Source organism: Legionella gresilensis (genome assembly GCF_900639865.1).
GTDB lineage: Bacteria > Pseudomonadota > Gammaproteobacteria > Legionellales > Legionellaceae > Legionella_C > Legionella_C gresilensis.
This window is the reverse complement of sequence record NZ_CAAAHX010000008.1, coordinates 1-115,343: the sequence shown is the minus strand read 5'-3', so window position 1 is coordinate 115,343 and position 115,343 is coordinate 1. Positions and strand designations below refer to the sequence as shown.

Sequence of the window (115,343 nt, the reverse complement as noted above, 5' to 3'; positions counted from 1 at the left end):
GCCCTTTCAAGAATGCAGTCCATGTTTGCCACAAGCGACAATGACAATGATGATGTAGTGGAGAAGCAGAGTGGTTGAAAAAGTTCGTGCAATACGGGGTATGAATGATATTTTACCTCATGAAACGGGTGCATGGAGATTATTGGAGCAAACTTTTATAAATTGCCTAACTAGTTATGCTTATCAAGAAATACGTTTCCCTCTTATCGAAAATACCTCCCTATTTAAACGTACGATAGGTGAAGTGACAGATATTGTTGAAAAGGAAATGTATACTTTTCAAGATTTAAACGGTGATAGTATAACATTACGTCCTGAAGGAACCGCAGGTTGCCTTAGAGCTTGCCTAGAACATGGTCTTTTATACAATCAACAACAAAAGCTTTGGTATATTGGTCCTATGTTTCGCTATGAGCGGCCACAAAAAGGTCGTTATCGACAATTTAATCAATTAGGGGTTGAAGCGCTAGGAATAGCAGGAGTTGGGATTGAGCTAGAATTAATTGCTATTTGTAAACGTCTCTGGCACGAATTAGGGCTAGGTAATGCAGTTTGCTTGCAAATTAACACCTTAGGTGAGTTAAGTGAGCGCCAATCCTATAAAGAACAATTGGTTTCTTTTTTTAATAAGCATTACAATAAATTAGATGAGGATAGCCAACGACGTTTAACAAAAAATCCTTTACGAATACTAGATAGTAAAAATCCGGATATGCAGGCTTTACTTAGTGAAGCGCCTAAACTTATAGACTCGTTAGGTGAAGATAGCAAACAACATTTCTTTAGCTTGTGCGCTGGTTTAGATAAAATGGGAATAGATTATGAGGTTAACCCATTGCTTGTACGTGGTTTAGATTATTATGGGCATACGGTGTTTGAGTGGGTAACTGATAAGCTTGGTAGCCAAGCAACAGTTTGCGCTGGTGGTCGGTATGACTCCTTAATTAATCAATTAGGAGGTAATGCAACACCCGCTGTGGGATTTGCGATGGGTGCGGAGCGATTACTACTATTAATGGAAACCGTAGCTGTTAGCTTAGCCTCTAAATCGCTACCAAGTCTATTTTTAATTGCCACAGATAATGATGGCTTACAGCAAGCGCTTATTATTGCTGAACAATTACATGATTATGACAAAACATGGCAAATCATTACCAATACATCCGGGGGAAGTTTTAAAAGTCAGTTTAAAAAAGCTGATAAAGCAGGTGCAGATATAGCGCTTATTCTTGGTGATGATGAGGTAAAGAATAACCTAATTAGTATTAAAAACTTGCGTAATAATGACCAGCAAGTCACTATTTCACAAAATGAATTAATTAACTATTTACAAGATTATACATTCTAAACCATGATTGTTTTAAAAAGATTTTTACTTTGAAATGTATGCTTTAGGTGATTTGAAGAATGAATTAACTATACGCCCTAGTTAAATACTATTTATCGTGATTTAAAACTAAGTATAACGTTAACTATTAATTTCTATAGCGAACGCTATACAGTCCTTTATGGGAGATAAGAAGCATGTCAGTATATATGACAGAAGAAGAGCAATTGGAAGCAATTAAGAAGTGGTGGCATAAATATAGTACGCTAATTACCATCGTGCTTTCTCTTTTATTACTTAGTCTATCTGGTTATAAGTATTGGCATTGGCATAAAGAAAAAGTGATTACAGAAGCATCGAATGCTTATGAACACTTAATGATAGCCTTTTCAAATCAGGACGATAAAAATGTTAAGACATATGCTAATCAACTAATAAAAGAATATAGTAATACGGTTTATGCGCATGCCGCGCGGTTAACATTAGCAAAATTATATGTTGCCAAGGAAAACTTTAATAAAGCAAGTCAGCTTCTAGATTATGTTGCAAATCATTGTCCAGTGAAGCCTCTAAAGGATGTTGCGCGTATTCGTATTGCTAGAGTTTATACTGCTCAAAAGTCATACGATAAAGCACTTGCTGAATTAGGTAAGGTTGATGATTTAGCTTATATTCCCATAGTCAATGAACTTAAAGGTGATATCTATACAGAAACAGGCCAATATCAACAAGCAATTAATTTTTATAAAAAGGCTATTTCCGAAGTACGTACGCAAGGTATGGGCAATCTTTATTTAGAAATGAAAACTAATGAATTAGCTGCGTTAGCCCAAACTATAGATAATCACGTTTCGAAAACAGTGTAAGAGGTTTTATGTTAAATCTGAAAAGAACAACACTTTATTCTTTGTTTATGTCGCTTTCCTTGGTAGGTTGCACAAAAATTGATGATTATATGTTGGGTAAAGATAATACGCCTATGCCTCAGGCTTTAGAGCCTGTTGCAGATAAAGCGCAATTAAGGGAAAAATGGTCCGTTTCAGTAGGATCTGGCCAAAAAAATAAAACAGCGTATTTAAAATTAAAGCCGGTTATTTATGAAAACAATGTTTACATGGCTGATAGTAATGGTGCTGTTGAAGCAGTGGATAAAAAAACGGGTAAGGTAATTTGGTCTAAAAAATTAGCCATGGGTGTAGTTAGTGGACCTACAATTTCTCAAGGATTAATAATCCTCAGCACCGATTCTTCAAGTATTCTTGCTCTAAATCAAGCAAATGGAGAAGAGCTATGGCATAGTAAGGTTTCAAGTGATGTGCTAGGTCAGGCTGCTATCGCACAAAATAAAGTCATTGCTAAAACAATTGATGGTAATTTATATGCATTTGATCTAAAAACAGGAAATAAGCTTTGGGTATCAGAGCATGGTGCCCCAAATTTAATATTAAAAGCTAGCTCTTCACCGATCATTCTTAATAATAATACTGTTTTAGTTGGTTACTCAGATGGAAAAATGGATGCGGTTGATATTCAAACAGGGCAAGTTTTATGGCAACGAAGTATTGCTTTTGCTAGTGGCTCTAGTGATGTTGAACGCTTAGTAGATATTGATGCTGATCCAATCGTTCAAGGTGATGTTGCTTTAATTGCAAGCTATCAAGGTTATGTGGGTGCTCTATCATTATCAGATGGGCAGTTTCTTTGGCGTAAACCTGCTTCAACTTATACCAATCTAGCGCTTAAAAATAAAACTCTCTTTATGACAGATAGTGATGATGTGATTTGGGCTTTTAATAAGAAAAATGGCCAGGTGGAATGGAAGCAAGATGCTTTAAAAGCGCGACATTTAACAGAACCTGTTTTAATGGGTAATTATTTAATTGTTGGGGATAAGACAGGTATATTACATGTTTTATCCACTGAGACTGGCGAGTTTATTTCGCGTACAAATTTAGGTAGTGCTATCTACGTAGCACCTAGTGTTTCTGGTAATAATATTTATGTTATGACTAGCAATGGCAAATTAAGTCATTTCACTGTAGGTTAATATGATTCCTGTTGTAGCTTTAGTAGGTCGGCCTAATGTAGGTAAATCGACTTTATTTAACCGTTTAACTCGCACACAAAATGCATTGGTTGCTGATTTTCCTGGTTTAACGCGAGATCGCCAATATGGCGAAGCAGTATTTGAAGATAAACCATTTATAGTTGTTGATACGGGTGGTATTGGTGTCGATGATATTGCCGTTGATGAATTAATGTCTAAGCAATCTGCTACAGCGCTTGATGAAGCAAATGTTGTTTTATTTTTAGTAGATGGCAGAGCGGGTCTTACAGGTATTGATGAGAATATTGCAAAAGCCTTGCGTAAATTAAATAAGCCGGTTTTTCTTTTAGTAAATAAGTCAGAAGGTTTAGATGAACAAATTGCTTGCGCTGAATTTCAACGTCTAGGTTTTAATAATATACATTCTATTTCATCAGCACATGGGCAGGGAATAGAACATTTCCTTAAAATTTTGACCGCTGAATTTGATGTAAGTGTTGAATCAGAGACTAGTAGCCAAGCAATCAAGATTACCTTTGTTGGCCGCCCAAATGTAGGCAAGTCAACTTTGGTTAATCGTATTTTAGGTGAAGAAAGGGTTGTAGTTTATGACATGCCAGGGACAACGCGGGATAGTATCGCTATTCCATTTAGTCGCAATGAAAAGCAATATATTCTTGTTGATACAGCAGGTATTAGGCGTCGAGCCCGAATTAATGAGAAAATAGAAAAATTCTCCGTTATTAAAACATTACAATCAATTCGAGAGTCTCATGTCTGTTTAATGCTTCTAGATGCTACAGAAGGATTAACTGAACAAGATATGCATTTGTTAGGCTTTATCATTGAATCTGGCAAAGCGTTAGTGATTGCAGTTAATAAATGGGATGGTTTAGAAGAAGAACATAAAGAGCATGTAAAAAACGAATTGGCTCGCCGGCTACAATTTGCAAATTTTGCTAAGATGCGTTTTATTTCTGCCTTACATGGTAGTGGTGTAGGTCTTTTATTTAAAGACATAGATGAAGCTTACGCTTGTGCTATTCAGACTTTTTCAACACCTAAGTTAACTCGTTTATTGCAAGATTTAGTTAATCAGCATCAGCCACCTTTAGTACAAGGTAGAAGGATTAAACTTCGCTATGCTCATGTAGGTGGCCATAATCCACCTATCATTGTGATTCATGGTAATCAGCTAGATTCTTTACCGGATAGTTATAAGCGATATTTAATTAATAATTTTACTACCCAGCTGGGGCTTGTAGGCACGCCATTAAAGTTAGAATTTAAAGGTAGCGTTAACCCTTTCAAAGATAAAAAAAATAAATTAACGCCAAGACAACTTAAACGAAAAAAACGGTTAATGAAACATGTAAAAAAACATTAATTTCAGTTATTAAGTAGAAGGCAAAAGATAAGGATAAAAAATTTAGAAATAATACCTGGTTTAACTGACAGAAATAGCAAGCTTTAAACTTAATTAGCAATGTAACATTTAAATATTTTTAGACTTTAGCTTTCTCTTCATAATAGATAATGTTACGGCGACAACTTTCTGATTTTGTCATTTCCGCGAAATCAAGAAATCCATCCCTACACCCGTACTGTGCCTACACAGGAATGGATTCCCGCCTACTCGGGAAGGATAGGGCAGTTCTTAAGTTGCCGACATAAGGTGATCTATTACTTCGCTCCTGCATTTGTGATTAATAATCTGTAATGAATCAACTTGCCCTCAAAGTTAAGACAGCACAAGGTGCATGACGTACTACAGCGTCAGCGGTACTGCCTAAGAAAGGTGGAAGAGTATGGGTTGAATGATGACTACCTACAATAATTAAATCGCAACTTAACTCGTTTGCTTTCGCTATTATATGATTATAAGTAGTGCCAATTTCCACATGTTGATTAGCTAGTGGAATATTAAGTGCTTCACCTAAAGTAGCCATTGTGGTTAGAGCGTCATCTTTAACAGGTGTTGCTAATTCAGCAAAGCCAAGGCTTTGTGCCCATTGCAGAGAAGCAGGAGTTTCAATGACATGGAGAAAGTGAAGTTTGGCCTTAAAACATTGAGCTAGCTTTACTGCTTGCTGGCAAAGGTTATAATGGTTATCACTTAAATCAGTTGCATGCAAAATTGTTTTATACAACGTTTTCTCCTTAAAATTCTAAATAGCTTAATATGTATTTATTCTTGCAAACAGAATAAACCTAAATTTATTTAACCCTCACCAACTTGATTGAAGCAGTCGATTTAATTTATAAAACTCTTAGGTAATTGAGCATCCCTCTAAATCTTAAATAGACCTTAAGAGCTTTAATATTAAAATCGATACTTGATCCCGTGGACAAACCACGAGACGTAGGCGTAAATAGCAGTTTTCAATAAATCCTAATTTAATATAAAAGTTTTTTTATGTTATTTATATAGAACAGCTTAGATTTTTATAACTTTACAAATAGGTAACCCATTTGGTAAGCAGACAAAGGGTGCAATCTTAAGTAAGGGATTTAAAACAAAATCTCTATAGAGTAAAAAAGGGTGCGGAATGGTAAGGGACGGTTTTTTAATCGTTTTTTTATCATAAAGTAAAATATCTATATCTAATGTTCTGGCGCCCCACTTAACGCGTCGAACTCGTCCTTGCTTATTCTCTATTGCTTGGCATGCAACAAGTAATTTTTCCGGTGGCAACGTTGTTAAAAGAGCAACAACCGTATTGTAAAATTTAGGTTGCGATTTTCTACCCCAAGCTTTATTTGCATAAAAAGGAGCAACCTTAATCACATAACTATTTGGTAAAGCTTGTAAATGTTTGATCGCCAATCTAAGCTGGCGCTCGGGCGAATTTAGATTACTACCTAAAGCTAAATAGCATTTAATCATGAAGATGGCTGTGGTTTCTTTCTACGCCTTGATTTTCGTCCTGGTGGCGTAGGAAGGCTACTAATCATTTGTGTTTGTTCGTCTTCAGATGCTTCTTGAAATACTGCCCACCACTGCGCTAATTCAAGTGATTCATCGCCAGCTAAAGCTCTAAGTGATAGAAAATCGTAGGCCGCACGAAAACGAGGGTGTTTTAATAAGTTAGCCGCACGACCACCCCAACGTTTAGGGAAGCGAAATTGTAAGAGCCAGATTTCTCGTATAACTTGACTAAAACGTTTTGGAATACCAATAACTTTATTTTGTTCACTAATAACATAAGACATTGCTTTTTCTAAAGCCGGTAAAGGCGGTAATTGCTCATCGCGTTGATAAGTAGCTGTTTGATTAAGCAAAGGGAACCAAAGTAATACGGCAAATAAAAAAGCAGGCGTAATAGGTTTATTATCACGAATGCGTGCATCTGTATTCTCTAAAGCAACCCCAAGAAAAGCTTTTACAGGGTAGGAACTATCAAATAAGGCGTAGGTTTGTGCAAATAGGTGTTGAAATAATCCATATTGAATTAATAAGCGTTGTACTGACTCTGATTCGCCGCATTGATATAACTTTGTCATTTCATCAAACAAGCGAGAACTAGAAATATGCGAAATTAAAGAACTAAGTTTTTCTAAAGGCTCAGCTGTCTCAGGAGCCAGTGGAAAATGAAGTTTAGCGCTAAAACGAATGGCTCTTAGCATTCTTACAGGATCTTCTTGATAGCGTATTTCTGGGTTGCCAATAATACGTAAAGTTTGATTGTGAATATCTTTGACTCCGCCAGTAAAATCTACAATTGCCGCGTCTTTTACACTGTAATAAAGTGAGTTAATCGTAAAGTCACGTCGCCAAGCATCTTCGTCAATAGTGCCATAAACATTATCACGGATGAGCATGCCTCGCTCATTGGTTAATTGCACTTGATTATTATCTAACTCACTATTACCGCGAAAGGTGGCTACTTCAATAATGTCACGATGAAAGATAATATGAACTAATTTAAAACGGCGACCTATAATTCGGCTGTTTCTGAAGAGGGCTTTAATCTCATTAGGCGTTGCATTAGTGGCGACGTCAAAATCTTTAGGTGATTTACCTAATAGTAAATCCCTTACACTCCCACCAACTAAATAGGCTTGAAAGCCCGCACTATTAAGCCGATTCAATACTTTTAACGCATTTGTACTAATATCGGTCTTAGATATATTATGCTGGTTACGAGGAATTATATAATTAGCTACGGTAGGCGTATCTTTGCCTCGAGATTTACGTAGTAGCTTTTTAATTAATTTAATTATTGCCAGTACTCACAGTTAATAGGTATAACGGACCACATTATAGCTAAAATTATAATAATTTAAAACTTTTAGAATTTTTTTATAGATTAATAATTTATTGCATAAAAGATATAGATAGCGTTATTGTTAGTCTTTTCCCATTGCGGAATTAATGGATAATTAATTCAGAGATCAACACATGGAATTTGTAGATATATTATTAAGTTTAAGCGCCCTAATTATTCTTGAAATTGTTTTAGGCATCGATAATTTAGTGTTTTTATCAATACTTACGGAGAAGCTGCCAGTAGAACAACGTCGTAGTGCTAGACGTTGGGGTCTCACTTTTGCTTGGATGACTCGCTTAGCTTTATTGGCTTCTGCTGTATGGCTTGTAAAGCTTACAACGCCGCTAATCGAACTTGGCAATTTTAGTCTATCCGTAAGAGATATATTTTTATTTGTTGGTGGTGGTTTTCTAATCGTTAAAGCTACTCAGGAAATTAGACAGGAGGTTGGTGAAGACGCTTCTGAAATTAAAGAGATGAAAAATAGGTTAGTTACGTTTAGAAGTGTTGTTATTCAAGTCGGTATTATGGATATTATTTTTTCACTTGATAGTGTTTTAACCGCTATTGGTTTAACTACTCGATTATGGGTGATGGCCATAGCAATAACGTGTGCTATTTTAGTGATGATTTATGCAAGTGAGCCAGTAAGTCGATTTATTGATAAACATCCGACTATAAAAATGCTAGCATTAAGTTTTTTAATATTAATCGGTATGGTTTTAATAGCTGATAGTTTTAAATTCCATATTCCTCGCGCTTATATTTATTTCGCTATGGGGTTTTCATTAAGTGTAGAGGGTTTAAACTTACTTAAGCACTCACGAAAAAATCGGCAAAAAAATAAGAAAAAATAGTTATGTTAGTTATTAAAGCGTTTCATATTATTGCTATGGTTGCCTGGTTTGCAGGCTTATTCTATTTACCACGCTTATTTGTTTATCATGCTGATACAATGGATAAAATAAGTGATAGCCGCTTTAAGTTGATGGAGCGTCGGCTATACTATGGGATTACTTGGCCTGCTGCTTTGTTAACTACGATTTTAGGGATCTGGCTTATTACTTTTAACTACCATTATTATTTAAAAGCACCCTGGATGCATGCCAAGCTTACATTAGTTATTATTGTATGGTGCTATCACTTAAGTTGCGGGCATTTCCTAAGATGCTTTGCTAGTGATTCTAACTGTAGAGCTGTAGTATTCTTTCGTATATTTAATGAAATCCCAACGGTCTTGTTAATTGGTATTGTTTTGCTAGTAGTGACCAAGCCTTTTTAAGCTTATTCAATTTCTACCATTTCAAAATCCTCTTTACCGGCACCGCAATCCGGGCAAAACCAATTTTCTGGTACATCTTCCCAACGTGTACCAGGTTCAATGCCATCTTCTGGCCAACCTTCTGCTTCATCATAAATAAAACCACAAATGACACAAATATAGCGTTTATAATCTTGCATTCTGTATCTCAACTTTCAAAAAAAAGTAATTTTGCCGATAGAGACTCCTAATGTAAAGATAAATGATAAATTTGTATTTCTTATGAGCCTTTAGATGAAGTAAAATAGAGAGCATTTTGTTTAAAGGAAGTCATAATGATTAAATCTGAGCAATTATTTACGCAAGCCCAATCTATCATTCCAGGAGGTGTGAATTCTCCAGTACGTGCTTTTAAGGGTGTAGGTGGAAATCCTGTTTTCTTTAAACAGGGAAAAGGCGCTTACTTAGTAGATGTTGATGATCATCAGTATATCGACTATGTTGGTTCTTGGGGCCCTTTAATTTTAGGCCACTGTCATCCGAAAGTTATTCAAGCAGTTGAAGAGGCATTGCAGCAAGGTATGAGTTTCGGTGCGCCTACTGAACTTGAAATTAAATTGGCACAAAAAATAATTCAGCTAATGCCTGCTATCGAAAAAATAAGAATGGTTAATTCTGGTACTGAGGCTACGATGACTGCGATCCGTTTAGCTCGCGGTTATACTGAAAAAAATAAAATTATTAAATTCAATGGCTGCTATCATGGACATAATGATAGTTTATTAGTAAAAGCGGGCTCTGGGGTTTTAACTTTGGGCATTCCCGCATCTCCTGGTATTCCCACAAGTATTACTGAACATACTTTAACTGCTGATTTTAATAGCTTAGAACAAGTTGAAGCTTTATTTGATCAGTATCCTAGAGATATTGCCGCTATTATCATTGAACCAATTGCCGGTAATATGGGTTTTGTGCAGCCTAAGCCAGGTTTTTTAAATGAGCTTCGTAAATTATGTAATACTTATCAATCTTTATTAATTTTTGATGAGGTAATGACTGGATTTAGAGTTGGATTAGGCGGGGCACAGGAACTTTATAATGTTATGCCTGATATAACGACATTAGGGAAAGTTATTGGCGGCGGTATGCCCGTTGGTGCAGTAGGTGGCCGGGCTGACATTATATCTTATTTAGCACCCGAAGGTAGCGTGTATCAGGCAGGTACTTTATCTGGAAACCCCTTAGCTATGGCAGCTGGATTAGCTACGTTAAGTGAAATAGAGAAACCAGGTTTTTATGAGAAATTAGCTTCTTATACACAATTATTAATGACGAGTTTAGCTGAACTAGCTCAAGCTTTTTCTATACCTTTTTGTCAGGCATCGTTAGGGGGTATGTTTGGTTTTTGCTTTACGCAAAATTCCCAAGTGTGGAGTTATCAGGATGTTGCTGCTTCAGATGAAGCTTTATTTAAACGCTTTTATCACAAAATGCTTGAAAAAGGAATTTACTTTGCTCCTTCTATGTATGAGGCAGGATTTTTATCTAGCGCGCATAGACAAGAGGAAATTCGCTTAACTATAGAAGCAGCAGAAAAAGTCTTTAGCGATTTGAAAAAAGATTAATTTAATCAACAAATTATTAAAAAATTTATATCAAAAATAAGTGATTTTTATCTTTGATATAAATTTTATTTTAATAAATTTTAAAAGATCTCTTTAGTAAATTATCTTAACTCATTTATACTGATCTTTTGGTTAAAAAAAACTTTAAAAAAATAATTTTTTAAAGGAATTTAAAACAAAATAAGGATATAAAATGAGTTTAAAAAAAATCAGTGTATTTTTTCTGTTTTTTTATGTTAGTTCGTTATGGTCATCACCTTTAGCTGATAATTTAATTATTAATCCTAAGGCAAGCGCGGATTCTAATGTAATAACCTTTTCATATGAAGTTACTGCTGCCCAGGATTTTTATCGAGTTTATATTGATGTTGAGCCAAAAGGAGATAATGGTTTTCCGCAAGGTGGACTAATGGCTAATTATCTTATTGAGAATCAAACACTTTACAAATATGCGGGCCCTGGTTGGAATTGGACGCCTCTTAAAGCTGTTTCTGTAACCTCAGGGAATGTTAAAACATGGGTTATCCAACGAGAAGATGTTCTTCCTAATAAAAATTGTGCAGGAAGCTTAGATTATCTTTATCAAGTTGAGTCATCTGCAGGGATCTCGTCTCTAACAAAGATGACGCTTTCTTATCCTGCTAATTCGAATTGCAATGATACATCACAAAAGATTGCTGTTCCTTCTTATTTTTATCCGTGTACTGGAACATCCAACTGTTATTGGGATCAGTTAATAAAAGGATCCCCAACAGCCAATATCGTTTTAATTAACCCATTCAATGGCCCTGGCTCAACGAGGGATCCCGCTTATGCAGCGCAAGTTGTGAGAAGTCATAACGCAGGTCAATCGGTATTGGGTTATGTTTATACTAGTTATGGCCAGCGTAGTCTTACGGCTATTCGAGCTGATATCAATAGATATTATAACTGGTATCAAGTTGATGGTATCTTTTTTGATGAAGGGTTTTCTGAAAATTGCACTAAGCTTACCTACTACCAAAATTTAAATAGTCATGTAAAAGCAAAAGGTGGTAAGGCAATTACAAGCATTAATTTTGGCACCAATACACCTGAATGCTACATTAATGCAACTGATATTCTAGTAACCTTTGAATCAAACTATAACGCTTATGTTAACTGGCGTCCTAGTGGTTGGGAAACAAAATATCCTGCATCTCGTTTTTGGCATTTATTGTATGCAACACCATATAGTTCATTAACTAATGCTATAAGCTTAACTAAACAAAGACACGCTGGCTGGGTTTATATCACACCTGATACATTGCCTAATCCATGGGATACTCTACCGGGCGCCACATATTGGGCGGCTGAATTAAGTGGCATCAGTCAACAATAAATTAAAATACAATGGCAACTGGCGCGTTTATAAGTCTTAAATAGGAATGCGCCAGTTGCCTTATTTAGGTCTTTTAATACTATTTAAAATGGGCAAAAGTGATTTTGATTCGCAGGTTAATTTTTCAAAGACTTTTTGCATTATCCATTTTTCTTCATCGCTCGGTACAATCAAGATAGGAGCTTCGCATTTTGATATTACCGAGCACTCTTTTTGTTTATTTTTTTGATTTAAATCATTATCTAGAATAAAACCAAAATGCTTTAGAGAAGATATAATTTTTGCACGGATAAAAGCTGAGTTTTCGCCTACACCGCCAGTAAAAATCAAAGCGTCTAGCTTATTTACTTGAGTTAGGTAAGCACCAATGATCTTTTGAATGGCATAAACGTACATATTTATAGCAAGAATAGCATTTTCATCGCCAGCATGAAAATTTTCTAAAACAGCACGCATATCATTATTATTCGCAATTCCCTTTAGGCCACTTTGCTTATTAAGTACGGTATTGACTGTCGATAGTTCTAATCCTTGCTCTTGAAGGTAAATGGGAATGGCGGGATCAATATCGCCGCAACGAGTTCCCATTATTAATCCAGCCAAAGGTGTCATGCCCATTGACGTATCAAAGGATTTCCCATTTTTAATTAAACAAGCACTTGCACCATTTCCTAAATGTAAAGAAATAAAATGACACGCGGAAAGAGGCTTTTCTAAAAATTTTGCTGCTTCATAACTTACATATTCATGATTAATACCATGAAAACCATAGCGTCTAATATTAAGTTGTTGGGCTAGGTGAGCATCGATGGCATAAGAATGAGTATGCTTAGGCATGGTATGGTGAAAACCTGTATCAAAAATAGCTACATGTATGGCTTCTTTAAAATATGTTTGAGCGTATTCAATACCCGCGGCATTGATAGGATTATGTAGCGGTGCTAATTTTGCTAAGGCTTTAATTTCTTTAAGTATCTCTGGTGTAATAATTGTGGGTTGCCATAAATGGGGCCCGCCATGTACAACTCGATGGCCAACGCCAACAATTGTTTTATTAACTAAATCTAGTTGAAGCTGCTTAGCTAATGCAGCAAATGCCTCTTGATGATTAATAAAATGATGCGAGCGCTGCTCTTTATGCTCTCTATAATGATGCCAAAGTCCTGCTTCTTCAGTAATACCCTCAATGAGTCCAGATAATAAGGGTGTCATTTGATGATTGTTTTGTTGAGTAAATACTTTGTATTTAATCGATGAGCTGCCAGCATTAATCGTTAAAATACAATCTTTGTTAATAACTTGATTAATGCTCATGGTTATCCTCTGCTTGTAATGCCGTCACTAAAATAGTATTAATTATGTCTTGCGGTGTACAACCACGGCTTAAGTCATTAACGGGCTTATTTAAACCTAATAAAATAGGGCCAATGGCTAGAGCGCCTGTTTCTCGCTGTACCGCCTTATAGGTGTTGTTACCTGTATTTAAATCTGGAAAAATTAACACATTGGCTTTGCCTGCAATTTTTGAACCGGGAAGTTTCTTCGCCGCAACCTCGTCATCTACAGCAGCATCATACTGCATTGGCCCTTCTACAGGTATTTCTGGAAAGTCTCGATGAAGAATCTCAACTGCTTTACTAACTTTATCTACGCTTTTGCCACTTCCCGACGTGCCAGAGGAATAAGATAAGAGTGCAGCCTTAGGCTCAATGCCTAAATGTTTAGCGATCTCTATGGCTTGCAGGGTAATTTCAGCTAACATTGAACTGTCTGGGTCTGGGTTTATTGCGCAATCGCCATAAATTAAGACTCTAGTGGGTAGACACATGATAAAAATGGATGACACACGAGTTATATCAGGTTTAGTTTTTATAATTTCTAAAGCAGGTCTTACCGTGCTTGCTGTAGTATGTTCAGCGCCTGATACCATGCCATCAGCATCACCACAATACACCATCATGGCAGCAAAATAATTAACATCAGCCATACGCTCAAGCGCTATAGGCAAATTAACATTTTTATGTTGTCGAAGCTGCCAATATTGTTTTGCATAGCTTGCTTTTTTTTCGGACTCATCAACATCAATAATTTTGGCATGACTTAAATCAAGCTGCATCCGTTTTTCTAGAAGTTTAATTTTTTCTTTATTACCCAGTAAAGTAATTTTTACTATATTCCGTTTCAAAAGATAATCAGCAGCAATTAAAATCCGAGTATCAGTTCCTTCTGGTAAAACAATATGACGCTTACTAGAACGTACTTTATTAACTAATTCATGCAAAAAGATTGCAGGTGTTAAGCCTGAAATTTTTTTAGTTTGGTTAATTAGTTTTAAAATAGGGGGTGAAAGATAAGTTTCCATGGCATCAATGGCTACTTTTACTTTTGCTGAATTATCTTTACTTAGACCAAACTTAGCTGTGAATAATAAAGTAGCTGTCTCATAAGTGTGATGCGATGTTAATAAGACTGGAAAAGGGCGCTCTAAACCTGAAATAATTTCTCGTATTGTTTTACCGAGCATTTCACCACCCGTAAGAACAATGCCGGCTATCTTTGGATAAGAGCTTGATTGATCGGCTAGAAGTGAACCTAATAAAATATCGATACGATCATCAGGCGTAATAATTAACATACCATCTCGTTTAAGTCTGGACTCAAGAAAATTACCAATTGTTTTAGCAGCGACCGTAAATTGTTTTGCACTACGATGCAATTCATCTTTTCCGCATAGAACAATAGCATTTAATTTATTAGCAATTTCTTGCATGGATGGATTTGCTAAATTTTCAAATTCAGGAATGATAATAAATGTTAAGAGGGGAAATTGATTTTTAAAAAGCTCGTAAGCTTTAAACTCATCTTTAAGTGGCACACGATTAACAATAATTCCAATAACTTGAGCATGATTACGTTTACTAATTTCTAGTGCAGTTGCAATGATAGACAGCATATGATTTAAAGATCTATCTTTAGCCGAGATCGTAAGAATAACTTCACAATTTAGTTGTGCCGCCAAAGTTAAATTAAATTCGTACTCAAAAACATCATTATCACTTTCAAAATCGCTCCCTTCTATATAAGTAATTTCATAATCTTTGTTTCCACTAATCATTTCAAAAATAGTTGAGAACAATATGTCTGGTTCTTCCCGCATCAGATTAATGGCTTGAGCAATCGACATAGTTGGCGACATAAAGTTATGTGTTAAGCTTTGTAAAAGTAGGGTTTGATTATTATCAAGTTCTTTAAATAACTTGACGCAATGTAGTGAATAATGTTTTTGTAAAATAGTAACGATTCCTAGCGAAATAAATGACTTTCCGGGTCTTTTTTCAATGCCTGTTAAATAAATTTTTCTATGCATTTGGTAACCTTTTTTATTCATAATATAATTTAGCAGAAAGTCAAAGAAATTTAGGAAGATAATAATATTACTTACCCAAATAACCTTACTGGTTTCTTACTTTTGTTTTTATTGGCGAGAAGTATAGATGCTTTTTGTTCAAAATATATCAATATGCTTCAAAAAAATCATTTTGTAAATAAAATGATTCTTATTATTGATAGATAATAAAGTTTGTCGTTTTCATTGAAAGTGAACATAGACAGTTAAAAAATTGCATGGCATAGTCAAAGATTAGAGTAAATAGGGGAAATATTAAATGTCCATGAAAGATAGCAATAAATCACTGGGTGGTTTTTTTTCTCAAAGTATTTTTGCACTTTTTTGTATTCAAATTTTCTCTACTTTAAGTTTTAGCGTTTTATATTCAACGTTAGTTCTTTATATGACTGGTCCCTTACATTTAACAGCCCAATATGCCAATAGTATTATGGGTGTCTTTGTAGCATTTAATTTTGCATTACATTTATTAGGTGGGTATTGGGGCGGACGCTTTTTATCTTATCGAGCTTTATTTTGTGTGGGCATGTTAGCACAAATAATAGGTTGCTTGTTACTTGCTTTTGTTAGGTTAGAATACTTATATTATGGATTGGCTGCTTTTTTAACAGGCGCTGGATTAAATGTAACTTGCTTAAATTGCATGCTAACTCAGCGATTTAAGCCAGAAGATATAAGACGTGAAAGTGCCTTTCTTTATAATTATGCTGGTATGAATATTGGTTTTTTTGCTGGCTTTAGTTTAAGTGGTTATTTCCAATTGCTTCATAACTATCACCGTTTATTTCTATTAAGTAGTATCGGTAATTTGGCAGCTCTCTTAATCTGTTTATATTATTGGCACGCTTTGGCAGATAAATATAGTCTTTACGCACAGCTTGATAAGGGTAAACAAATTCGTTCTTCCTTAAAAGGCTTACTGATGGTTTGCTGTCTTCCTTTCATTTTGAGTCCTTTACTGCATTTTGCAGACTTAGCTAATAAGTTAGTACTGATTACGGGGATTACCATGGTCGGCGTTATTTATTGGCTAGCATTTAAGCAACCCGAACAAGAAGCACGTGAAAAAATATTTGCTTTTGGCATATTAATGATAATAGGTATTGTTTTTTGGATGCTTTACCAAATTGGGCCGATGGGCCTAACTCATTTTATTGACCATAATGTGCAGCGTCATTGGTTGATGTTAACTATCCCACCACAATGGTTTCAAAACATTAATACTATTTGTATTGTTGTAGGTGGTCCTTTGTTGAGTCTGCTATTTAATCGCATGCGAGCCCGCGGCGTTTATATTAATATTCCTATGCAATTTGCTTTTGCACTGTTTTTAATAGGGGCCGCCTTTGCTATTTTACCTATGGGTATTGCTAATGCTAATGATAAAGGATTAGTAGGGCCAGAATGGATAGTTATGAGTTTTGTTTTACAAAGTGCAGGCGAATTACTTATTTCACCTATTGGTTATGCTATGGTTGGTGCTTTGGCGCCAAGCTCATTGCAAGGTGTGATGATGGGCATTTGGATGCTTTCAACTGGTGTAGGTGCAACTTTATCGAGTTATAGTTCTAATTGGATGACAGTAGGACATAATACTGTCAATCCTCTTGTAACGAATGCAGGTTATAGTCATGTCTTTTTAATTTTAGGGTGTATAGCAATTGTCGCAAGTATATCTCTATTCCTTTTATCGCCTATTGTAAAAAGATGGATGAATGACAAAAACCAAGTTACTAAAGATGATGTTTCTTTAATTGCTGTTTAGTTAGGATTTTAATTGAGCCGTCTATTTAATCCAATAAAAACGATGGAATTAGGATGGCGTGACGATTTGCCTTATTCCATTATGACTGATAGTCTTCATTTACCTCTTAATACGCAATTAGATCTTGAAGAGGCTATTATTATCGGCAATGAACTTATTAATCGTTGGCAGCAACTTGTAAATCAAGATAATCACTTCACTTTAGCTGATACTCAGTTTCAAGCTGGTTTAACGTTCTTATTAAGTTGGCAATATTGGTTAAAATATGCGCCAAATACAGCAGCGCTTTATTATATCAGCTGTGATCCACAGCCTTTAAAAAAAACGGATTTAGCAAGAATTTTAAAAAAATTTCCACAATTAAAATTGCAAGCAGATTTACTTTTAGAACAGTATCCTATTTTAACACCAGGTTTTCATTATTTAAGCTTTGAGCAAGGCAGGATTAATTTAATCTTAATACTAGGGGATTTAATTTCTAGTTTTCAGGAATTAATTGTTTGTGGCGAAAAAGATTTAGAGTATAAATTGCGACAATTTAGTATCGATGCTTGGTTTTTGAAAGAATATCCGTTTAATACCTCACTAAAAGCTCAGGAGTTTTCTACCACTCTTGCCCTCTTATCTTCCCCTAAAGCTACACTAACTGGCATTGACGTGCAGGAAAAAATGCAAGCTTCTTTGCAAGACATGGGTTTTAAAATAAAGAAAAAAAGTAGCTTAATTTCTAAGAAACAAATTTTTTATGTCCAACTTGATAAGGTGTATCAATCTCGTAAGGTAAAAAAAACACCTTGGTATCTGCCTTCAACTAAAACCGAACGTGTAGGTAAAGCGATAGTAATTGGAGGTGGATTAGCAGGATGTACTATAGCATATTATTTAGCTAAAAAAGGGTGTGAAGTTTTCTTACTTGATAATCAAAAAGAGTTAGCAAGTGGTGCCTCTGGCAATCCACAAGCTATTTTATATCCTCAGTTTTCAGCATTTCAGTCTCCTATAGCGCAGTTTATGTTAACTGCTTATTTATATGCTCATCACTTTTATAAACAAGCCTTGTTATCTCATTCTATTGGTGAATTAAAGGGTATTCTACAACTTGCTTATAATAGCCAAGAACAAAAATTACTAGAGAGTATAAACACACATTTGCTTGCTTACTATCCACAGTTAGGGCAGCTAATCTCGGCAAAAGAAGCTGAGATATATGCAAATCTAAAGGTAGATTTTGACGCGCTTTTTTTGCCTTTATCGGGTTGGATAAATTGTAAAGAATTTTGTAAGATTTTAGTCGCTAATCCACGAATACATCATTTTGCAAATTATAAAATTAATGATTTGTATTGCGATAATAAAACATGGTTTTGTAAAGAGCTTTCTGCGGATGTAGTAGTCATTGCCAATGGTTATCAAGCAAATCAATTTTATGAATCCTCTTTTTTGCCGCTTATTCCTACCAGCGGGCAACTAACCTTTATTAAGACTAATTCTGAGTTAGCAAAACTAGCCATCCCTATTTGTGGTCAAGGTCATATTTTACCTAATTTAAATAATGAACATGCTATTGGCGCTACATATCATCCTAATAAAACAAGTATAGAGAATTTACAAGCTGATAATGAAAAAAATTTGGCTAAGTTAAATATCTTATTGCCTAGTTTAAAAAGATCTAAGTCTGTAGTTGATCATTGGATGGGTGTACGTGCTACAACGCCAGATTATTTTCCTATAGTAGGACCCCTTCCTAATGAGTATATTTTTAAAGACCTCTTTTCTCCCTTAGCTAAAGATCCAAAGCGGTGGCTGCCAATAATCAGCGATTATCATCGCGGTTTATATGTATTTACAGGTTTTGGCTCTCGAGGTTTAACAACTATACCTCTATGCGCTGATTGGTTAACTGCTGTAATTACTAGACAACCATTTGCTTTGTCTTCCTCGTTTATTTGTTCTTTATCGCCGGCTCGTTTTTTACTTAAAGAAATGCTAAAAAAGGCGGCAAGTTCAGGTAATAAAACATAAGTATCTGCAATTTAATTAAAAATATCGGCCTGTATTAATGCTCTTTAAATTCAGCATCGTTATATCGTCTATAACCAGTGTTCTATACTTTAAAGATAGGATATTAAGGGAGTATATTATGACAGTATGGACGTTGGCACAGTATCTCGAGCAATTAAGGGGAGGCCAATTAAACCCTAATTGGCCCTTTTCTACCGAAGAAGATGAGCTTATAGAAATGGGTCCCTTAGCCAAAAATGTAGCCATCCCTGGCATGAAAATTAGCTTTCCCATTCAAACAAAATATATAGAAACAATCTATCAAATTTTAGAGCCTGTACTTGATGAGCTGGTTAGTAATGAAGCATTTTCTTGGAATCATCATTACGGATTTTTTTCAGCTCAAGAGATAGCTTGTGGCTATTTATGCGAAGCAGTAAGAAAGGACATGGTTAGGGAGCATTCCTGGGTAGACCAAAATACAGAAATGCAAAAACTTCTTTTTAACACCTGTGAAATGGTTAGTAGTGGTATTGATATAAATAAAGCTGTAAACCTTATAAATAATGCCCATCTTCATAATCAATTTAAATTAATGGTTTCTTCCTTAAGTTTAAAGCGATCAACTAAAAAAGAATTAATAGCTTATTATAGGCAAGAGGGTTGTCAAAATATGGCCTATCAAGCTAGTCTTTTTTCTAAAAAAGAATTTGAACATGCGTTAGTAGAACAGCTGTATGCTGCTTACAATCAAGTAGTTAAAGTAATACAAAACGCTAGACCTATAGAGACTAAAAAAAGCTTTTTTATGACCCGAGAAGATAATTTTATTGAATTGTTGCGTTCATTTAAGATCTTATTTACAGACTTATTGAGTTTAAATTTACCTTCTTTAATTAAAGAGGTTATGCAAACTGTAAAACAGTATTCACCCTTTTTAAGGCATAGTATTGAAAACAACGATGATAAGGATTCTAAATTAGAGATGCAAGAACTTGCCATGTTAATGGATTCTTTAATTCAGAAAGGAGTTAACAAGAGCTACCCTAAGTATATAAAATATACGCGATTTAATAATGTAAATCATAATTCCTTATAATTTCGGTATTGATTAGATTGCTTTGGAAGCTCTACTGCAACGGCCAATTTACGCCGAGTTTTGAAAAAAAGTCTATTTTAAATGTTTTAGTTAACGCCTTTGCCAAGAAATTGATCTATAATTTCTCTTGTTTTATTTCCTATAAGGAACTTGCTAATTTAAGCCGAGATAGGTAATCTTCACCCTCATTCTTTAAAAGAGTGCTTGCATAACCAGCGACTTTTACTTTATTGCTGCGGTGCTCCTACGCTATGTAAACTCCGCTTCTCGAAATGTTTACGCTTGCACTAAAGCAAAATGTACAAGTTATGTAGCAACTCTATAGTTCAATTTTCGAGGTCGAACCATGGACAGTATTGAAATTTTTCAAATAGATGCATTTACCGATAAAATATTCCATGGTAATCCTGCAGCTGTATGTCTTTTAGATAATTGGCTTAATGATGAATTAATGCAGGCTATTGCCTCTGAAAATAATCTTTCTGAAACTGCTTTTATCATAGAGAACAATTCTAGCCTTTATATTCGTTGGTTTACTCCTAAAGGTGAAGTCAGTTTATGTGGGCACGCAACATTGGCAGCAGGATTTGTTTTATTTGAATTAGGGAAAAGTGAAAAAGACACGATTGAGTTTTCTAGCTTAAGTGGCTCTATTAGTGTAGGAAAACGTGGCGAGCTCTATACATTGGATTTTCCGCGACTTAATTACCAAAACTCTAAGGTTTCTGAGTTAATTGAATCGGTAGTTGATCAACCAATAACCGAATTATATGAAAGTGAATTAGATTATTTGGCCATCCTTGCAGAAGAAGAACATGTTTTGCTGGCCCAAGTTAACTTAATTAGGTTAGCAAATTTACCAAAACGTGGATTAATTTTATCTAGTGTAGGTAGAGAAGCGGATTTCTATTCTCGCTGCTTTTACCCTAAACATAATATTGCTGAAGATCCAGTTACCGGTTCTGCGCATTGCGTATTAGCACCGTATTGGTCTAAACGATTAGGTAAAACCCAGTTGCATGCAATACAAGGCTTAGAACGTAAAGGAGATATCTTTTGTGAAGTACAAGATAGTCGTGTTTATATGTCAGGTTATTGTAGGTGGTATCTAAAAGGCCAGCTTGTCATTTAAGCCAAGACTTTTTGCTTAATTATTTTCCCACTTAAGATGAAATGAAGCAACGTGGCCTATTATAGGTGGTTTAGTAAAAATGTACTGATTCAAATAGCCCACACTTACCGTCCAAGTTTTAGTAGCTTGGTAATCCATGCCAATAAAGAAGCGATTTTGATCGGCTGTTTTGCTAGTAATCCAAATTGGCCTATTTAAATTGATGAAAAATTCATCATACCAGACTACGCTAAAAGCTTTATAGAAAGGGTGCTCGACAGTTAATCGAGTGCGCAGACGATAATTTAAATCAGAAAAGTGTTCTCGTTTACGTTCTTCAAGCCTTGTCCGCCATTGTAAATCATATTGTTGAATTTTATGTGATGCGCTTATTTGCTGCCAAATTCTAAACTCTCTACTATGCGGTATCTCATCGGATAATGAACCAATAATTAGTGATGTTGTTCCTGCCCATAAGGTTAGTGCAGGACTAATAAGATAGCCTAATCCTACATTATTAAGTACTTGATCTAACTTATTTGGCGCATCTTGAATACGTAACTGGGGCTCTAAATAAAAGCGGTAGTTATTATGCTTAATATTAAAAGTTAGCGTATTCCAGCTTTTCGCTACTTCTGTTTGAGCAGCAAAAGAGGTTAGGGGTAAAAGCCATGCAGCACAAGCTAGGAAAAATCCTTTTTTCATTAGTAGACATTAAGCAATTTAGTTAACTTCTAATTTTGAATAAATTTAATTTCTTATGCAAGGTAAATAAGCCTTACTAAAAATTAGCAAGATTTAAAGAATTAGACTAAGATAAATAAACTGAAGTTATAACTTCAGTTTAAATTAATTTTTTAATGAGGACTAAAATGAAAGCATGGAATAGCGTAATTTTTATGAAAACGAATAAGCCTTGGTCTGAAATAAATGCTATGGCAAAGTGGGATGGCGTAGAAAAGATGTGGTCTACTATGGGTGATTGGGATTGGTGTATAAAACTTAATCAAGACTCTTCTACACCTGAGAAAACTGAAGCCTTTGTTTCACGTATGCGTGACCAGCATTGGGCTACTGAGACTAAAACAAGTTGGTGGAAAGAAGTTTCACCTAAGTAATAGACTTGGAAAATAAGAGGCATAAAAATGCCTCTTATTTAATTCAGCGTAAAAAATTTTTCTGTAGCCAGATTTTTACCTCAATTGAAATAGATTGGTTTAAATTTCAAATCTTATCTTTGCATTAGATTTATTTCATAAATTATACTGCTATAACTTTAAGTTGCTATCGGCTTAATGTCATGATAAAAAGTTCATTTACTGACTAAAAGGAACTAGGTAATGGTTAGTTCAAAAGGACAGGTCTTTCGTGAATTAGTCGCTAAACAACCTCCCTTGCAAATTGTAGGTACTATTAACGCATATTGTGCCATGCTAGCTGAGCAGGCAGGGTGCCAGGCAATTTATCTCTCAGGTGCAGGCATTGCTAATGCCTCTTATGGCTTACCTGATTTAGGGATGACAAATTTAACTGACGTTTTAGAAGATGTGCGACGCATTGTTCAAGTGTCCTCCTTACCGTTATTAGTTGATGTTGATACAGGCTGGGGACATGCTTTTAATATTGCGCGGACCGTTAAACTTATGGAAAGCGCAGGTGTTGCCGCTATTCACATTGAAGATCAGGTTCTTGCTAAACGTTGCGGACATAGGCCTAATAAAGAAGTTGTTTCAAAAACTGAAATGGGCAACCGAATTAAAGCTGCAGTAGATGCACGCCTAGATGAAAATTTTGTTATTATGGCTAGAACGGATGCCTACGCAATGGAAGGCTTAAGTGCTGCAATTGAAAGAGCCCAGTATTATGCTGAAATAGGTGCTGATATGATTTTTGCTGAAGCGATTACATCTTTAGCAGATTATCGGCAGTTTACCCAGGCTGTTGGCGTACCTGTTTTAGCGAACATTACTGAATTTGGTAAAACGCCAATGTTTACTGCAGAAGAGTTAGCTGAAGTAGGTATAAAATTGATTCTTTACCCTTTAAGTGCTTTTCGAGCAATGTCTAAAGCTGCTTTATCAGTTTACAAAACAATATTAGCTGACGGGACACAAGTAAAAATGCTTGCCGAAATGCAAACAAGAAATGAGCTATATGAAGTGTTAGGTTACCATAATTATGAAAGGCAGTTAGATCAATTAATGGAGGAACAAGATGGTAAATAATACAGCCGGATTGGCTGGCGTTATTGTTGGACAATCAGCTATTGCTACTGTAGGGCAAGAAGGAAGCGGCCTTAATTATCGTGGATATTCTATTAATGATTTAGCCGAGCGAGCTTCTTTTGAAGAGGTAGCATACTTACTCCATTACGGTCGTCTACCTAATCAAAATGAATTAAATACTTATACGGAAAAGCTTATTGGTTTAAGGCATATACCGACTATTTTGATAAATGTGTTAAAGCTTATTCCAAAGCAAGCTCATCCTATGGATGTACTCCGTACTGCCTGTTCAGTCTTAGGAACATTAGAGCCAGAGCATGAGTTTTCTCAACAATACGATATTGCTGATAGGTTACTTGCCTTGTTTCCTGGGATCATGTGCTTTTGGTATATCTACCATTTTCATGGAAAAGAAATTAATGGCTTAAGTGAGGAAAAGACAGTTGGTGGTCATTTTCTTTCCTTACTACATGGCCGAGAGCCGACGGAGCTTGAACGGCAAATGATGGATGTTTCCTTAATTTTATATGCTGAGCATGAGTTTAATGCTTCTACTTTTGCAGCTAGAGTAACGGCCGCTACCTTGGCTGACTTTTACTCTGCAATTACTTCAGCGATAGGCACACTACGCGGACCTTTACATGGTGGTGCTAATGAGGCTGCTATGGAGTTATTAGAACAATTTAAATCGCCTGATGATGCTGAAGAAAAACTAATGCTTATGTTAGCTAACAAGGCAAAAATCATGGGATTTGGACATCGGGTATATAAAGATTCTGATCCACGTTCTGATATTATTAAAGCCTGGTCAAAAAAACTAGCAGAAGCTAAAAAAGATACTTTATTATTTGAAATTTCTGAACGCGTTGAATCGGTGATGCGTCGTGAAAAGAAATTATTTCCTAATTTAGATTTTTATAGTGCTTCTGCTTACCATTATGGTGATATTCCCACACCTTTATTTACACCTATTTTTGTCATGTCTAGAATTACGGGCTGGGCAGCTCATGTCTTTGAACAACGAGCAGATAATCGTTTGATTAGGCCAAGTTCAGAATATACAGGTCCGGCGCCACGTCCTTTTGTAGCTATTAAGGATAGAGAATAAATGAATACCTATGTTGAAGATAATATTAAACCTGATTATGACCAGGTTATTGTTGATATCGTTGACTATGTTTTAAACTATCAGATTGACAGTGTCACAGCTTATGAAACAGCACGCTTTTGTCTGATGGACACTTTAGGTTGTGGCATATTAGCGCTTAATTTTCCTGAATGTACTAAATTATTAGGACCGGTAGTTCCTGGTGCAGATTTACCAGGTGGTGCTCGAGTTCCGGGTACTAATTATGAACTTGATCCCATTCAAGCTGCTTTTAATATTGGTGCTATGGTTCGATGGCTTGATTTTAATGATACTTGGCTAGCTGCTGAGTGGGGTCATCCCTCTGATAATTTAGGAGCTATTCTTGCAGTAGCAGATTATGTAAGTCGTCAAGCTCAATCTGAAGGCCGTCCAGGTCTTACAATGTATGATGTACTTACTGCTATGATTAAAGCACATGAGATTCAAGGATGTTTGGCGCTGGAAAACAGCTTTAATCGAGTCGGTCTTGATCATGTTATTTTAGTAAAAGTTGCTAGTGTTGCTGTCGCAAGTTGGTTGTTAGGATGTGACCGAGATATGATGTTAAATGCGTTGTCTCAGGTTTTTGTAGATGGTCAAAGTTTAAGAACCTACAGGCATGCACCTAATGCTGGCTCACGAAAGTCCTGGGCTGCAGGTGATGCTACATCACGCGCCGTTAGATTAGCGTTAATAGCAAAGCAAAAGGAAATGGGCTATCCCAGTGCTTTGACAGTACCTAAATGGGGCTTTTATGATGTATTATTTAAACAAAATGAATTTAAATTCCAAAGGCCCTATGGCAATTATGTAATGGAAAATGTTTTGTTTAAACTATCTTATCCTGCTGAATTCCATGCTCAGACGGCTGTTGAATGTGCCGTTAAACTGCATACACAAGTGCAAGAAAAATTAGATAGTATTGCACGCATTGAAATTATTACTCATGAATCTGCTATCAGAATTATTAGTAAACAAGGGGCATTACATAATCCAGCAGATAGAGATCATTGTTTGCAATATATGATAGCTATAGGCTTAATATATGGCGATTTAAGAGCTGAACATTATGAAGATACTACAGCTGCTGATCCTCGTATTGATGAGTTAAGAGCAAAAATGGTTGTCACCGAAAATCAGCAATTTTCAAGGGATTATCACGATCCAGAGAAACGTTCTATTGCTAATAGCCTTAAAATAATTTTTAAAGATGGTAGTGAGACTGATTTGATTACAGTCGAATACCCAATCGGTCATAAACGTCGTCGGCAAGAAGGAATACCTGTTTTATTAGAAAAATTTGAGCGTAATCTTAAGAGCCGTTTTAGGGATGAAAAATTCGATCAGATATTGCAAGTTATGAATGATACCAACGTATTAAGTACCTTGCCTGTTACTGATTTTATGGCCCTATGGCAAGTTTGATTAATATAGTTGCTATATCTCTAGTCATATCCAGTGAATTGTCTTACCCGCGTAGGCGGGTAACCATTGAGAGTTTGGCACTAAGTAAATAATAAAAGTTGTTTTAGTCTTAAGAAATACTAACGTACTTAGTTCGATTTAACATTAACTTAGCTTGACGAAAGGATGCCTGCCTAGGCGGGCATGACAAAATTTTTATAATTAGGTTTAGCCACTTGGTCCAACATTCTTTTCCTATTAATTCAGAACTTCCGCGGTATACCAGCAATGCTAATAATTTTAGTAGCTATTTCTTCTACAGAATACCGAGTAGTATTTAAGTAAGGAATATTTTCATGTTTATACATGACTTCTACTTCTGCCACTTCTAACCGACATTGTTCAGCAGAAGCATAACGGCTATGAGGCCTGCGTTCATTACGTATTTGTTGTAGTCTTTCTGGATCAATAGTTAAGCCAAATAATTTATTTTTATAGGGACGTAAGCTTTCAGGAAGGCGAGAGTAACTTAATTCATCTTCAGTAAAAGGGTAATTTGCTGCAAGGATACCAAAATGTAGTGCCATGTATAAGCAACTTGGTGTTTTACCACATCGAGAAACGCCTATTAAAATAATATCCGCCTGTTCGTAGCCTTTTATTTTTACGCCATCATCGTGAGCTAATGCATAATCAACTGCAATAATGCGGTAAGTATAAGCTTGTGAGAAGCCATGCGCTCTTCCTACAGTGTATGATGATTTTTCACCTAATTCTTTTTCTAAAGGACCGAGAAAGGTGTTAAATAAATCTAATACACAAGCACTCGCTTGTTTAATAGTATTAGTAATATCGGAATTAATTAAAGTCATAAACACTAAAGGTTTAACGCCGGTTTTTTCAAAGATACGATTAATTTGTTCAACGGCTATTTGAGCTTTGGCTAACGTGTCAATATAGGGCGTAATATGTTTCTCAAACTCAATATTGCTAAACTGAGTTAGTAAGCTATGCGCTAGGTTTTCTGCAGTAATCCCGGTTCCATCTGAAATGATAAATGCATGACGTTTCATGTAAATTCCACTAATTTAATCTATTCCAATCATAACAGGAAATAAGCAATATATTGCTATATTCTAGGAACTCCAATGCCAAATTTAGTATTGCTTGGCAACCAACATTTCTTCTGCTATGTTGAATAGTAAAGTTTTTCCAAACAGTTCTTTAACAAAGTATTAGTGGAAATAGTGCTAAAAGGTTTATATAAGTTATGTAAAGGTGCTTTTTCTAACTGGTCTTGACTCTTGAAGTGTTTGAACAACGAGATGATCAATCATCTAAACTAACTATGAAAGAAACTCTTTTAAACACTAAAAATTTATTAGCTATCGCAAATGAAATACAAGCTATTGCTCAAACAGGGCTAGCTTATTGTAATGATATTTATGATAGAGCGCGCTATGAGCAGTTAATGGCTGTATCAGCAAAATTATTTACTATAAAAGATGACGAAGCCAGCGCTCTAAAAGTAAAATTCTTGGCTGAAGCTGGGTATGCTTCACCTAAAATTGACGTTAGGGCGGTGATTTTTAAAGAAAATAAATTATTATTCGTGCAAGAAAAACAAGATGGTAAATGGTCTTTACCAGGGGGATGGGCTGATGTAAATTTATCGCCTTCAGAATGTATTGTAAAAGAAGTTAAGGAAGAAACAGGCCTCCTTTGTAAAGCAACAAGACTGCTAGCGCTTTGGGATACAGCGCGACATGATCACCCACCTCACTGGCCATACATATATAAATGTATCTTTGAGTGTGAAGTACTAGGCGGTCACTTTGCTAGTGATCATGAAATTATTGATATTGGGTTTTTTTCTATTGATAAATTGCCTCCTTTATCAATAAATAGGATTACAAAACAGCAAATAGAGACGATAATTAAATTATTAGGGGTAAAAAAAGGCTATACAATTTTTGATTAATTAATTAAGGATTGTGGTAATAGTAGGGGATATTTCAATATCTTGGTGAACGGTTAGATTTGGATGCAGGTTTCACAAAAATGATGCTGAAAAAGCACAGCATAGCTATCTATGTGAGTATCCCCCCATTTACAGGGGGAACAGGCTTTGAATTATCATTTTCGTGCAAGGTGCGCCAAATATGGCCGTTTTATGGTAGGAGCTGAGCACTTACAGTTTGTAGGTAAAATTATGGAATATGATAGATACCAGCATAATAAAACTTTATTTATTATAAGTATAATTAGCTTAGTTGCGGGTTTGTCGTTGCTTATTTTTTCACTTTTTATTTTACCCAATTTAATTTGGCACCTTAACTATAATGTTCCATCTTTTATTTATATTTGGAGTGAAAACCTTAAACAACATTATAATTTTACAGATATAGGGGCTCATACAATTATTTTTTTAATTTTTTTCTTGCCTGCTATTTTAGCTACTTTTATTGCTTATTTAACCTCAAATTCCATTGAAAATGAATTGTATGGCTTGGCTAAGCCCGAAGAGGATAGTCCCCGAAAAAATGTTATGAAAAACAGTAGTAAAGAAACATTATTAGTCATTTTGCAAATATTGATTCTTATAGTGCTAATTATTAGTGGGATATATACCTTGCATTGGTTAATTTCTGTGCCTCCGCCAACTTAGTAGGAGTTATTCATGAATTTTTTTACTCGATTTACCATCCGATCAATGAAAAAAAAGCTTAAGGCTTTAAAGCATGATCGTGCACTCAATCCTACCTCTGATGAAGCAATTGCAAAAGAAATTGGTTTGTATATGAATTTGGCGAAAATTTATCAATCTGTAAAGAACAGAAAAAAATTTCCTTTTGCAGAAGTCATGGTAAATGAGTGTTACCGCGCTGCGGCCTCTTTAGATTCTATTGAGGCACAATATCTATTAGGTAGTAAACTCCTTGAGGAAGGAAAATTTCGCGAGGAAATAGAACAAGAAGAATTATTTGCAAACCCTAGTAACAAACGCCAGCAACAACAATTATATGAAGAAGCTCATGCATATTTGTTAGCTGCAGACAATTTAGGCCATATTGAGGCAAAACGCTTACGAGGCCTTTGCTATATTAATGGTTGGGGCGTTGATTCTGATAAGAGAAAAGGCTTTGACCTTATTGTTGAAAGTATTGATAAAGAAAATAGCTGGGATAAAGTCCCACAAATCTTTGCAGAAATAGGACTTAATAAACCTGAGTTTTTCTCAGCTTTAGCAAAACATCGTAATAAAACCTAAGGGCAAATAACTCTTTCATAAGTATCTTAATGCCAGTAATTTAAATACCAAGTAAGGATTTTTTGTCCCCAAAACAAGGTAATAAGTCCTGCAAAGCAAAGAAATGGTCCAAAAGAAATAGGTGTGTTTCTAGATTGTTTTTTTAAATTTAAATAAATTAAACCAACAATAGTACCCGTGATAGATGAGAATAAAAGTATCAAAGGTAATGCTGTCCAACCAAACCATGCGCCAAAAGCAGCAAACAATTTAAAATCACCATGGCCCATACCAATTTTGCCAGTAATGAGATAATGGGCTTTTATTAGTAGCCAGAGTACTAAATAAGCGCCAGCGGCACTTAATACGGCATTAGGCAAAGTTATAAATAAATTCTCTGTATTGGCAATCAAACCAAGCCATAATAATAGTAAAGTTAAGCTGTCAGGTAATAATTGGTGGTCAAGATCAATAAAAATTAAACAAATATTTATCCAAATAAATAATAACGCGAAAACTAAGGAAAGGTTAAAACCAAAATACCAGCTTGCATATAAAGCTAACAACATACTGGATAGTTCAATTAGGGGATAACGCCAAGGAATAAAAGAGCGACAAGAGTGGCAACGACCCCGTAAAAAAAGGTAACTAATGACAGGAATATTATGAATAGCTTTAATCGTTTTATGACAATTAGGACAAAATGATCGGGGCATAAAAAGATTAATCTTTTTATCTTTGACTTCAGGTAAATTTAATAAATCAGCACAATCAGCTAACTGCTCTTGTTTTAGCATTAATGGAAGCCTGTAAATAATAACATTTAGTAGACTACCAATAATGAGTGCAAGAAGAGCAATAAAAAAATAAAATAAAGGACTGTTTAATTCTATAAATTGATTATCGAATATCACCATTAGACCACTGAGCCAAGTTTAAAGATAGGTAAGTACATAGCAACAACTAACCCGCCCACAAGAATTCCTAATATTGACATAATGATAGGTTCAATTAAGCTACTTAAGGAATCTACAGCATTATCAACTTCTTCCTCGTAAAAGTCAGCTACTTTTGAAAGCATTTGTTCTAATGCACCTGATTCTTCACCAATTGCAATCATTTGCACGACCATGCTTGGAAATAGATGGGTATTATCCATAGCTACACGTATTTGTTGGCCATTGGAAACTTCCTCTCGTATTTTATCTGTTGCTTGCGCATAGAGAATATTACCCGTTGCGCCAGCAACCGCACGTAAAGCATCGACTAAAGGTAGTCCTGCTGCAAATGTTATTGATAATGTGCGTGCAAAACGGGCAATAGCTGCTTTTTGTAAAATAGTCCCAATAATAGGAAATTTAAGCATTAGCCGATCAATGGTATGAGCAAACTGTGGAGAAGTATTTTTTGCCCGGATAAAAGCAAAAATAGCGATGCCAATGACACCAAAGATGATATACCAATAAGCTTGAAAAAATTCAGATAAACTAATAACGCCTCTTGTTAAAGCGGGTAAATCTGCGCCGAAACCTTTAAAGAGTGATTCAAATTGCGGCACCACAAAAATTAATAAGGCAGCTGTTACCAAAAAGGCTATTACAATGACAGCAATAGGGTAGGTTAGAGCTTTTTTAATCTTCTTCTTAATCCTTTCTATTTTTTCCTTATAAGTAGCAATTTTAGCGAGCATAATATCAAGTGATCCTGATTTTTCACCGGCATCGACTAAGTTATAATAAAGTTCATTAAAAAATTTAGGATGCTTCTTTAACGCTTCCGTTAATGTCAGTCCTGATTCAACATCCTTCTTTATTTCTTCAATAAGCGTCTTAACTTTTTGATTGGTTTGTCCTCGGGCAATAATATCAAAAGACTGTATAAGAGGTATGCCCGCATTAAGCATAGTCGCTAGTTGACGAGTAAAGGCGGTAATATCAGCAGTAGTAATCTTTCGATTCTTTTTGTCAAAGAGAGATTTTCGTTTTTTAATGACTTTGTTGGTAATAATGCCTTGTTTTCTTAAGCTAGCTTTAGCAATAGCTATACTATTGGATTCAATCAAGCCACTTACCTTTTGGCCTGAACGGTTTACTCCTTCCCAACGATATGTATCAACTGTTGTTTTAGTTTTATCCATAAAATTTTACTCAATCGTTACTCGATTGACCTCTTCAAGTGTTGTAACACCCTCTTTAATTTTTTCAAGCCCAGCCTGATAAATTGTTGTTAATCCTTCTGCTTGAGCTTGACGTAAAATATCAAATGAATTACCGCCAGACATGATAACTTTACCAATTTCTTTTGACATCGGCATAATTTCAAAAAGGCCAATTCGCCCTCTATAACCCTTATTTGAACAATAATGACATCCCGTCGCTTTATATAGTTGAATGCTTTGTGCTTCTTTTTCGCTAAATCCTAGCTCAACTAAGCTTTGGGGTGTTAAATCATCCCGAATTGACTTGCATTGATCACATAAACGCCGCGCTAAACGTTGTGCAATAATTAAACTTACAGAGCTTGCAATATTAAAAGACGGAACGCCCATATTACTCAAACGTGTTAACGTTTCTGCAGCGCTGTTAGTATGCAAGGTAGATAAAACTAGGTGTCCAGTTTGTGCGGCTTTAATACTAATTTCTGCTGTTTCTAAGTCTCTTATCTCCCCAACCATGATAATATCTGGGTCTTGACGTAAGAAGGCTCTTAAGGCGCCAGAAAAAGTTAATCCGGCTTTAGGGTTAATATTGACCTGATTAATCCCTTGGAGTTTAATTTCTACAGGATCTTCGGCAGTGGAGATATTTACCTCTTTTGTATTAAGTAGATTTAAGGCCGTATAAAGCGTAACTGTTTTACCACTACCCGTTGGACCTGTAACTAGAATCATGCCTTGTGGCTTTTCTATAGTCCGTAAAAAATGTTGTTTTTGAATAGGATTAAAACCTAAGGATTCGATACCAAGTTTGGTAGCGCCTGGATCTAGAATACGCATAACTACTTTTTCACCGCCCACCGTAGGACAAGTACTAATTCTAAAATCAATGGATCGTGTTTTAGATAATCTCATTTTGAAACGTCCGTCTTGGGGGACACGTCTCTCTGAGATATCTAAATTAGACATGACTTTGATTCTTGAGGTTATCCTGCTTGCTAAACTAGCTGGCGGTATTGCTACTTCTGTTAAAATACCATCTAAACGATAGCGGATACGATAATCTTTCTCAAAAGGTTCAAAATGAATATCAGAAACACCTTTTTTAATAGCTTCTATAATAATTTTATTAACGAATCTGACAATGGGCGCATCTTCTTGTTTAAGAGTATTCTCCTCGGGTTCTTCTTCACCTGAATTAATTTCTATACCTTCATAGCCATCATCGCTAGCACCATAGCTGGCTAACCCTTCACTTTCCTTCTCATATAGAAATTTATCAATTAATTTAGCTAATTTATCTGTTTCAACCACAATGGCATTCGTATGTAAGCCAGTATGAAATTGGACTTCTTTTAACGCCGTTTGTTTACTTGGATCATCAGTTGCCAAATATAGATGATTGCCATGCGTATATAGAGGGATAATACAATGACGACCAATTAATTTATCGTTAACAAGGGAAATTGGAATAATATCTGGGTCGATGCTGTCTAAGTCTAATAAAGGTACACCAAAGTTTTGGGCGATAATTAAGGCTATTCTATTCGCTTCTAAAATATGATTAGATACAAGGTATTGCAGCAATGTTTGTCGATTATTTTGTGCAATATGCTGATACTCTAAGGCCTTAACCTTATCTAGAAGATTTTCATGCACCATTAATTGGGCAATTCCTTGCAAGGACTGGTCTTCTGCTGTTGCTGTCATAGCGTAGTTGGTTTTTTATAATCCTAAGGTTAATTTTAGACATAATTATGTTAGAGTGCATTAAAAAAATAAAAGATATAGAATAAAAATAAGGACTTAGGGGTTTATTTATTATATTTTACTTGGTTTTTGGGAAGGAAAGGATAGGTGCTAGTAAAGAAATTATATTAAATTGTGATAATAAACACAAAAAGATGTGAATTTTACAAATTAATTTAATTTAGGACTACTTCGGGTTAAATCATCCATTTCTACGCTATCCATTTTAACATTAGCATCTTGTTTGGCTGCTTGCCGTTGCGCTAAAGTTTCCCTGAATGATTCATCTGCGACTTTAGAAAATTCCTCTTTAGACATTTTAGGCCCGCCTGATTTGGCGTTCTGGACATGGTCCTTCCAGGAACTATTAAATTCTTCTCGCGTTTTTAAGTCACAATTATTTGCATATAAATTCGCCAATTTATTGATACTGGATTCATTGTTGGTAAGATTAAGCGTCGGCTTAATAATAAAAGTAATTTGAAATAACTGAGGTGGCCCTGCATCGTAGTGAGTTTTAACATTGTCTGGATCAATATTTAATCCTAAGTTTTTCATCAGTGCAATAGCACTAGCATTTAAAGCTTCTATGTCTTGAGATGATGGCGGCTTGTCTTTTATTTTTCCAAAATCAAATATCTCACTTAAACCCTTGCGAAAATCTTCGTCTAGTCGGCGAGTTATTTTCCTTACCTCCTCCTCAATAAACGCTTTTCTCTCTCTCATCTGTACTGGTTGCGGAAAATTTTCTTGAGCTTCCCTAAATATTCTTTCTGCTTCTTTTTCGCCATCGGGGCCACCAAAGGCAAAGGCAAGTTGATTACTTATACTATCTTGCTGAAAGCTATAGCCTCCAATTTTTCCGTTGGCTTCCATGGTAACTTTATTTAGGTTTGGGCTTTCTTTAGGCATATTGGTTAAAGGATAGGGGATTTAGTTAGTATTGTACGTAAATTATTCAAAATATGCAAATTTCAACTATATTGTTAATATATAAATCTAATAATTTAGTATATTAACAGAACTTAACGAGCTAAGCTGGTATGAGCTTGCTGTGTTATAACTGCTGCGGTTAAATATAAATTTATTATCTAGGACGCCTATTTTGTTTTTAGAGGAACAGCGAAGTAAATTTCATGGTTTAAAGGAAGTTTCTTTAATTTGCAAATTATTAAGTTAATTAAAAAATGCTATACTTGTATATATTTTTTTCTAATTGATTTATTATGCCCTTCGAGAAAATTCATCAATCTAAGTTGATTAAAGCCTATAATAGGGTAGCTAAAATTCTTGATAAAAAACTTGATAAATCTGCCTTTATTAAAAAACTTGATGAAGAAACTATTAAATTTTTGGAATTATTTCGCAATAAAATAAAAGATGATGGCATTTGCTTTGGTTTAACGGTCGCTTGGCTTGAATTTCGCGCTCAAAATAAATCGAATGAGGATTTTCATAGTTTTCTTTTCTTTATAAGAACAAAATTAAATAAATTTGCTGATAAATATGAGGATGACAGTCAATCTGTGTCTTTCAGCGATGAAAACCTCCATAAAGCTTTATCTGATATGCAATATATATTTGGTTTATATAATTTTCAAGGACGTTTATTAGAAATTAATAAAAAAAATGTAAAATTTTTATCAACTGCATATATTGTAAGAAAATCTAACTCCCATTATATATCTGAAGCTCAAATTTTATTTGATAAAGATATTCTATCTAAAGCAATCCCCGAAATACTCGTCTCAGGTCGATTAATTGAATTTTCGGGGGTAAAACATAGCGTAGGAGGATTATATAATAAAGAAACTGGCGTTATTGAAATTTATGATTCAAATGAACCTGATGGCGTTAAAACATTTCCTGCATCAGAGGCAGGTTTTATGGAACTTGCTGAATTTTTGTTTGAAGCTTTTGAGGAAGATCCAATAACAGGTATAAAAAGATCGTTTTTAATCAATCAATTTAGTTACTTACCTGAAGAAAGAAAGTTAATTGAAGAAGTCGAAAAAGAGGTAAAAAAATTAGAATTACAAATTTTAGAGGATAACGTTCATGATCAAGACTTACGAGGGATTCTTTTAAAAGCTATCGACGATTATTTTACAGGCCAGTTATCGCTTGAAGCGTTATTTATCAAATTACAATATCTTAAAAATTCCGACATTTTACAGGGTAATTTTTCTCTATTTGAAAAGATTGAAGGTTGGCAGTCTGAGTTAAAAGTAGTTAATTTAAACATTATTAATCAAAGTAGAGATAAGGATAATAATACTGTTTTACATACAATTGAGAGTAGCTTCCCCGAGATTAAGCATCTTGTTAATGCTATCGAGCTTTATCAATCTATAATTAATGTACAAAATAAAAGCGGTAAAACACCACTACATATGCTTTTGCTAAGTAAGCAAAAACCTTCACAAATAGCAGAATATACAACTATTTTACTTACACATGGTGCGCAACAGTTGCCAGACGAGGATAATAATTACCCAATATTGCTTGCATCAAAATCTGATAATACTAAATTAATTAAAATATTAATGCCTTACTGCAGTAAAGAAATATTAAATAAAGAAAATAAGTCAGGTAAAACACCATTATGGTATGCAGTGAAACATGGTAATGAAGAAGCAATTGAGCTGCTCGTTAAAAATGGCGCCAAAATTGATACTAAATTAATTAAGTATGTAATCGAAAAAGATATGCCTGATATATTAGAGTTATTGCTAAAGCTCAATGATAATAAGCAAGAATTTTATTCCGATCCGGCACTGCTAATCTTTGCTTTTGAGCAGCGCAACAACGATGCTTTTTCATATTTAATTAAAGATATATTACAAATACCCGTAGTATCAATTCCTGATGAGACTAAAGTTAATATAGTTAGTTTATTAGCTCTTAAACCCTATTTTTTATATTCTATGGATATTAATTTCCAACAAGTGTGTGGAGAGCTTTTTTCTGAAGTAGCAACTAAAAGTATAGGGGAGGATAAAATTGAACAAGTCGCTCAATATTACCTTAATGCCTATAGATTAGGAGATAAGTCTGCTCACCAATCATTGCTAGAATTAATTAGCTTACATCCCTCAATTAATTTACGTCATTACATTTTAATGGTGGAAGATTTTTCCTTAATGAAAAATCTAATCGTATTACAAGACTCAATACAAAATAGTTTATCATTTCATAATTTATCAGTAGCACCATGCGAGAAAAAATTAATTAAAGATCTAATCAATATCCTTAAAGAATGGGTTTATACTACTGGCAAAGGTTATGATGATTTGGAGCCACAGAAAGTTATTAATGACATAATTAATAAATTTCAGGCAAGTAATTACCCAGACGGCCTAGATAATCTTTCTCCTACAATAAAAACCATACAAAGTTATTTAAAAAATATTGCTCCTTTTATTCAATATCAGTATGAGTTGCCGCTTAAAAAAGGTTTAAGTGATAACTCACCAGATGCTCTGCCGCTTAAAACTTCAGTCAGATAAGTAAATTTTTAAAAAGCTTATTTATTATTGGTCCCATTGATTTTGCTAGTTTTTAAAGCTTTACCCTTAGTGATGGAACTTGCTGTCTTATAGCCTCTGTGGTAAAAAGATAAATTTATTGCCTAGGACGCCCATTTTGTCTTTAGAGGAACAGCGAAGTAAATTTCATGCTTTAAATGACTGGTGCTCAACTAAGCAAGGAAGCGAGGTTAATAAAGCCTTTTTTGCAGAATTAAGTCCTCTTAAGGATCTTCTGCATGGTGACACATTGCTACAATTAGGATGTTTGGGCGATAATTTTTTTTATAAGCTTCGTTTTCAACATAAATGGCTAGTAACCCCTTATTTAAACAATACTTCTACTGCTGTAATGTTACTTAATCAACTGCCAATAGATAGGGATAGTATTGATTGCCTTATTGCGCCATTAACTCTAGATCTTTTAGGATCAAAGAATATATTTGATGAAGTTGATCGCATACTTAAGCCCTTAGGTTATGCTATTTTTTTTGGTATAAATCCCTTTAGTTTATGGGGGCATTGGTTGCGTAAAACCAATAAAAAAGATTTTCAGTCCTTATCAGGTAAACCTGTTTCCATTTTGTCAGTTAAGCGGGCTATGTTGCGTCGAGGCTACATACAATGCCATTTATCTACTTTCTATTATATACCGCCTTGTCAGTCCGAAAAATGGCTAGCAAGATTTGAGATTTTTAATGAAATAGGAAAAATGATTTCACCTCTTCCTGCAGGTTTTTATTGCTTGGTTATGCGGAAATTGGAAGAAAATTTAATCGGTCCAATTTCTCTAGAAACTGATAAAGAGGCCTTAGTTAGTGCTGATCCGGTTTCTCTTCAACCTACATGTAAACGTTAAGTTTCTTGACAATAGAAGGTAGGAAAAATCAGTTTTCTCTGTATAATGTAGCCATTTAATTTTCTGGTTATATTTAATGTCCAAAAAATCTTTATACCGTTTAATTTTCGCCAATCAGGATGTGGTTTATGAAATTTATGCGCGTAAGATTTGTGAAAGTGAAATGTTTGGCTTTCTCGAAGTTGAAGAATTTGTTTTTGGTGAAAACACCTCTTTAGTTGTTGATCCTTCTGAAGAACGTTTAAAGCTTGAGTTTGGTAGTGTCAAACGGACATTTATCCCTATGCACTTTATCTATAGAATAGATGAAGTTAGTAAACAGGGAGTTGGAAAAGTTAAAGAGAAATCAGGAAAAGATAGTACAGTTAGCCTATTTCCTGTACCTGAGAAACGTTAATTAACCATCAAAGTAGTAGGTCCCTAAATGTCGATTCCAAACAAAATTAAAGAAGTTTATGAAAAGTCTACTTGTTTATATACAACTAAAGAGGTAGAAGCAGCTCTTGATAGGATGGCAATTAATATACATCAGGAACTTTATGATAAAAATCCTATCATCTTATGCGTTATGATTGGCGGATTAATTCCTATGGGAAATCTCTTACCTAGACTCGATTTTCCATTAGAAGTAGATTACGTACATGCTACTCGATATAAGGGTGACATTAAAGCGAGTGATTTAGTTTGGAAAGTTAAGCCAAGTCTTAATTTAACAGGGCGAACAGTACTAGTTATTGATGACATTTTGGATGGGGGGCTTACTCTAGCGGCCATTATTAAAGATGTAGAAGCAATGGGCGCTGCAAAAGTCTATAGTGCAGTTCTAGTTGATAAGCATCATAAGCGTGACCCTAACGGCTTGGAAAATGCAGATTTTGTGGGTCTCCATGTAGATGATCATTATATATTTGGTTATGGAATGGATTATAATGAATATTTACGTAATGCGCCCGGAATATTTGTTGTGGCTCCAGAGCATGAGTAAAAACGATTTCAGCAATTTAACCGAAGTAGGATAAAGCTTATAGAATATGTTTGTTGTAATTTAGCTTTATACTCCTATGTGCCGCGACTTGTTCGCGGCCTCTAGATACGATCTTAATCGAAGAAATGTAAACGCAACGTAAGGATGGAATTAGTAATTAATATCTAAAGATATAGTTCTTTCTCATTTGAACCTATTTAAATATATTTTCTTGAGCTAGGAAATTCATTAAGTGCTGTATTAATCTGTTTATATAATTCTGGAAGCCAACGCGGTTGAGCAAAATTTTCAGTAGCTGGTTTACCAATACGCAAATCATTGGGTGCTATGATAAGTTTAACGTGATTCAATCCAACTCGGCGCGTTAAAAGAAAGAGTTGATCGATTGCCCAGTCTCCAACTGCCAGACAACCAACAGAAAAAGATTTGCCGTGGAGGAAAATATTATTACCTAAGTTATATCGACCATCTTTACTGGCCTGCAGACGATCAAAATGGTTAGGATAATCGATCATCATAGATAGATGCATATTACTGAAAGGATTAAAAGTCACTAAGCGATACATCCCTTCGGGAATTTGCCCATCTCTTTCTTTTAATTTAGGACCTAGACGGCCACTAAAAGCTGTTAAAGGATATTGATGAATAAAATGCCATGCTTGATTATCATTTTTTGCCCATAGTTCTATTTTTCTTTCCTTTTTAAATGCTAGAAGAGCAATTTCTTTAGGAGGGTAGCTAACTTGCGCTTTATCAAAAAAACGAATCATTTCAGGTTCAGTACGAAGTCCATAGCGAATAATGGCATTATCAATGGCTTTATCCCAGTTTACTTTTGGAGCCATACCAAGTACAAAGCCACTTAAAGTTGCTAGGATGCAGAAAACTAAGAAGCGCATAATACTAAGAAAAAAGATTTTTCAGCATGTTATCAAAAATTATTAAACATTAGAACATAACTTAGGCTATTACTTTTTTGCCTAGAGTAGGTAATTAAATAGACTCATTTAAATGTCTCACAATTACTCTATAATCCCTATGTGTCGCGGTTTGCCCGAGTGGCATTGTTGTATAGAGGGAAAAAGTTTAAATAAAGCCTGGGTAAAACGAAGTGAAACCCGGGTTTCGGCCCTTTGGGCCTGCACCCAGCCTACTTACTCTTTTTGTAAATTCATTCACGCAATAATGCCTGCTCGCGTATCTAGGAAAGCTGGGATTTCGCGAACAGGTTGCGGAACATAGGGATTTTAATCATTCTAAAAAATAAATTATTTAAATGCCTAATATTGGCTTGTAAATTGTTTACGCCTTGCGCATAAAAAATTTACAAGTTTAGCAAGAAAGCAATTTAAACTGTTTTCTGAGAATGGTGCTTAAGTAAATTGGCGCTTTGAAATTTCTTCTGCAAATTAGGTGGTAATTGTCTTAAAATAAAATCAGGTGCCGACGTTAAAACGCCTACAGATGGAATTAATCCATAATGATTTGGGCACATAAATTTTAAAGTACCATCTTGACTTATTTTGTAAAATACATATTTGTAAGAACAATAATCTAACTTTTTAAAAGCAGCTACTTGTAGAATAGGCGTGCCAGGCATTCTGTTTTCTATAAACGAGGCATTAACCCAAAGATTAATAAGTAGTAAACCAATACCAATAATGGAAATAGCCCCCAGTAGACTAATGATATAACGAAAAGCTCTTATTTGACTACCAAAGTGAAAAATTAAATAGAGGATACAAGCAAGTAAAGTTAAAAGATTTATTGAATAAATAAAAGCCTGTACATAATCAAAGTAATAACCAAGTATCTCACCGCCAGCAAGGTGGTAGTGAAGGGCAATAGAAATAACAGTTACCCAAAGTGCTAAAATGACATAGTTTTTATATTTATACCTAATTCCTAGTATAAGTAGAAATATACTTATTAATGGCAAAATAATATGGATTGAATCCCTAACATAATTCATCGTAATTTCCTTTCTGTCCATCTAATATAAAATCATAGTATAAGGATAAGTTATAATGAAAGTCTTCATTAAGAAAACTTCTACTGATTTCCCTCATTTAAAAGAGGTATATTTTCCTTAATTAATAAAATAACGGGTTCAACAGAGTATGGAGCACGTCTTAATTTGCGAGGTAAGCTAATTTGTACAATATTACGTTTTTGTAAAAAGTGTGTCAAAGAGCTACTAACATAATCTATAGCAGCTATATTATTTGTTTGATTCTTTGCTACGGAGTAAACATTAACTGATCCTAGCCAAATAGGCTGATAAAAATTTTTTAAATGATAATTTGAACGCCAGATTCTTAAAATGACAGCTGCGCTATTAGAATCGGGTTGATAAGTCATAACTAAAGCTGGTTTCCTATTTAAATATAGTTGTGCCATAAGGGGTGAGTCTAAGGCAGAGTGACCGCCACTAATTCGTTTAATAAATGACTTGAAAAAAGATTCATTCTCTTTTCGCCATCCTGCATTTAATAGGGCGGATTCTAAATGCTTTAATACACCCGCATATTGAATGTTAAACAAACTAATACGTTTACCAAATCGATTAGTTCGATAGATTGGTAATAAATTTTTTTGTTGATTCCACCATGTATCATCTGTTATGACATACTGTGCTAAGTATACCTGATGAGAACGAACTGCGGGTTCAAAGTTAAATACTAAAGAGATAGTTGTTCCTAAGATCAGCATTAAGAATAAAAGTGGTGATAAGAAACCTCTGTATTCTAAAGGTTTTCCATGGCGTCGATATAAAAGCCAATAAAATAAGCTAATACTTAGGCCAGCTAAATAAGCACCTAATATATCCATTACCCAGTTATCGCCTAGATAGATATAGGCAATGCCTGCACTAAGTAAAATAATAGGCAGCAAAACAGCTAGAAATTGATTAAAGCGGCATTTGCCATATTTATTGAGGAATAAAATAATTCCCATAAATTGAGCTGTTGCAAATGTTAAATGAATAGCAGGGTAAGAATTACTTGACTTAATTTCTAATAGATCAGTAGGTCTAGGAGTTTCTATCCAGAAATGGGTAATTAATAACAATATAGCGCAAGTTAGATTAATACTAAGCCAGAAAACAAAGGTTCGTTTATCTCTAAAAAAAATGGTTATGAAGGAGATAAATAGGAATAGCGTTAATAAGCTAAGATTACTAACAAATTGACTTAAGCTAATAAAATATATATCAAAGGGATAGGTTTTTAAACTTTGTAGAAAAAAGTGAATTGGCTCATCAAGTGATTTATGTCCTATACCGTGAATAACAAAAAAACTTAGTAAACAAAAAAGAAAAAAACTTAAAATAAATCCCAAACATAAAGAGGCTGTTTGATAATGCTTGCTTTCACCTGGAGGGGTTAAGAATTGAATCAACTTCGCAAGCCTAGGATGTTTTCCTGACCAAGTCCAGAAATCATGGAGCTGAATACGCAAAAAATAATTTAATTTGGTAATTAACCATTTAATAATTACAGAAATAATCCACAAACCTGCTAGGAAAATTAAAACAACAATAAATAAACGCGTTGCTATTTCAGGGGATAGCTCACTACTTGCGGCACCAATAAACACGCCTGGCATAACATATAAAATAGACCAACCGATAGCGGATAGTACGTTAGCTGTCAAAAAACGCCATTGACTCATATGCATCATACCAGCGATAAGCGGAATAAGAGAACGAAGAGGGCCTATAAAACGGCCAATTAAAACACTTTTTCCTCCATGACGTTGAAAATAGTTTTGACCATATGTAAGCCAGGTAGGTTTTTTGCTAAAAGGCCACATGTTCCTTATGCGATCTTTAAAAATATAACCTAATAAATAGCTAAAACTATCGCCGCCAATAGCGCCTAAAATAGCTGCTAACAAAGTTAAATCTACTCGCATTATACCTGAGCCGGCTAATATACCTACGGCTGTCATAGTTACAGAACCAGGAACAATACTACCGATAATTGCTAAAGACTCAGAGAAGGAAACAAGAAAAGTAAAAAGCAAGGCCCAATGAGGATGGGTCTCAAGCCAGTGCGTTATAGGTTGTACATATTCTGAAAATAATTGCATAGTGTGTTAATTAAAGGATCTAGAAAGTAGTTCTGCTAATTGATTATTAACATCTGCAAAATTAATATCACGTACATAGTCACATATTTGTGTCATTTGTAGCTTATCAAAACCACAGGGGTTAATACCAGCAAAAGGTGTTAAATCCATATTTACATTTAAGGCAATGCCATGGTAAGTACAGCCATTTTTTACACGCAATCCAAGAGATGCTATTTTTCTTCCATCAACATAAACACCAGGCGCTTTTTCTTTAGTTACTGCTAAAATAGCGTATTGTGCCAGAAGTGAAATCAAAATTTGCTCCAATTGGTTAACTAACGCTCGAATACTTAAGCCTTGCCTTTTTAGATCCATTAATAAGTAAGCCACAATTTGCCCTGGACCATGATAGGTTACTTGTCCGCCTCTATCTGATTGGATTACAGGTATATTGCCAGGATTAATAATATGCTCGGCTTTACCGGCTTGTCCTTGCGTATAAACGGCCGGATGCTCAAGTAGCCAACATTCATCCGCTGTTGTAGGTACACGATCGAGGGTAAATTGTTTCATCTTTTCCCAAGTAGAAAGGTAGTCTTGTAGGCCTAAGTGACGAATTATAAGCATCATAACACCATCTTTATGCCAGGGTATTGAGTAAGTTCTCGGTAAAGTGCATCTAATTCTTGCTGACAGGTAGGGTATACTGTTGCTGTAATAGCAGCATAATTTCCTTTTTCACTCGTTTTATAAACTATCCGATTACTTGCTGTGTTAGGAAAATGTTTTAAAATAATTTTTGTAATATCAGAATTAAAATTATCAGAATGGACGCCAATAATTTTAATTGGAAAATCACAAGGAAATTCAATAATTAGTTTATCTGTCATTAAAACCTTTAATTAATTGTTTATATTCATTATGTAATTGTACCCAATAAGAATTGTGAGTGTTGGCGCCAACAGGTATATCATCAATGGTTGTGATAGGATATATTTCTTTTGTGGTACTTGTTATCCAAACTTCATTCGCATCAAAAAGGGCATCAATAGAAATAGATTCTTCTTTAAAGGGTAACTTAAGCTGGGTAATTAATTCAATAATAATATGTCTCGTAATACCTGGTAAACAAAGATTAGATAAAGGAGGTGTTTTAATAATACCTTGTTTGTCAACAATAAAGAAATTTGTAGCACTTCCTTCAGTTAGAAAACCATCTCTAACAAGAAGTGCAACATCTGCACCGGAGGCTAAAGCTTCTTCATTAAGTAAGATATTACCTAGAAGTGAAGTCGTTTTGATATCACATCGAAGCCAGCGTATATCTTCTAGTAATTTAGCATGTAAACCACGTCGCTTTTCTTCCAAAGTAGGGTAAGGATTATGTAAGGTAAAAACAAAACAAGTAGGGGTGATATTTTGAGGAATATTATGTTTACGCTCCCCTGAGTTACCTCGAGTAATCTGCACATATAATTGCAGATTACCGCCCCCGTTATGCTGAATTAATTCTGAAAAAATGGCATCCCAATTATAAAATGGTAAATTGATCTTTAATTTTTTAAGATTTGTTCTTAATCGCTCTAAATGTAAATCCAAGAAGTAAGGCTTGCTATTATATACAGGAATAACTTCATAGATAGCATCACCAAAAAGAAGGCCGCGATCAAAAATAGAAATTTTTGCCTCTTTTGCAGGACAATATTTACCATTTAAATAGACAACAGAATTCATTAATATCTCAACCAAACCAACGCTTAAACATTAAATGTACTGAGTCTTTACATCGTGTAATAAAGCCACCGGTAGGTACGTCTTCTAAAGCATATAGAGGATAGGTGTCTAGTACTTTATCATCAAAATGAACAACCAAATTACCAATACGATCCCCTTTTTTTATAGGCGCTTCAATGGTTGAAGGTATTTGAGTTTTAATACTGAGGCGCTGATATTGGCCATTAGGAATAGTTATAGCCTGATCGTGTAACAATCCTACATTAAGCTTACTATTTTTGCCTTTATAAATAGGTAACTCTGAGACCGTTTGATTAGCCTTATACAATTCATGAGTTTCATAGAAACGAAAACCATAATTTAATAGGCGCTCACTATCATCAGCACGAATTGAGTCGCTAGGTGAGCCCAAAACAACTGCTAATAAACGCATATTATCGCGTTTAGCAGAAGAGACTAAACAAAAGCCAGCATCACTAGTATGGCCTGTTTTAACTCCATCAACTTGACTATTCCGCCATAACAAACGATTACGATTTGGTTGACGGATGCCATTAAAAGTAAACCATTTTTGCTTATACCAATGATAATACTGAGGAAAGTCATTAATCAGTGCTTTGCCTAAAATCGCTAAATCTTTTGCAGTGGTATATAGTTTTTCATCAGGTAAACCCGTGCTATCGGTGAAATGACTGTTTTTCATACCTAATAATTGAGCTTGCTGATTCATAATTTCAGCGAAACCAGCTTCACTACCACCTAGGTGTTCTGCCATAGCCACACAAGCATCATTTCCTGAGTCAACGATGATTCCTTTTAGTAAATCTTCAACAGAAACTTCTTGACCTTCTTTGACAAACATACGTGAGCCGCCTGTTTTCCAAGCATCATGGCTGATACGTACATTATCATTAAGATGAATTTGCTCATTGCGTAGGGCATTTGAAATAACATAAAGCGTCATCATTTTAGTTAAACTGGCTGGTGGTAACTTTAGTTCGCTATTCTTCTCAGCAATTATTTTACCACTATTAACATCAATTAATATAAAAGCTTGCGCATTGATAATAGGTGGTGCAGGAGTAATAAGAGGTTTGTTTGCCACAGATGAGCTGGGGGAAGGTGCTACAGTCGGTAAAGAAGAGTTAGCGTAAAAGTTAGTTGAATTTAAGATTAATGATGTAACTAATACTATCTTAATGGAAGTATGTAAAATCCTCATTTTTATACTCGCTATTCCAAAATGTTGTCATAGTATCACAGCCTTATCTAGCCATCCAATTACCTAGGAAAGTATTTTATTCAGATAAGGCATTGTATATAGTAGACTTCTTTGAAACTTTACTGTAATGGTCAATTTGCAGGCCGCGGCAGTGCTCGAATCCCCATGTACTCTATGTACACTTTGGTTCAGTGTGTTGGCGCATCCTACCATTTTGCACTTTGCGAGTTTTGAAAGAAGATTAATATTAAAAAAATTAAAGAGTATAATGAATGCGAGTATTGATTTTGATTTCGTTAATAATGATAGGGGGTTGCTATCCTCAGCCACGTTTTATAAAAAATTCCACAAGGCAACAAGCTAAGCTGACAAATGTTGCTAGCAAACCCAAACTATTTAATAACCGTGCTTCAATGCATATAAATGATGGAGCTCCGCCAGGACCACCACCTACTAAATTTAAGCATATTAAACCTATTTATGAGCCTTTGAGCCGTTATGGTAATCCTGAAACTTATGCAGTTGAGGGACGTAAATACTCTGTCTTAAGGACAGCTAAAGGTTATAAAACACGAGGCATTGCTTCTTGGTATGGTACTAAATTTCATAGTCAACGAACCTCAAGCGGCGAAAATTATGATATGTATTCTATGACCGCTGCACACAAAACATTGCCTCTACCTACCTATGTTAGAGTAAAAAATTTAAACAATGGGCGTGAAGCTATTGTGAAAGTTAATGATAGAGGGCCATTCCGTAAAGATCGCATCATTGATTTATCTTATGCAGCGGCTAGCAAGTTAGGTTTGCTTGCCCATGGAACGGCACCTGTTGAAATAGAAGCGCTTGCTCTTCCGGGTAAATCAATTTTTGCACATTATTATGTACAAGCGGGCGCTTTTTCTTCGAAAGATTTAGCTAATATATTGCAAAAAAAACTTTCTAAATTTACACCTTCGCCCGTTTTAATTGAGAAGCATAAAGAGCGCTTCATAGTTAAAGTTGGACCTTTCATAGATAAAAAGATGACAGAGTCTTTTAAAATGCAGCTAGCAGCGCATGGGATTAAAGGCTCTTTTACCATGTTACAGTAATTAGTTAATAATCTCTTTTACAGGGAAGTAATCATTGATTCTATATCACTATACCCAACAGTAAACCAATGCTTGCACTAATAATCATCGCTATTGTTCCCCAAAGCACTACTCGTAGTGCACCTAACATGATTTTTGCTCCACCTATCTTTGCAGCGATTGCCCCGAGTAGAGCCAAAAAAATTATAGCCATAATTGACATAGTCGGAATAAGATATGTACGAGGAATAATAAGAAAGGTTAATATGGGTAATAGGGAGCCAATAGTAAAACTACAAGCAGAAAATATTGCTGCCTGTAGCGGTTGAGCGCTCGATATTTCTGTAATACCAAGTTCATCACGGACATGGGTTCCTAGTGCATCTTTAGCCATTAATTGTCGTGCAACTTCTTCTGCTAGATGGCGCTCTAAGCCTCGATTAATATAGATAGATGTAAGCTCTTCAATTTCACTAGGTAAGCTTTCTTCAAGTTCTTTCTTTTCGCGCTGTAATGCTGACCTCTCAGTATCGGCTTGAGAGCTTACTGATATATACTCACCTGCAGCCATCGACATAGCGCCGGCAATTAATCCTGCAATACCAGCGACTAAGATCCCTTTATCTGATGTATAGGCAGCAGCCATACCGATTAATAAGCTTGCAGTAGAAATAATCCCATCATTTGCGCCTAACACAGCAGCACGTAACCAACCAATGCGAAGGGCTCGATGATGTTCTTTAGTTTGCATATACCTAGCCTTATATTTTCTGGCTTAATTTTGTTTATATATAAGTATATCCCGCTCTCTTTAAATACGTTTTATATTGCTATCATTGCATTTATGAAAATACTTATTCTATAGTAATTAATTATCTCTTTTATAATTAGTAAAAGAAAAATCAATGGTTCTTGACAGGGTTTTCCTCTTTTCCATGGCGTTGCGAGTGTTTTAATTCTAGATAGTTAAGATTAACTTGGCATTAACCATTAGGTGAGTCGATAACAACTCGCGTGCCTGGCATTCCTCCGCCTGGTAAATCCACAAATTCTTCATTTAACCAACGCGCATCCTCAGTGAACATTCTAATGCAACCATGACTTGCCCGATAGCCTGGGACTTCATTGCTGCCATGAAGAGCATAACCGCGAAAAAAATGCATACAAAATGGCATTATAGCGCCACCATTATCACCATCTTCTCGCATAGGGAAAGCAGTAGAAATACAATCAATGTCTTGTTTTCTTATAACTCGGAAAGAGCCTGTTGGCGTTGTACAGCCACCATAAACACCCGGACATTTATCAAGCCCAGAAGAAATCGGCCCCCACCAGACTAATTCGCCTGATTCATCATAGGCTGCCCAAGCTAATCTTTGCTGACTAACATAAATAGTTTTTTCATTATTGCCTTCAATATAGCGAGGAAAAGGGGAGACATCATAAACGCTTAATCGGTCTAAATTTTTTGGAACGGCAATCACCATGCCTGGACGTAATCTAACATTCATGCGATTAACTCTTTTTACAATGTCTAATGCTTCAGAATTAGGGAATAATTTTTCCCAGCTATCGCCAGATTTAACTTTAAGGCAGAAATAATCAGGTTGCTGACAGAGCGTTTCACCATAGCGAGTGTGCGCCCAGCTAGAATTTAAGCAGGCCATCATCGTTATAATTATAAAGAGTAACCTTATCATAACTACTCCGAGATTGCTGGATAATAATATTAGCGGCTTTTTTTTGCAAAACTTTAAATTAAGGTTATATAAAATCTTTGTTTAAGCTAGCAATTTTTAATAATGATTTATTATTGAAAGTTATAGTATTGAATTCTCTAAATAATCAAGAGGAACTTATTCTATCAGCTTTTTTACTTCATTAGGTGCTCTTTCAGCATGAAGCGATTTTTTTACTGTATAAAACGTACACCAATTAAGCAGGGAAGGGGGATGATTTCTATCACCAAGCTCCCATAAATATCGTTGATAAAGTAAATTGCTAAAAGGTTCTAATATATCTTGCTCAGTCTCACTTAAGATTATCTGTTGAATATTAGGCATAGTTGCCTTTAATGACTGGCGCATGTAGGGGACATATTATTAATTTCATTATAACTAAGCGTTAAAGTTTCAATGTTAGATAAACAGCCTTTAAGTTGTTTAAAATTCGCTTCAGAAATTAAATTTAAGCCTGTTCTTTGTAAATTTAAGTTTTTAATATTAGCTGGTATAGCAGTGAAAAATTGTGCTAAATCTAGTTTATTATCACTATCAAATTTATTTCCGCTTAAGTCTAAGTTAGTTATACTTATAGGCATTTCTGAAAAAATTTGTGGCAAATCATTTAATATACCATCTTGTAGCCACTTTAAATTGAAATCATTCCAGCTTAAATTAAGATGTGTGACACTTAATGGAATAGCTGCAAGGGCTTGTGTTAAGTCTTCACTAGCCATGTTTGATAAATTATTACCACTTAGATTTAGGGTAATTACATGTTTAGGAACAGCAGCAAGCGTAGATGCTAATTCTTCACCCGACATATTTGAGAAGTCATTATTACTTAAATTAAACTCTATAACACTTGCTGGAATACCAGCAAAAAGTTGTGCCAACTCTTCACTACTTATATTGCCTAAATTATTCGAACTTAAATTAAGTATGGTTATTTTGGCTGAGATGTCTAAAAAGATTTGAGAAAAGCCTCCTCCTGTAAGATTAGCAAGATCATTGCCACTTAAATTAAGATAATTAAGCCTGAATGGAAGGGTAGAAAATATTTTAGCTAGTCCAGGGCCTGTTTTAATAAAAAACTCATTTTCACCTAAATCGAGTTTCGTAATAGTCTTGGGTAGTGATCCAAGTAATTGTATTAATTCTTTTTCAGTTTTATTAGCTAAATTGTTTGCATTTAAATTAAGAGTGTTTACATGTGCTGGGATAGTTGATAGAGCATCGACTAAGGTTTGGCCATTTAAGTTCCCTAGATCATTGACGCTTAAATTTAAAAATATTACATGTATAGGAATAGCAGCAAAAACCTTCGTTAAGTTAGCTCCAATCTTGTTGAGTCTATTCCATCTTAAATCAAGTGTAGTTATATGGGCTGGAATCGCTGCAAACGCTTCTACTAAGTCCTCAGCAGTTTTATCGCCTAGTTGATTCCAACCTAATTTAAGGTGATGAACTTTCCTTGGAATAGCCTTAAAAGTTTGCGCTAATTCTAATCCTGTTTTATCAGTAAAATTAATTTGGCTTAAATCGAGTATTGTAATGTGAGGATTAAGTATTTCAATAGCAGTAGATAAGTCACTATCATCACTTATATTTAATTTAAAATACATTTTACAAATCCTTGCTTAAGTCCAAATCTATAAGATAAAAGCTCACCAATCTTATAGATAGAGTAAGTGAATTTCAATTTCATAAATTGAAAATTTAATGTAATTTAGGTGGGTTTTTCGCAATTTCTATTTGAAAGCAAAAATTATACGAATAATAAAAAATAATAGATAATTGATTTAGTTAAATAGGAGGTGCTTTAGGTTATTAGAAGGCGTGGTTTATGTTTGTAGTTACTTATAAATGCCTGCTAACTTTTAACTTAATTTTGCATTATACTATCACCATTCAATATGTATAGGTTTAGTTTATGAGTTGGCTTAAGAAATTATTACCTTCTATTATTAAGACGGAATCTAGTCAAAAAAAAGGAGTGCCAGAAGGTTTATGGGTAAAATGTCAGGGTTGTAATTCAGTTTTATATAGCACTGAGCTTATCAAAAACTTATCAATCTGCCCAACCTGCAATTACCATCATCGAATTACAGCAAGAGAACGCCTGGATCAATTCTTAGATCAATCACCTCGTGAAGAAATTGCAGCTAATTTAGAGCCTATTGATCGTTTGAAGTTTAAGGATTCAAAAAAATATAAAGATAGAATTAGTCAGGCACAGAAAGCAACAGGTGAGAAAGAAGCTTTAATAGTGATGAAAGGCAATTTGGAATCTCATCCAGTTGTGGTTAGTGCATTTGAATTTAATTTTATGGGCGGCTCTATGGGCGCCACAGTTGGTGAAAAATTTGTTAGGGCAGTAAACACAGCTACGGCTGAACATCGTCCTTATATTTGCTTTACTGCAAGTGGCGGGGCGCGCATGCAAGAGGGATTGTTTTCTTTGATGCAAATGGCTAAAACATCTGCCGCTTTAGCTCGTTTTGCAGAAACTAAACTTCCCTTTATCGTTGTCTTAACAGACCCTACAATGGGTGGCGTGTCAGCAAGCTTTGCAAGCTTAGGTGATGTCATTATTGCTGAACCAAATGCTTTAATAGGATTTGCTGGACCACGGGTCATTGAACAAACTGTAAGACAGACCTTACCAGAAGGTTTTCAGCGTAGCGAATTTTTATTAGAGCATGGTCACATTGATATGATTTTAGAACGCAAAGCACTACGTCCTACTATTGCAGAGTTAATATCTAAATTAACTCATAAATAGTAATATGAATAAAGAAAAGAGTTTATCGCAGTGGCTTGATGATTTAGAGCATCGTCATGTGCAAGTTATCCAGCTGGGATTAGAACGTATTACCAAAGTTGCGACAATCTTAGATATTCTTAATTTAAATGCAGTTATTGTTACTGTTGCTGGTACAAATGGCAAGGGTTCTACAGTTGCTGCACTTGAAGCAATCTATAGGCAGGCAGGGTACAAAGTAGCGACCTATACATCGCCTCATTTAATAAATTTTAATGAACGTATTTGTGTTAATCAAAAACCTATTAGCGATTTAGAGCTAATAGAAGCCTTTAATATTATCGATAAAGCAAGAGGTTCTATTACCTTAACTTATTTTGAAATCGCAACGTTAGCAGCCTTATGGCATTTTAAGCAGCATTGTTTAGATTTAATTATACTTGAAGTAGGTTTAGGTGGTCGCCTTGATGCAGTTAATTGTATTGATACTGATTTAGCAATTATTACTACTGTTGATTATGATCATGAAGCTTATTTGGGAGATACATTAGAAAAAATTGCTTATGAAAAAGCAGGTATTATTCGACCTAATAAACCCGTAATCTATGCTGATGAAGATCTACCAAAAAGCATATTACAAAAAGCGGCAAGTTGTAAGGCACCTATTTATCGCAAAAATCAAGAATACAGCTATCAACTGATTGATGATAAAATAAAATTTTCCTTTCAAAATATTAACCTCACCGTTCCTCAAATGTCTTTTCATCCAAATTCAATTGCAGCAGCATTAATGACTACGTTGTGTCTTAAAAAACAACTACCTATTAAAGCTGATACCTATGTGGATGGGATCAAAGAAATTAACCTTTCTGGTCGTTGTCAAATAATTACTAAACCTCAGCGCACGCTCTTAGATGTTGCTCATAATCCGCAAGCAGTTCAATACTTAGCGCATTATTTAAAGACTAATTATCCAAATATAAGGGTACATGCTGTTTTCTCAGCTTTTGCTGATAAAGATATTGTAGGTATGATTAAACCACTTAAAGTTTATGTACATGCTTGGTATCCAGCATTACTACCTGGGGAGAGAGCAGCGCAAGCTAACCAATTGATTTCAGCTTTAACTGCTAACGAAATAAATTTAAATATATGTTATAATAGTCCATTTTTGGCGTATCAAGCTGCTTGTAAAGAGGCAGATGGTCATGATTTAATTGTAGTTTTTGGCTCTTTTATAATAGTGGGCGCGATCTTATCTGCCTCTCTTAATGAGAGCAACTATTTTAATAATAGTTTAAGCACTTTAAGGAATGGCTATGAAATTAATAATTGATGAACGATTAAAGCATAGATTAATCGGTATTGCTGTCATTGTGTCTATTGGCACTATTTTTGCCCCGGCCCTTATAAAAAAATCTAGCCATCGTTTTGATGAAACCGTCTCTATTCAATTACCGCCAAAACCTATTGCTCCTAAATTGTCTCTTCCGGAAAAACAGCAAGTCTTTAAGGCTATGAAAGTTGCTCATGTTGATATTCCAGCAATTCCAAATGAGAGTAAATCTGCTGTTATAATAAAGGCTGAGCCTATTAGTGCGCTCAATGATTTAAAGTCAACAATTGTTATTGCTACCAAAGAAACACTTAAACCTAATGATCAAGTGATTACTATCCAAAAAGTAAAGACACCTGAACCTACTTCGGCTTCAAAAGTAAAAGTTGCAGTTGCGACTGTTAAAAAACAACCGGTTCCTAATAGTTATATTGTTCCAGTCCAGAGTTCAAAAAATTTATTAGTCAAAGGTAAGTCCTTAAAGCCAACCAATAGCACTAATTATTATACTGTACAGCTAGGGACTTTCTCGCAACAAAGTAATGCCATTACATTAGTAAATAAATTAAAAAGCAAAGGTTATCAAGCTTCTTATACTAAAGTAGCTAGTAAAAATGGTGTGGTGTATCGAGTTACAGTCGGTCAGCTAAATCAAAAGCAACAAGCAATACTTCTACAACAGCGTTTAGCAAATGCGATGCAATTGCAGGGGCTTATTGTTACTACAAGGATAAGTTAATATGCAATGGAATTGGATTGATTTAATTATACTTAGTATTATCTTACTTTCCATATTAACGGGCCTATTTCGGGGCTTTGTAAAAGAGTTAGTTGCACTTTGCGTTTGGGCTATTGCTTTGTGGGTTGCTTTTCATTATTCGCATTATTTAGATCCATGGCTGCAAAATTATATTCAAGATAAAACAGCACGAAATATTGTTACTTTTGTTGCATTACTTATCGCAACAGTTTTTATTGGCGCTATAGTCAATACATTGTTAGGGTTTCTGTTAAAGCGCTCAGGTTTAAGTGGAACTGATCGATTATTAGGGATGGTTTTTGGTTTTGTAAGAGGCATTTTTATGGTCGCTTTAATTATGGTGATCATTAAAGCGACCTCTCTACCTCATCAACAATATAAAGACCAATCACAATTATATGCACATTTTGATCCTATGGTGGATTGGCTTTCTAGTTTAATGCCTGATTTACTCAATAAAGTTAAAGCAATAGCACCAACGCAAACTATTGTTAACTATACTAATGAAATTCAGATGAGCTAAGTAATTTGTTAGTAAAAACTTAGTCAGCAAGATCTATGATTTTAATAATCCTTAAATTCTGTTATTAGACTTCCTATATAATTTGAAAATTCTAGTCTAAGGAATAAAGGTTTTGTGAAGTAGAGCTTACAAAGAGTAGGGGCACCACAGAAACCTTTTTAACGCAGCAATAAAAGATGCAGGTTATGCACGGGTTCTATTGCAGAGCTACTTCAGTTATATTTAGTTTTGCAAACCAAGGTAAAACTTTCTAAGGCTTTAACTAGGTGTTGGCATTCCTCAACCCCCTAAGTGCCGCGGCTCGTCCGCAGCATCCAGTAAGAGCTAAATCATTGGCAAATTTCGTTATCCAAGCCACGCCATCGTTAACTAATTTTATACATGGTATCAGCAGCATTATATTATTAGTTTGCCTCATTCAATAAATAGTGAAAGTATAGATTTTAATTTAACTATCTATACCTATTAGATGCCGCGAACAAGTCACGGCACGTAGGCGATAGGTGCATTGTAAACAGATCCTACATATTAATATAATTAGGACCGCCGCCGCCTTCTGGTGCTGTCCAAATAATATTTTGCTTTGGATCTTTAATATCGCATGTTTTACAATGAATGCAGTTTTGAGCATTAATTTGTAGCCGCGGTCCCGATTCTTCTTCAATTATTTCATAAACACCAGCAGGGCAATACCTTATCTCGGGTGAGGCATACAACTTATAATTAATGTCGATAGCAAGTTCAGGTTCTCGAAGTTTAAGATGAGAAGGCTGATTCTCTTCATGATAGGTATTAGTTAAAAAGACAGATGAGAGACGATCAAATGTCAAAACGCCGTCAGGTTTAGGGTAGTCAATTTTTTTACTTTTATCTGCTGCATATAAAGTTGTGTGATCAGCTCGATGTTTAAGTGTCCAAGGTACATAACCCTGAGTAATTGTCTCAAAGACGCCATTTGCTAAGCCTGCCCACAAGCCATATTTAAACCCAGGCCGAATATTACGAACTCTATATAATTCTTGTGCAAGCCAAGATTCTTTAAACTTTTGCGTATAGAGAGTTAACTCCGTAGATTTACCTTCAGTTTCTTGAGATCCTTTAAAAGATTCAAAACAAGCTTCTGCAGCTAACATACCTGATTTCATAGCGGCATGGATTCCTTTAATTTTAGGCACATTTAAAAAGCCTGCTGCATCACCAATTAAAGCACCGCCTGGAAAAGTAAGCTTTGGTAAAGATTGCCATCCCCCCTCATTAATCGCTCGAGCGCCATAGCTAATTCTTTCACCACCGGTTAATAAATCACTTATAAAGGGATGGGTTTTTAATCGTTGCATCTCATTAAAGGGATTAAGCCATGGGTTTTCATAATCTAATCCTATGACAAACCCTAAGGCCACTTGATTATTTGCTATATGATAAATAAATGAGCCGCCATAAGTTTTCTGATTTAAAGGCCAGCCAAAGGAGTGAATCACTTTTCCGGGCTGGTGTTTTTCTGGTTTAACTTGCCAAACTTCTTTAATGCCTATGCCGTATGTTTGCGGTTGAACGTCTTGTCTTAAATTAAAACGATTCATCAAGTTTTGACTAAGTTGTCCCCGGCAACCTTCAGCAAAAAGGGTCTGTTTTGCAAGTAAATGCATACCAGGTTGGTAATTAGCAGTCTTATTACCTTGCTTATCTATGCCAACCTCACCAGTAGCAACACCAATAACTTCTCCTTGAGGATTATAAAGGATGTCAGCTGCGGGAAATCCGGGATAGATTTCACATCCTAGTTCTTCAGCCTTTTTGGCTAAAAATTGACATAATTCACCTAAACTAATAATAAAATTACCATCATTATGCATCTGCGGTGGTTTTGGGAAACGGATAGCTTTTTTTGCAGTAAAAAGATAAAAAGTATCTTCTTTAACTGGGGTATTAAGAGGAGCCTCTTGCCAATTATCTGGTAATAACTCTTTTAGGCTTCTAGGCTCAAGAATGGCACCTGAAATAATATGAGCACCTATCTGGGCTCCTTTTTCTAAAATACAAACACTTATGTCAGTGTTAGCGAGAGCAGCTAATTGTTTTAATTTAATGGCAGCACTTAAGCCTGACGGACCTCCGCCGACAATAATAACATCGTATTCCATTATTTCACGTTCCACGCTGAATTCCTTCTTAAGGCAAAAAAGAAATGATCGCTTGTCTATTAAATAAGATCAAGTTTTAATGATTTAGGAAGTTAAATTGGAAAGGGAGGATGTGCGCCTCTATGGCGCACAGAATAGTTAAGAACAATTACCATTAATTACACAATTTTTAAGATCAGTCGCAAACTTAAAGTTATTGTTTTGATCATAAGTCACTTCCCAATTAAAAACACCACCAATCAGGCCATAAGCACGAGGAGGCACATAAGTGTCACAACTTGTGCTGCCTACTGTCGCTGTTTTTAAACATTGAATAGCTCGCTTAATAGTACTTGTTGGCGTTACAGGCGAGCCATCACTAGCGCCACTTGCATTCGGTGCTGGATAACCGATTACAACTTGACTAGGTTTTAAGTAACTAATATAAGGTTGAAAGCCAGTAGCACGACCATTAACAGTAGCAGGCCAATTTTCAAGTAAATCAGTAGCCATAGCGACGCTGAAATTTGGAGAGCTAGTTGGTGTAGGGCCATAGCAAACTAAATCAATGCCAAATGCACAACCAGTATTATATAATTGAATCCCTACCCACGCTAAAGAATTGTGAGTTTGCATAATTAAGGAAGCATAATTTCCCCAAGTAGCATCAAAACCACTCGTTGCTGCAACATTAGCCACTTGCGGTGTTAAAGTGATTAATAAAGAGGGTTTTTGCTGATACATGGTGTTGATAATGCTAGCTAACACAGCAATATCACCTTGTGGTTGAGAGAAGGTGCCACCCGCATTTATTCCATGTTCAATATCAATATCAAATCCATCAAAACCATATTGTGTTATTAATCCATTTAATGAATTGATAAACGTTTGTTGAAAGGCTTGTGGTGAAGAAGCAGCACTTAGAACTTGATGAAAATCAACGCTGGTATTTGGAATACTTGTTAAAGCCCCACCTAAAGAAAGAATAGCTTTAATGCCGGCATTATGCAGAGATTGAATATATTCTTTTGTAACTGTATCAAAGGCAGGAACAATAACACCAGGAGTGGATGTACTAAATACACCAAAGGCAATCATGGCATGGGTATAACCAGCACTTGCTAACGCTTGAGCAGTAGGTGGTGTTTTCCAACCAGGTATATAGGTAATTAGTCTACCTCCAGTTGGATCTGTGTTTTTGGTGAACGTAATCGTTTCAATGGCATTGGCTGTTGCAGTCAATGGCTGTGGTGAAAAAGAAACTGAGTAGCCAGGAACATTTTCAGCTGACACTGTGTAAATAGCGCCTTGCGTTAAATTAATTACTTTAGAGCCAGAACCATTAGTTAAGCTAATAACTTGCGCAATGGGCCCCGTATTATCATTGGGTGTTAGTGTTACTCTTAATGAAGTAAGTGTGATTGGTGCATTACGTACATTAATAGTAACAGCTGCTTGTGCAACTTGCACACAACGATAAGTTAAATTAACAATTGGCGGTGTTGTTGCATTAGCTATAGCGCTAGTAGGTGCAAATGTAGGCGTACAATTATAATTGTTATAATTGATTGGTGCTGTAGAGAAGCGATACGTACGGCCATTTTTTAATTGCGAAGCAGTGCTTGTAGAATTCCAAGTTACTGCTTGAGAAACTGAAGTATTCGTTGAAGTGTCTGTAAGTAAAACACTCGGATTAGCAGTATAGCCAGTTAACTCTGCTGGCAAGGTTTGTACTCTAAAGCTAATCTTACCCACATTTTGCACTAAAGTATAAGTGATTGTAGAAGTAACTGTTTGATCAGCAGAAAGTTGTATGGTACTTGGTACAGCACTGCCCTGATAAGTACTACCGGTCGTATCTGCTACATTTTCAGGTGAAATAGTATAATTTCCTGTCGCTAAATCAGTGACATCTAACGTTGCTCCCCAACCTAATTGTACATCTCGTACATTTTGACCATTCATCGTAATGTGAACAAGTGCATAATTCTGGGTGACATTTGTCGGTTTTGTAGAGCTATTCTTCAAACGAATTGTACCTGTGCTAGGTGCAGTTTGTAGGTAAACATTAGCAGTGCCTTCAATATGATCTTCAGACGGAACACCATATTTAATTTGGATAGAACTACCTGCAGGTAACATTGTTGTTGTACCAGGATAGGTAGGAAAATGAAGATTAAGTGTTGCCAAAAAATTATTATCAGATTGTGGCTGAGAAGTGATATTTAAATTATTATCCGGATAGGGCAGTGGCGCAAAATCACCCCAGAAGGCTGTATTTACAGCCGTTTTACTTTTAAATGTAATACTTGCATTTTGAAAGTCAACGGGTTTTCCGCAATTATTTGTTAATTTTAGAGTAACTTGTTTCCAATGTTGGGTACCTGAAGATGAAAATTGTGCGGTAACGCAGGTTGTTGGTTGGGCGATCGTTAGTGCTTTAGAAGAGATAGCAGCAGAAGCTGAAAAAGAAATTAAAGCACTTAACCCATATAAAAGATATTTCATTAAAAACTCCTTTCTTGAGTTAATTAAGATTTATTAGATGAGACAGCAAGCTATAAATTAAACTTAACTTTTTAGGCCTAAAACTTATTAATCCTAAACTTAAATTTCGATATTAAATCATGAACTATTTGAGAGAGTAGTATGTTTACCGTTTTTTTAATAATTTCATTTTTGTAATATCTTACTAATAAAAAAAAATAAGAGTTGTTTAAAAAGTTAGTTTTGTTTGTCTGATAAATTAGACAAAAGTTAGTATTTATCAAGAAAAATAACCTGTCAACCAAGCATTTTTTGATGATTGGAATTAATTTTCGTTAGTAAAAGGCTAAGAACATGAGTTATATAAAGTTTTGTTAATTTAAATTTAATTAATTTTAACAAATCCTTACAGTTAGGTTACTTTGAGGCTTAATAAACTTAAGCCTCGAGAAATATATTATAATGATAAGCTTTCTAACTAAATCCTTCTAGGACAATCTTGCCTACGGAACGTTCACTTTCGATTAAAGAGTGTGCACGACGTAAATTAGTAGCATTAATAACACCAAATTGCTCGTTAAGTGTTGTTTTAATTAAATCTTTTTCAACTAGTCGCGCAGCTTCGTTTAAAATTTCATGTTGTTTAATTAAATCAGCAGTCATAAACAGTGATCGAGTGAACATAAGTTCCCAATGAATGGAAATACTTTTTAATTTGAAAGCTTTAAAATCCAATTGCATAGGATCATCAATAAGGGCAAATTTACCTTGTGGTTTGAGGCAGTTTATTAAATCTAAACCATGGTGATCTGTATGAGTTAAGCTAATAACATAATCGACCTCATTTATTCCAGCGTTAGTTAACTGAGGTTTAATGGGTTGATTATGATTTAAAATATGATGAGCGCCATTATTTTTCACCCAAGTTTGGGATTCAGGCCTGGAAGCAGTACCTATAATGGTTAAAGAAGTTAACTGCCGAGCCAATTGAGTTAAGATAGAGCCTACACCACCAGCGGCACCAGTAATAAGAAGGGTTGATTTTTCATTATTTTGAACATTTAAACGATCAAATAATAATTCCCAAGCAGTGAGCGTTGTTAAAGGTAAGGCAGCAGCTTGGCTATATGAAAGAGTCTTAGGTTTAAAGCCTACAATTCGTTCATCAACTAAATGATATTCACTATTACAACCTTGACGATTAATAGCACCTGCATACCAAACTTCATCACCTGGCTTAAATAAAGCAACTTGATCACCAACTTCTTTCACAATACCTACTGCATCCCAGCCGGGAATTTGATATTGACCATCTTTAGGTGGAACCATATAAGCGCGGGCTTTACAATCAACAGGGTTCACCGCAATGGCTTTTATTTCTACTAATAAATCATGTCCTTGCGCTTTAGGTATAGGTAAATCTATATCCTCTAAAACATCAGGTGCACCAGCTGTTTTGTATCCAATTGCTTTCATAGGTAAATCTTCCTTTATTTTGCAAGTTAGCATAGCTTGTAAAGCGATGACTAAGCTAGTCTTTAAATTCAGCTTATACTTAAAGTAATAAGTCAGGTATAAGAGACAAAAACGCTTTATATCTGTTAAACAAAAAATATAAGATACTTAGCCTATATACCAGATTAACACTAACGGCTTGTTTGATATAAGACAAAGATAGTTTATAGCTTGTGTATGGATTCTATTTAAGTAGATAACGCTTAGGAGACTAAATATGAAAGCGATATGGGCTGTCACAATGTTACTAAGTGTTATTGCAACTACTTATGCTGCTACAAGTTATAAGCCTATGACCATTAATCTTAAGCCGACAGATACTCAATTTCAAGTTATATTACCTGCTAATCCAACGACAGGTTATCAATGGACTTTGCATAACTACGATAGATCATTATTGCGTTTGGTTTCTAATCAATTTAATCCACCTAACTCAAAGCTAATGGGTGCAGGCGGCCAAACTGTTTTCACTTTTGAAATAATACATGGTGCCGTAACCCCCGGTGTTACCTCTCTTGTTTTTAGCTATGCAAGATCTTGGGAAAATCAGGGAGGGACGTCCCAAACCGTGACTGTTCGCTTTCGAGATACGCCCGTTAGTGCGCAATAGCTTTTTTACTGAAATACAATGATAAATAGATGATAAATTAAACCGATACTAATTTAATCTATAAATAATTATCTACTTTTGATTTTCTTTTACGAAACGGTAAATAGCGAGGTTCCCAAAATAAATCATTAACTATTTTTTCTAGATCAGCTTCTTGATTTTGCTCAGCTAAATTTTCTTCAATAGCCTCTCTAGCTACTGCCACGGCAATATATTTTGCAACAGTTTGTGCGTCATCTAATGAAGGGAGAAGGGGTAGAAAGCTATCTTTTCTACTAGGGGCAAACTCGCTTAACGCTTGTGCTGCTGCCCAAATCATCCTTTTTGAAAGGCGACTGGCTTGAACTGCTAAGACACCTAAGCCAATTCCGGGAAAGACCAAGGCATTATTGCATTGGGCAATTTCAACTAGGCGATTTTGATATTCAACTGCTGGAAAAGCAGTTCCTGTTGCAATAAGTGCTTTCCCTTGACTCCAGTTTAAAATATCCGCTGGTTGTGCTTCACATTTATCGTCAGGATTAGAAAGTGGAAAAATAATAGGCCGCTCGCAATTATTAGTCATGATCTCAATAATATCTTGCGAAAAAGCGCCGGGCTGGGCCGAACAACCAATTAATATAGATGGTTTAACATGGCGAATGGTATCTGTTAAAGAAGGGTATTGTTTTTCGTTAATAGCCCAATCAGCAATATCGTTAAGTTTGCGAGCGTAAGGTTTCTGAGCATTTGTAAGCTCTAAATCATGCTCCATCAACAGACCTTGGCGATCAATTAACCAAAAACTAGCGTAAGCTTCTTCTGGCTCTATACCAAGTCTCACAAAGGCATCAACAATTTGGTCACTAATCCCTGTACCTGCGGAACCAGCGCCAAAAACAACGATACGATGTTCATGGATTTTCTTGCCAGTCACCTCACAAGCTGCAAGTAAAGCGGCTAATGTAACAGCCCCAGTTCCTTGAATATCATCATTAAAGGTACATAGTTCATTTTTAAACCGATCTAAGATGCGCCTTGCATTGCCACGGCCAAAGTCTTCCCAATGTAAAAAAGCATTAGGAAAGTTTTTGTGCACAGTTTTAACAAACGTTTCGATAAATGCATCATATTGTTCGGCATTAATCCTTGGATGTCTGCAACCTAGATAAAAAGGATCGCTAAGTAATTCAGTATTATTTGTCCCCACATCTAAAAAGACAGGTAGAGTACGCGTCGGGTTAATGCCGCCGCATAAGCTGTAAACCATCAGTTTTGCGACTGGTATATCCATGCCACCAATGCCTTGATCACCGATGCCAAGGACGCCTTCGCCATCGGTAACAACAATAACATCAATTTCAGGATTAGATCGGTTGCCAATAATTTCTTCAATTTGATTTTTATCCGAGTGGGCTATATATAACCCTCTTGGTTGACGATATTCATGACTAAAACGTTTTACAGCTGTACCGACAATGGGGGTATAAATGGTTGGCAACATTTCAGCTAAATGACGGCTAACCAGTTTATAAAATAAAATTTGATTTTTATCATGTAAATTATTGAGATAAATATTTTGTTGTAAGCTCGTTTTATAGCTTGAAAATTGCAAATAAGCACGTTTAACTTGTTCTTCTAATGTTTCAACCCGATGCGGTAATTTTCCTAGTAAGCCAAATTCTCGTCTTTCATCAAACGTAAAAGCAGTGCTTTTATTTAATTGCGGCAAGGTTAATAGCGCTTTACCATTGATGGATGTTTCAAGATATAGTTCACCTGTTCCTTCATCCCGAGAAATATCAAAATCTAACATAATTATTATCTTTAAAATAAATTGCTAAAATAGCCAATTGGTACAATTAATTCAATTAATGTGGCTTACAAAAATAATCAAGAACCGCACATGGCAGAACGAGGTAACTAATGTTAACATCTTTAATTTTATAACCACGAGGTTAATATGGTTAAACGTTTAATAGGATGCCTTATGATGCTTTTTTTAACAAGCTGTATGGCTCATGATGAAGAATATTATCGTAATAATCCACGCGTATTGCAAGCAGCACTTAAAGAATGTCCTAATAAACAGCCTTCTATAAGCTGTGACAAACTTAATGATATCGCTCAGGATATGAATCGTTTTGCTTTTGAATTACAGGTAAATCCACAACGATTTGGCCAAAAAATCTTAAGTTTACAAATGCAATTAGCAAACATACAAAATGAATTAGAGAATAATCCAAAGCAATCTGCTTTAAAAGAAAAGATAGATCAAGATAAACACGAATTAAAAACGCGTCTAGCTGTAGTAAAGTGGTTAGAATCACCTGAGAGTAGACCATGAGAATTTTAATAAGTAATGATGATGGAGTATATGCACCTGGAATTCGTGCATTAGCTCACGAAATGGCTAAAATTGCAGACATTGACGTTGTGGCGCCTGATAGAAACCAAAGTGGCTCTAGTAACTCCTTAACGTTAACGAAGCCTGTGCATGTAGCTAAGCTTGAGAATGGTTTTTATAGTGTAGAAGGTACGCCTACAGATTGTGTGCATTTAGCTTTAACAGGGCTCCTAGATAATGTTGCAGATATTGTCATTTCTGGCATTAACGATGGTGCTAATTTAGGAGATGATACGCTTTATTCAGGCACAGTCGCTGCTGCAGTTGAAGGACGTTATTTAGGTTTCCCTGCACTCGCTTTTTCAATGGTAGGCGATAATATTAAGCATTTTGATACTGCTGCGATTATTGCGCGCAAATTAGTCTCTAAAATGCGGCCTAAAATGTTACCTATACAAACTATATTAAATGTTAATGTGCCTGATTTACCGTTAAATAAAATTAAAGGATTTCAAGTGACTCGGCTAGGCACACGTCATGGCGCAGAGCCTATAGTTAAAGATGTTGATCCCCGCGGTCGTCCGATTTATTGGATTGGACCTCCAGGGATAGAAGCTGACGCGGGCCCTGGGACAGATTTTTATGCCGTTAGCCAAAATTATGTGTCAATTACTCCACTTCATTTAGATATGACCCACCTTAAAGTATTTAAAGAATTAACGACCTGGGTAGATAAAATTGAGCTGACCTAGTTTGGTAGAGAGATAGAATAGTGACGAAAGTAAACGAGTATTATTAATTTAGGATAAATGACTTAATTGCTTAAGTTAATTTAGTTTTCAAGGAGATTATGCGGAAATTTTTTTATTTATTGCTACTTTCAACGTTAGTAGGTTGCCATGAACAAAATTACGTAGCGCCTGTCGAAGAGTTAAAATGGCATTCATACCTAGGCCGACCTGCAAAACATGTTGTTCGCCCTGAAGAAACTATTTATGCAATAGCTTTTCGCTATGATTTAGATTTTCGTGAACTATTAAGGTATAACAACTTAACAAAATCGCGGCTGTATGTTGGGCAAGTATTACAAATACCACATTACAGCTCTAGACGTTTATCTTGGCAACCTGAATCTAGTTATATTAACAAGCCTTTAACTCACCAAAAAATGCCTTTTAAAGCTACAGGACATTGGTTTTGGCCAGCACACGGTAAGATTGTTAGTAATTTTAATCCTAATTTTGGTAAAAAAGGCATAAATATTGCTGGTAAAAAAGGTGGAGTGGTTTATGCAGCCTCTTCAGGCATTGTGGCTTATGCTGGAAATGGTCTAGCAGGTTATGGAAATTTGATTATAATTAAACATGGTGATCAATTCCTTACCGCATATGGAAATAATTCGCATAATCGCGTGAAAGAGGGCCAAATTGTTAAAGCTGGCCAGATTATTGCCGACATGGGTATTGTGGATAGGAAATTTTGGGGGGTTCACTTTGAAATTAGAAAAGCAGGGCAACCAGTTAATCCGACTGAATTTTTGCCGCAGTTATAATTTAAGAATTATTTAAAATTTATATAAATTAAGTTTCAAAGTAAGCCAATTTCTCAGAACTGAATTCAACACAAAGGTGAAATCATGCAGGCAGATAATGATTCAATTAAAGAATCTGAATTACCAGATGAAGAATGGAATGAGCCAGCCGACGACCTAATTGCCTCTGATGATATAAGTCTTGATATTGAAATTGAGCCTGTTGAGTTTGAACCTGATTTTTCAGACGAAGAAGCGTTTCCAACGTTTCAGCGTGGCCGCCAAGCAAGTAAGATAATGGATGCGACACAACTGTATTTAAGTGAAATCGGTTTCTCACCGCTCCTTTCAGCTGAGGAAGAAGTTCATTACGCTAAATTAGCGTTAAAAGGAGATGTTGATGCTCGAAAAAAGATGATCGAGTCAAATTTACGTTTAGTCGTTAAAATTGCTAGGCGTTATTTAAATCGCGGCCTTCCACTTTTAGATTTAATAGAAGAAGGCAACCTTGGCCTTATGAAATCAGTAGAAAAATTTGACCCTAATCGCGGTTTTCGTTTTTCTACCTATGCCACTTGGTGGATTAGACAAACAATTGAGCGTGCTATTATGAATCAAACACGCACAATACGTTTGCCAATTCATGTGGTTAAAGAGCTCAATGTTTATTTGCGTGCTGCAAGGCATTTAACCCAAAAATTAGATCATGAACCTTCACCTGAGGAGATTGCTGACTTAGTTGATAGACCATTAGAAGACGTACAAAAACTTTTAGGCTTAAATGACAAAGTGACATCAATTGATACACCTATTGGTTATGATGAAAATAAATCTCTTCTAGATACTATTCCTGACGAAAATAGTATGAATCCGGCAGAGTTATTAACTGATGAGGATTTGCGAGTACATATTGAGTCTTTACTAGATAAACTAACAGAAAACCAACAACAAGTGATAGCAAGACGCTTTGGTCTGCGTGGTTTTGAGAAAGCAACCTTAGAAGATGTCGGTAAAGAAATTGATTTAACAAGAGAACGAGTTAGGCAAATTCAAGTGGAAGCTTTAAAAACATTAAGAGGTTTATTAGAGCGGGTTGGTTTAACGCAGGAAGATTTATTCTGATTTAGCTGTGCTATAGCTAATCAGTTAAGTTGCCAGTTACACAGGTAACTTATAAATATAAATTTAGCACATTAACAAAATAAATTCGTAACATAAACAAGTTTCGAATTTTACCTTGGCCTAGAGTTATTTCGATTATTTTATAAAAAACAAGAAGCTAATACTATAAATCCTTATCACTGGAAATAGGATAAATTAATAGCTTACCTTATCTAATAATTAGAGATTCTAATTAAATATATATGTAGAATTACTATACTTAATTTATGGCAAACTTTAAATCTCATGTGAATTATGAAGAGAGTAACTTTTGATAACCTTCTGAAAGCTGTTAATGACGCCTATAATTTGAAAGAAGTGGCTGAAAGGCTAAGGACTTCTACAGCAGGAGTTTCTGCACTGTTTTGCCTTTTAGGGAAGGGTAGAGAAGAATTAGCTAACTTAGATAAGAAATCGGAAACAAAAATACGGGAGCGTTTTTTAGATAATAACCTATTTGATTATTTATTAAAAAGAAGAGATTTAAGAGCATTAAATAAAGAAGATAAAAAAAGACTCTTAAATTTTAATGTGTCTACTTTAGCGGCAATATTTTCATGTGACTTTGATAAATTCAAGCAAGAGTTAGAAGATAAGGGAGTAAACCCTAAGGATATGTACGGAGGGAGATTAAGCCCAGAAGATTATTTAGAAGCTCAACAATTTATTGAAAGGGTAAGAAGCTTGCGTGGAATAAGACCAATATCTCATCAGGACAGAAACTCTCAACAAAGTTACTCCCCAATCCACCCCTCTACAAATTTATCCCAACCTCCTTTTACTGAATTATTTATAGATCAATTAGATACTTTAGAAAATAAATTGGCTTTTTTACTGAGCCGTTTGCTGGAGATAGATTTGAATGATTATGACTCGTTAAACTATTGGCTTGAGGATGTGTCTAAAATTGTGCAGACTATTATGGCAAGAAATTCAAATAAAGCAGATGCACTTCGTGATATCAGGGCAACACTCAGTATATCCCATGTTCCTAACACCTATACGCAACAATTATTATCAAAGATTGCTAGTAATTTAAACAACCCTCAGCTAAATATCTTATGTAATGGATATAATTACCATAGTCATCAAAATTATTCATCTAACTTGCCTTACTCTGAAACTACATCTGTTTTATCAATGAGACAAGCCAACTTAGAGGGAGCAATAGACTTAGAAAAAATGACAGAAAGAGCACCTAAAGCCAGACGAGTTAATTCCTTTTTTGTAACGCCACTAGAGGATAATCTTTTACACACAAAGCTTGAAGAATTTGCTGATAGATTTTTTACTATTGATTTTACAGAAGAAAATTCCGTTGATAACTTGTCAATTTGGCTTAATGATTTAGAAACTTACTTACAATCCTTTGAAATCCTAGAAGGAAAATTAGAGATAGAAACATTAGCACAGGCTTTACCAGTAAGCTTTAATGAACCTGAAATTAGAAGTCAATTCCTTGCCCTAAATTCTATAAATGGTCCCTACTTCAATTTACTAATAAAAGCCATAAAATCTAAATATCCTGATTCTACCTATTTCTCACCGCGGGGCTAATGTGATGCAAAATCACTCAATATATAATGTCTCTTTTACCCTATATCTCTTTATCTTATTTGAATAAAATTAGTTTAAGAAATATAACTAGCTACAATTTAGCAATATCTAATCCTCGCCAACAAGCTGAGTAATCTTGCTGCCTGGCAGGATGCAAATATGCCTTTTCACTAATTAACCAAGGCTGAGATGTTTCAAACATAAAAGCAAGGGTATTTTCATAGCGAGTAGGCTTTTGCTCTTCATGAATCATATTTTTATAAGTTTCACTATCAGGGCCATGAGCTGTCATACAATTATGAATACTAATGCCTCCAGGTAGAAAACCATCTTTTTTAGCATCGTATTCGCCTTGAATTAAGCCCATTAATTCGCTCATGATATTGCGATGAAAATAAGGTGGTCTAAAAGTATGTTCTGCAACCATCCAGCGTGGAGGAAAAATTACAAAATCTAAATTAGCAATGCCACTACTACTACTTTCAGACGTTAATACAGTAAAAATAGAAGGATCTGGGTGATCAAAACTGACAGTGTTAATAGTGTTAAATAAAGATAAATCATAGCTATAAGGTGCATAATTACCATGCCAGGCTACTACATTAAGTGGTGAATAATTACTTCGACAAAGCCATAAATGCTGAGCTGACTTACAAATCAGAACAACTGGCTGATTAAGGTCTTCAAAGGCGGCAACGGGATAAAGAAAATGACGTGGATTAGCTAAGCCATTAGAGCCAATAATCCCTAAAGAAGGAAGTGTTAAGGGTTGTGCTAAATTTTCAGCTAAATAGCCACAGGCTAAATCATCTTTTAATTCCACTTTAAATTTAACACCACGTGGGATTACGGCAATTTGTCCAGGACCTATCTCTAAACGACCAAATTCGGTAAATAATGTAATATTACCTTGATATGGTACAAACAACATTTCGCCATCATAATTGCTAAAATAACGATTTGTCATAGATTGAGTACATTGATAAAGATAAGTATTTACAAGTTGATTACCGGCAATAAAGAATAAGCTATTTACAAAATCTACTTCGGTAGTAGGTATAGGTAGTGGTAACCAGCGATAGGGATTAGGGGGCTGTAAGGCAATAAATTTTAATGCTGGTTCATGATGGTAACTGTAATCACCTTGGGTCACAGAGGGTGCGGTGCGATATAGCCAGCTGTGTAAGTTAAGATGACGAGGTCTTGTAAAAGCGCTACCACTAAGTTGTTCAGCATAAAGACCATAAGCACATTGCTGTGGGGAATTTTGATTTTGGGGTAAGGCTCCAGCAATTGCTTCTGTTTGATGATAATTACCAAATCCTGCTAACACACCTTTCTCCTTATAAATAATTATAATTTAATGTATTCCCGTAATTTGCTAATAGTTGCATTCTAAGTCACTTTATACAAGCCTTTCAAAGTTATAAACGAATTAAATTATTCTTTATTTCTTAACACTATAGTTAGTGTCTGACATTCTTTTTAAGGTCATGACAGGATATAATTTAACATTTATCATTGAGTAGATAGAGGTAGGTTATGGCAGGTCATAGTAAATGGGCAAATATTAAATTTAGAAAAGGTGTCCAAGATGCAAAACGGGGAAAAATTTTTACCAAATTAATCCGAGAAATTACTGTTTCAGCTCGGATGGGTGGGGCTGATGAAACCAGCAATCCAAGGTTAAGGGATGCTATCGTTAAAGCTCTCAAAGCTAATATGAAGCGTGATACAATCGATAATGCTATTAAGCGTGGGGCCGGAGGCTTTGAGGGCGATAATATGATGCAAATGCGTTATGAAGGTTATGGTCCTGGCGGTGTAGCCATTTTAGTGGATTGTTTATCTGATAATAAAAATCGTACCGTCTCTGAAGTGCGTCATGCGTTTACTAAACATGGTGGTAATCTAGGTACGGATGGCTCTGTTTCATATTTATTTACAAAACAAGGCGAAATTCTACTTGCTGCTGGTCAACCAGAAGATAAGGTCATGGAAGTTGCTATTGAGGCAGGTGCTGAAGATGTTACTTCCGAAGAAGGACAGATTGAAATTATTACGGCTGCTGAAAATTATCATAATATTTTGCAGGCATTACAAGATTCAAACTTTGAAATTGAGCAATCTCATATCACCATGCGTGCTCAAACGACCGTAAAGCTTGATCAAGAAACAGCAGAATCATTAGTTAAGTTAATAGATATGCTGGAAGATTTGGATGATGTGCAAGAAGTACATAGTAATGCTGAGCTCCCTGAGTCACTATTCGAATCGGCCCATTAATGAGTGTTATATTAGGCATTGATCCTGGCTCCCGGGTAACAGGCTATGGTGTTATTAAGGAAGAGAAGCGTAATATACATTATCTTGATAGTGGATGTATTCGTACATCGGACGGAGATTTAAGTGGTCGACTCTTACAAATATTTGATGGTATTTGTCAAATCATGGATGATTTTAACCCTGATGAAGTAGCTATTGAAGAAGTTTTTATGCATCAAAATCCGAATGCTGCTTTAAAATTAGGTCATGCTCGTGGCGCAGCATTAGTTGCAGCTGCATCTCATCGTATTCAAGTTAGTGAATACTCAGCTAGAGAAGTAAAGCAATCTATAGTCGGCTATGGCGCAGCTGAAAAAGATCAAGTTAATCATATGGTTGTGCGGTTACTGATGTTAAATCGTCCGCCCCAGAAAGATGCGGCTGATGCATTAGCTATTGCAATTTGTCACAGCCATATGCGAAACAATATTAATAAGCAATTAGGCTTAAGGAAGCGAAGATGATTGGTTGGTTACAGGGTAAGATTATTGATAAACAACAGCCAGGAAAGCTAGTAATAAATGTTCAAGGAGTAGGATATGATGTTGAAACATCCCTGCAAACTTTTTTTAAACTGGAGGGTGGTAATGATGCTGTAAGTTTGCATATCCACACCGTTGTTCGTGAAGATGCCTTTTTATTATACGGTTTTTTAGATAAGTTAGAACGATCAGTATTTAGAGCTTTAATTAAAATAAATGGTGTAGGCCCACGGGTGGCTATAGGAATACTTTCTAGTGTTACCCCTTTAGAGCTTATTCAATCAATTAGTCAAAATAATATTAATTTTTTAACTAAATTGCCTGGAATAGGTAAAAAAACTGCCGAGCGTCTTATTATTGAAATGAAAGATATTGTGAATCAGTTAGCCCAAAATGAAGCATTTGCAATGCCAGATCAAAATATATTAGGTAGTCAGCAGGAACAACATGAAGCAATTTGTGCTTTAGAAGCTCTAGGTTATAAATTCCAGGAAGCAACAAGGATAGTTAAGAAATTAGATGATGGTAAAAAAACGTGCGAACAACTAATTAGAGAGGCATTAAGACATTTAGCTAGCCATAGCATATAGATATAAATTATTCCAGGGTTACTTCGTAACGCTAAGTCATATTGGAAATTATTTAACTATATCTTTCTTGATCTAAATCGCTATTTTTATTAGGTAAGTTAATTGGAAAATAGACGCGCACAATAAGGCCTGTGCCTTCTTTAGGCGAATCTAATTCAACACGAGCACCATGTAAATCACAAATTTGCCTAACGATAGCTAAACCTAAACCACTACCTGTTGTTTTATTACCAAGCACTCTAAAGAAACGTTCAAATACTCGACTTTGTAATTCACTAGGAATACCGGGGCCATTATCTTGAACCTGTAAAACAAGTTCTTCATCTTGCAGATAAACTTTAACTAAAACTTTACCAGCTTCCTTACAGTAGCGAATAGCATTATCGACAAGGTTACGAATTAAAATACTAAGCGCCGTTGGATTTCCCTCAAACTTTGGTAGGTATTCGTCATGCTCAAATTCTAATTCAATTTGTTTTTCTACCGCGCTAGGTGCTAGCATAGCTAAAATTTCACGGGTTATCTTAACCAAATTAACTTCATCAATGTCATTAATACTTGCTGCTTCAGGAACTAATTTACTCATGGTTAATAATTGTTGAACAATATGCGTGCTGCGATTAACACTCGCAATTAGTTTTTGTAAAGCTTGATTCTTTTCTTCAATATCGTTTATGTTTAAGGCAACTTGCGCTTGCGTTTTAAGCGCTGCTAAGGGCGTACGCAACTCATGTGCTGCATCAGCTGCAAAGCGTTTTTCCCTCTCAAAGCCTTCTTGTAAACGAAAAAATAACTTATTTAATTCATCTATAACAGGTTTGATTTCTTCTGGCACTTCCTGTAAATCGACTGGCTCTAAATGAGTAGGCGCTCGATTGGCTACCTCTTGGGCAACTCTATCTAAACTATCTAAACCGCGGCCAATAATAATCCAAATTAATAAGCCAGAAAGAGGAAAAGTAAGTAGCATAATATAAAGATCATCTTGAGCAATGCGATGACCTAACTCATTACGGGTATCGTAGCGCTCCGCAATGACAGTACGGATACCTGCTTGGGCATTATAAGTTGTAAAAACACGCCATTTTTGATTCGCTATGATTTTATCACTAAAACCATCCGTTTCAGCTGTTAATGGGATTCTAGGTGCAGCTGATGAATGCAACAGTAATTTGCCACCATTGGTCCATACTTGAAAGTTAAATTTGTCTAAATAATTTTTAGGCGGTAAGTCATTTAAAAACCGGCGTTGATAGAAATTTTCAATTTTTTGCGGAATAACTTCTAAATTATCTTGAATTTTAGTAAGTGGACGCTGATGTACATCATCACCAAGTAACGCTTGATAAGATAAGGCTGAAATAGCCATCAAAGTATCTAAGTGTTCTTGAATATCCTTTTGATCCAGATAATAATTACCGATGGCGGTTAAAGTTGTAGTAATTGTAATAGCTAACAATAAATTAATTAATAAAAATTTACGTATAGATGATTTCATCAGGTGTGATGGCTCTCATTCTTTTCTACCATATATCCAACACCTCGAATGGTACGAATAAAATTTGCATTAAGTTTTTTACGTAAATTATGGATATGAACTTCCAGCGCATTACTATCAACATCTTCATCCCAACCATAGATACTTTGCATCAATTGCTCACGTGATAAAACCTGTCCGCTATTTTCAAGGAGTTTTTGTAAAAGCGAAAATTCACGTCTTGGCACATTAACCATGACATCATCAACATAAACAGAGTGAGCAGCTGGGTCAAGAGTAATATTGCGATATTGTAAAATAGAATCTGCACGACCCTGTGATCGTCTAGCTAACGCTCTAACTCGTGCACTTAATTCATTTAAATCAAAAGGTTTAATAATATAATCATCTGCGCCGCTATCTAAACCTTTAACGCGATCTTCAATAGATTCTCTGGCAGTCAAAATGATAACAGGCGTTGTATGGCCCTCACTTCGAATCGATTGTAAAAAGCCTAAACCAGATAATTTGGGTAAACCTAAATCAAGAATAATTAATTCGAATGATTCAGATTTAACAGCTGCCCGTGCAGCTTCCCCATCTTTCAGCCAATCGACAACATAGCCAAACTGAGTTAAACCTGTTTTGACAGCATCCCCAAGTAACTCATCATCTTCAACTAGTAGCAATCTCATCGTTGCTCCTCTGGTTTTAATAAGCTATGAGAAGAGTCCGAAGTCGGTGACTCTTTTTCTTTATCTAGTACATGGCGGGTCAAGTATAAAGCTTGTAAGAAAACAAATATTAGTGTTAAGCCAGCACCACCAAATAATTTAAAATTAACCCATACATTAGTATCGTAATGATAGGCAACATAGATATTAGCCGCGCCCATGAGTATAAAAAATAATGACCATGCATAGTTTAGCCTAGACCAGATTTTGGTAGGCAAACTAATATTGCTATCCATAATTTTTTGAATTAAAGGTTTGGTAGCAAAAACAGGTGATAGAAGAAAAACAAGCGCAGTTAACCAATAAATACCTGTTGGTTTCCATTTTATAAACCAAGGATTATGGAAAAATAAGGTTGCTCCACCTAGCACTAAAATAATAGCCAAGCTAAACAAATGCATTTTTTCATAGCGTTGGTGCTTTAATCTAAACAGAATAACTTGAAATAGAGAGGCAACCATAGCAATAGCTGTAGCAACATAAATGCCAAAGAGCTTATAGCCTATAAAAAAAAGAAATACCGGAAAAAAGTCAAACAGTAATTTCATAGTATTCAACTTAATTAGTTAATTAACCAATTATAACACATCATTTATATATAACTTGCAAGTGTAAGTTTAGATTTTTGTATTAATAATTAAACAATTACTAATATATTAGTTTATTTTTTAAACTTCTGCATAAAAATTTATTAAGTTAAGTAGAAGGATGTCGCATCTCTTTTATTGCAAAATTACCCATCACCAGAGTTTTTGAAAACGGTTAATCTAGAGCCAAGATTAGTCGAAAAAAACTGAAAAAGTACCGTTTTATAAAGTACATGAGCGTTTTTGAAGCTTTTTTCCCATGAGATTGGCTCTTAATAGTCGTTTTCTAGAAAGTCTAATAAAATTTCAGGTTAATAAAATTAGACCGACATTTTTTATTAAAATGGTGCAAGGCTAATCTCTATTAACTATAAGCTTTAACCTATAAATATTTTCTGCCCAGGTTTTAATCTTTTATTATTGATATTTGGATTTAACTTTTCTAATACTGCTATATTAGTATGATGGCGTTTAGCAATCTTACTTAAACTATCACCTGCAAGAATAGTATAAATGCCAGGCGTGGTTTTTTTACGCCAAATAATCAATTGCTCGCCTTTAACTAAGTTTGGCCTTGCTGCAAGCTTATTCCAAGATTTTATATCTTGAACATTGATATCATATTTTTTTTCTAAGCTTTGCCATGTTTCACCCGGCTGAACAATATGAATTACTTTATAAGTCTGTGTGCTTGGGGGTCTATCAGCAATAACATTCATAGAAGGTTTAGGTTCTGCTGTAGGGGCATTACGAGTACTAGGTATTAGTATATACTGCCCTTTCTTTACTCTATCTGACTTGAGTTGGTTAAGCTCACGTATAAGCTTTGCTGTAGTAAAGTAGCGTTTGGCAATGGAGTTTATATTATCGCTTTTTTGTATTTGAAGCCGTGTCCAGCTTACACGTTTATCCTGGGGAAAATTAGCAAGATTTCGATTAAAATCAGCTACCCTACTAGCTGGAATCAATAATTTAAACGGTTGATAAGGTGCTGTTGCCCAACGGTTAAAGCCAGGATTTAATTTTATTAAATCTTTATAAGTAATACCTGCTAATTTTGCAGCATGATTTAAATCTATCTGGCTACCAATATTTACTTCTTCAAAATAGGGCGCATAAGGAATATAGGGTAAGCTAATATGATAACGTTGCGGGTATTTGATAATTTCAGCTAAAGCAAGAAAGCGTGGAACATAAAATCGCGTTTCATTTGGTAGAGGCAAGGACCAAAAGCGTGCACGATATCTTTGTCTGCTATGTTTTATAGCACGCAGAACAGTTCCTTCCCCAGAGTCATAAGCAGCAATAGCTAACACCCAATCACCATGGAAAAAGCGATTTAAATAGGCTAAATAGTTTAATGCAGCATTAGTTGATAAGCCAATACTACGACGGCCATCAAACCACCAGTCTCGTTTTAAACCTAACTCACTGCCTGTTCCAGGCATTAGTTGCCATAAACCTGCAGCGCCTGCTCCAGAGTAAGCAAAAGGATCATAGGCACTTTCAAGCATAGGTATTAGTGCAAGCTCTCCAGGTAACTTTCTCTTTTTAATTTCTGTAACGATATGATAAATGTAAGGCTCAGCCTGGGCAAGTTTTTGAATATAGCCTGGATGAGAAACTAACCAGCGTATCTGTGCTTGTACTTCAGGTTGAGTAACTTCATGGGGCATTGAAAAATGATTACGCAACTCATCCCAAACGGTTGGAATTGAAGCACTTTGAACTGGATTTAAAAGAAAGCAGAATTGTAATAGTAAAATTAGTTTTATTCGAATAGTTCTTTTAGCCTTCAATATTAAAGCCTGTCTCTAGCCAAATGGCCTAACAGTGTACTCGATATAATATAGGTGAGGAATATTTTTTTACGATTTATTCTGACTAAATTTTCAAAATTATGCCTTAATTTAGTTAAAATTGTCCTTACAGTTCCTTATTTGTTTAAAAACCGCAAGGGGATCTTCTGACTTGCAACCATGCATTTTGGCATAGTTTATTACGGGTAGCATATTTATTCGTAAAAAAGGATTAATTTCTCTTTCTAAGGAAATAGTAGAGGGTAATGAACAGGCGTTAGCATTTTTCCCTAATTCCTGTTGAAGCTTTTGAATTACTAAATTTTGAGGCTCTACAGTTGCAGCAAAACGTAAATTTTGTCGTGTATATTCATGCCCGCAGTAAACTTTTGTTTCCCCTGGTAAGGCTTTAAGCAAATTTAAAGAATTAAGTAATTGCTCATAGGTTCCATCAAACACTCGGCCACATCCTGCAGAAAATAGAGTATCACCGCAAAATAAGAGTTGCTTAGTGGTTTCAAAGTAACAGATATGGCTTGAGGTATGGCCAGGGATACTTAATATCTGAAATTGCCAAGGTTCAAGTTCAATTAGATCATTATTTTGTAAGGTATGTTGAACAAAAGGGATTCTAGTGTCCGGCGGTCCATAGACAATAGCGTTAGGGTTAGCAAGACAGAGTTCAGGAACACCTCCAACGTGATCCATATGGTGATGGGTAAGTAAGATGGCTTTAAGAAAGAAGCCAGTTCTTTTTAAATAATCTATAACCGGTTGAGCTTCTCCAGGATCAACACACATAACATTACCTATAGTGTCAATAAGAAGCCAAATATAATTATCTCTAAAAGCTAATAGTGGTGTAACTAACACAACATTCCTTCATAAATTGTAAGTACATCCATTTATAAATATCATGTTATTCAATTAAATAAAATGATTTATTGGGATTAAAAATTTTAGTTAAAAATTCCAGAATTATCTTCATTTCTTGAGCTAGGCTGTAAGGAGGATTTATAATTATTAAGCCAGAACCTATCATTGATGCCTTATTTGGTGCGTTCAACGAAAATTCAATACGTAATTTAGCTCGAGGTCTACTAGCATTAATTTTTTCAATTAAGTGCGCATGCAAACCCCGATTAAGAATAGGGTACCATATACAATAAACCCCCGTTTCGAAGCGATTCATGGCTTTTATGACAACATTTGCAATGTCTTTATACTCTGTTTTAATTTCATAGGAGGGATCGATAAAAATGAGCCCGCGACGCTCTGGTGGGGGCAATAATGATTCTAATGCTGTAATTCCGTTTGTGTGACCAAAGAAAACACGTTTATTAAAGCGTGGTATAGTTTTTAGCTGATTAAATTCTTGAGGATGTAATTCAAGGCAGGTTGCGCGATCTTGTATACGCAAATTTGCCAGGGCTAAAGAGGGTGAACCAGGATAGTAGCGAAGCTTTTTATCTGGATTTAGTGATTCAATTACTCTCTTATACGGTTCAAATAGAGATGGTAAAGTCTTGCGAGCCTCCCAAAGAGGAATAATACCTGTATTAATTTCACCCGTTTTCTTTGCTTTATGATCTTGTAAATCATATAAACCAGAACCAGCGTGGGTTTCTAGATAGAAAAGAGGCTTATCTTTCTGGGTTAAATAATTTAGGATACGGCATAAGGTAAGATGTTTAATTACATCTGCAAAATTTCCGGCATGATAACCATGTTGATAGCTGAGCATAACTTTTTGATTTAGCGAAATTTCTGCAGTATACGGCTTTAACTGCTGCAAATCTACGCAAGTTAATCATAAATTATTTCTACATTTTTTTTCAAAATAAACTATATTGAAAATATAATAACAATTTGATAAAAAATTATACAGATATTAACTGATTCAACTACGTGGAAAAAAAGATGAACTTACCAAGAGAATATGATCGAGAATTTGATGAAGATGCCCATTCTTATTCGGAATTTCCTATAGAAGAGGAAGCAGATTTAGCTCATAAAAAGCGTATACGCAAAATGCTTGAGGATAAGCTAGAGCGTAAACGCTTACGAGAATATATTGATGAATTAGATGGCGAATTTGATTGGGATGACTTAGAAAGCTAACTCTTTCCTTTGTTGTTTATTAGCTTGTAAGGTATTTTGCAGCAAAGTTGCTATAGTCATTGGCCCAACGCCACCAGGTACAGGCGTTATCCAGCCTACCTGAAGGCTTGCCGCATCAAAGTTAATATCACCTCTTAATTTACCATTATCTAGCCTATGTATGCCTACATCGATTACAACTTGCGATTTACTTAACCAATGAGGCTCAATCAAATCACATACACCTGTAGCGACCACAATAATATCGGCTAATTTAACGTGCGGTTCTAAATCAGTGGTAAAGCGATGACAAACCGTTACGGTAGCGCCTGCAAGTAAAAACTCTAAAGCCATAGGGCGGCCAACAATATTTGATGAGCCTATTACAACAGCATTTTTGCCACGTAGAGGAATATCATAAAAATCAAGTAGCTGAATAATACCAAAAGGTGTGCATGGCCTCAGAAGAGGAATACGTTGCGCTAAACGACCAACATTATAGGGATGAAAACCATCAACATCTTTAGAGGGGGCAATACATTCAATAATACGATCACTATCTATAGTCGTTGGTAAGGGAAATTGGACTAATATGCCATCAATATTGTTATTAAGATTCAATTCTTGGATTAAATCGACTAATTTTTCTTCTTTGGTACTTCCAGGAAGATTGAAAGCAACTGAGGTAATACCAGCTTCTTCGCAAGCCCGCCTCTTATTGGTTACATAAATTTCAGATGCTGGATCATCGCCAACTAAAATAACTGCTAAAGCTGGAGGAGTAATACCAGCCTTTTTTCTTGCTGATATTTCTTGTGCTACATCTGTCCTTAATTTTGATGCTAGTTGCCTACCATTTAAAAGAATCGCTTTCATATTAATCTACTTAATTAAGGTATAAGAATTATGTAGCACTAAGTGCTTTGATGCAATTTATAAGTGATTAGATTTATTCAGAAACTGCTATTGAAGGCCAATTTTCAACAGACATCGATTCCTCACTGGCCATTCCCGAAGAAGTCTATTTGATTTGAAAAGAGATTTGTAGTGAATTGGTTGAATAACAAGGATATAGATGTTATTTTCCAATAATTTAAATGGATTAGTCCTCGCAGGGAGCGCTGCTTGAAATTAAATTGTCTTGGTGCTGCGATTTTATCATTATCGCTACCTATATCAGTTTTTGGTATGGGAATGGGTGAGATAGAGGTACATTCGTATCTTAATCAGCCCTTTAATGCTGAGATTCCACTTACAGACATCGATGGGATTTCTTTAGATAACATAAGAGTAAATTTAGCATCAGTCGAAGAATATGCACGGATTGGCTTAACTTCTAATGAAATATTATCATTTCTAAGGTTTGCTGTAAAAAAAGATCCTAATGGCCAACCTATTATCGTTATTACTTCTACTGAACGAATTTCAGATCCTTACCTGCAAATTGTAGTTGATTTAACCTGGCCTTCAGGACAGATCTATCGCGCTTATACTATCTTATTAGATCCACCTGGTTATAAAGTTAAAAAGTCTAGGTTAGTAACGGATAGTAAAAAACTTAATATTAATAAAACAGATATTGGCGAACCTGGCGTTGTTGATAAGCCCGTTTATCAAGATATAAATGGTAAAATTAGTAATGAAACGTCGGAAGCAACCTATGGACCTACGTTAGCTAATGAAAGTATTTGGCAGATTGCTCAAAGATATAAAACTGCTGAGACGACCTTGCCACAAGTTGTATTAGCAATTGTTGGAGCAAATTTAGATGCTTTTAAGGAAGGCAATTTAAATGGCTTAAAAGTTGGTGAACGCCTTAAAATTCCTGCTAGTGAGCAGATAGTTCAAATACCTATCCAGTTAGCTGTAGAAGAAGTAGCTGCCCATGATCTGGCTTGGCAAGGTAAGCAAGAAATTAAGCATGTTATCTTTCCTCCTTATATTAATAAGTCTGCTACGACTTCTAAAGTTAAAGTATCAGGTACAATTTATTATGAATCTAAAATTGCGCCCATTCCAAAATTTAATTTAGAGACGACAAGTTTATCCAATGATGCAGCATCCTTACCAGCACCAGAAGTATTCTTTACTGCATCTAATACCGCCATTCCTTCCATCACCCAAAAATCGTCTAAAAAGTTATCTTCACAAAGCAGCGACGTAACTATTAGTGCAGGACTTGGTGTAACTTTGGCTGCAATTGATACTATACGCACAGAAAATTCCTTAATAAAAGATCAGCTAGATAAATTAAAAGCAGATAATAATCGGTTACAGCAGCAAGTGAAGAAACAGCAAAAGGAAATGGCAATTTTACAGGAACAGTTAAAAGTTATTATGCAGGAACGTCAGGGTTTGCATGCACAAACTAGTTCTTTGAATTCATCGGACGGTTTTCCTTGGCTATACTGGTTAATTATGGGTGGAAGTTCCATTGTAATTCTCTATGGGTTGCTTTACTGGCTTTGGCTTAGACGCCGTGAAGAGAAAGAACTCAATGAGGACGCTGAAACGACTATTATTGTTCCTCCTACTGTTAATAATTCTTATCTAAATAGAACAACATTGTCTGAAAATGACCATAGTCAAGCTAATGCTGAAATAACCGATGTAGAAGAATCGACAGAAGCTCCAAAAAATTCAGTGGTAGAGCCCTTAATTGTACAAAAGATGCAAGCAGACTCTCCTACTTTTATTACAGAGGATGAGCCAGTTCAAGTTGTTGAAAATAAGAAGGATAAAGAAAAATTAAAAAACACCCAAAGTGAACCGTTGGACTTAAGTCAACATAATGAAACTATAAAAACTGATCAGATTAATACACCTGTAAGTTTATTAAATAGTACAGACAGAGTCGAAAATGATGAGCCTCAGTCTGTAAATAATCAAATCACTGAAAAGCCACCATCTATTTCTCAAGCACCAGTAACACCGCCAGAATCAGCAAAGGCAGTAAGTATTGATGAAGTAAATAATAGTATAATGGCGGCTAATCCCTCTCAAGCAAGTTTAACAGAAAATAATACGCCTAGTGCAGAAATTAATACTGAACAAGAAAATAATTACTTAGCAAATGAATTAGGATCAGATGCTGAACAAGATTCCTTGATGCCCTCTGATGAACATGGTAATGATATCCAGCAGCCAACAGATTCACATATGCCATATAAGCTGAATAACGAAGGCGATTATGCTGTTGATTTTGAGCCTGGTTTAGATAAATTAATTCAACCTAAACCCAAAAAAATGATACGGGATGAGCAATCTTTAGATTTTGTGATTGATGAGCAAGTAGAAAATCTATTGAAGAATATCAAGCCTAAGGCGGACGCAACATCTGCAAACACTGAAACATCAGTACCTTTAGTAAATGAGGCATCTTTAGATACCAATAACGAGAATTTATCAGATTCTCATGAGACTTTAAATACTGAGCAAATAGGAAGTATAGATCAAATGAAGTCTAAAAATAACGCTGCTGAGAATGCCAATACAGACGATTCCAAATCTGAATCATCATTAGTTAAAAGCCAAGCGGCTTTAAATACCTTACTTTCTCTAGCGGAAACTTATATTGCTATGGAAGATTTTGAATCAGCTGAGCAATCCTTAGAAGAAGTCATAAAGTTTGGTAATGACGAGCAAAAAGCACAAGCGCAAAAGTTATTGGGAAAGTTAAATAAGTAAGCTATAGCATTTCACACTAAATTTCATATTGTGTAACAAGTTTGTTCGACTCCCTCATCTACTCCTAGGTACAATTCCTCGCCCTCACTCCTTTATGCTTTATCTGCAATTTAAGGGAAAAGGCTATAATTTTTCATAAACTCAATTAATTTATTCTATTTGCTAAGATATTCAGTAGTTTAGCGTTTATTCCCTAGACAAATATAGTATGGTGTTATACATTGGCCAATTTTAGTAGGAAATGCGTATGCGTATCGCCTTAGGGGTTGAATACGATGGAAGCCAATATCATGGTTGGCAAGCGCAAACAGGGTTACATACTGTACAACAAGTTATCGAAACAGCAATTAGTCGTATTGCAGATTGTAAGATAAATGTTGTTTGTGCTGGTCGAACAGATACTGGTGTGCATGCAACCAACCAAATTATCCACTTTGATTGTGTAAAAGAGCGGTCAATTCGTTCATGGATTCAAGGGGCTAATTCTTATTTGCCTAAAGATGTTTGTATAAAATGGGGCAAAGAAATGCCTGATAATTTTCATGCACGCTATTCAGCCTTATCACGTCAGTATCGTTATATTATTTATAATTCAGCTATTCGTCCTGCTTTGTTACGTGGCAATGTAACCTGGCAATATCGGCAACTAAATCATGTTCATATGCATGAGGCTAGTCAATATTTATTGGGAGAAAATGATTTTACTTCATTTCGTTCGGTAGAATGCCAATCCAATACGCCTATGCGTAATATTTATCATGTGCAGGTAACAAGACAGGGTGATTTAGTTATTATTGATATTATCGCCAATGCATTTTTGCATCATATGGTAAGAAATATTGCTGGTGTATTAATTGCAGTCGGTTCAGGAAAAAAACCCGTTATTTGGGTGCATGAAGTGTTAAAGGCTACCGATAGACGTTTAGGTGCTGAAACTGCGCCACCCTATGGATTATATCTAGTAAATGTTACTTATCCTAAAGAGTTTGGTATTATAGCTAACGCTTCTAATCCTTTATTCCTGTCGGAGCGTTAAATGCAAAGTTGTAAGACTAGGATTAAAATGTGCGGGATGACGCGCGAAGAAGATATTGTCCATGCAATAGCATTAGGTGTTGATGCTATTGGTTTAATTTTCTATAAAGGAAGTAAACGAGCGATTTCTATTACAGACGCTAAAAGGCTGATTACGCCTTTACCTTTATTTGTTAATATAGTAGCGGTTTTTGTTAATCCACAAGTGGAAGAGGTATGGCAAGTTATACATGAATTACCTATTCAGTGGTTACAATTTCATGGTAATGAATCAGAGGCCTTTTGCAACCAATTTAATTTACCGTATATTAAAGCGCTATCAGTAAAGGATAAAGATAAAGTAACTGAAATGATGAGCTTATATCCAAGTGCATCTGCTTTTCTATTAGATACGCCTTCCCCAAATGCTTATGGTGGCACGGGTATTACATTTGATTGGAATAATATTCCAAAAGAATGTTTAAAACCAATTATTCTAGCTGGTGGATTAACAGCAGCTAATATTAGGCAGGCTATAAGCAAGATATCGCCATTTGCTGTCGATGTGTGTAGTGGTATTGAGCAATCGCCAGGTATAAAAGATCATCATAAAATGATTCAATTTGTTAAAGCATTAAGAGAAAATTATGAATAAAGAACTCCCTGATGAAAAAGGGCATTTTGGTCCTTATGGTGGCATTTTTGTCGCAGATACTCTAATGCATGCCTTGCATGAATTACAAACGGCCTATACGACTTACCGGAATGATGAGAGCTTTTTAGAAGAGTTAAAAGAAGAGTTACGAGATTATGTCGGTCGTCCATCACCTTTGTATCTTGCCAAGCGATTAACCAGCATAGCTCAAGGCGCCAAAATTTATTTAAAAAGGGAAGATCTAAATCATACTGGTGCTCACAAAATAAATAATACGGTAGGGCAGGCGCTATTAGCTAAAAGAATGGGTAAAACACGTATTATTGCTGAGACTGGTGCAGGTCAACATGGCGTTGCTACTGCAACTGTTGCAGCGAAGCTTGGTCTTGAGTGTGTTGTATATATGGGTGCTGAAGATGTTAAGCGACAAGCAGTCAATGTTTATCGGATGAAATTACTCGGTGCCAAAGTTATTCCTGTTACTGCAGGGTCGCAAACATTAAAGGATGCGCTCAATGAAGCAATGCGTGACTGGGTAAGTAACATTGATAATACGTATTATATTATTGGCACTGTTGCAGGACCACATCCTTACCCACAAATGGTAAGAGATTTTCAAGCAATCATTGGCCAAGAAGTACGCCAACAATTTTTAGAAAAAGAAGCTTGCCTCCCGGATGCTTTAGTTGCTTGTGTTGGTGGCGGTTCCAATGCCATGGGCTTATTCTATCCCTTTTTAAATGATGAAAATGTGAAGATATATGGCGTTGAAGCAGGTGGAAAGGGTATTGAGACCGGTCAGCATTCAGCTTCTCTAATTGCTGGCAAGCCAGGTGTATTGCATGGCAACCGTACCTATCTACTTTGTGATGAATATGGGCAGGTTAGAGATACACATTCTGTATCTGCAGGCCTTGATTACCCTGGTGTTGGGCCTGAGCATGCTCATTTAAAGGATATAGGTCGTGCTCAATATGTAGCAATAAATGATGATGAAGCTCTCGATGCATTCCGGACTTTAACCAAAGTAGAAGGCATCATTCCAGCTTTAGAATCAAGCCATGCTGTTGCTTATGCCATGAAATTAGCTAAAACAATGCAACCTAATCAAAGTATTGTTGTTAATTTATCAGGCCGTGGTGATAAAGACATCCATACTGTAGCAAGTATTGATGGCCTTTGCATATAAATCAATGCTTGGTAATTGGAGTTTAAAATGAGTCGTATCGAAAAAACATTATCCGCTTTGCGAGCAAATAAAAAAAAGATGTTAAGCCCTTATCTGACTGCAGGTGATCCCTATCCTGAAGCAACTGTTGATTTAATGCATGCTCTCGTTGCCGCAGGTGCAGATATTTTAGAGCTCGGCATTCCATTCTCAGATCCAATGGCCGAAGGTCCTGTTATACAAGCAGCTATGGAGCGGGCGCTGCGTTATAATATAACCAGTGATGATGTATTAAAAATGGTAGAAGATTTTCGCCGGAAAGATAATGATACGTCTGTTGTACTTATGGGTTATACTAATTCAATTGAATATTATGGTTATGATTGTTTTGCCAAGCGGGCCAAAGAAGTAGGTGTTGATGGTACAATTTTAGTTGATTTACCGCCTGAAGAAGCAAAAGAAGTAACAGCTATTTGGGATTCCTATAATTTATATAGCATTTTTCTATGTTCACCTACAACAACCACTGAGCGTATGAAATTAATTAATCAATACGGCCGCGGTTATTTATATTATGTGTCTTTAAAAGGTGTTACAGGCTCAAATGCTTTAGATTTAACAAGTGTACAGGCGCTTTATCAGCAGAGAAAGGAACAAACTAATTTGCCTTTAATGGTTGGTTTTGGCATCAAAACACCTGCTGTTGCAGCACAAGTTGCTGAATTTGCAGATGGCGTCATTGTGGGAGCCGCTTTAATTAATCAAATTATAGAGGCCTATCAAGAGGATAAAGATATTTATACTGCAGGTGCAAGCTTAATTAAAGACATGCGACAAGCCATCGATAAGATAGAGTAAACCATGACAGAAATTAATGAAAAACGTACGCATTTTATTCGTCAACTGATAACAGATGATTTAGCCACAGGGAAACATCAAACAGTCATTACTCGTTTTCCACCGGAGCCTAATGGTTATTTGCATGTAGGCCATGCCAAGTCCATTTGCTTAAACTTTGGAATAGCAGAAGAATTTAAAGGAGATTGTTATCTTCGTTTTGATGATACTAATCCTATTAAAGAAGAGGATGAATATGTTAAAGCGATTATTGATGATGTTAAATGGCTTGGCTTTGAGTGGAAAGAGATAACTCATTCTTCGGATTATTATCAACAACTTTACGATTATGCTGTTATGTTAATTAAAGCTGGTAAAGCGTATGTCGATAGTTTGAGTATGGAAGAAATACGAGCTTATCGAGGCACCTTACAAGAGCCTGGGAAAGAGAGTCCTTATCGTAATCGACCTATTGAAGAAAACTTAGATTTATTTGCTCGTATGAAAGCAGGCGAATTTCCTGATGGCACTCATGTGTTACGTGCACGCATTGACATGCAATCAGGTAACGTTAATATGCGTGATCCAGTTTTATATCGTATTCGACATGCTCATCATCAACGCACGGGAGATGAGTGGTGTATTTATCCAATGTATGATTATGCGCATCCTATTTCTGATGCATTAGAAAAAATAACACATTCATTGTGTACACTTGAGTTTCAAGATCATCGGCCACTCTATGATTGGTTTATCGAAAATCTACCTGTACCTGCTAGGCCTGTCCAGACAGAGTTTGCTCGCCTTAACTTGTCACATACCGTTACAAGTAAACGTAAATTAAGGCAACTTGTGGAGCAGAAAATTGTTGAAGGTTGGAATGATCCTCGCCTGCCCACATTAAGAGGTATGCGCCAACGTGGTTATCCGCCGGCTGCAATTCGTCAATTTTGTGAAGAGATAGGACTTTCACGTAGCGATTCCGTGATTGACATGTCTATTTTAGAAGCTTGTGTACGCGAGGAATTAAATAAAACGGCTAAACGCGCACTATGTGTGCTTAATCCAGTTAAAGTTGTTATTGATAATTTCCTAGATGAAACTCAAGAGCTTTATCCAGCATATCATCAAAACAATCCTGATGCAGGAACCCGGTGCTTACCTTTTACACGTGAAATTTTTATAGAGCGCAGCGATTTTATGGAAGAGCCGCCCAAGGGGTATTTTCGTTTATCACCTGGAGCAGAAGTACGTTTAAGGCATGCATATATTATTCGTTGTATTAATGTCGTTTATAATGATAATAATGAAATCAAGGAAATTCATTGTACTTATGATCCTGACACTTTGGGTAAAAATCCTGAAGGCCGTAAAGTTAAAGGCGTTATACACTGGGTCTCATGTAATCATGCTCATAAAGTAACAGTTTATCAATACGATCGACTATTTAATGATCCAAATCCTGCGCGCGAAGAGAATTTCTTACAATTTTTAAATCCTGATTCAATGAAAGTGCAGGAAGCTCTATGTGAACCTTCCTTAGCTAATCAACCGTTAGGAGAAGTATTTCAATTTGAGCGTTTAGGCTATTATTGCGTTAATACATCTGATAAAAATAAAGTAACTGCATTTCATCGCGTAGTCGACTTAAAAGACACGTGGGGAAAAATAAGTTAACTGTTATTAGTTTTACTACTTGATAGTCATAACTGGCAATTCAAATGCTTAGAAAGAGAGGATCATGCTTTATTTATATAATTCATTAACTCGTAAAAAAGAAGTTTTTAATCCCATTACGCCTGGTAAAATTGGTTTGTATGCTTGCGGGATAACTGTTTATGACTATTGTCATCTTGGGCATGCTCGATCAATGGTTTGTTTTGATGTTATTGTAAGGTTTTTAAGAAGCCAGGGCTTTGCAGTAAAATTTGTACGTAACATTACAGATATTGACGATAAAATTATATTACGTGCTAGAGAGCGTGGTGTTTCTATTCAAGAGCTGACAGAACAATATATTCAGGCTATGCATGTTGATACAGCTGCCTTAAATATTTTAACACCAGATTTTGAGCCGCGAGCCACAGAGTATATAGATTCAATTATTAAGCTAATTGAGCGCTTGCTTGCTAAAGGATATGCTTATCAAAGTGCAAATGGTGATATTTGCTTCGAAGTTGAGCATTTTAAAGATTATGGCAAGCTATCTCATAAAGATTTAGAAGGTCTTGTTGCAGGGGCTCGTATTGAAGTAGTTAAAGAAAAGCACTCACCACTTGATTTTGTTTTATGGAAAAAAGCCAAGCCTGAGGAACCAAGTTGGTCATCACCTTGGGGAGAAGGGCGGCCTGGTTGGCATATCGAATGCTCAGCTATGGCTATGGATGCTTTAGGCGAGCAGTTTGACATCCATGGTGGAGGACTGGATTTACAATTTCCTCACCATGAAAATGAAATTGCTCAAAGTGAAGCTGCTAGTGACAAACCTTTTGCTAATTATTGGTTGCATGTAGGTATGCTGCAAGTTAATAATGAAAAAATGGCAAAATCAACAGGTAACTTTCTTACTATCCAAGATGTTTTGAAAAAACATCATCCTGAAGTGATTCGTTATTTTCTTTTAAGCAGTCATTATCGTAGTCCTCTTAATTACTCAGAAGATAATCTTCATAATGCTGCTAAGGCGCTATCAAGGCTTTATCAGACTATAAAAGAGGCTACTGATACGAATGAGAATGATGAGACATGGATAAATGAATTTAATAAGGCGATGAATGATGATTTTAACACGCCTATTGCTTTATCTATTTTATTTCAATTAAGTCATGAGTTTAATAAAACTAAAAGACCAGCACTAGCTAATACTTTAAAAAAATTAGCAGGTTTATTAGGTTTATTACAAAGTTCTCCTGCTGAGTTTTTGCAAGCTGAGTCGGCTGACGTTGATAAAGAATTTATAGAAAATCTAATTGAAAAACGCCGGGAAGCACGTGTTGCCAAAAATTGGCAGCAAGCTGATGAGATAAGAGAGACCTTGCTCAATCACAATATAGAACTAGAAGATGGACCAAATGGCACAACCTGGCGTAAGAAGCTAGTTGTTTGATATGTAAAGTGATGAGCAGCCTGGGCGAAATGTAGTGAAACCTGGGTTCCGGCCTTGCAGGCTTGCACGCAGGCTACTGGATAAAATCCTACCTACCACGATTTAACACCTACGTGCCGCGACTTGTCCGCAGCATCCAGAAATCAAATCTTCTAGGTGCCGCAAACCAGCCGTGATACTTAGAAGCAAGATTAAATTTAAAGGTAAAAGCTTACAAAGAACTAATAAGTTGCTGGTGGATCACTAGCAGGAAAGGTATCTTTTAATGTTTTATCATGTTCTTCTTCTCGCTTAGGATCCTTTTCGTCTTTTTTATTATTTTCAGGAAGCGGTTTTTTGGGATTTTTTTCTTCAGCCATCATTTCTCCCCTTTTTTAAATGCTTATTAAGTTGTTTGCATTACTATAAATACTACTAAGACTTATTATAAATAGCAAATTGAGCAAAATTTGATTAATGCTGACTTGTGACGCGTAAAATTTCTGCCAAAGAGGTATCTCCAGCTAATACTCGTTTAAAGCCATCTTGGCGAATTGTTGGAACTTGTGGACGTAAATAGTTATCAATCGTTTGCAAACTATCATTTCTATGAATCATTCCACGCAAGTTTTCATCAATAATAATTAACTCGTAAATGCCAGTTCGACCTCTATAGCCAAGTTGATTACAAAGATCACATCCTTTAGGTTCGCATACCTTTGAAATATCTATTTCATTTGTTATACCCATTAACTCTTTCTCATCATCACGTAAGTTATGAGGTGTTTTGCAGGCTGAACAGAGTTTCCTAACGAGCCTTTGCGCTATCAATCCTATAATACTTGAAGAAAGGAGAAAGGATTCTACCCCCATGTCTATTAACCGGGTTAAAGCCCCAAGTGCACTGTTAGTATGTAAGGTAGATAAAACTAAATGGCCTGTTAAACTTGCTTGCACAGCAATTTCAGCTGTTTCTAAATCCCGAATTTCTCCAATCATGACCACATCAGGGTCTTGACGGAGAATAGCTCTTAAACCTTTTGCAAAGGTCATTTGGACTTTGGTATTTACTTGTGTTTGCCCAATTCCTGGTAAATCATATTCGATAGGATCTTCGATAGTGAGGATATTGCGACTTACTTCATTTAATTCTGTAAGCATGGCGTATAATGAAGTAGTTTTACCAGAGCCTGTAGGGCCCGTCACTAAAATAATGCCATGGGGTTGCGAAATTAAGCCGCGGATAATTTGTAATGGCTTTGCTGCCATACCTAATAAACCTAAGTCAAGTTGTGCAGCTTGCTTATCTAAAATACGTAGCACAATCCGTTCACCATGGTTTGATGGCAATGTTGATACCCTAACATCAACGTTATGGCCACCAATACGCAGGGCAATCCGACCATCTTGTGGAATGCGTTTCTCAGCAATATCCAACTTTGCCATAACCTTAACACGTGAAATAACTAAGGGCGCAATAGCCCGTTGAATTTCTAAAACCTCATGCAAAACACCATCAACTCGATTACGTACTATGACCCGATTTTCATAAGTTTCAATATGAATATCAGAAGCTTTTTGCTTAATAGCCTGAGTAAATAAAGCATTTAATAAGCGAATGATAGGGGCATCATCCTGATTATCCAATAGGTCTTCGCTGGTAGGTAATTGACCTGCAAGCAATGATAAATCAATATCACCTTCCATACCTTCTGCAGCATCTAAAATGGACGATTTAGATTGATAATAATTAGTTAAATGCTGCTGAAACTCATTTTCGGTAACTTCTTTTAATTTAAGATCGCATTGTAAAAAACGTGTAACTTCAGCCAGCACTGATAAAGATGGGTTAGGCAAATGGAATAAAATACCATGGTTGTTCTCATCTACCGTTGCTATAACACCATTAGCTTTAGCAAAGGTATAAGGCAATTGTTTTTTTGGTAACTCTACTTGTTTTTCTGGCTCTATCATTTGGTCATAATTACTTTTTGCTGTACAGAACGACTAAATGGTGTTGGTAAGTCGGCTTCTTTCAGCGGTGGTAAAATCATTTTACTATAATTAGGGTCATAATCTTGTGAGCGTAAAAAAGCAAGCTCATCTTGCCTTAAATCATTATATTTTGAGCCTGTGACATGAACAGCGTCACGGGGTGTTCTTAAGATAATAGGGCGAATAAAGACCATTAAAACACGTTTCTCACGCGAGCGCACATTATGTTGAAAAAATCTGCCTAGGCCTGGAATATCGCCAATAATCGGAATACCATTGTTATCCGTTCCTAAGCTATCTTGTGTTAAGCCGCCCAAAACAACCACATTACCACTTTCAACATGTACAGCGGTAACAATACTACTAATTTTGAAAATAGGATTACTTAAGTCTAAAGCCGTTGACGGATCAATGGTGTCATTACCTTGGTCAATCTGTAAATGTATGCCATTACCGCGTGTAATCTGTGGTCTTACATATAAATGCAACGCGACATTCACCCGATCAAACGTAGTATATGGGCTCGCTACTGTAGTACCACCTCCATTGTTCGGATAAGATGTACTTGCTACAGAAATTTGTTTACCAACTAGAATTTTGGCTTGTCGATTATCTAGGACAACGACTGAGGGTGTCGATAAAACATTAGCTTTTCGCCTTTGTACTAAGCCATATAACTGCGCTTGGAAATTATCAATACTAATTTGCGAATTTATAATAGCAAATCCAGGTCTAAAGGGGGTAACAGGAGAATCAAATAGATTATCTCCCCTAGTACCAACACCAACACTTCCCCATTCAATTCCTAAACTATTGATATCTGCTGCATCAACTTCTGCTACTAATGCTTCTATTAATAATTGGGCAGGCCTAATATCTAATTGACTAATAACGTTTTTTAGAATTCGAATTAAACTAGTAGGGGCATTAATAATAATAGAATTAGTATTGGGTTCAGCAATAATTTGTACTGTAGGTTTGGTTGTCCCTTCATTTTGGGTAGTAGCGCCGCTGGTATTAGGCGTTGCTGAGGGATTAGCTGCAAAAGGTGCAGGTTGTGTTTGAGTAGTAGTAGTTGTTTGGTTGTTAGAATTGCTATTGGCGAGGTTAGAAGCAGGATTAGTACTATCAAGTTCCGGTCTTGTAATAGTGCCAATTGTTGTTCCTACATTACCACTAAAGTTAGCTTGGGCAACACCCGCTAAAATAGGAACTAAATCTTCTGCTCTTAAATAGCTTAAATAAACAACTTGGGTATTACTATTTGTGCCGTTGGGATTTTGCCTATCTAATTGAGAAATGAGCACTCTTAATCGCAGTCGATCAGTTCGGCTACCACTAATTAGAATAGAATTACTACGATCATCGGCTGCAAGCATGACCTGTGCGTGGCCAGCCATACCAGGTTGCGTTTTAATCAAATCTTTAAGTGTACCTGCAATATCCATAGCAAGGGCATATTTTAAAGGTACCATGTCTATGCCGTTTGCTGTTGAGGTATCAACCTGTCTGATAATATTAGCAAGCTGATGAATATTACTAGCGCGTCCTGATAAAATTAACATATTAGATGGGCCATAAGCCGATACATTACTCCATTGAGGCATGAGCGGTCTTAGAACGGGAATGAGCTGTTCAGCAGGTACAAACCGTACAGGAACAACCTCTACCATCATATCATCGCCGCGCGGTGGATGACGTAAGTCATCTAATAAGTCAGTGGACACTGTTTTGGCATCAATGTTAGGTACAATTTTAATGACCTGGCCGCTTGGAATAGCAGCATAACCTGATACTTGTAAAACAGATAAGAAAACTTGATATAATTCTTTATCAGAAATTGGCGTAGAGGATACTATTGAAATTTTTCCTTGTACGCGTGGATCAATAATAAAGTTTTTGCCAGTTACTCTTGATACTTCAGCTATAACGGCACGAATATCGGCATTTCTTAAATTCCATAACTTCTTTTCCACTACCGTGTTAATAGAGGGTATTGCAGAAGGAAGGGGAACTGTGGGAGGAAGGGCCGTTACCGGAGCTAAAGGAGTATTACTTCCACTTACTTCTTGTTGAATAGTTTTTGCTAATTCTAAATCTGTAATTGGACCAACGGTTACCACATAGAGCTTTTTAGCCTTATCAAAAACAACGCTTACCGGTTGTTTAAAAGTTGTAGACAGCTTAATCTTAAGCTGTTGGGCATTACTTTCATGGGGGAAAGTGCCAGCATCAACCATGTAAACTGTTTTGTTATCTACTCTAACTTTATTGATTTTAAAATCAGCAGCTTGTACAGCAGAAAAGCAAAACCCAATTAAAAGGATTAAAACAAATCTTCGCATTAACCGACCATTAAAGAAGCGATGCTACATCATAACCAAATTTGACTAGATACAATAGACTTTTTATTAATTCGCTTTAAAGTAAAAATTAAATGTTAATTAAAGTGGCTGATTTAATATTTAAAGTGCAATTTATAGGCTAGAATTTAATCAAAAAAGGTTGCTAAAAAATTAATTAAGAAAGAAATATCTTTAAATAAAATAATGCCAACTTTTTTATTATAGCGGCTCCCTTAAGTTTCATACTGCGTTACAAGCTCGCTAGGCTCAGTCATGTATTTATTTGTACATTTCTTCACCTTGCTCCCTTGTGCTGCCTGAACTTAATGTGAAACAATATAACAATGAGGTTACGCGGAGTTTTTATCGTTCCCTCGATGAAAAAGGATACGTTTAGCCTCCTCGCTCATCACAGGATTTGTTTTTATTTCATTCCCTTTTTCGTAAGCGCGCTTAACTCCCGGACGTTCCTGCATTTTGAGAAACCAACGCTTTAAGTGAGGGAAATTGTTTAAATCCTGTTGTTGATTTTCATAAGGTACTATCCAAGGATAGCAAGCCATGTCTGCAATGGAGTATTCAGTGGCAATAAAGTCTCGATTTGCTAATTGTTTATTAAGAACACCATATAATCTTGATGTCTCTCGTATATATCGTTCAATCGCATAAGGTACTTGTTCAGGCGCATAAAGGCTAAAGTGATGATTTTGACCAGCCATAGGACCAAGCCCACCGACCTGCCAAAATAACCATTGTAAACATTCGTAACGGGGCGCTATATCTTTAGGCAAAAAATGTCCAGTTTTTTCAGCTAGATACATTAATATTGCGCCAGACTCAAAAATGGCAAGAGGTTTATTGAGATTAGGATCATTATCTATAATTGCAGGCATTCTATTATTAGGTGAAATTTTTAAAAATTCATCCTTAAATTGGTCACCTTTTGTAATATCGATGGGAATAATTTGATAAGGTAAACTACATTCTTCTAGAAATATCGTTATTTTATGCCCATTTGGCGTTGGCCAATAATATAGCTCAATCATAGTTATCCTTAAATTAGATACTTTTTTAAAGTTAAAATTTAGAAAGCGTTTAAATTTTAGCATAGCACGCCTTTGCAAAAAAACGATCGGATGGATTAGTAGTAAAGCGCTTATGATAAGCAATAACCAATTTATCGTTCTATACTAATGAATAGCTACCAAAAATTGCTTATTTTATATGATTAAATACTTGCAGGATGCACTAAGCAATGTTCTCCTCGGAAAAGAGGAAGTTATTAAATTAGGTATTACCTGTTTAATAGCAAATGGGAACTTGCTTCTTGAAGATAGCCCAGGTATGGGAAAAACAACGCTTAGTCATGGCCTGGCGCAGTTAACTGGTATGCAATATAGACGGATTCAATTCACTAGTGATTTGTTACCCAGTGATCTTTTAGGCGTATCGATTTTTGATCCCCAATCAAGAACATTTAATTTTCATAAGGGTCCTATTTTTGCCCAATTAATATTAGCTGATGAAATTAATCGTGCCCCCCCTAAAACACAAAGCGCTCTACTTGAAGCGATGGAAGAAAAGCAAATAACCACAGATGCTGGAACTGAACTATTACCCGAGCCTTTTTTTGTTATTGCCACTCAAAATCCCTCTTATCATATTGGTACATATTTACTACCCGAATCGCAATTGGATCGCTTTTTAATGCGTTTAGCTATTGGCTATCCGCCTCCGGATGCAGAGCGAGAAATTTTGAAATCGCCGGCAGATAATAAGAAGTTTATAGCCTTAGAACCTGTTATTGAACCTGCTCAATTAATGGCACTACAAAAACAATGTGAGAAAATTGTTATCTCTGATTTAGTATTAGACTATGTTCAGTCACTACTTACAGCGAGCCGTAATCAAGACTGGTTTAATCATGGGCTAAGCCCTAGAGCTGGAAAAGGTATCATTCGTGCAGCTCAAGCTTATGCACTTATTGAAGAGCGTACTTTTATCCGGCCAGATGATATACAAGCTATTTTACCAGCAGTTGTTAACCATCGATTATTACTTAAAAAAGCACCTAATAATTTATCAGCAGCAGAGCTTTTAACTGATAGTGTGCAAGTTCCTGTATAATTACTTATGAATAAGAAGCTATCTAATAAACTAGAAAAATGGTTTAAAGCACGTAATCAAAAGGGCAATCCACAAGTCTTTGGTTCTAAAAATATCTATATCGTTCCATCGGCTTTTGGTTGGGCTTACGCTTTTGTATTAATTACGTTATTTACCGCAGCAATTAATTATCAAATCAGTTTAATTTTTTTAATGGTATTTTTATTATCTTTAATTGGTATGGGAAGTGCTTGGGAAGCTCATGCTAACTTAAAAGAATTAGGGCTTAAATTACTAACAATTGATGATGCAGAAGAAGAAAGCTTAGCTCAAATCCATCTTTTAATTCAACCTAATAAAAAAATACGTTATGGCTTAGTATTTCAATGCATAGCACAAGAACCAATTATCATAGAAGAAGCGTTATTAAATGAATTTAAATTTATTTTGTCCATAAAAACAGGGCAAAGAGGATGTTTTAAATTACCAACTATAAAAATTACCAGCTTTTATCCCTTAGGATTATTTAAAGTTTGGGGCTATGCCTATTTCGATAGGCAATTCTATGTATACCCTAAACCTGTTTTTCCAGGTTTTTGGCCAATGCCCGTTAGTCTTCAAGAGAAAAACGAAGTGGCCTTAGCTGGTGATAATGAAGTTTATGATTTAAAGCAAGTCGAAAATCCATGGGCTCAACCCAATTTAATTGCTTGGAAAATTGTTGCCAAAAGCCAAGGTTGGTTTATCAAAACAATGGATAGCGTAGAAGGCGATTACTGGCTTTTTCAATTACAGGATTTACCAGCAATTGATCTAGAAGGAAAACTTCGCTTTTTAAGTTACTGGGTGCAAGCTGCTGAAGCTAGAGATGATTTATACAGCCTTAAATTAGGGACGCAAAGTACCAAGTTTTCTCATGGCGAATCTCACCTTAAGCAATGCTTACGTCAATTGGCTACCTATTCATGAAAACAATGAGCAAATATTCTCATTTATTATTATTAACCCGTTACATGTTAGTTGTAACATTAATATGTTATTTTCCTCACTTTTTTCAATCACCCTATTGGATAACACTATTACTCATTGGCGCGGTGAGCTATAAGTTTATCGCTACTTACTTTAATTTTTCGCCGCTACCAGGCTGGCTTAAATTAGTTTTTATAATAAGTACAGTCATTTTATTAAAAATCTATTATGGCAATATGATCAATAGCGGGTTTTTTATAGGATTCTTAGCAACGTTTATTGGTTTAAAATGCCTTGAAATTCATAATATTCGTGACATCAAATTTTTAATTATTTGTAATTTTTATCTTGTCCTTACCTCTTTAATAATTGATCAGAGTCTTTGGATAGTTGTTTATTTATTTATTGCTATATTAATGAATGTATTGTTGATGTTAAAGCTCAATTCTCAGCAAGTCTCTTTTAAAAATTTAAGTTCTAGAAGTTTCAAATATTTATTAATAGCAATCCCGTTCAGCCTAGTGCTTTTTTATATTTTCCCAAGGATTGCTAAACCGCTTTGGCAAGTCCCCACGCATTCTTTAAATCAAATAGGTTTTAGCGAAAAATTAAGTCCCGGTTCAATTACACAGTTATTTACAGATGATCGGACAGCTTTCCGAGTCACCTTTAAGGATAAACCCATTTTAAATGGTTATTGGCAAGGGTTAATACTTAATTTTTATAATGGCGTTAGCTGGAATCCTATAGGAATAAGACAAAGCGACTTAAGGCCCCTTAAAGAATTGAGCACCCATCAAAATGTAGATTATGAGGTAATGTTAGATCCCCACCAAAAAAAGTGGTTATTTTATTTAGGATTTCCAATAGCGGCCAATCCTAAATTACTTTTTATAACTAATCATGGATTAGTTTTAGCTAATCAAGAAAAAATCCAGCAGCGTTTGATTTATGGCATACAAGTAGGAAAAGAGTTGTATCGCCCTTTAAGTGCAACTGAATTACAGCAAAACGTACAGTTGCCAGCTAATGTCAATAACCAGCTAATTTCTTGGTCGAGAGAAAATTTTATAAATTTAAGAAATAATCCTGAACAAATTATTAAAAATCTTGCAGTGTATATTAGGCAACAACCTTTTTACTACACGTTAATGCCAAATAAATTATATTCTAAAGATCAAATGGATGAATTCTGGTTTGAATCAAGGCAAGGTTATTGTGAGCATTATGCGAGTGCTGTTGCTATTATTTTACGAGCCCTTGGTATACCTAGCAGGGTAGTTGTAGGTTATCAAGGTGGCATATGGAATAGTGTTGGACGCTATTTAGATATTCAGCAAAATAATGCTCATGCTTGGATTGAATATTGGCAAGAAAATTTAGGCTGGCAGCGGGTAGATCCAACAAGTTTTATAGCACCAGAGCGAATTGATAAAGCCATTCGTAATTTACAATTTTCAAGGCTTGCTCAACAAAGAAATGATTATTCTACCAGTTTAAGCTGGTTACAACGTTCCCAATTCTTTATGGAAACACTTCGCTTTTTTGCTGATCGTTGGCTACTTTTTTATAATCAAGATACGCAATTAGACTTACTAAAAAAATTAGGTTTGGGACACTGGAATACAACTGATTTATTAAGAGCGGCTATTGCTACTTTCTTATGTTTTATTATTATAATGGGATTAATCTACGCTCTGAGCCAATATAGAAGAAGGGATCCTTTAGCAAAAGCTTATCAACAATTACAAAGAGAATTTAAACGATTTAATATTCCAATTAATCCTGCAATGACTCTGCAAAAACAATGCAAAATTCTGCAAAATAAATTACCGCATCTTACCAAAGAAATTTTAGAGTTTTTATTAAGTTATGATCAAATAAGATTACAATTTATTGAAAGTTATAGTAAAAATAATCAGAAAGAAACTGTCTTGTTATTTAAAAAATTAAGAAAAATTTTAATTAAAAACCCTAAATAGATAATAATTAAAACGAGCTACGTCCCGCGGCTAGTCCGTGGGATCCAGGGATATAGTAGGATACTAGATTTCGCGAACAAGTCGCGGAACGTAGGGAGGTTGGGTGGGTAAAAATTAAAATAGATTAAGGCAGGAATAAAAACTTGGTAAGGATTAAAATAGTTAGTGGCTCTAAGTGATTTAAACTGCTTCATACCTACGTCCCGCGGCTTGTTCGCGGGATCCACTGATATAGCTGGATACTAAATTCTGTATAAATGCTTCACATTCACAGAATGACGTTCATTTAGCCCATAAAAGAGACTTTGTTTTTTTATGGCGAACTCACTTTATTTATTAATTTTTACATATAGCTTGCCATCTAAGCCAATCCAAGCTCGTTTCATGATCTCTGTATTAAACGATATCCCAATATCGCCTTGATGATTGACAGAGATAACGCCAATCTCGCCTCGACTTTTATTGCGTTCATTAAGTACTTGCTCGCATATTTCCTGTATAGGAATATTTAATTCCGTCAGCATGGAAATGGTGTGAGCAATAACCCCCGTTATTAGATATTCTCCTTCGCCAGTTCCTGAAACGGCACAGGTTTTATTATTTGCATAACAACCAGCGCCAATGACACAACTATCACCAATACGACCAGGTAAACTATTACTTGTGCCACCTGTTGACGTGCCAGCAGCGAGATTGCCATGGGAGTCTAAAGCAACTGCACCAACAGTGCCTGTATCCTTTTTGTTTAATAATTCCTTATAAGTTTCTTTGGCACTGAGATGCTCATATTCTTCATACTGATGCGTGGTAATAAAATAAGATTGAGGTTTTAAGGAAAAATTTTCTTTTTTAGCAAATTCAAGTGCGCCATATCCTGATAAAAACACATGTTTGGTTTTAGTCATAATTGAGCGAGCCAGGGAAATAGGATTTTTAACCTCGCGAACCATGGAAACAGCGCCTGCTTTTATTTCTTTACCATCCATAATAGAAGCATCCATTTCCACTTCGCCACAACAATTTAAAGCAGATCCACGACCTGCATTAAAATAAGGACTATCTTCAAGTACTTTTACAGCTTCTTCAACTGCATCAAGCGCGCTTCCACCTTCTTGCAAAATCTTATATCCTTTTTGGCAAGCTTTCGCCAAATCCTCTTTTGTTGACTCTTTATTTTTTTTAAGAAAAGATGAGTTTTTACTTGCACCGCCATGAACTGCAATTGCTATTTTCATAGTCTATCCATATATCATTAATCGAAATTAGTTGAAGTTGCAGGATTTGCTAATCGACGCTTAGTTAAAGAAAAATGACATCCCTTGACTAAAAGATGAACTTTTAAATCTTCTACATAAACAGCTTGCCCTTCTTTGACCTTAGTAATATTGGTTTGATTAATATATCGACCATCAATAATAACCACCATACCCGAACCACGGCATTCAGCATCAGTACCATTTTTAATAATTAAAGCCGTATCTTCACCTAGTCCAATGCCTAATTGTTCGGGATTCATGATAATAGCATGCGCAAGACGTCCAAAGCGCCCACGTTTAATAAAATGTGTATCAATAATACAAGTAGGCAAGAACCCTAAGCCAGAGGAAGTAGCTAAATTTCTATATAAAAGAGCTTCAGTCAAACCGCCTGAAGTGATCATGACTGAAGACATGACCATAGCACCAGCGCTAGTTCCTGCCACGATAAAATCGTCATCTTCTAAGTAGCGTTGTTTAATAATTTCAACAATGGGCGTACCGCCTAAAATAGTAGAAATTCGAAATTGATCGCCACCTGTAAAGAAAATAGCACGAGCTTTATATACGCGATCTAAATATTCTTTTTTTCGAGCTTCATGTCGCTCTGTTATCGGTAAAAACCCAACCTTATTGTAACCCATTTCCTGAAAAACACGCTTATAAGAACTTTTAACTTCATCTTGAACTTCTGAGCCCGTAGTCACTACTTCTACATGCTTGGTCCTACAATCAGATAAAAGTTCACTTAAAATTTCATACCGTGACATTTCTTCCCGCTGTTCATAAATATCAGGTGGCTTATTTGCTCTATCTTCAGCGCCTCCAATAATCAGTAGTTTACCTTTAGGTCTTATCATAGAAAAATGTTCTCATTAAGTTGCATTGCTGGTTGGACATGCTCTTGTCCTAGCATAAATTCAACTGAATCAAATACATCATCTACTGAACAATAGATTAAACTATTTTGTTCTGCATGGCTCATTGCATAATTTAATGCCTCAAATTCTTCTGAAATAACTTTTATCTTTGCTTTCGGATTAACCGATTTAATTCCTTTAGTAATTAAATCAGTTAATTCTTCATTTGTCCTGCCGCGACCATTTTTATTGTGACGAATGATAATTTCATCAAACATTTGCGCTGCATAGTAACCCAGTCTTTCGATATCTTCGTCGCGACGATCACCACTTGCAGCAATAATACCTACTTTATTAGTATAATCTTTATTGTCTAGAAATTTTTTAAGTTGGATATAGGCATCTTCATTGTGCGCGTAATCAATCATGACTTGGCAATGGTCAAGATTAAATAAATTCATGCGCCCGGGGGTGTTTTCAACAGTTGGTTGAAAGCTATATAGATTTTTGGCCATCATTTTAATTGAAAATCCGCGAATAATGCCTACTAATACAGCAGGTAGAATATTACAAGCCATAAAATTTGCTGTACCATTAAAAGTCAGGGGAATATCTTTTATCTTAGCGATTCCGAGTTTTTCTTTGCCTCTTTGAACAATGATCAGCTCATCTTCTATAAAAGCTGCTAAACCACCAGCTTGACAATGCTGTTTAATGCGTTGATTTTCGGCAAAAGCGAATAAAGCAATATTACAATTTAATTCAGTTCTCAATTCGTAAACTAAATCATTTTCAGCGTTTAATATGGCGTATCCGTTTTTATGGGTGCTACGAGCAACAACTGATTTAACATCAACTAGTTTTTCTAAGGTATCAATACCATCAATACCTAAATGATCAGCCGTAATATTAGTGATAATACTAATATCACATTGATCAAATCCTAGTCCAGAACGAATAATGCCGCCACGCGCGCATTCTAATACCGCAAAATCCACTAAAGGTTCTAAAAGAATTGTGCGAGCGCTTAAGGGTCCACTGCAGTCACCTCGATACACTAACTTATTATCTAAATAAATGCCTTCGGTAGTTGTATAGCCAACACAATGGTTTGCTTGTTTGGCAAAAAGGGCAATTAAGCGAACAACAGTTGTTTTACCATTGGTACCAGTTACAGCTACAATAGGTATCCGAGAGGGTTTGCCTGTTGGAAATAGCATATCAATAAAGGGCGCCCCTACATTAATAGGATCCCCTTCATTAGGCGCAACATGCATACGGAAACCAGGACTAGCATTGACTTCAATGACCGCACCTCGCTGCTTGTTAATAGGAACGCGAACATTTTTGCAAACAATGTCAATACCACATACATCAAGTTGAATTAAACGTGCTACTCGTTCAGCAAGTGCAATATTATCAGGGTGTACTTGATGGGTAACATTAGATGCTGTACCGCCTGAGCTTAAATTAGCTGTACATTTTAAATAAAAAACCTCACCTGGTTTTAAAATACTATGAAGGGTTAAATTATTTTCGGCTAAAATTGAGTGTGTTTCTTCATCAATTTTAATAGCTGTTAAGCAATTCTCATGTGCTAATCCGCGCTTAGGATCCTCATTAACTTCCTCAATCAGTTGCTGAATAGTTCTTATACCATCACCAATAACTTTTGCAGGCGTCCTTTTAGCTACAGCAACGAGTTTATAATTAATGACTAGAAAACGATAATCATTTCCTTCAATAAATTGCTCAATAATCACTTCTGGGGAAATATTCTGAGCTAAATTGAAGGCTAAAATAGCCTTTTCTTTTGTTTGAATGTTCGTAATAACTCCACGGCCGTGATTACCATTTAGCGGTTTAATAACAATGGGAAATTTTAGGTAATCAATAGCATCGTCTAGTTCATCTAGCGAATGAATAGTGACTCCTTCAGGAACAGGAATTGAGCTTGCTAAGAGTAATTGTTTTGTCATGTCTTTATGGGTGGCAATATCAACAGCGATCGAGCTTGTTTGTGAAGAAATAGTAGCCCAAACACGTTTTTGATATTTTCCATATCCTAAGGTAATTAATGAGGTATCTTTAAAACGAGTAATAGGAATATTCTTTTTCTTAGCTTCTTTAAGAATGGTTTCCGTACTAGGGCCTATTTTTTCATGCATAGCAATCGTTTTTAATTGAGCAATGTCATTTTCTAAGTTTAAATAATCTTCGCCTTTGGCAAGACAATCAATAATATTAAAAGCGGCTGTCGCTGCATATAAACCTGCTTCTTCAGCTTCATAAGTAAATATAACATCATAAACGCCTTCAATATCAGTTCCGTAGGTTCGACCAAAGGCGCAATCCATACCAGCTAGATTTTGCAGTTCTAAAGCAATATGTTCCATGATATGCCCAAGCCACGTGCCGTCATCAAGCCTCATAAAGAAGCCACCGGCAACACCCGGGGAGCAATAATGATTATATAAAGTCGGCATTAATTTTTTTAGTCGCTCGTTAAAACCTTCTAGAGTATTACTTGGGGAATATTCGTAATTCTCTAGATCGAGGCGAACTTCTATTAGTTTTTGTCTGAAATTCGACCAATAGTTAGGCCCAATTAACACTCGAGTTGATACAATTTTCATTAATTCATTCCCTTGTTTTGATGAAAATATAAATAATGACTTACAGGATTACTTTTCCTTTAATAATAGTAATAAATATGAATTTTTTCATAGCTTTAAATAAATTTTTTTTTACAAAAATAAAATTTTTACCTTTAGGCTGCAACTAAAAGTTATTATTTTGATTTTAACTTAATATTTAAAGCGCTAATTTTTCCTAAATAATGAGAAAAAAGGAATTATATTAAAAAATATTTAATAATAAATTATTGAAATTCGATATTTTATTATTATAATACAGAAAAATTAATTAACTGGACGGTTTTATGAACAAAATACAATTAGCTAGTCGTATACTTTCTGTTTTTTTTAAATTTTGCTGTTGGTTTATACCATCAATTACAATCTATTTAATTTTATTTAAACTACCGAAATCATTGGATATAAGTACTTTTGTTTTAATGATGCCTATAGTGCACATAGATGGATCAGCCCAGTTTTCTATACTGCATCGCTTAATTATTCTAACTATTCAATTCTTACCTTTATCGATAACCATTATGATTTGTTATAAATTAGCTAAACTTTTTCGCCTATATGCAGAAGAAAAGTTATTTGAGCAAATTAATATAAAATTAATTAAAAGTATTAGTTTGTACATGTTAGTAGGTCAGGCTATCCAATTAGTCTATCAGCCTCTTATTACTGCTGCGCTTACTTTTACTAATCCGCCCGGTCAGCGCATAGCAAGTATTACTTTAGGCTCAGCTAATTTGTCCACACTCATTACAGCTATGGTTATTTTAATCGCTTCCTGGATTATTAAAGAAGCGAATCAACTTAAATTAGATGCGCAATTAACAATTTAGAGAGTAATGTATGGCTATTATTGTTAATTTAGATGTAATGATGGCAAAAAGGAAATGTCGTTTAAAAGAATTAGCTGAAGCAATAGGGATTACGGAAGCTAATTTATCAATACTAAAAAATGGAAAAGCAAGAGCGATTCGTTTAACTACACTTGATGCTATTTGTTCTTATTTAAATTGCCAGCCAGGCGATATTTTAGAATATCAAGTTGATAAAGAATAAGAAATGCATTCATTATTTAGGATAAATTGAATTTTAAAAAATTATTAGATATATCAGCAAGTTAATTTAAAGTATTTAACTTGCTGATAGTATTTAAAAGTCTGGCTTTTACAAATTTTTAGCCAGAAACGCTTTGGTTTCTTCATTAGGTGTTGATGGTGTAAATCGAGATCCTCCCCACCACATTTGATCTAACCATACCCATAAGGCAACGCCAATAAAATTTGGATTCGATTTAACATTAAGTTGGCTAAAGACTTCATAAGCTGCTTTAACATAATCTAATTGCGCATATCCTGTAGAGCGACCATTTTTAGTTTCAAATTCATGTACAGATGCCCCAGCAGGAATAGCAAGTTGAAATTTCACATTATATTGGTTAGCTTTAGTAACCATATTACGAATTTCAGTAGTAATATAACTTCGAAATTCGGTTGGTGAATTAACGCTGCCACCCGGTTTAGAGCCAAGATCATAAAGGGAATCTATAACATAGCCATTATTGTACTTATTTAAAATCTGAGCGAGCGTACTATTAACTCGACCGGCGAAAGTGAAAACTGAAAAAGTTCTACCTTTAGGATGGGCGCTATCGATACACATGGGGCTTGCAAAATCTTTTGCTATTTGTTGATAAAAATAAGCTTGTCCTGGTTTGCTGATATCAAAAGGTTCAATATCGAATTGTACACCTGACACGTTTGGGTCACTGCAGAGTGTACGTGCTACCTTATCAGCAAAGAGAGCAGCAGTTGGTTGATCTAAATTATTAAGGGCACTTAAGTAATCATCTTCACCGACTCCATCCAGCCTGCCATCTACCACAGGTATAATTGACAAAGGCTTACATCCATTACCTAAAACATTATAATAGGCAGCAGTGGAGAGTTTCCCAGTATCATAATAGACATACATGGTGCTTGTAGTACATGGGGTGCTAGTTGAGGTACCACCCGAGCCCCGGCAATATAACTCAAGGCTACCTCCATAACTATATACTTTATCAATGGTATGATTGCCTGTTGCTGAAAGATTATAGTTATTAATTTCATTAGCAAAGAGTCCTGGCGAATGGCCAATTCTTTTGCCCTGGTTATTATAGAGAGTGTCATAAACCCAAGTACCATTGCCCTTTGTTATATCAGCAAATAGATTCACCGAAGACAAACTTAAGACTAGAAATGGCACTAACTTATTTTTATTAATTTTTTGAGTTATCTTATTTAACATCATGGTTAACTTTCTCCTACCTTTAGTGAGCTTAACAAGCGATGTTTAACCTTGTGTTTATGTTATTTTGCTGTTAATAGCATAAATACAAGTAATTAAGATGAAGGAAATAAGGATTGACGTCAATGGCTGGTATTAAACCTTAATAAAGGCTTAGAAACGGACTTAAACTGCTAATTAAGCCCTAAAAGGGCTTAGTTATAAACAACTTTAGAGATTTCTAGCTAAAAATTCTTGTGTTTCCTCATTTGGAATTGATGGCGTAATCCGCTTACCACCAGACCATCTTTGATCCGCCCAAGCCCATAAAGAAACACCTACGAAATTGGGATCTAACTTTACTTTATATTTCTTAAAGATGTCATAGGAAGCTTTAACATATTCTATTTGTTTATAACCTGTACTTCTTCCATCTTTGCTCTCAAATTCATGAGCAGAGGCGGATGCAGGAATAGCCAGTTGATATTTAAAATTATATTGTTTCGCTTTAGACATCATTTTCTTAATTTCACTGGTGATGTAGCGACGATAGTCTTCGGGTGGTGTACCAGCGCTCCCTGGATTAGAACCAAGATCATAAAGTGAATCAATAACATAACCATTATTATAAGTAGTTAGAATTTTAGCTACAGTACTGTTTACTTTACCTGAGGTTGTAAAAATAGAGAACGTTCGGCCATTTGGATGTTTAGCATCTTTACATATGCTACTAGCAAAGGCTTTAGCTATTCTTTGATAAAAATAAGCTTGTCCTGGTTTTCTAATATCAAAGGGTTCAATATCAAATTGTACACCATCTACTTTCGGGTCACTACAATATAGGCGCGCAACTTTATCAGCAAAAAGCGATGCTGTATCTTTATCTAAATTATTTAAAGCACTTAAATAATCATCATCTCCTGTTTGATCTAATCTACCATCAACAATTGGTATAATTGATACGGGTTTAGGGCTGTTATTCAAAACATTATAATAAGCAGAGGTAGATAACTTGCCATCATCATAATAAACCATCATATCTTGAGCTTTACATTTTTTAGTTGGGGAAGTTCCTCCTGACCCTCTGCAATAAAGTTCTAAACTCCCTCCATAGCTATATAATTTTTTTATAGTATGATTGCCACTTGCTGAAAGGTTAAAGTTATTAATTTCATCAGCAAAAAGCCCTGGAGATTGGCCAATTTTTTTTCCTGAACTATTATACAGCGTGTCATACACCCAAGCGCCATTACCTTTTGATACTCCAGCGAATAGATTTGTTGATGACAAGCTTAAGAGGATTAATGGAACTAACTTATTTTTACTCGCTTTTCGAACTGATTTATTTAACGTCATTGTTACTTTTCTCCTAATTTATATAAGTTTGCCTTATTACTTTCAGATTTATACTCTTGCATTGTTTTTTAAAAGAATAGATACGCTTTATTAAGATGAATCAAATAAAAATTGACGTCAATGACAGATATTTTGTGTTACTAAAATAGAAAGTTATAATTTTAATTGTGACGCATTATAGAAATTTGAAACGAAATAAAAGGCATAATTTATGGCAAAATATTAGTAATTTAATTTTAATGTAAACAGACTAAACTTAGCCTTTTTATCATGTTTACTTCTTGATCCCTTAATCCTAAAAAATTCAACTATTGAACAACATACCATTTTTCATGATAATGAATTTCCTATCAAATGATTAATTAATTATTTAATAGATTGTTTTTTACTTGGTTTAATAGTTTTAAGGAAAAATAAGAATGAAGAAAGTCAAATTAGCCGGGTTAATTGCGGCATTTGTGCCTTTTATGGCTTCTGCTCACCCTTGTGATGGATATGAAATAAAATTAAGAAATAATTTAATAGATGATTTATTAATAACCACTGTTAAATTACAAGGTGGAAAGTTAAATCCAAGTGGTATGCAAAAATTAGATAGTCAAACTGAACAGGTCTTGACTGTTAATAAAACTTCTGCAGCAGGTGTGATGAAGGGTGAAATAGTATTTCACACCATTAGTCTACCTTCTAGAACCATTACAATCAGATTTAATTTAGTCAACGACCATCAGACTTGTAAACACACTGATACCTCGCCCCCAAGTGATTATATTATTACAAGAACTAGCCAATCAGATAAAATTAACTACTCTATCAATTATAAATAAGTTAACTTCTCTAACGATAGGTAAAATTATTTTAAAAGATTTATCTTTTAGCTAGTTATTTAACAAATGGCTAGCTATATCTCAAAACGTAATTTAACTGGCGTTAAATAAATTAATCTGCTTAAAGAATTAAGGAAAACTATGGAAAATACCCCAAAAATTCCACGGCGAGTTGTAACAGGCTATCGTAATGGCGTTGCTACCATTATAGAAGATAAGCAGGTAGACAACGTTATAAGCCATGAGGCAGGGTATATTATTTCAGATGCATGGGCTACTGATTCAATGCCTGTTGAATCAACCCGTTGTGCACAAATTTTTGATGAGCTTTTGCCAAAAACAAATAAAAACGGCACCTTATTTCGTTATGTTTATATTCCACCTGACTCCCAAACTAGAAAATATTTTCCAGATGTACCTGGCTTGCCACATCCATTAATGCATCAAACACAAACGTTAGATTATATCGTTATCTTAAGTGGTGAAATTTATCTTATTATGGAAGATACCGAAACCTTATTAAAACCAGGCGATATTGTTATTCAATGTGGGACTAATCATGCTTGGAGCAACAGAACTGAACAACCCTGTGTACAACTGGCTGTTGTACTTGATGCCAAAACTGGCTATGGACATGAACCGATAGTTTAATTTTTTTCAAATTTGAAAGTATTGGATGTTTTTTCAAAGAATAGGTATTTTTTCATCATTGTAAGAGGATAAGCAGAGAATTTTGCTAATAGCCTGCTCTTAGGTATGTGTATAAAAACCTGAACCAAGCTTATTCATATCTAATAAAGCATGTACATATTGTTGAATAGAAATAAAGTTATTATTATACAAATCTTTAGATGTTGTACTCGAAAACCTTGTTTGATGATTTGTGTTCAATAAATTTAGCTTTTGGCATAGATAAAAGATATTAATTAAGTCATCCAGTATTTGAGTTGATTTTTGAATGTATTGGGAAAGCTGCTTAAAATATTAGCCAATTTAATTGGTTAAATAAAAGACAACTTGGAATTAGATTATAAATATACGCCTAATCTATAAATTTATAAGCTTAATTAAGAAAAATTAATTCCTAATTATTTAAGTTGTCTTTATTCTAATTAATAACTTTTTTGATAATTAACAGAAGGGTTATTGCAATATTTATTTTTTTGAAAAAGTCTAACTTTAAATTTACATTACAGTAGGAATTTATTTTCTCTCAAGTTATGATGCGCACTTTTCAATTATAGGAGAGAAATAATGGCTCTGTTATCTGAAGTCATTAATGAATTTAAAAAAAAATTTAACTACCTTAATGAGAATCAACAAAGGCGCTCACGCTGGTATGAATTCTGGTTTTCTGATAGTTGTAAAAAAAAGCTAACTAATACAGCTTTAACTCAGAAGCTAGAAGAGGCTGCAAGAAATTGTTTAGATTCTTTGAATAAATTGATTAAAGAAGGCGGTGATTTTCCATTTGAAAATTATCAAGATCAATTTTCTTTAATTATTTTAGAAGCCTTAAAGGCAGGGCAAGTCCAACGCTTAACACACGGTTCCATTCAAACGTCACATTGTAACAGTGACCATCAATCTATTTTGGAACGTTCTATCATTCCTAAAGATCCAGGGCTTTTTGAAAATGAAATTGTAAATGCCTTGCAAGTTATTTCCAATAAGTATTCAGAACATCAATATTTCTTTAATACATTGAATGAGAGAATCCAGACGAGTACATTAAGTCCATACGTATTTTTTCAGGAAAGTGCTAAAGTTGATGCAAATGGCAGATTTTACTATGGTGAGAGACAAGGTGGTCAACCTAACTTCAACCTCTATGATCTCGATGAACGTCAAGAATTTGCTGAGGAATATATCAGTAGTCTTAATTAATTGAATATAATGTTAAGGTAGGCTAAACGTTTGAACTGCCTAATATCTCATTTAATAACAGGTAAAAAAATCTTATCCGTGGTGTAATTAATAAGAAACTTTGGTGTTTTCCTAATGATAGTATCTCTAATCGCTTGTAGGAAAGGAGAATGCCATTCTGACATTTTACCGTAGGTTTTTGCTTTTCTAACAAGATATTCAGCTTTTTTATGTCTGACTTGGTGATAGTTTTTTAACGCTTTGGCATTTAATCCTAATTTCTTTAATGAAAAAGCTAACGCCATCGCATCTTCAATTGCTTGTGCGGCTCCTTGGCCTAGATGCGGGGTGGTCGCATGTGCTGCATCGCCAAGTAAACATATCCGATTGTTGTACCATGTTTTAAGCGGCAATAAATCAGAGATATCGGTTTGAATGGTGCTATGAGGGCAAGTTTGTTCGATTAACTTAATATGATTAACAAAAAATTTAGAGGTAAGGGTTAATGCGGTACTATGAGCATCATCTTTGTTAAAATAATTTCCTGGTTTAGATTTAAAACTAATGTACCAATATTTTTCATGGTTACTTATAAAGGAATAACCAAGTTTGCATCCTGGTGCCCATATTTGATAACTGGTGTTGTCAATAGAATCGGGTAGGATTGATAGATTGACAATCCCTCGAAAACTGCTAGAACCAGAATAACGAACTACATTTTTTTGAAAAAACAAATTGCGTACCTGGGAATGCAGGCCATCTGCTCCCACTAAAATTTTTCCACATAAAATTTCTCCTGTATTAAGTTCAACGCTTACTCCTGTATCATTCTGCTCAATACTCGTAATACTTTTACCGAAATAAACGTCTTTTAGTAATACATGCTCGGTTAAATATTTTTGCAGCCTTGCTCGATGAATAGCTAAAATATTAAATTTGGATCTATCTAACGTAAGTGTGTGTAATTGCCCTGACGAAGTAGAAGCTAATTTGATTTGTTTAATTGCAAAACCTAAATCAAAGAGATTATTTGTTAAGTTAAGCTCGCGATATATTTCTAAAGCATTAGGAGCAAGCCAAATACCTGCGCCAATTTCCGAAGGCTGTGATTCTTTTTCTATAATTAGGGTTGTAAAGCCGGCTTTATTACACGCAACTGCCGTAGTTAAACCGCCAATTCCGGCCCCAATAATTAGAATATCAACTTTTTTAGTCATAAATTTTATCGTAAAGGAAATATTACTTAATTTAATATAAATAATGATAGAAGAAAGTTATAATTAAGCATGAGATAAGTAAAGCAATTAAAGTGGTGGCGTTTCAGGATTTGAGGTGGGGGGGCGGCTATGATAGTTCAACTGGCGTTTGGGTAATAAGCTGTATACGCTTATCAAAGCACTGCATCTTTTCCTCACCTAAAAGTGCTGCTTCTAACCACCGTACTAAGTAACTATTACAAACTCCCTGGTGATTAATACAGCTACCCTAGGGGTTGGCGTAAGGTTAATAAGGATTGATGAATTTCAGGCATTTTAAGATAAATAAAGTTGATTTTGTATAAATATTACACAAGTAAAAATAACCTAGTAGGTATAAGAGCTTTTAATTACACCAATATCAGATAGCTGAATTGCATCTTTCAAGAAATTAAAAGGGATAGTTTTTATGATAATTTACAGAAAAATTTAGATAATTGAGTACTTTTCAAGCAAATTTTCATGTACTTGTTGTTTTGCTAGTACAACCTTTGTATAGGCGATTGTTTTATCTAAGGCTCGATTAAATTGAGGCACATTGTCTTTATACAATAAGTTAATTGCATCTATCTCTTCAAAATGGTCAATGAATTTAAAGGCTGAAATAACTTTAGGGGTTTTTAACACAGCTAAAAATTCGTTATAGCTATGGCCACCATTACTAAAAAGCAAGCTAGAGGTAAAACATTTGAGAAAAGAAGTGAATTTTTCTAAATTATTAAAAGGTAAATGAGCCATTTTTTCTAACTTTTTTATGCAGCGAAGTTGACTTAACATGGTGCCAGAAATAGAACATGAAAAAGGGTGCACCAACGTTGAAAAATTTTCTTTTGGCCATGCTGCTGCTAGATTAAAGTTGACCCTATCAGGCGGTCTAATAAAAGAAAATCCACTTTCAGTAAAGATCACATCGTTTTTTGGGATAGGCATATAACTTTTCATTAATCCAAAATAGCTTGAATAGCTACCTATTTTAAATTGTTGACCATGTGTTTCAGCAGAGGCTTTAAGGAATTTTATTTGGCGGCCTCGTTGTTGCTCAGAAAAAAAACCTATTTCATATGCATTTTTAAGAGGTATATCAGGTAACTTAACAATAAAGCTGCTAAGCCATGCACATTTAAAGATTAAAAATAATTTATCTTTTTGAGTTTCAGAAAAATCATTATAACTTTTATTAGTTTTTAGCTTAGAAAGCGTATCAATATATTCTTCAACAAGATAATCTTCATGCGCTGAAGTGGTTTTATTAAGATACTTATTAAATTTAGCTTGTTCAGCTGGAGGAAGTAGCTGATACAATGCTTCATAATAACCACCAAGATCCTCGGAATCAATTTCATCAAGTGCGATAAATAATGTTTCAAACGCTAGATGAGTTTCGAAATATCGTCTAGTAGGATCTTCATTTATAACATTGGCATTGGTTGAGATTTGATATTTTTCATCTAGTTGGCTTCTTTTAAATAAATTTATGATGTATTGATAGTCTTCCTCAGAAGTTATGCCTTTTAAATATAACTTTTTAAGTCTCTCAACAATAAACTCGTTTTTGTAGCGATCAATTAAAAGCATAACTGCTTGACCAAAAGACAATGTAATCATAATTTTTTTACAAAAGAGAAAAAGAGAACAAATTATAAATTTAAATATTAGATAAAAAAATTAATTTTTTTTAAAATTAATTAAATAAGCAGAAATATAGATTTGGTTATAATTATATAACCGGATTTGTGCAAGAATTATTATATAGCCAATTGATTAACTTAATGTTAAGTAATTTTCGAAAAAATTTTCAGATTTGACTGCTATTGATTGATGAAGTAAATAGCGGCGTAGGCCGCTATTAGCATCTTCACTTAATTGATTTCATTTTTGTTATCAATTAGGTTATTTATGGCTCCCGTACTATATAAAACCACATCCATTATTCCATGTTTACATATTTCACAAAAAGTAGAGCTTGCTTCCATAGTGCAGTCAAATCCAGGTTTATGATTAGTGCCTTTCGTGCTGACTGAATCACCATAACCACCTTTATAAGCACCATAAACAGGAGGATTAGATTGCCAATCGCTTGCCGGTGTAGGAATTGCAGTTTGAGGTGATACCAAAGTATGCCATTTTAAATCTTGATAAGAGGGGCTGGATAAAAAAGTCATGTTTTGTGACCACGGTTCGTCAATATCTGGTGCAAACTCTAATTCTGTACGCCCGCCACCTTCATATTCTTCATTAAGTCCAAAAAAATGGCCAAATTCATGCAGTAATAAGTAGGTAAAATAGTATTTATTGCCAGCAGGGATAGCTGTATGAGACATATAATTACCAACTCCCCAGTAGCCGTTGTGTTTGGTTAAGATTAAAGCATAATCATAAGGCGCAGAGGCTAGCGCTTTGCGGAATTTATTTTCGCTTGTGGGATAAACTGCATGATACCATCGCTCAACACCAGTCCAATAGGGATAATATAAGCCTAAAAAAGAATCAAACTCAGGAATAGGAAATCCTAGATCGATGGGCTTGCCTAGTGATTTATTAGAAGGATGAAATACCGCATAAAAGCTAAAATAATCAATTCCAGGAAAATTATTACTATGTAAATCGTTAACAGTTTTAATGGCATCTTGCCAAAAACGATGTTTATCTTGAAACTGATATCCCTCAGCATAAATATTGATTCTAAGAGCCCGCGGTTTTTGAGATATTAATAACTGCTTTACTTCAAGTTCAGGATAATAAGTATCATCTGTTACTAATTCACTAACAATAATCTCTTGTTCTAAAACAGTTTCCATAATTCCTGACTGTGGATTTTCTGCAACTAATTCAAAAATTACATTATCCTTGGGAAGGGGGAATCGTAAGTTTATAGCTCGTGATAATTTGCGATATTCTTTGCCTGTACCTATAGAATCATAGTATAAGTGTTTGCCATTTTTATCCTTTACTATGCCTAAATAACTTCCCCACTTAGGCCTATGCTTGCTTTTAGCTAAAAGTGCGGGAGTACCGGAATTTTCTATGATTGCATGGCTTAAATAATATGTTTCATTATTTGGAAGCCAGTTTATTTGTAAGCGTAATACTGAAATTTTAGGTTCTTCATTAATGGATTTAATCATTTCATTTGATACATAGCTTTTATGTGAAAACGCTGATTGCTGTGGTATTAAATGAGGATCCCAATGAGGTTTTGCGGTTAGTGGTAATGAAAAAAGTGATACAACTAAAAAAAAATTATACGCATGTGCATCGTCCTGAAAATTAAATGGAAGGTTAAACACCTTTCTTATGTTGCTAACAGTAAGTAATGTTAACTGTAAAGATTGTCTACCTCGAAATCTTGGTATTATATCTATCTTAACTATGATAGTTAAGTTTTTATATCTAATAAAAACCTAAGTAAATTTGAAATAGGAGATCAAGTAAATAAATTAGGCCATTTAAATCTAAACAAAAAATTTAGCAAAATTAAAAGCTATTTTTAACTCTTTTTAAACTAATAAAATTAGACTTCTTTTTCATAAATCTTCCATTTTGATTAATTAAGAAATTATTGGATCTTTTTATAAATTAGTTGATCCTAAAGTAATCAAATGTTATAGTCCGTGGCCTTAAAATATTTAAATTTTGAGAGTAATAAGAATATGTGGGGTAGAACAAGAAATATCGACATGATAAGGCAGCGCCTATATTCAGTTATTGGACCAGAATCAAGTTGGGAAACTGATGAAAATAAAGCAAAATATGGTCAATTATATGTCGATTTGCGTGTTAATAATACCTGGCGAGCTGAAGATAGGGCGCGTTCTTTAGAACGGACTAATTTTTGGCAAGCACGTATTATAAAACACGAAGAACAAAATAAACTTCATATTCTTCAGTCTCAGCAATATTGGGCTAATCGTAAAATTCGTCATGCTCAGGAAAATGAAGAAAGGAAAGCTGCTCGACAAGAATTTTGGCAGACACGCACGACTAATCAGAAAACAGAGGACGCCGAAAGACCTGCTAAGCGAGCTGAGTTTTGGCAGCACCGTCATGAGCAACATCAAGCCGAAGATGAAGCGCGACTTCATTCACGTAAACAATACTGGGCTAATCGTAAAGACCATCAAATTAAAGAAAATGAAGTAAGAAAAAATTCACGAGAAGAATTTTGGCAGACACGCACGACTAATCAGAAAACAGAGGACGCCGAAAGACCTGCTAAGCGAGCTGAGTTTTGGCAGCACCGTCATGAGCAACATCAAGCCGAAGATGAAGCGCGGCTTCATTCACATAAACAATATTGGGCTAGCCGGAAAGAGAGACAGGCTCGGGAAGATGTAGACAGGATAAAAGAGCGCCAAGAGTTTTGGCGTAAATGGGTAGCAAGACTGCAACAAGAAGATATTAATAGGCCTAAAGAACGTGCTGAGTTTTGGCAAAGGCGCCTAGAAAGACATATTGATGAAGATCAAGATAGATTCATTGCCCGTCAAAAATACTGGGGTAACCGTATAAATCGCCATGTTCAAGAAGATGAAGCACGATTAAATAAGCGCCGAGAGTTTTGGGAAAAACGGGTAATTAAGCAAAAAAAGCAGGATGTTGATAGGCTCAAAGAAAGAAGAGATTTTTGGCAACAACGTCATAAACAACATCAAGGCGAAGATAAAGCACAACTTAGCGCGCGTGCGCAATATTGGACTAATCGTAAAAACCGTCACGTTAAGGAAGATGAAGAACGATTAACTGAGCGCCGTGAGTTTTGGGACACATGGGCAACAAGACTGCAACAAGAAGATATTAATAGGCCCAAAGAACGTGCAGAGTTTTGGCAAAAACGTCAAGCACAACATCACATTGAAGATATAGATCGCTCAAGAGAACGTAATTATTATTGGACTAATCGTAAATACCGGCACGCTCAAGAAGATGCAGCAAGAATCAGAATGCGTCGAGAATTTTGGGAAACACGAGCGACTAATCAGAAAAAAGAAGATGCAGACAGACCTACGAAGCGTGCCGAGTTTTGGCATAATCGTCATGAGCAACATCACACTGAAGATACAGAGCGACTTAATTCATGGAAGCAATATTGGGCCAATCGTAAAGAGAACCATGATCGGGAGGATAAAGCAAGGATAAAAGAGCGCCGAGAATTTTGGCAGGTACGTGCTATTAGGCGAAAGAAGGAAGAAAGCGAAAGGCCTATAGCACAAACTCAGTTTTGGAAAAACCGTCGTGAACAACATCAATTAGAAGATAAAAATCGAAAGCATGAACGTGAACAATATTGGCTAAGGCGAGAAAAACGTCATGTGGACGAGGATAAATTTAGTGCTGAAATGTGGACGCAGTTTTGGCAAGATCTACAAACAGAAAGAAATGCTGAAGATAAACAATTTAGCTTAAGACATGCAAGAATTAGGTCGAATGCAGCAAAATTTATATCAAAAACGATATATGATTCTACAGCTTATATTTATCGTCCATTGCAATCTCTGTGGTATGCCTCAGAAGAAAGTATTCAAACAGCTACCCGAAAAATATATCGTGCTATTACTTGGGCTGGTCGACATGCATTAGAAGGTTTAGCTACTGTTGGGCGGGTAATCTATCGTGCTGCTGGTTGGTTAACCCACAAGGTTTTAGATTGTTTAGAAAACTTAGGAAGACCAATTGTAAATTTATTAAGCTTTGTAGGGCATCATATTAAAGAAGTTTTACAAACGGCTGGCCGTTCTATTTATCGCGCCAGTACTTGGTTTGGTCGACACGTGTTGGAAGGTTTATCCACCGCCGGGCGCGCACTTTATCGTGCTGCGGGTTGGTTAGCCCATCAGGCACGCGAGTGCTTTGAAACGATAACCACGCCAATTATTCGCGCTTTCGACTTTGTAGACAATTATCTTAAAGAAAGTCTGCAAACCGCTGGTCGTTCTATTTACCACGTCAGCACTTGGGTTGGCAGACACTTATTAGAAAGCTTAGCCACCGCCGGGCGC

General features: G+C 35.4%; 102 protein-coding genes (1 of these 102 running past the window's edge). 55 read left to right on the top strand and 47 right to left on the bottom strand.

From position 1 onward, the window contains the following. The 5 genes from E1P04_RS11410 to der all read left to right on the top strand — a co-directional run. Positions 1 to 78, top strand: the 3' portion of a protein-coding gene (locus E1P04_RS11410) for a helix-turn-helix domain-containing protein (RefSeq protein WP_131783034.1). 507 nt of this gene lie to the left of the window's left edge; only the last 78 of its 585 coding nucleotides appear in the window; the start codon falls outside the window, past its left edge; it ends in the stop codon at positions 76 to 78. A gap of 22 nt (positions 79 to 100) precedes the next feature. Further along, the gene (gene hisS / locus E1P04_RS11405) at positions 101 to 1,348 is read left to right on the top strand and encodes a histidine--tRNA ligase (RefSeq protein WP_242604450.1); all 1,248 of its coding nucleotides are present in this window, start codon (positions 101 to 103) and stop codon (positions 1,346 to 1,348) included. A gap of 176 nt (positions 1,349 to 1,524) precedes the next feature. Further along, entirely contained in the window at positions 1,525 to 2,193 is a 669-nt protein-coding gene (locus E1P04_RS11400) for a YfgM family protein (protein ID WP_131783032.1), read from the top strand. Between the two features lie 8 nt (positions 2,194 to 2,201). Further along, positions 2,202 to 3,374, top strand: coding sequence for an outer membrane protein assembly factor BamB (gene bamB / locus E1P04_RS11395; RefSeq protein WP_131783031.1), 1,173 nt, complete (start codon positions 2,202 to 2,204; stop codon positions 3,372 to 3,374). A 1-nt stretch (position 3,375) separates the two neighbouring features. After that, positions 3,376 to 4,761, top strand: coding sequence for a ribosome biogenesis GTPase Der (der, locus tag E1P04_RS11390; RefSeq protein ID WP_131783030.1), 1,386 nt, complete (start codon positions 3,376 to 3,378; stop codon positions 4,759 to 4,761). Positions 4,762 to 5,098: 337 nt separating this feature from the next. Here the strand turns inward: der and E1P04_RS11385 are convergent, their stop codons facing one another. The 3 genes from E1P04_RS11385 to pcnB form a co-directional block, all read right to left on the bottom strand. Next, on the bottom strand, positions 5,099 to 5,524 hold the full coding sequence (locus E1P04_RS11385; RefSeq protein WP_131783029.1) for a universal stress protein: 426 nt from the start codon (positions 5,522 to 5,524) through the stop codon (positions 5,099 to 5,101). Positions 5,525 to 5,811: 287 nt separating this feature from the next. Next, the gene (gene folK, locus E1P04_RS11380; RefSeq protein ID WP_131783028.1) at positions 5,812 to 6,261 is read right to left on the bottom strand and encodes a 2-amino-4-hydroxy-6-hydroxymethyldihydropteridine diphosphokinase; all 450 of its coding nucleotides are present in this window, start codon (positions 6,259 to 6,261) and stop codon (positions 5,812 to 5,814) included. Then, entirely contained in the window at positions 6,258 to 7,586 is a 1,329-nt protein-coding gene (gene pcnB / locus E1P04_RS11375; RefSeq protein ID WP_207386019.1) for a polynucleotide adenylyltransferase PcnB, read from the bottom strand. The genes folK and pcnB overlap by 4 nt, the downstream gene beginning before the upstream one ends. Positions 7,587 to 7,776: 190 nt before the next feature. Between pcnB and E1P04_RS11370 the strand changes: the two genes are divergently transcribed. Continuing rightward, positions 7,777 to 8,502 carry a TerC family protein gene (locus E1P04_RS11370; RefSeq protein ID WP_131783026.1) on the top strand — a complete coding sequence of 242 codons (726 nt, stop codon included), beginning with the start codon at positions 7,777 to 7,779 and terminating at the stop codon, positions 8,500 to 8,502. Between the two features lie 2 nt (positions 8,503 to 8,504). After that, entirely contained in the window at positions 8,505 to 8,927 is a 423-nt protein-coding gene (locus E1P04_RS11365; protein WP_131783025.1) for a CopD family protein, read from the top strand. 2 nt (positions 8,928 to 8,929) lie between these two features. Here the strand turns inward: E1P04_RS11365 and E1P04_RS11360 are convergent, their stop codons facing one another. Next, complete coding sequence (locus tag E1P04_RS11360; RefSeq protein WP_115331302.1) at positions 8,930 to 9,106, bottom strand: rubredoxin; 177 nt, start codon at positions 9,104 to 9,106, stop codon at positions 8,930 to 8,932. Between the two features lie 135 nt (positions 9,107 to 9,241). Here E1P04_RS11360 and hemL point away from each other — a divergent pair, with 135 nt between their 5' ends. Together hemL and E1P04_RS11350 are read left to right on the top strand one after the other, a co-directional pair. Further along, complete coding sequence (gene hemL / locus E1P04_RS11355) at positions 9,242 to 10,531, top strand: glutamate-1-semialdehyde 2,1-aminomutase (RefSeq protein ID WP_131783024.1); 1,290 nt, start codon at positions 9,242 to 9,244, stop codon at positions 10,529 to 10,531. Between the two features lie 193 nt (positions 10,532 to 10,724). Further along, entirely contained in the window at positions 10,725 to 11,891 is a 1,167-nt protein-coding gene (locus E1P04_RS11350) for a spherulation-specific family 4 protein (RefSeq protein ID WP_131783023.1), read from the top strand. 60 nt (positions 11,892 to 11,951) lie between these two features. On the opposite strand, the gene E1P04_RS11345 is transcribed toward E1P04_RS11350, so the two are convergent. Both E1P04_RS11345 and pta read right to left on the bottom strand, forming a co-directional pair. Then, the gene (locus E1P04_RS11345; protein ID WP_131783022.1) at positions 11,952 to 13,205 is read right to left on the bottom strand and encodes an acetate/propionate family kinase; all 1,254 of its coding nucleotides are present in this window, start codon (positions 13,203 to 13,205) and stop codon (positions 11,952 to 11,954) included. Continuing rightward, positions 13,195 to 15,258: a phosphate acetyltransferase gene (pta, locus tag E1P04_RS11340; protein ID WP_165482758.1), complete on the bottom strand. Its 2,064-nt coding sequence runs from the start codon at positions 15,256 to 15,258 to the stop codon at positions 13,195 to 13,197. Before pta ends, E1P04_RS11345 begins: the two co-directional genes overlap by 11 nt. Before the next feature lie 298 nt (positions 15,259 to 15,556). Between pta and E1P04_RS11335 the strand changes: the two genes are divergently transcribed. The 4 genes from E1P04_RS11335 to E1P04_RS11320 all read left to right on the top strand — a co-directional run bounded on the left by E1P04_RS11335 (position 15,557) and on the right by E1P04_RS11320 (position 21,294). Beyond that, positions 15,557 to 17,062 (top strand): peptide MFS transporter, encoded by a 1,506-nt coding sequence (locus E1P04_RS11335; protein WP_131783020.1) that lies wholly within the window; start codon positions 15,557 to 15,559, stop codon positions 17,060 to 17,062. A gap of 12 nt (positions 17,063 to 17,074) precedes the next feature. Next, on the top strand, positions 17,075 to 19,084 hold the full coding sequence (gene mnmC1, locus E1P04_RS11330) for an FAD-dependent 5-carboxymethylaminomethyl-2-thiouridine(34) oxidoreductase MnmC1 (protein WP_131783019.1): 2,010 nt from the start codon (positions 17,075 to 17,077) through the stop codon (positions 19,082 to 19,084). Positions 19,085 to 19,202: 118 nt separating this feature from the next. Then, positions 19,203 to 20,162, top strand: a complete 960-nt coding sequence (locus tag E1P04_RS11325) for a hypothetical protein (protein ID WP_131783018.1) — start codon at positions 19,203 to 19,205, stop codon at positions 20,160 to 20,162. A gap of 346 nt (positions 20,163 to 20,508) precedes the next feature. Next, positions 20,509 to 21,294, top strand: coding sequence for a PhzF family phenazine biosynthesis protein (locus tag E1P04_RS11320; RefSeq protein ID WP_131783017.1), 786 nt, complete (start codon positions 20,509 to 20,511; stop codon positions 21,292 to 21,294). Positions 21,295 to 21,309: 15 nt separating this feature from the next. Here the strand turns inward: E1P04_RS11320 and E1P04_RS11315 are convergent, their stop codons facing one another. Continuing rightward, positions 21,310 to 21,978: a DUF2490 domain-containing protein gene (locus E1P04_RS11315; protein WP_131783016.1), complete on the bottom strand. Its 669-nt coding sequence runs from the start codon at positions 21,976 to 21,978 to the stop codon at positions 21,310 to 21,312. Positions 21,979 to 22,145: 167 nt separating this feature from the next. Here E1P04_RS11315 and E1P04_RS11310 point away from each other — a divergent pair, with 167 nt between their 5' ends. The 4 genes from E1P04_RS11310 to E1P04_RS11295 all read left to right on the top strand — a co-directional run bounded on the left by E1P04_RS11310 (position 22,146) and on the right by E1P04_RS11295 (position 26,052). Further along, on the top strand, positions 22,146 to 22,391 hold the full coding sequence (locus tag E1P04_RS11310) for a hypothetical protein (protein ID WP_115331291.1): 246 nt from the start codon (positions 22,146 to 22,148) through the stop codon (positions 22,389 to 22,391). A gap of 222 nt (positions 22,392 to 22,613) precedes the next feature. Continuing rightward, the gene (gene prpB, locus E1P04_RS11305) at positions 22,614 to 23,498 is read left to right on the top strand and encodes a methylisocitrate lyase (RefSeq protein WP_131783015.1); all 885 of its coding nucleotides are present in this window, start codon (positions 22,614 to 22,616) and stop codon (positions 23,496 to 23,498) included. Beyond that, positions 23,488 to 24,606, top strand: coding sequence for a bifunctional 2-methylcitrate synthase/citrate synthase (gene prpC, locus E1P04_RS11300; RefSeq protein ID WP_131783014.1), 1,119 nt, complete (start codon positions 23,488 to 23,490; stop codon positions 24,604 to 24,606). Before prpB ends, prpC begins: the two co-directional genes overlap by 11 nt. Beyond that, positions 24,607 to 26,052 (top strand): bifunctional 2-methylcitrate dehydratase/aconitate hydratase, encoded by a 1,446-nt coding sequence (locus tag E1P04_RS11295; protein WP_131783013.1) that lies wholly within the window; start codon positions 24,607 to 24,609, stop codon positions 26,050 to 26,052. A 242-nt stretch (positions 26,053 to 26,294) separates the two neighbouring features. Here the strand turns inward: E1P04_RS11295 and ppsR are convergent, their stop codons facing one another. After that, complete coding sequence (gene ppsR, locus E1P04_RS11290; protein WP_131783012.1) at positions 26,295 to 27,104, bottom strand: posphoenolpyruvate synthetase regulatory kinase/phosphorylase PpsR; 810 nt, start codon at positions 27,102 to 27,104, stop codon at positions 26,295 to 26,297. 236 nt (positions 27,105 to 27,340) lie between these two features. On the opposite strand from ppsR, the gene E1P04_RS11285 reads away from it, so the two are divergent. The 3 genes from E1P04_RS11285 to E1P04_RS11275 all read left to right on the top strand — a co-directional run bounded on the left by E1P04_RS11285 (position 27,341) and on the right by E1P04_RS11275 (position 29,302). Beyond that, positions 27,341 to 28,012: an NUDIX hydrolase gene (locus E1P04_RS11285; protein ID WP_242604445.1), complete on the top strand. Its 672-nt coding sequence runs from the start codon at positions 27,341 to 27,343 to the stop codon at positions 28,010 to 28,012. A 147-nt stretch (positions 28,013 to 28,159) separates the two neighbouring features. Then, complete coding sequence (locus E1P04_RS11280; protein ID WP_131783011.1) at positions 28,160 to 28,699, top strand: hypothetical protein; 540 nt, start codon at positions 28,160 to 28,162, stop codon at positions 28,697 to 28,699. Between the two features lie 12 nt (positions 28,700 to 28,711). Next, positions 28,712 to 29,302, top strand: a complete 591-nt coding sequence (locus E1P04_RS11275) for an SEL1-like repeat protein (protein WP_131783010.1) — start codon at positions 28,712 to 28,714, stop codon at positions 29,300 to 29,302. A gap of 26 nt (positions 29,303 to 29,328) precedes the next feature. On the opposite strand, the gene E1P04_RS11270 is transcribed toward E1P04_RS11275, so the two are convergent. The 4 genes from E1P04_RS11270 to E1P04_RS11255 all read right to left on the bottom strand — a co-directional run bounded on the left by E1P04_RS11270 (position 29,329) and on the right by E1P04_RS11255 (position 34,097). Beyond that, positions 29,329 to 30,198, bottom strand: a complete 870-nt coding sequence (locus E1P04_RS11270) for a prepilin peptidase (RefSeq protein ID WP_131783009.1) — start codon at positions 30,196 to 30,198, stop codon at positions 29,329 to 29,331. Then, a complete protein-coding gene (locus tag E1P04_RS11265; RefSeq protein ID WP_131783008.1) occupies positions 30,198 to 31,418 on the bottom strand; it encodes a type II secretion system F family protein in 1,221 nt (406 codons plus the stop codon). Before E1P04_RS11265 ends, E1P04_RS11270 begins: the two co-directional genes overlap by 1 nt. Before the next feature lie 6 nt (positions 31,419 to 31,424). Continuing rightward, positions 31,425 to 33,146 (bottom strand): type IV-A pilus assembly ATPase PilB, encoded by a 1,722-nt coding sequence (pilB, locus tag E1P04_RS11260; RefSeq protein ID WP_131783007.1) that lies wholly within the window; start codon positions 33,144 to 33,146, stop codon positions 31,425 to 31,427. A 210-nt stretch (positions 33,147 to 33,356) separates the two neighbouring features. Next, positions 33,357 to 34,097 (bottom strand): hypothetical protein, encoded by a 741-nt coding sequence (locus tag E1P04_RS11255; RefSeq protein ID WP_131783006.1) that lies wholly within the window; start codon positions 34,095 to 34,097, stop codon positions 33,357 to 33,359. Positions 34,098 to 34,411: 314 nt separating this feature from the next. Between E1P04_RS11255 and E1P04_RS11250 the strand changes: the two genes are divergently transcribed. From E1P04_RS11250 to E1P04_RS11235, 4 genes are all read left to right on the top strand, one after another. After that, a complete protein-coding gene (locus E1P04_RS11250) occupies positions 34,412 to 36,694 on the top strand; it encodes an ankyrin repeat domain-containing protein (RefSeq protein ID WP_131783005.1) in 2,283 nt (760 codons plus the stop codon). A 118-nt stretch (positions 36,695 to 36,812) separates the two neighbouring features. Next, complete coding sequence (locus tag E1P04_RS11245; RefSeq protein ID WP_165482757.1) at positions 36,813 to 37,571, top strand: methyltransferase; 759 nt, start codon at positions 36,813 to 36,815, stop codon at positions 37,569 to 37,571. 76 nt (positions 37,572 to 37,647) lie between these two features. Further along, on the top strand, positions 37,648 to 37,968 hold the full coding sequence (locus E1P04_RS11240; RefSeq protein WP_115331280.1) for a DUF1820 family protein: 321 nt from the start codon (positions 37,648 to 37,650) through the stop codon (positions 37,966 to 37,968). Positions 37,969 to 37,995: 27 nt separating this feature from the next. Further along, positions 37,996 to 38,556: a hypoxanthine-guanine phosphoribosyltransferase gene (locus tag E1P04_RS11235; RefSeq protein ID WP_131783003.1), complete on the top strand. Its 561-nt coding sequence runs from the start codon at positions 37,996 to 37,998 to the stop codon at positions 38,554 to 38,556. Positions 38,557 to 38,753: 197 nt separating this feature from the next. On the opposite strand, the gene E1P04_RS11230 is transcribed toward E1P04_RS11235, so the two are convergent. The 7 genes from E1P04_RS11230 to E1P04_RS11195 form a co-directional block, all read right to left on the bottom strand. Beyond that, positions 38,754 to 39,401 (bottom strand): L,D-transpeptidase family protein, encoded by a 648-nt coding sequence (locus E1P04_RS11230; protein WP_131783002.1) that lies wholly within the window; start codon positions 39,399 to 39,401, stop codon positions 38,754 to 38,756. A 503-nt stretch (positions 39,402 to 39,904) separates the two neighbouring features. Next, the gene (locus E1P04_RS11220) at positions 39,905 to 40,528 is read right to left on the bottom strand and encodes a type I secretion system protein LssZ (protein ID WP_131783000.1); all 624 of its coding nucleotides are present in this window, start codon (positions 40,526 to 40,528) and stop codon (positions 39,905 to 39,907) included. An 80-nt stretch (positions 40,529 to 40,608) separates the two neighbouring features. Next, complete coding sequence (locus E1P04_RS11215) at positions 40,609 to 42,651, bottom strand: VTT domain-containing protein (protein WP_131782999.1); 2,043 nt, start codon at positions 42,649 to 42,651, stop codon at positions 40,609 to 40,611. A 6-nt stretch (positions 42,652 to 42,657) separates the two neighbouring features. Next, positions 42,658 to 43,260: a lipoyl(octanoyl) transferase LipB gene (lipB, locus tag E1P04_RS11210; protein WP_131783089.1), complete on the bottom strand. Its 603-nt coding sequence runs from the start codon at positions 43,258 to 43,260 to the stop codon at positions 42,658 to 42,660. Continuing rightward, a complete protein-coding gene (locus E1P04_RS11205; protein WP_131782998.1) occupies positions 43,260 to 43,523 on the bottom strand; it encodes a YbeD family protein in 264 nt (87 codons plus the stop codon). Before E1P04_RS11205 ends, lipB begins: the two co-directional genes overlap by 1 nt. After that, positions 43,513 to 44,367, bottom strand: coding sequence for a D-amino acid aminotransferase (locus E1P04_RS11200; RefSeq protein WP_131782997.1), 855 nt, complete (start codon positions 44,365 to 44,367; stop codon positions 43,513 to 43,515). The genes E1P04_RS11205 and E1P04_RS11200 overlap by 11 nt, the downstream gene beginning before the upstream one ends. A gap of 7 nt (positions 44,368 to 44,374) precedes the next feature. Further along, positions 44,375 to 45,589, bottom strand: a complete 1,215-nt coding sequence (locus tag E1P04_RS11195) for a D-alanyl-D-alanine carboxypeptidase family protein (RefSeq protein ID WP_131782996.1) — start codon at positions 45,587 to 45,589, stop codon at positions 44,375 to 44,377. Positions 45,590 to 45,861: 272 nt separating this feature from the next. Here E1P04_RS11195 and E1P04_RS11190 point away from each other — a divergent pair, with 272 nt between their 5' ends. Next, positions 45,862 to 46,683: a septal ring lytic transglycosylase RlpA family protein gene (locus E1P04_RS11190; protein WP_131782995.1), complete on the top strand. Its 822-nt coding sequence runs from the start codon at positions 45,862 to 45,864 to the stop codon at positions 46,681 to 46,683. 40 nt (positions 46,684 to 46,723) lie between these two features. Here the strand turns inward: E1P04_RS11190 and E1P04_RS11185 are convergent, their stop codons facing one another. The 4 genes from E1P04_RS11185 to E1P04_RS11170 all read right to left on the bottom strand — a co-directional run bounded on the left by E1P04_RS11185 (position 46,724) and on the right by E1P04_RS11170 (position 50,008). Beyond that, entirely contained in the window at positions 46,724 to 47,413 is a 690-nt protein-coding gene (locus E1P04_RS11185; protein ID WP_131782994.1) for a VIT1/CCC1 transporter family protein, read from the bottom strand. A 232-nt stretch (positions 47,414 to 47,645) separates the two neighbouring features. Beyond that, positions 47,646 to 48,362 carry a L,D-transpeptidase gene (locus E1P04_RS11180; RefSeq protein WP_131782993.1) on the bottom strand — a complete coding sequence of 239 codons (717 nt, stop codon included), beginning with the start codon at positions 48,360 to 48,362 and terminating at the stop codon, positions 47,646 to 47,648. A 156-nt stretch (positions 48,363 to 48,518) separates the two neighbouring features. Continuing rightward, a complete protein-coding gene (locus E1P04_RS11175) occupies positions 48,519 to 48,725 on the bottom strand; it encodes a hypothetical protein (protein ID WP_131782992.1) in 207 nt (68 codons plus the stop codon). 8 nt (positions 48,726 to 48,733) lie between these two features. Then, positions 48,734 to 50,008: a leucine-rich repeat domain-containing protein gene (locus E1P04_RS11170; protein WP_131782991.1), complete on the bottom strand. Its 1,275-nt coding sequence runs from the start codon at positions 50,006 to 50,008 to the stop codon at positions 48,734 to 48,736. Between the two features lie 308 nt (positions 50,009 to 50,316). Between E1P04_RS11170 and accD the strand changes: the two genes are divergently transcribed. Genes accD through E1P04_RS11150 form a run of 4 tightly spaced genes read left to right on the top strand, consistent with a single transcriptional unit; the run spans position 50,317 to position 53,766 of the window. Then, the gene (gene accD / locus E1P04_RS11165) at positions 50,317 to 51,168 is read left to right on the top strand and encodes an acetyl-CoA carboxylase, carboxyltransferase subunit beta (RefSeq protein WP_131782990.1); all 852 of its coding nucleotides are present in this window, start codon (positions 50,317 to 50,319) and stop codon (positions 51,166 to 51,168) included. A 4-nt stretch (positions 51,169 to 51,172) separates the two neighbouring features. After that, on the top strand, positions 51,173 to 52,483 hold the full coding sequence (gene folC / locus E1P04_RS11160) for a bifunctional tetrahydrofolate synthase/dihydrofolate synthase (RefSeq protein ID WP_131782989.1): 1,311 nt from the start codon (positions 51,173 to 51,175) through the stop codon (positions 52,481 to 52,483). Continuing rightward, on the top strand, positions 52,467 to 53,222 hold the full coding sequence (locus E1P04_RS11155) for an SPOR domain-containing protein (RefSeq protein ID WP_165482756.1): 756 nt from the start codon (positions 52,467 to 52,469) through the stop codon (positions 53,220 to 53,222). Before folC ends, E1P04_RS11155 begins: the two co-directional genes overlap by 17 nt. 1 nt (position 53,223) lies before the next feature. Next, entirely contained in the window at positions 53,224 to 53,766 is a 543-nt protein-coding gene (locus E1P04_RS11150; protein WP_131782987.1) for a CvpA family protein, read from the top strand. A 521-nt stretch (positions 53,767 to 54,287) separates the two neighbouring features. Here E1P04_RS11150 and E1P04_RS11145 read toward each other — a convergent pair. The 3 genes from E1P04_RS11145 to E1P04_RS11135 all read right to left on the bottom strand — a co-directional run bounded on the left by E1P04_RS11145 (position 54,288) and on the right by E1P04_RS11135 (position 59,849). Further along, positions 54,288 to 55,922: an electron transfer flavoprotein-ubiquinone oxidoreductase gene (locus E1P04_RS11145; protein WP_131782986.1), complete on the bottom strand. Its 1,635-nt coding sequence runs from the start codon at positions 55,920 to 55,922 to the stop codon at positions 54,288 to 54,290. A gap of 123 nt (positions 55,923 to 56,045) precedes the next feature. After that, the gene (locus tag E1P04_RS11140; protein ID WP_131782985.1) at positions 56,046 to 58,394 is read right to left on the bottom strand and encodes a glycosyl hydrolase family 18 protein; all 2,349 of its coding nucleotides are present in this window, start codon (positions 58,392 to 58,394) and stop codon (positions 56,046 to 56,048) included. Positions 58,395 to 58,847: 453 nt separating this feature from the next. Then, complete coding sequence (locus E1P04_RS11135; RefSeq protein ID WP_131782984.1) at positions 58,848 to 59,849, bottom strand: zinc-binding alcohol dehydrogenase family protein; 1,002 nt, start codon at positions 59,847 to 59,849, stop codon at positions 58,848 to 58,850. Positions 59,850 to 60,105: 256 nt separating this feature from the next. Between E1P04_RS11135 and E1P04_RS11130 the strand changes: the two genes are divergently transcribed. After that, positions 60,106 to 60,498 carry a protease inhibitor I42 family protein gene (locus E1P04_RS11130; RefSeq protein WP_207386015.1) on the top strand — a complete coding sequence of 131 codons (393 nt, stop codon included), beginning with the start codon at positions 60,106 to 60,108 and terminating at the stop codon, positions 60,496 to 60,498. 58 nt (positions 60,499 to 60,556) lie between these two features. Here the strand turns inward: E1P04_RS11130 and E1P04_RS11125 are convergent, their stop codons facing one another. Further along, the gene (locus E1P04_RS11125; RefSeq protein WP_131782983.1) at positions 60,557 to 62,293 is read right to left on the bottom strand and encodes an NAD-dependent malic enzyme; all 1,737 of its coding nucleotides are present in this window, start codon (positions 62,291 to 62,293) and stop codon (positions 60,557 to 60,559) included. Positions 62,294 to 62,467: 174 nt separating this feature from the next. Here E1P04_RS11125 and E1P04_RS11120 point away from each other — a divergent pair, with 174 nt between their 5' ends. From E1P04_RS11120 to E1P04_RS11100, 5 genes are all read left to right on the top strand, one after another. After that, entirely contained in the window at positions 62,468 to 62,824 is a 357-nt protein-coding gene (locus tag E1P04_RS11120) for a hypothetical protein (RefSeq protein ID WP_131782982.1), read from the top strand. Continuing rightward, the gene (gene surE, locus E1P04_RS11115; protein WP_131782981.1) at positions 62,821 to 63,576 is read left to right on the top strand and encodes a 5'/3'-nucleotidase SurE; all 756 of its coding nucleotides are present in this window, start codon (positions 62,821 to 62,823) and stop codon (positions 63,574 to 63,576) included. The genes E1P04_RS11120 and surE overlap by 4 nt, the downstream gene beginning before the upstream one ends. 98 nt (positions 63,577 to 63,674) lie before the next feature. Further along, a complete protein-coding gene (locus E1P04_RS11110; RefSeq protein ID WP_131782980.1) occupies positions 63,675 to 64,376 on the top strand; it encodes a peptidoglycan DD-metalloendopeptidase family protein in 702 nt (233 codons plus the stop codon). Between the two features lie 84 nt (positions 64,377 to 64,460). Then, positions 64,461 to 65,477 (top strand): RNA polymerase sigma factor RpoS, encoded by a 1,017-nt coding sequence (gene rpoS, locus E1P04_RS11105; RefSeq protein ID WP_131782979.1) that lies wholly within the window; start codon positions 64,461 to 64,463, stop codon positions 65,475 to 65,477. A 294-nt stretch (positions 65,478 to 65,771) separates the two neighbouring features. Continuing rightward, on the top strand, positions 65,772 to 67,073 hold the full coding sequence (locus E1P04_RS11100) for a hypothetical protein (protein WP_131782978.1): 1,302 nt from the start codon (positions 65,772 to 65,774) through the stop codon (positions 67,071 to 67,073). A gap of 91 nt (positions 67,074 to 67,164) precedes the next feature. Here the strand turns inward: E1P04_RS11100 and hmgA are convergent, their stop codons facing one another. Further along, positions 67,165 to 68,406, bottom strand: a complete 1,242-nt coding sequence (gene hmgA / locus E1P04_RS11095) for a homogentisate 1,2-dioxygenase (protein ID WP_131782977.1) — start codon at positions 68,404 to 68,406, stop codon at positions 67,165 to 67,167. 209 nt (positions 68,407 to 68,615) lie between these two features. On the opposite strand from hmgA, the gene E1P04_RS11090 reads away from it, so the two are divergent. The 3 genes from E1P04_RS11090 to ruvA are packed head-to-tail and all read left to right on the top strand — an operon-like array spanning position 68,616 to position 70,470. Then, positions 68,616 to 69,359, top strand: a complete 744-nt coding sequence (locus E1P04_RS11090) for a YebC/PmpR family DNA-binding transcriptional regulator (protein WP_131782976.1) — start codon at positions 68,616 to 68,618, stop codon at positions 69,357 to 69,359. After that, positions 69,359 to 69,862, top strand: coding sequence for a crossover junction endodeoxyribonuclease RuvC (ruvC, locus tag E1P04_RS11085; protein ID WP_131782975.1), 504 nt, complete (start codon positions 69,359 to 69,361; stop codon positions 69,860 to 69,862). The genes E1P04_RS11090 and ruvC overlap by 1 nt, the downstream gene beginning before the upstream one ends. Further along, positions 69,859 to 70,470 (top strand): Holliday junction branch migration protein RuvA, encoded by a 612-nt coding sequence (gene ruvA, locus E1P04_RS11080; protein ID WP_131782974.1) that lies wholly within the window; start codon positions 69,859 to 69,861, stop codon positions 70,468 to 70,470. The genes ruvC and ruvA overlap by 4 nt, the downstream gene beginning before the upstream one ends. A gap of 52 nt (positions 70,471 to 70,522) precedes the next feature. Here the strand turns inward: ruvA and E1P04_RS11075 are convergent, their stop codons facing one another. The 6 genes from E1P04_RS11075 to E1P04_RS11050 form a co-directional block, all read right to left on the bottom strand. Next, entirely contained in the window at positions 70,523 to 71,968 is a 1,446-nt protein-coding gene (locus E1P04_RS11075) for an ATP-binding protein (RefSeq protein WP_131782973.1), read from the bottom strand. Beyond that, complete coding sequence (locus tag E1P04_RS11070) at positions 71,968 to 72,642, bottom strand: response regulator (protein ID WP_131782972.1); 675 nt, start codon at positions 72,640 to 72,642, stop codon at positions 71,968 to 71,970. The genes E1P04_RS11075 and E1P04_RS11070 overlap by 1 nt, the downstream gene beginning before the upstream one ends. After that, positions 72,639 to 73,229 carry a septation protein A gene (locus tag E1P04_RS11065; protein ID WP_131782971.1) on the bottom strand — a complete coding sequence of 197 codons (591 nt, stop codon included), beginning with the start codon at positions 73,227 to 73,229 and terminating at the stop codon, positions 72,639 to 72,641. The genes E1P04_RS11070 and E1P04_RS11065 overlap by 4 nt, the downstream gene beginning before the upstream one ends. 416 nt (positions 73,230 to 73,645) lie before the next feature. Next, positions 73,646 to 75,070: a lytic transglycosylase gene (locus E1P04_RS11060; RefSeq protein WP_427853318.1), complete on the bottom strand. Its 1,425-nt coding sequence runs from the start codon at positions 75,068 to 75,070 to the stop codon at positions 73,646 to 73,648. Positions 75,071 to 75,178: 108 nt separating this feature from the next. After that, complete coding sequence (gloB, locus tag E1P04_RS11055) at positions 75,179 to 75,940, bottom strand: hydroxyacylglutathione hydrolase (protein WP_131782970.1); 762 nt, start codon at positions 75,938 to 75,940, stop codon at positions 75,179 to 75,181. Between the two features lie 46 nt (positions 75,941 to 75,986). Beyond that, positions 75,987 to 76,811: a 23S rRNA (adenine(2030)-N(6))-methyltransferase RlmJ gene (locus E1P04_RS11050; protein WP_131783086.1), complete on the bottom strand. Its 825-nt coding sequence runs from the start codon at positions 76,809 to 76,811 to the stop codon at positions 75,987 to 75,989. 176 nt (positions 76,812 to 76,987) lie between these two features. On the opposite strand from E1P04_RS11050, the gene E1P04_RS11045 reads away from it, so the two are divergent. Beyond that, positions 76,988 to 77,188 (top strand): hypothetical protein, encoded by a 201-nt coding sequence (locus tag E1P04_RS11045; RefSeq protein ID WP_131782969.1) that lies wholly within the window; start codon positions 76,988 to 76,990, stop codon positions 77,186 to 77,188. On the opposite strand, the gene folD is transcribed toward E1P04_RS11045, so the two are convergent. Next, on the bottom strand, positions 77,177 to 78,043 hold the full coding sequence (gene folD, locus E1P04_RS11040; protein WP_131782968.1) for a bifunctional methylenetetrahydrofolate dehydrogenase/methenyltetrahydrofolate cyclohydrolase FolD: 867 nt from the start codon (positions 78,041 to 78,043) through the stop codon (positions 77,177 to 77,179). The two genes, E1P04_RS11045 and folD, sit on opposite strands and share 12 nt — an antisense overlap. A 249-nt stretch (positions 78,044 to 78,292) precedes the next feature. Between folD and E1P04_RS11035 the strand changes: the two genes are divergently transcribed. From E1P04_RS11035 to cysS, 7 genes are all read left to right on the top strand, one after another. Further along, positions 78,293 to 80,854: a motility hub landmark protein FimV gene (locus E1P04_RS11035; RefSeq protein ID WP_131782967.1), complete on the top strand. Its 2,562-nt coding sequence runs from the start codon at positions 78,293 to 78,295 to the stop codon at positions 80,852 to 80,854. Positions 80,855 to 81,101: 247 nt separating this feature from the next. Continuing rightward, a complete protein-coding gene (truA, locus tag E1P04_RS11030) occupies positions 81,102 to 81,890 on the top strand; it encodes a tRNA pseudouridine(38-40) synthase TruA (RefSeq protein ID WP_131782966.1) in 789 nt (262 codons plus the stop codon). Then, complete coding sequence (locus tag E1P04_RS11025; protein ID WP_131782965.1) at positions 81,891 to 82,523, top strand: phosphoribosylanthranilate isomerase; 633 nt, start codon at positions 81,891 to 81,893, stop codon at positions 82,521 to 82,523. Further along, a complete protein-coding gene (trpB, locus tag E1P04_RS11020; protein ID WP_131782964.1) occupies positions 82,513 to 83,712 on the top strand; it encodes a tryptophan synthase subunit beta in 1,200 nt (399 codons plus the stop codon). The genes E1P04_RS11025 and trpB overlap by 11 nt, the downstream gene beginning before the upstream one ends. A 27-nt stretch (positions 83,713 to 83,739) precedes the next feature. Then, positions 83,740 to 84,549, top strand: coding sequence for a tryptophan synthase subunit alpha (gene trpA, locus E1P04_RS11015; RefSeq protein WP_131782963.1), 810 nt, complete (start codon positions 83,740 to 83,742; stop codon positions 84,547 to 84,549). 3 nt (positions 84,550 to 84,552) lie between these two features. Next, the gene (locus tag E1P04_RS11010) at positions 84,553 to 86,205 is read left to right on the top strand and encodes a glutamine--tRNA ligase/YqeY domain fusion protein (RefSeq protein WP_131782962.1); all 1,653 of its coding nucleotides are present in this window, start codon (positions 84,553 to 84,555) and stop codon (positions 86,203 to 86,205) included. 64 nt (positions 86,206 to 86,269) lie between these two features. Beyond that, positions 86,270 to 87,634 carry a cysteine--tRNA ligase gene (gene cysS, locus E1P04_RS11005; protein ID WP_131782961.1) on the top strand — a complete coding sequence of 455 codons (1,365 nt, stop codon included), beginning with the start codon at positions 86,270 to 86,272 and terminating at the stop codon, positions 87,632 to 87,634. A 221-nt stretch (positions 87,635 to 87,855) separates the two neighbouring features. On the opposite strand, the gene E1P04_RS17680 is transcribed toward cysS, so the two are convergent. From E1P04_RS17680 to E1P04_RS10990, 4 genes are all read right to left on the bottom strand, one after another. Continuing rightward, the gene (locus E1P04_RS17680) at positions 87,856 to 87,996 is read right to left on the bottom strand and encodes a hypothetical protein (RefSeq protein WP_165482754.1); all 141 of its coding nucleotides are present in this window, start codon (positions 87,994 to 87,996) and stop codon (positions 87,856 to 87,858) included. Between the two features lie 91 nt (positions 87,997 to 88,087). After that, a complete protein-coding gene (lspE, locus tag E1P04_RS11000; RefSeq protein WP_131782960.1) occupies positions 88,088 to 89,587 on the bottom strand; it encodes a GspE family T2SS ATPase variant LspE in 1,500 nt (499 codons plus the stop codon). Next, positions 89,584 to 91,953 (bottom strand): GspD family T2SS secretin variant LspD, encoded by a 2,370-nt coding sequence (gene lspD, locus E1P04_RS10995; protein WP_131782959.1) that lies wholly within the window; start codon positions 91,951 to 91,953, stop codon positions 89,584 to 89,586. Before lspD ends, lspE begins: the two co-directional genes overlap by 4 nt. Before the next feature lie 350 nt (positions 91,954 to 92,303). After that, positions 92,304 to 92,999, bottom strand: coding sequence for a glutathione S-transferase N-terminal domain-containing protein (locus E1P04_RS10990; RefSeq protein ID WP_131782958.1), 696 nt, complete (start codon positions 92,997 to 92,999; stop codon positions 92,304 to 92,306). A 178-nt stretch (positions 93,000 to 93,177) separates the two neighbouring features. On the opposite strand from E1P04_RS10990, the gene E1P04_RS10985 reads away from it, so the two are divergent. Genes E1P04_RS10985 through E1P04_RS10975 form a run of 3 tightly spaced genes read left to right on the top strand, consistent with a single transcriptional unit; the run spans position 93,178 to position 97,010 of the window. After that, positions 93,178 to 94,080 carry an AAA family ATPase gene (locus E1P04_RS10985; RefSeq protein WP_131782957.1) on the top strand — a complete coding sequence of 301 codons (903 nt, stop codon included), beginning with the start codon at positions 93,178 to 93,180 and terminating at the stop codon, positions 94,078 to 94,080. 6 nt (positions 94,081 to 94,086) lie between these two features. After that, positions 94,087 to 95,028: a hypothetical protein gene (locus E1P04_RS10980; protein WP_131782956.1), complete on the top strand. Its 942-nt coding sequence runs from the start codon at positions 94,087 to 94,089 to the stop codon at positions 95,026 to 95,028. After that, on the top strand, positions 95,025 to 97,010 hold the full coding sequence (locus E1P04_RS10975; RefSeq protein WP_131782955.1) for a transglutaminase TgpA family protein: 1,986 nt from the start codon (positions 95,025 to 95,027) through the stop codon (positions 97,008 to 97,010). The genes E1P04_RS10980 and E1P04_RS10975 overlap by 4 nt, the downstream gene beginning before the upstream one ends. Before the next feature lie 329 nt (positions 97,011 to 97,339). Here the strand turns inward: E1P04_RS10975 and E1P04_RS10970 are convergent, their stop codons facing one another. Genes E1P04_RS10970 through cphA form a run of 3 tightly spaced genes read right to left on the bottom strand, consistent with a single transcriptional unit; the run spans position 97,340 to position 101,762 of the window. Beyond that, positions 97,340 to 98,245 carry an isoaspartyl peptidase/L-asparaginase family protein gene (locus E1P04_RS10970; RefSeq protein WP_131782954.1) on the bottom strand — a complete coding sequence of 302 codons (906 nt, stop codon included), beginning with the start codon at positions 98,243 to 98,245 and terminating at the stop codon, positions 97,340 to 97,342. Positions 98,246 to 98,262: 17 nt separating this feature from the next. Beyond that, positions 98,263 to 99,126, bottom strand: a complete 864-nt coding sequence (locus E1P04_RS10965; RefSeq protein ID WP_242604443.1) for a cyanophycinase — start codon at positions 99,124 to 99,126, stop codon at positions 98,263 to 98,265. Next, positions 99,123 to 101,762, bottom strand: a complete 2,640-nt coding sequence (gene cphA / locus E1P04_RS10960) for a cyanophycin synthetase (protein ID WP_131782953.1) — start codon at positions 101,760 to 101,762, stop codon at positions 99,123 to 99,125. The genes E1P04_RS10965 and cphA overlap by 4 nt, the downstream gene beginning before the upstream one ends. Positions 101,763 to 102,067: 305 nt before the next feature. Between cphA and E1P04_RS10955 the strand changes: the two genes are divergently transcribed. Continuing rightward, positions 102,068 to 102,610 (top strand): DUF2975 domain-containing protein, encoded by a 543-nt coding sequence (locus tag E1P04_RS10955; RefSeq protein WP_131782952.1) that lies wholly within the window; start codon positions 102,068 to 102,070, stop codon positions 102,608 to 102,610. Between the two features lie 10 nt (positions 102,611 to 102,620). Further along, complete coding sequence (locus E1P04_RS10950) at positions 102,621 to 102,833, top strand: helix-turn-helix domain-containing protein (protein WP_131782951.1); 213 nt, start codon at positions 102,621 to 102,623, stop codon at positions 102,831 to 102,833. Positions 102,834 to 102,941: 108 nt separating this feature from the next. On the opposite strand, the gene E1P04_RS10945 is transcribed toward E1P04_RS10950, so the two are convergent. Next, complete coding sequence (locus E1P04_RS10945; RefSeq protein WP_131782950.1) at positions 102,942 to 104,066, bottom strand: hypothetical protein; 1,125 nt, start codon at positions 104,064 to 104,066, stop codon at positions 102,942 to 102,944. Between the two features lie 207 nt (positions 104,067 to 104,273). Next, positions 104,274 to 105,398 carry a hypothetical protein gene (locus E1P04_RS10940; protein ID WP_131782949.1) on the bottom strand — a complete coding sequence of 375 codons (1,125 nt, stop codon included), beginning with the start codon at positions 105,396 to 105,398 and terminating at the stop codon, positions 104,274 to 104,276. A gap of 419 nt (positions 105,399 to 105,817) precedes the next feature. Between E1P04_RS10940 and E1P04_RS10935 the strand changes: the two genes are divergently transcribed. From E1P04_RS10935 to E1P04_RS10925, 3 genes are all read left to right on the top strand, one after another. Beyond that, a complete protein-coding gene (locus E1P04_RS10935) occupies positions 105,818 to 106,225 on the top strand; it encodes a hypothetical protein (protein ID WP_131782948.1) in 408 nt (135 codons plus the stop codon). Positions 106,226 to 106,366: 141 nt separating this feature from the next. Continuing rightward, the gene (locus E1P04_RS10930) at positions 106,367 to 106,876 is read left to right on the top strand and encodes a cupin domain-containing protein (RefSeq protein WP_131782947.1); all 510 of its coding nucleotides are present in this window, start codon (positions 106,367 to 106,369) and stop codon (positions 106,874 to 106,876) included. Between the two features lie 603 nt (positions 106,877 to 107,479). Continuing rightward, complete coding sequence (locus E1P04_RS10925) at positions 107,480 to 108,112, top strand: hypothetical protein (protein WP_131782946.1); 633 nt, start codon at positions 107,480 to 107,482, stop codon at positions 108,110 to 108,112. Between the two features lie 47 nt (positions 108,113 to 108,159). On the opposite strand, the gene E1P04_RS10920 is transcribed toward E1P04_RS10925, so the two are convergent. From E1P04_RS10920 to E1P04_RS10910, 3 genes are all read right to left on the bottom strand, one after another. Continuing rightward, the gene (locus tag E1P04_RS10920; protein WP_131782945.1) at positions 108,160 to 109,308 is read right to left on the bottom strand and encodes an FAD-dependent monooxygenase; all 1,149 of its coding nucleotides are present in this window, start codon (positions 109,306 to 109,308) and stop codon (positions 108,160 to 108,162) included. A gap of 468 nt (positions 109,309 to 109,776) precedes the next feature. Beyond that, positions 109,777 to 110,952, bottom strand: coding sequence for a hypothetical protein (locus E1P04_RS10915; protein WP_131782944.1), 1,176 nt, complete (start codon positions 110,950 to 110,952; stop codon positions 109,777 to 109,779). Between the two features lie 254 nt (positions 110,953 to 111,206). Next, complete coding sequence (locus E1P04_RS10910; RefSeq protein ID WP_242604442.1) at positions 111,207 to 112,634, bottom strand: M64 family metallopeptidase; 1,428 nt, start codon at positions 112,632 to 112,634, stop codon at positions 111,207 to 111,209. 390 nt (positions 112,635 to 113,024) lie between these two features. Between E1P04_RS10910 and E1P04_RS10905 the strand changes: the two genes are divergently transcribed. Next, positions 113,025 to 115,343, top strand: a 2,319-nt coding sequence (locus E1P04_RS10905) for a hypothetical protein (protein ID WP_131782943.1), incomplete at its 3' end; no start/stop codon positions are given.

Coding starts and splice junctions, on each gene's coding strand:
- E1P04_RS10915 (WP_131782944.1), bottom strand. CDS start 110,952: ATGATTACATTGTCTTTTGGTCAAGCAGTTATGCTTTTAATTGATCGC.
- E1P04_RS10990 (WP_131782958.1), bottom strand. CDS start 92,999: ATGATTGAGCTATATTATTGGCCAACGCCAAATGGGCATAAAATAACG.
- der (WP_131783030.1), top strand. CDS start 3,376: ATGATTCCTGTTGTAGCTTTAGTAGGTCGGCCTAATGTAGGTAAATCG.
- E1P04_RS11270 (WP_131783009.1), bottom strand. CDS start 30,198: ATGGTGATATTCGATAATCAATTTATAGAATTAAACAGTCCTTTATTT.
- prpB (WP_131783015.1), top strand. CDS start 22,614: ATGGTTAGTTCAAAAGGACAGGTCTTTCGTGAATTAGTCGCTAAACAA.
- ruvA (WP_131782974.1), top strand. CDS start 69,859: ATGATTGGTTGGTTACAGGGTAAGATTATTGATAAACAACAGCCAGGA.
- folC (WP_131782989.1), top strand. CDS start 51,173: ATGAATAAAGAAAAGAGTTTATCGCAGTGGCTTGATGATTTAGAGCAT.
- E1P04_RS11370 (WP_131783026.1), top strand. CDS start 7,777: ATGGAATTTGTAGATATATTATTAAGTTTAAGCGCCCTAATTATTCTT.
- E1P04_RS11065 (WP_131782971.1), bottom strand. CDS start 73,229: ATGAAATTACTGTTTGACTTTTTTCCGGTATTTCTTTTTTTTATAGGC.
- E1P04_RS11365 (WP_131783025.1), top strand. CDS start 8,505: ATGTTAGTTATTAAAGCGTTTCATATTATTGCTATGGTTGCCTGGTTT.
- E1P04_RS11130 (WP_207386015.1), top strand. CDS start 60,106: ATGAAAGCGATATGGGCTGTCACAATGTTACTAAGTGTTATTGCAACT.
- lipB (WP_131783089.1), bottom strand. CDS start 43,260: ATGCTTATAATTCGTCACTTAGGCCTACAAGACTACCTTTCTACTTGG.
- E1P04_RS11335 (WP_131783020.1), top strand. CDS start 15,557: ATGTCCATGAAAGATAGCAATAAATCACTGGGTGGTTTTTTTTCTCAA.
- E1P04_RS11180 (WP_131782993.1), bottom strand. CDS start 48,362: ATGATAAGGTTACTCTTTATAATTATAACGATGATGGCCTGCTTAAAT.
- E1P04_RS10970 (WP_131782954.1), bottom strand. CDS start 98,245: ATGAAAATAGCAATTGCAGTTCATGGCGGTGCAAGTAAAAACTCATCT.
- truA (WP_131782966.1), top strand. CDS start 81,102: ATGCGTATCGCCTTAGGGGTTGAATACGATGGAAGCCAATATCATGGT.
- E1P04_RS11360 (WP_115331302.1), bottom strand. CDS start 9,106: ATGCAAGATTATAAACGCTATATTTGTGTCATTTGTGGTTTTATTTAT.
- E1P04_RS11310 (WP_115331291.1), top strand. CDS start 22,146: ATGAAAGCATGGAATAGCGTAATTTTTATGAAAACGAATAAGCCTTGG.
- E1P04_RS11185 (WP_131782994.1), bottom strand. CDS start 47,413: ATGCAAACTAAAGAACATCATCGAGCCCTTCGCATTGGTTGGTTACGT.
- accD (WP_131782990.1), top strand. CDS start 50,317: ATGAGTTGGCTTAAGAAATTATTACCTTCTATTATTAAGACGGAATCT.
- pilB (WP_131783007.1), bottom strand. CDS start 33,146: ATGACAGCAACAGCAGAAGACCAGTCCTTGCAAGGAATTGCCCAATTA.
- E1P04_RS11110 (WP_131782980.1), top strand. CDS start 63,675: ATGCGGAAATTTTTTTATTTATTGCTACTTTCAACGTTAGTAGGTTGC.
- E1P04_RS10975 (WP_131782955.1), top strand. CDS start 95,025: ATGAAAACAATGAGCAAATATTCTCATTTATTATTATTAACCCGTTAC.
- folD (WP_131782968.1), bottom strand. CDS start 78,043: ATGAAAGCGATTCTTTTAAATGGTAGGCAACTAGCATCAAAATTAAGG.
- E1P04_RS11190 (WP_131782995.1), top strand. CDS start 45,862: ATGCGAGTATTGATTTTGATTTCGTTAATAATGATAGGGGGTTGCTAT.
- E1P04_RS11205 (WP_131782998.1), bottom strand. CDS start 43,523: ATGACAGATAAACTAATTATTGAATTTCCTTGTGATTTTCCAATTAAA.
- E1P04_RS11025 (WP_131782965.1), top strand. CDS start 81,891: ATGCAAAGTTGTAAGACTAGGATTAAAATGTGCGGGATGACGCGCGAA.
- E1P04_RS11155 (WP_165482756.1), top strand. CDS start 52,467: ATGAAATTAATAATTGATGAACGATTAAAGCATAGATTAATCGGTATT.
- lspD (WP_131782959.1), bottom strand. CDS start 91,953: ATGCGAAGATTTGTTTTAATCCTTTTAATTGGGTTTTGCTTTTCTGCT.
- E1P04_RS11345 (WP_131783022.1), bottom strand. CDS start 13,205: ATGAGCATTAATCAAGTTATTAACAAAGATTGTATTTTAACGATTAAT.
- hisS (WP_242604450.1), top strand. CDS start 101: ATGAATGATATTTTACCTCATGAAACGGGTGCATGGAGATTATTGGAG.
- E1P04_RS11195 (WP_131782996.1), bottom strand. CDS start 45,589: ATGAGGATTTTACATACTTCCATTAAGATAGTATTAGTTACATCATTA.
- E1P04_RS10945 (WP_131782950.1), bottom strand. CDS start 104,066: ATGATGTTAAATAAGATAACTCAAAAAATTAATAAAAATAAGTTAGTG.
- ruvC (WP_131782975.1), top strand. CDS start 69,359: ATGAGTGTTATATTAGGCATTGATCCTGGCTCCCGGGTAACAGGCTAT.
- E1P04_RS17680 (WP_165482754.1), bottom strand. CDS start 87,996: ATGATGGCTGAAGAAAAAAATCCCAAAAAACCGCTTCCTGAAAATAAT.
- E1P04_RS11240 (WP_115331280.1), top strand. CDS start 37,648: ATGTCCAAAAAATCTTTATACCGTTTAATTTTCGCCAATCAGGATGTG.
- E1P04_RS10965 (WP_242604443.1), bottom strand. CDS start 99,126: ATGATAAGACCTAAAGGTAAACTACTGATTATTGGAGGCGCTGAAGAT.
- E1P04_RS10920 (WP_131782945.1), bottom strand. CDS start 109,308: ATGACTAAAAAAGTTGATATTCTAATTATTGGGGCCGGAATTGGCGGT.
- rpoS (WP_131782979.1), top strand. CDS start 64,461: ATGCAGGCAGATAATGATTCAATTAAAGAATCTGAATTACCAGATGAA.
- E1P04_RS11175 (WP_131782992.1), bottom strand. CDS start 48,725: ATGCCTAATATTCAACAGATAATCTTAAGTGAGACTGAGCAAGATATA.
- lspE (WP_131782960.1), bottom strand. CDS start 89,587: ATGATAGAGCCAGAAAAACAAGTAGAGTTACCAAAAAAACAATTGCCT.
- hemL (WP_131783024.1), top strand. CDS start 9,242: ATGATTAAATCTGAGCAATTATTTACGCAAGCCCAATCTATCATTCCA.
- E1P04_RS10930 (WP_131782947.1), top strand. CDS start 106,367: ATGGAAAATACCCCAAAAATTCCACGGCGAGTTGTAACAGGCTATCGT.
- E1P04_RS11200 (WP_131782997.1), bottom strand. CDS start 44,367: ATGAATTCTGTTGTCTATTTAAATGGTAAATATTGTCCTGCAAAAGAG.
- E1P04_RS11075 (WP_131782973.1), bottom strand. CDS start 71,968: ATGAAATCATCTATACGTAAATTTTTATTAATTAATTTATTGTTAGCT.
- E1P04_RS11090 (WP_131782976.1), top strand. CDS start 68,616: ATGGCAGGTCATAGTAAATGGGCAAATATTAAATTTAGAAAAGGTGTC.
- cysS (WP_131782961.1), top strand. CDS start 86,270: ATGCTTTATTTATATAATTCATTAACTCGTAAAAAAGAAGTTTTTAAT.
- E1P04_RS11100 (WP_131782978.1), top strand. CDS start 65,772: ATGAAGAGAGTAACTTTTGATAACCTTCTGAAAGCTGTTAATGACGCC.
- E1P04_RS11320 (WP_131783017.1), top strand. CDS start 20,509: ATGGACAGTATTGAAATTTTTCAAATAGATGCATTTACCGATAAAATA.
- E1P04_RS11250 (WP_131783005.1), top strand. CDS start 34,412: ATGCCCTTCGAGAAAATTCATCAATCTAAGTTGATTAAAGCCTATAAT.
- E1P04_RS11170 (WP_131782991.1), bottom strand. CDS start 50,008: ATGTATTTTAAATTAAATATAAGTGATGATAGTGACTTATCTACTGCT.
- E1P04_RS11215 (WP_131782999.1), bottom strand. CDS start 42,651: ATGCAATTATTTTCAGAATATGTACAACCTATAACGCACTGGCTTGAG.
- E1P04_RS10980 (WP_131782956.1), top strand. CDS start 94,087: ATGAATAAGAAGCTATCTAATAAACTAGAAAAATGGTTTAAAGCACGT.
- E1P04_RS10935 (WP_131782948.1), top strand. CDS start 105,818: ATGAAGAAAGTCAAATTAGCCGGGTTAATTGCGGCATTTGTGCCTTTT.
- E1P04_RS10955 (WP_131782952.1), top strand. CDS start 102,068: ATGAACAAAATACAATTAGCTAGTCGTATACTTTCTGTTTTTTTTAAA.
- pta (WP_165482758.1), bottom strand. CDS start 15,258: ATGCATAGAAAAATTTATTTAACAGGCATTGAAAAAAGACCCGGAAAG.
- E1P04_RS11010 (WP_131782962.1), top strand. CDS start 84,553: ATGACAGAAATTAATGAAAAACGTACGCATTTTATTCGTCAACTGATA.
- cphA (WP_131782953.1), bottom strand. CDS start 101,762: ATGAAAATTGTATCAACTCGAGTGTTAATTGGGCCTAACTATTGGTCG.
- E1P04_RS10925 (WP_131782946.1), top strand. CDS start 107,480: ATGGCTCTGTTATCTGAAGTCATTAATGAATTTAAAAAAAAATTTAAC.
- E1P04_RS11230 (WP_131783002.1), bottom strand. CDS start 39,401: ATGGCTCCAAAAGTAAACTGGGATAAAGCCATTGATAATGCCATTATT.
- bamB (WP_131783031.1), top strand. CDS start 2,202: ATGTTAAATCTGAAAAGAACAACACTTTATTCTTTGTTTATGTCGCTT.
- surE (WP_131782981.1), top strand. CDS start 62,821: ATGAGAATTTTAATAAGTAATGATGATGGAGTATATGCACCTGGAATT.
- E1P04_RS11070 (WP_131782972.1), bottom strand. CDS start 72,642: ATGAGATTGCTACTAGTTGAAGATGATGAGTTACTTGGGGATGCTGTC.
- E1P04_RS11265 (WP_131783008.1), bottom strand. CDS start 31,418: ATGGATAAAACTAAAACAACAGTTGATACATATCGTTGGGAAGGAGTA.
- E1P04_RS11295 (WP_131783013.1), top strand. CDS start 24,607: ATGAATACCTATGTTGAAGATAATATTAAACCTGATTATGACCAGGTT.
- E1P04_RS11220 (WP_131783000.1), bottom strand. CDS start 40,528: ATGAATTATGTTAGGGATTCAATCCATATTATTTTGCCATTAATAAGT.
- trpA (WP_131782963.1), top strand. CDS start 83,740: ATGAGTCGTATCGAAAAAACATTATCCGCTTTGCGAGCAAATAAAAAA.
- ppsR (WP_131783012.1), bottom strand. CDS start 27,104: ATGAAACGTCATGCATTTATCATTTCAGATGGAACCGGGATTACTGCA.
- E1P04_RS11150 (WP_131782987.1), top strand. CDS start 53,224: ATGCAATGGAATTGGATTGATTTAATTATACTTAGTATTATCTTACTT.
- prpC (WP_131783014.1), top strand. CDS start 23,488: ATGGTAAATAATACAGCCGGATTGGCTGGCGTTATTGTTGGACAATCA.
- E1P04_RS10940 (WP_131782949.1), bottom strand. CDS start 105,398: ATGACGTTAAATAAATCAGTTCGAAAAGCGAGTAAAAATAAGTTAGTT.
- E1P04_RS11045 (WP_131782969.1), top strand. CDS start 76,988: ATGAACTTACCAAGAGAATATGATCGAGAATTTGATGAAGATGCCCAT.
- E1P04_RS11120 (WP_131782982.1), top strand. CDS start 62,468: ATGATGCTTTTTTTAACAAGCTGTATGGCTCATGATGAAGAATATTAT.
- E1P04_RS11255 (WP_131783006.1), bottom strand. CDS start 34,097: ATGCCTAAAGAAAGCCCAAACCTAAATAAAGTTACCATGGAAGCCAAC.
- E1P04_RS11125 (WP_131782983.1), bottom strand. CDS start 62,293: ATGTTAGATTTTGATATTTCTCGGGATGAAGGAACAGGTGAACTATAT.
- E1P04_RS10950 (WP_131782951.1), top strand. CDS start 102,621: ATGGCTATTATTGTTAATTTAGATGTAATGATGGCAAAAAGGAAATGT.
- E1P04_RS11400 (WP_131783032.1), top strand. CDS start 1,525: ATGTCAGTATATATGACAGAAGAAGAGCAATTGGAAGCAATTAAGAAG.
- E1P04_RS11315 (WP_131783016.1), bottom strand. CDS start 21,978: ATGAAAAAAGGATTTTTCCTAGCTTGTGCTGCATGGCTTTTACCCCTA.
- E1P04_RS10985 (WP_131782957.1), top strand. CDS start 93,178: ATGATTAAATACTTGCAGGATGCACTAAGCAATGTTCTCCTCGGAAAA.
- folK (WP_131783028.1), bottom strand. CDS start 6,261: ATGATTAAATGCTATTTAGCTTTAGGTAGTAATCTAAATTCGCCCGAG.
- E1P04_RS11350 (WP_131783023.1), top strand. CDS start 10,725: ATGAGTTTAAAAAAAATCAGTGTATTTTTTCTGTTTTTTTATGTTAGT.
- E1P04_RS11135 (WP_131782984.1), bottom strand. CDS start 59,849: ATGAAAGCAATTGGATACAAAACAGCTGGTGCACCTGATGTTTTAGAG.
- E1P04_RS11325 (WP_131783018.1), top strand. CDS start 19,203: ATGACAGTATGGACGTTGGCACAGTATCTCGAGCAATTAAGGGGAGGC.
- E1P04_RS11140 (WP_131782985.1), bottom strand. CDS start 58,394: ATGAAATATCTTTTATATGGGTTAAGTGCTTTAATTTCTTTTTCAGCT.
- E1P04_RS11235 (WP_131783003.1), top strand. CDS start 37,996: ATGTCGATTCCAAACAAAATTAAAGAAGTTTATGAAAAGTCTACTTGT.
- E1P04_RS11275 (WP_131783010.1), top strand. CDS start 28,712: ATGAATTTTTTTACTCGATTTACCATCCGATCAATGAAAAAAAAGCTT.
- E1P04_RS11050 (WP_131783086.1), bottom strand. CDS start 76,811: ATGCTCAGCTATCAACATGGTTATCATGCCGGAAATTTTGCAGATGTA.